This window comes from Pseudomonas sp. Root329 (genome assembly GCF_001424925.1).
GTDB classification, from domain to species: Bacteria; Pseudomonadota; Gammaproteobacteria; order Pseudomonadales; family Pseudomonadaceae; genus Aquipseudomonas; species Aquipseudomonas arabinosi.
The window spans coordinates 1-115,343 of record NZ_LMCV01000012.1 but is presented as its reverse complement, the minus strand read 5'-3'; the positions used below and the strand labels follow the sequence as shown (position 1 = coordinate 115,343).

Here is a 115,343-nt window from a genome sequence, read left to right as displayed (position 1 = left end):
CACGGACGTGGCCCAACGCGCGTAAGTTTGATGACGGTGCGGTCGATAAAACGAGCTGTTGATTTCAACGCAATTAAATTGCGAGCCGTAGCGTTGCAGATGTGTCCCTTCAGCAGGAAACGCCGCAGCATGTTCGCGCCCAACACTCCAGCCTGCACAGCCAATGTAAATGGGTAGATGACTCAAAAGATCACCCCCGCCGCTTCCCGCATGAAAATCTCAATGGTTTTTGGGCCAATCCCTTCGAACTCAGCAAGGCGCTTTTCAAACGCCAGGCGATCAGCACTCTCCTCCACGATGTTGCTTACCTTACCGGCGTATTCGTCGTTGAGTTTATGAGCCAGCGCCGTTAAGCGTGATGCGGTGGTTTCGTCGTAACGCACGTAGTGGGCCTCGCCAAGCATCGCAACCAGTTCGCGATGGCTACAGTGAGCAAGCTTTCGAGGTGTATTTCGCTGATGCTTGTCGACGATCGCCTGGTAAGCCTTAACAGCAATCTCGGCCTGAATTCTCTTGCCCATCAGAAAGCTGGCAATCAACCACTTGAACAGCCCCTCTTCGTTCGCGTCGTCGAGGTTAATTAGTAAGTCCTTGGCACTGATGGTCTGGTGCATCTTGCAAACCCTCTGGCTTCGTAAGGCGGCAGGCGGTCTTGTTTTTTGCGCGGTAACACAGCTCCCAGCACCTGCTTAGCGGTTTGTACAATTATCCCAGTCTCATTTGGATCGCCTTGCAGCAATGTCGTGGCGATTTTTTTCCACTGTTCAAGCTTGGCGTGTGCCCGTCGTAGAGGTGTAAGAGTCTGGACAGTCCGTCTGTCTTCGAAGTTCGACCTGACAGTGTTCTAGCCGCTCGAGCGTCTCGGCGATCTGCAATGTTTTACATGGGCGATTCTTGCAAACTGCACGCCCCGGATTCAGTGCAAGCATCGCAAGCCATTGTTTCCTCACGCATTGGGGACAATGATGGCATTGGCACAGGAAATGCGGTTGCTTTGGGGAAACCTCAACGCCTGATCCCGTTTAGGTACCCGATTCCGTACTACCTGAGGTTGCAAATATGAACGCTATTGATCTTCTAAAAGCTGACCATGAGAAAGTGAAAGCCATCCTGACCCAGTTGAGCGAATCGACGGAGAGAGCGAGCAAGAAACGTAGTGAACTTTTAGACAAGCTGGAAATGGAGATTTCCATCCATACAAAGCTGGAAGAGGAAATCCTCTACCCTGCCTTCAAGGAGGTCGGAACCAAAGAACAGGACGTCATGTACTTCGAAGCCAAAGAAGAACATCGCACCGTGGACTCGCTGGTGTTGCCGGATCTCAAACAAACTGACCCGGGCACACCGGAATTCGCGGGGCGCGTGAAGGTAGTCAAGGAGTTGTTGGAACACCATATTGAAGAAGAAGAAACCGAAATGTTCCCGCAGGCGAAGAAGCTGCTTGGCAAAGCCAAACTCGACGACCTCGGGGCGCAGATGGAGGCGATGAAAGCCAGTTACAAAAAGGATTGGGCCGCAAGCCATCTGGCCGCCTGACTCCTGCCAATTCGCAATGCCCGGTTGCCAACCGGGCCTTGCCACCTGCTACTGCTCAGGTTCTGGAGACTCTGATGGTCAATTCGAATGCCGCACCCGTGCAAGCCTTGCTGCTCGAACAAAACAGCTGGGTGCCCAACAATCCGCGCCTACCAGTGTTGGTTTACTCCAAGGCCATTTCACTTCAGGGCAATGACCCGGCTGCGCAGTTCGAGGAAATCTTCACTACCAATGGTTGGCCGCCGCAATGGCGCGACGGGGTTTACAACTACCACCATTACCATACCGAAGGCCATGAAGTGCTCGGTATTGCCAGTGGACAGGCCCACTTGATGATTGGCGGCCCGAATGGGCAAATAATCCAAGTTAACGCGGGCGATGTATTGCTACTCCCAACGGGTACAGGCCATTGCAATCTGGATTCCAGCACGGACTTCCTGGTAGTTGGCGCTTACCCGCCTGGACAGCATCCCGATATCTGCCGCGAGGCGCCGAGTACCACTCAATTGGAAAGGATTGAGCGCTTGCCGTTTCCTGACCAGGATCCAGTCCAGGGAAGGCATGGTGCCTTACACCAGTATTGGATATGCCAAGGTTGAGACTTTGCCGTCAGTCTCGAACGGAATGAACCTTCCCACTGAAAACCTTGAAACCGTAGGTGTTGTAGATGAGTGTCACCGGTATCAACACGGCGAAGCCAACCAGCATGAATTTCTGACTGGTGGGGCTGGAGGCGGCGGCTTGCAAGGTCAGATTGGGTGGGACAATCAACGGATATAAGGCAGTAATCATCAAGGCGAATGCCAGGATGAAGATGCCTAATGCGGCAAACAGCGGCAAATAATCCCAGCGGCGTCGCAAGCCCAAGGAGAAGGAAATTATCAGGGCGATGAACAGAGCCGTGGCCGGCACCAAGACAAGGGGATCTAAAAGCCGATGCGCATATTGAGTGTTAAGCGTCGTTGTCCAGGCAACCAACATTGTCAGCAGTACAACCATAACGATTCCCAGTACCTGCGCTTGCAAGCGTGATCGTTGCTGGAGCTCATCTTCAGTACGCCAATACAGCCAGCAGGCACCCAACCATGTGTAGCCCAACACCAGCACCACGCCGCAATACAGGGGAAACAGTCCCAACCACTCCTGACCGTTTCCGGTGTACTGCCCATCATAGTTTGGTATGCCCTGCACGAGCATTCCCAGCACAACGCCCTGCGTCGCACCGGTGAACAGCGAACCACACAACAGCAAGCCATCAATACAACGTTTCATGGCATCGTTAGGCGCATAGTCACGAAACTCCAACGCGACCGCACGAAGAATCAAAGCCAGAAACATCAGAATAAATGGCAGATAAAGCGCCGGGAGCAAGATCGCGTAGGCCATTGGAAATAGCGCCAGCAGGCCACCGCCCCCCAGTACCAGCCAGGTTTCGTTGGCATCCCAGATCGGCAAGATGGTCACTGCCATGGCCCTGCGCTGCTTTCCACTGCGGGTGAACCCCAGAAGCACACCAACGCCAAGATCCGTGCCGTCCAACAGCACATAGTTCAATACCGAGAACGCCAAGGCACCCGCCGACAGTAGTGTCATCCAGTCATTGCCCGACATGGGTTCACGTCCTCAAGAGTCACCAGTCTCATCCGCCAGCGTTGGCTGCGGCCCGGGTTCGTCTTCATGGGCAGGTTTACGCAGGATTCGCAAAAGTACCCAGAGCCCAATGCCGAAAATCAGCAGATAAAACAATAGAATCGACCATATCGATGCGATCACCTGTTGATGCGACACTGACGAGAGACTGTCAGCTGTGCGCAGCAGACCGTAGACAGTGAACGGTTGACGGCCCACCTCCGTCACCACCCAGCCACTGAGCATGGCCAGAAATCCAGCGGGAGCCAATAACACACAGCCTCGCATCATCCAGCGTGCCCTGAACAGGCGTTGCCGCCGACGCAGCACCAAACTCATCAGGCCTTGACCCACCATCAACAGGCCCAGCCCGACCATGAAACGAAAAGCGAAAAAAACTATCGGTACCGGCGGGATGTCTTGGGGCGAAAATTCATCCAGTGCGGCGATGGTGCCACTGAGATTGTAATGCAGATACAACGAGCCTATTCGTGGAATTGCTACTTCCCAGTGGTTGCGCCTCTCGTGCATGTCCGGCACTGCAAACAGGCGCATAGGCTCGCCTGCGCTTTCAGGTGGACGGGTCCAGGAACCTTCGATTGCAGCCACCTTCTGCGGCTGCACGATGAGGCTGTGCTCAGCGTGGAAGTGTCCAACGACGATTTGCGCGGGCGCGAGCACGAGGATCGTCCAGAGCGCCATGGCGTATTGAAGGCGAGCTCGTGGGTTTTCAGAAAACTTTAGCAACTGCCATGCACTGGCTCCGGCTACCAGGGTGGCAGTGCCGAGCATTGCCGCCAATGTCATGTGCGCAAGCCGATAAGGAAACGACGGATTGAAGATAATCGCCCACCAATCCTGAGCAATAAAACGTCCATCGATACCGATAGAGTACCCGGCTGGTGTTTGCATCCAGGAATTGGCCGACAGGATCCAGAAGGCGCTTATCAACGATCCAGATGCGACTGCACAGGTTGCGAAGAAATGCACACGAGGGCCTACCTTCTTCAACCCGAAGAGCATGATTCCCAGGAAGCCAGCCTCCAGAAAAAATGCGGCCAGCACTTCGTAAAACATCAATGGGCCGAGGATATCTCCCGTCATGGTCGAAAGCCGTGACCAATTGAGCCCGAATTGATACTCCAGTATCAGACCCGAGGCGGTGCCAACCGCCACGGTGAGGGCAAATATTTTCAACCAGTAATGATAGACATCCAGGTAGATTTTTCTTCCATACCACAGCCACAGTGCCTCCAGCACCATGAGAAAATTGGCCAAACCTATGGTGAAGGCCGCCAGCACGATATGAAAGCTAATGGTGATCGCGAACTGGGCACGAGCCGCCAGGAGCGCTGACTCAATAGCTTCCATAACGGTCACTCATTTTGAGCAGTGTGACTGGTAGAACATCTTGAATGCTGAGATGTTCATGGGACGCGACAAGATGTTGGCAGTTGCCCATATTGATTCGCATATTCTCGTTCATCGCAGCACCCATCGGGAAGCTATCGAACCCGGCTGGATACACACCGATTATGGAAAGCGTTCCCGCCTTCGCTACTGTCTCGACGGCCCATTGCAACTTCGTCCTGCCTGATGTCACCCATGCCATGAAATACAACAGCTTTTCTTTTTTTACCTCGACATATTTTCAAACCAAGCCCCGAAAAGAATTCGGGGCTTGATGAGGATTACAGGGCATCAGGATTTACGGCCTCCGCCACCGCTGTCTTCCCCTCCCTTACGCCCAGCTTCAGTGGCTTTATCCCGGTCATCGGCAAAGTTGCCGCCGCGACCGCTTCCCTGACCACCGCCAGCGGATTGGTTAGCATCGCTTGATTGCCGGCCACCCGCTGCTTGACCACCTTTTTGCCCTGGTTTGGTAGTGCTTTCCTTATCGTCGGCGAATTCGCCTCCGCGATTCGTACCTTGCCCACCTCCGGACATACGATCGGCATCGCGTGATTGTTGTCCGCCTGAAGCCTGACCGCCTTTTTGGCCAGCCTCGGACGCTCGTTGTGGATCGTTGGCAAAATTACCACCCGAAGCTTCTCCGCCTTTCTTGCCGGCTTCAGAAGCCTTATCTCGGTCATTAGAAAAATTGCCGGGATTGTTATTTCCTGTATTGGCCATTTCTATTCACCTCTTACATCGTTAGCACGAGCATTCGCTCGTCTAATTCGGAGGACGCAGAAAATCGAAAGTTTGGAATAAAACAGCAGGCTCGCGACGAGTGGATTCATGCCGTTAGTTCCGTTGAAAACAGAGGCTTTAGACTGGCGGTGCGGGTCGTCGAAGCGCGTGATTCAAGGCGTTTTTTTGCTAACAATCGGTGAATATTTACTAGACTGAATAGCTCAAAAGAAGGTTTACAAACGCCGAATTCAGGAGGTCAGTCAATGACCGAGCATATCGTGCACTTTCACTGTCAGATCGACCAGGCAACATCTGAGCGTTTCAGGGATTGCTGTCTTGAAGCCATCGATCAAGGCGCCACGTCACTGCTGCTGAACCTGTCCACCTGCGGCGGCAGTACCAACTTCGGCTTCACCCTCTATACCTTCCTGAAGTCGTTGCCTGTGCCACTTTGTGCGATCAATGCCGGGAACATCGAGTCGATGGGCATCATCATGTTCCTGGCAGCAGCTCGACGTATTACGTCGCCCCATGCACGCTTTTTAATTCACCCGATGAACTGGTATTTCAGCCAGAAATCCGTCGACCACCAACGCCTGCGCGAATACCTGTCGAGTCTCGACAATGACCTCGCACGTTACGTGCAGATTTTCACGCTGGAAACCGCTGATGCGGCGACCAAACTCGACATTTTCCATTGCCTGTCAGCAGAGGAAAAGGTCATCGCCGCGCACGAATCCCTGGCCTACGGCATTGCTCATGAGATGAAGCAGATGGTCTTTGCCGATGATGTCAAACACTGGAAAGTCAGCGGTGGCTGAAGAGTCTACAAGCTGGGTACCCCACGATCAGCGAAGCCCACACCCGGTTCAATCGACTCAGTCAACGGTTCCACCGGCGCACCGGGGATCAGTATGACTTTGCGGCAATCCTCCTGGCGCTTGTCGAAAATCTCGTAACCTCGAGCAACCTGCTCCAGGGACATGCGGTGAGTGACAATTTCTTCAGGACGCAGATGACCAAGCTCTATATGTTCAAGCAATTCGGGCAAATAACGTTGTACATGAGTCTGACCCATCTTGAACGTAAGTCCTTTGTCGAACGCATCTCCGAACAGAAAGCCATGGATGAATCCCGCGTAGACACCCGGCACACTCACCACCCCAACGCGCCTCACGGCAGCGATGCATTGACGCAATGCCTTACCGCTGCTGCCCTCGAGTTTCAGCGTCGCCAGTACGGTTTCGGTGGTGCTGCCCTTGGCTTCGAACCCCACTGCATCGATCACCGCGTCCACGCCGCGCATACCGGCTGTCTGGCGAATCAAGGAGTCGGCAGGATCATCATCGTCATCGAAGTTGATTGGGATGACACCGTAGGTCTTCTCAGCATAGGCGAGGCGGTAATCATGGTGATCAATCATAAAGATCTGTTCGGCGCCGAGCATTCGTGCGCAGGCTGCGCTCAACAACCCAACCGGCCCTGCGCCGAAAATCGCCAGACTCGACCCTTTACCGATCTGCGCATTGATCACCGCCTGCCAAGCGGTAGGCAGAATATCGGAGAGAAAAAGCACCTGCTCGTCCGCCAGCGTGCCGGGCACCTTGAACGGCCCGGTATTGGCTTTCGGTCATTAAATGTTTGAATTTTTTATTTGATCGGCTACTCCTTTGGCTATGAACGTAAGGAGGAACGCATGGGCCGCACAGATATTTTCATCATTGAATATAAGCTTGATGGGGAGCCGAAATCTTTCGTCATCCGCGCCAAGTCCATGAGCAATGTTGATGCTTGGCATTGGGCCAGTTGTGATGCCGGCGTAGCTCCCATCCCGAAACCAGGGAGACCGCCGCTTAAGGTCGTGTCTAGACCGCAAGCGGAAAAATACGGAATCACTGAAGTGATGTGGCGTGAAACCGCCGCATTGGTATGGACGGTGCCTTCGTCATGAATACTCAGACTCAAGATCAGCAACCACTGGGATTGAGGATGACGAGATCGCTCGTATCAATGCGCTCTTCCATGAAGCGGATAGACTCGACGACATTGCCTATCGCATCTTTGATGAAGGTTGCAGAAACCCTACAACGTTTTACCGTTTCAATGAGGCAAAAGCCCTAGCGGATGCGAAACGGGCTGAGGCTTATCGAGCCTGGATGCATATTCGCCGGCAAACGAAGCAGTAGACCACCTCGCAATGAGAGGACTCCAATGCTGCAGCAAATCGGAAATACGCTTATCCAAACGCACCATCGGGCCAGCTGTCATTGTGGCGCCGTTGTTCTGGAAATCCATCTCCCCCATGGCATTCCCAGCCCCCATCGTTGCGATTGTTCTTTCTGCAAGCGAAAAGGCGCCATCGTAGCGGCAGTTCCTGCATCAGATCTGAAGGTGATTCGGGGCGAAGCGGCGCTGGTGAAGTACCAATTCGGTAAGCAAATAGCTGAGCACTTTTTCTGTAGAGTTTGCGGCATCTATACACACCATCGCCGCAGTACCAACCCAAAAGAGTTTGGGTTCAACATCGGCTGTCTGGAAGGGATCAATCCCTACGATCTGGACGATGTACCGGTTGCAGATGGTGGCCCTTGGAGTTCGCCTTGAATGAGCGCAACTCCGTTTGAAACCTCATCTCTCCCCCCCATGAGACCGATAGCCCAAGCCGCTTTCACCCCCCACCGTTTTGTCGCTGCGAAACACACTGATGATGGCCCAAAGATCGACGAGCAGAATGATCACCGCGACAGCAATCGAAAAATAACTGGTTGCTTCTGACATGATTCGATCCTCCAGAGGCTGGTAATTGTTAGGCTCCAGACAGTCATTGATGCTCAAAGCAAATCAGTTGATGAGGTCACGAAAATGATCTATTGCGAATCAGTTTTCTCGTGGAATGACCGAAATCTTGCCGTTGCGCTCAATGATCGCGAACTTGATCTCTTCCAGCTTCTCGATGCCTTGGCTGGAACGTGCTGCCTCCATGATATCGGCCTCAACCAACCGGGCATGCCTCATTCGCTGGCGCAGAAGCTTGCCGTTCTCCACGATAATCGTTGGCTCGCCGTCAATTAGTCGGGATATCCAGCCGGAACGCTGTTTGAGCAGGGAGAGCCCGACGTCGATTGCGATCAGGGTCACGATAACCAGCATTGAATTGGTCAGCGAAAAGTCATCCCCCAGCAGCGCTTGTTGAGTTGCCTCGCTAATCATCATCAATAGCACGAAGTCGAAGGTCGTCAGCTCAGCCAACGATCTTCGTCCGGCAATCTTGAACAGTACCATGAGCCCCACATACATCGCCGCCGCACGCAATACCGAATCCATAAGCCACCTATGGGAAAATGAACTGATCGAGCTTCACCACACTTGTGCCGGGTAAAACGATGCGGCTGCGGAACAACCCAAGGCCATCGCCTCGCAGCGTAAGGAACAAATCGGCCTTGCCTTGGGTGTCGGTCTGTACCCATAACTGAATGCCTTGAGCATAACTCCGGGCGCGCAACGGCTCAGGTTGCAGCGTCTCGATGCTGAAGCCATCCAGCATCTCCCCAGCCAATTCCAGTTCAACCGTGGATTCCGGAGAGCCGTTAACGCTGATCTTCATCGAGTTGGTCGAGCCGTTACGATGAAACATCTCGTACTCCACCCTGACCCTGCCATCCTCGCTGCGAATATCCCTGGTACTGAGAAGTCCCCGGGAAAACAGGCCCGCCAGCCCTAACACCATGAGTAAAATCAGCACGTACCATCCGCAGCGCTCAAAGCGCCAGACCTTCATCTGGTAAGCCATATCCTCGCGCACAGGATATTTACGACTGTTCAATTCCGGATCGTCATTCATCAGGTTTCAACCTTGCTCACGAAGTAATGCTTGACGATGGAAATGCGGCAGCCATTTCAAGGCGTATTCGGTAGCTAGTGTTTGCACCTGGCAGCGTGTGCCGAAAAACCGATGTTCGTGACTGAATACACAATGCTTATCTTTGGACTGAAAAGCCCACGCGAAGCAGATGGTGCCGGCGGGAATGCCGTCGACATCCTCCGGCCCAAGAATCCCGGTCGTGGCCACGGCGACGTTGGCGGTGCTGTCACGCAAGGCGCCCATCGCCATTTCCCTGGCGACCTCCACACTCGTCAGATTGAAAATTTCGATGGTGTGCGGGCTGACATGTAAAACCCGTTGTTTGGCCTGCGGCGAATAAACCACGTAACCGCACTCGATGAACTCGCCGCTGCCTTCGATCTCGGACAGTAGCATTACGATTTTCCCGGCAGTACAGGACTCGGCAGTTGTCAGCACCAGGGAGTTGTCGCGAAGGTAGTCAACGGTATCGTCAGCGATGGACATGAGCAGAACTCACGAAGTTATTGCTCGATTGACAGGTGAAGACGCCGAACATTCCAAGAGAATGCGTCAGTGACAGTCTTCGCCGACGACTGCACGCAGAAACGCCTGATCAGCTTACATGCGCAAATTCCGCCACTCAGTCCAGGTCACGATACCTAGCCGCTCCATCTCGTCGGACTGACGAAGCAGTTGGTCATGGTAAGCATCAGGACAATCCATGCGCAGCTGCCTGTTTTCCAGTACGCAATGCCAGGCATCAAGGGCACGAGTCTCATCTCTTGAGCCGGCGTCAGCAGATCTTTGGCATTCATCTCACTCGCCCACCCGGATATTCTTGATGGATCTGTCAGTTCCAGAATAGGTTCACAACGTCTGACGAAAAGTCGGCGGCGTTCTCATACTTTGAGTCAGTGAATGACGCTTACGGCGGTGACACGTATCAAAATCTCCCGTTGGCGAAATCGCGTCTCCAAGTCACGTTTGTAGTCTAGCCACCAAAGCTTATCGACCCTTTTAACCATCACTTCATAAACAATAATCTCGTCTTCTGCCCTTTCATTTCCGTTTTGCAAGGACACACCCCTAGCCGGTGTTCGAGTAAATGCAGTCACACCCCCCCAGCGCTCGACCAATTGCTCTCGCACGCGCCTGAACTCGTCCGAAGGTTGAGGAGTTCCCTCATTCGAATTGAGTGGCAAAAAAATCTCGATCAGGTGCACGACCCTATCTCCAGAGCTTGGTTAAATGCCATCGCCGAGGGCTACGGGGAGGCCCGTTGCAGACCTCCCCTACTTGCGGCGACCGTCAGGAAGTCCCCAATCCCCGAGAGAGATCCGCCGATGCGCCAGGCACGCTGTTTTGCTGCGAATCCGAGCGGTTTTCAACATCCGTTTGATCGGTGGTTTTGGTGACCGTATCGCGCACTGCTTCATAACCTTCCTGGGCCTGCTTCTTCACTTTATCGACCAAGCCTGCACTGGTACGTCCCATATATCGCTGCTCGGTCGCGGTTGTTGGCAGTGCCGCGCCGATCAGTGCACCTACGGCAATGCCCGCAGCTGCTACCACTAACGGTTGCTCCTTGAGCAAATGATTGAACTGTTGGCCCATTACCTGGGTAGTACGCGCCAACTGATCGCCAGCGTTATGTATGGCGTGGTTCACCGTCTCGGTGGCAGCACCGACGTTATCACTCAGGTAAGTGGCCTTGTCCTTCAAAGACTGGTAGCCCTCCTTCAGCGAATCGGAGGTCTGATGCAGTTGCACACGGGCGCTGTCGAAGCCCTCCGCTACATCATCGACCCATTCGCCAATTTGATCAGGCCCTGTTCGATAGCCCGACTGCGGTGCTGGCGGCCGGTTCTGACTCATCATCAACCACAGCAAACCGACTGACGTCAGCACGGCGGGCACAGGGTTGTTGCGCACACTGGTGCCGAGGTTGCTCAGGAATGTCGAGCCATTGTTCTGCATCATGCCCCACGCCTGGTCAATTATCTGGCCGGGGGTGAACTTGCTCTCCAGCCTGTCGACGATGTTGCCGATGCTCGCCCGCTGCGCATCGATCTCGCGCTCGATCTGTTCGGGGCTTTTTTCCGATTCGATCTCCAATTCGCTTTTCATGAGACTTTCCTCCGCAGCACTTCCTGGTCTTTATTCAAAGCGTCCAGTGTCCGGTCAGGCTTGAAGTGGGACGGCTCGAATTGTTTTTTCCCCGACTGCAGCATGGCAAAGCCGATGATCATCACCACCACGCCAACGATCAGCGCGGCCAGCCAGGGTGCCATGACCATGCTCAAACCGTAGACGACTGACATCAACAGGATGATGAACCCCGCCAATAGCACAATGGCGCCCCCCGCTACGGCTGCTATGCCAGCCTTGAGCGTCGTCAGGCTGGCTTGAAGTTCGGCTTTAGCCAACGCGAGTTCCTTGGTGAACAACGCAGGGACTTCGCGGGACAATTGCCTGAGCAAGCCGACGACCGAAGCGTCGTCAGGCTGGATAACCGGTCTTGCGCCCGGTAGATCTGAATGGTCTCTGTTCATCACAGTTCTCCTTTGACGTTTGGCGAAGCCGGTGTTGTTGCCCCAACAAAATCGGAAGGATGGTCGTGCGCATTTTGCGAGGCCGGTATAAATCCGGAGGCCAACTCCGGAGCCGGGTCGGTATGAGAAGGAATGGACGTTTCATATGGACGTTGGGCGCCAAACCCGCTCGCTGGCGGTGTTGATCTTCCCGCCGCCGGGTCATGCTCACCCTGCATGACCATGGCCGCAGAACTGCCCGCTTTGAGAAACCGTGACAGGCCAAAGCCCAACGCAATGCTACCGGCAATGAATAGCGCGGGATTGCTGCGAGCCAGTTCAGCGCCGTCATGCAGAAGCTGTTCGGCGCTTTTGCCGCGCAAATTCCCCGCCAGCCCACTCATGGACTCCGCCATTTCGGTGAGGTAGTCGGACATGCCGAGCGTGTCTTTATCCTCCAGCTCGGAAACGAAACTTTTCGCCCCTTGGGCCAAGGCTTCAATCTGGTCGGCAGCCGTGTCACGGTACTGCCCGAACTGGGCGTCGGCTTGTTGCCTTGCGCCACTAAGCGCCTCCGTAACATCTTCTTTCAAATGTTGAAAATCCTGCTCAGGCTTGCCGCTGTCGGGATTGCCTGTATTGGTTCCAGCCCTACTGTCTGAAGTATTCATGTCGTCCCTCGCCTTCTAATTGAAAACGCGTCTTGGGACTACGCAGCTGAATTGCCCTGAGCCCCTCATAGCAAAAGACGAGGGTGCTCAATTGGAGTTCAAAGCAGTTTTTAAGCGTACAGCCAGATCCGACAAGTGATCGTTAACCAAGGCGGAAACTGGTAGTTACGAAAAGCCGATTTGGCAAAAAAATGAGGGTAATTAAGGAAATTAATTACCACAGCAGAAAATCGTTAATTTGCCTATTAAGTTACCGTTTGTCGTCGCCGTAAAACTAACACCTGCGGTGGATTGGTCGAAATTTTACGGTGAGGCGCGGATTATGAATCAATCGGCAGGACGGCAATTATGAAAATAGCGCAAATTGCTCCGTTATATGAGTCCGTCCCACCTTCACTTTATGGAGGAACCGAAAGGGTAGTCGCGCACTTGACGGATGCCTTGGTAGAGCTTGGAAACGAAGTGACCTTATTTGCCGCCAATGGGTCCCACACTGCTGGCGTCTTGGTCGCGGCTCGAGATCAAGCGTTGAGATTGGATCAAACACCACTGAAGTCTGAACTCGCCAGTCATTTACGCTTGCTTTCCGAGGTACAGCGGCGAGCCAACGAATTTGATGTTTTGCATTTTCATGTTGACTTATTGCACTTCCCTTTTTTTGAAGATATTGCGCATAAAGTATTGACTACCCTTCATGGCAGGCTGGATATGAAAGACCTTGATGGGGCTTATTCGCGATGGCATCGCTATCCCTTGGTTTCCATCTCCCAGCATCAGCGTACGCCACTGCCAGATGCAAACTGGATCGACACGATCCATCACGGTTTGGCTCATACCAGCTTTAGCCTGCATCAAAGTGCCGGTCATTATCTGGCGTTCCTGGGAAGAATATCTCCTGAAAAGCGCCCCGACCGCGCCATCAGCATCGCCCGGGCTGCCGGGTTGCCATTAAAGATCGCCGCCAAAGTCGATGCCGCTGATCGTGAATATTTCGAACAGCGGATATGCCCTTTACTCGCGCTGCCAGGCGTCGAATATATCGGAGAGATTGGAGATCATGAGAAATCCGACTTCTTGGGAAACGCCCGAGCCTTATTATTTCCCATAGATTGGCCCGAACCATTCGGATTAGTCATGATCGAGGCAATGGCTTGCGGTACACCGGTCATCGCCTGGAATTGTGGTTCCGTCCCCGAAGTGGTTGAACATGGCGTAACCGGCTTCATAATCAATAGCGAACAAGAGGCTGTGGTCGCTACCCGTCAAGTACTTGAACTTGATCGACAGGTCATACGTGACGTATTCGTCAGACGTTTTTCTGCCAAGGTAATGGCGCAGCGGTATGTCGACCTCTATCGAACACTTACCGGAAGTTGATACTCGTGATGCTTTCAGGCCAATCCCATGAAAAACACATCTGGTACTCCTGAATCGCCCCAACAAGTCCCCCTCGTAAATGAACCGAGCGCTCAGAACCTGTTTGTGCTGATGAACCACAACACCTATCTGGTGGCCAACGCATTCGGTGATATCGAGCCTGGTGCCGTAGGGTTATTCCATCACGACACTCGACTCTTGTCCGTCTACCAGTTAAATGTCGCCGGACACCGTCCTTCCCTATTGTCTGCGTCAGTTAGCCAGGACAACGTCTACTTTCTCTCTCATTTAACCAATCATCCCCTGCCCCTGTTAGGCGAAGAAACCACGCCAGAGGGCGTTATTCATATCGAACGCAAGCGTTTCCTTTGGGAGGAACGCATGTTCGAGTGCATCAGCCTGTTCAATTACAGTGATCAACCAAGTCTGTTGCCGATCAATTTTCGTTTCGGCGGCGACTTCCTGGATATGTTCGAGGTTCGCGGACAAAGTCGGCTTTTGCGCGGCACACTTACCGAGCCGCAGGTATCCAAACAAGGGGTCGTCCTGCGCTACGAGGGCCTGGACAAACAGCCGCGCAGCATGGCGATCAGCTTTTCCGCTGAGCCAGCGCAGATCAACGGCGACAATGCCAGCTTTCAAATCGAAATAGGCGCTCATAAAAGCCATGAGCTTTATATTGAGGTCGGTTCAAGCATCATGCAGCCAGGGCGTCAGCGGTATCGATCCGCAGCCGCTCAAGCTTGCCGCGCAATGCGCAAGAAAGAACAACGAGGCGCACGCATCAAGGCTTCAGGCCGCTTGTTCCAGGCCTGGCTCAACAAATCCCGTGCAGACCTGGCTTTGCTGACGGCAGATCTTCCTACTGGCCCCTATCCGTATGCCGGCGTTCCTTGGTATTCCACGCCGTTCGGACGTGACGCTATCATCACGGCCTATCAATCCCTGTGGCTTAACCCCTCCTTGGCGCGAGGAGTACTCGCCTACTTGGCCGCTCATCAAGCCACCGAAACCTCGACATTCCGTGATGCTGAACCGGGAAAGATCATGCATGAGACGCGGCAGGGGGAAATGTCGAGACTCAACGAATTACCCTTTGCTCGCTATTACGGAGGCGTCGATACAACGCCCTTGTTCCTGATGTTGGCCGGCGCCTATGCACGACGGACTGATGATCTGACGTTCATTGAAGTGCTATGGCCGGCACTTGAACTGGCAACGTCATGGATGGAAAACAACGCATCAAAGCATGCTGAAGGTTTTATCACTTACCAGCGAGGGGAAGTCACCGGTTTAGCCAATCAGGGCTGGAAAGACAGCCACGACTCTATTTTTCACCGGGATGGTCGCTCGCCTGAGGGCCCTATCGCGTTGGTAGAAGTGCAAGGCTACGCTTGGCGCGCTTATTTGGGCATGAGCGCGTTGGCCAAACGCCGAGGCGATAACCAGGCAGCCGAACACTGGCAAACTTGTGCCAATAAATTGCGTGAGTCGGTTGAACGCTGCTTCTGGATGAAGGATCAGCAATTTTATGGGCTTGCCCTTGACGGAAACGGCGAGCGTTGCGAAGTAAGGGCCTCGAATGTCGGTCATCTGCTGTTTACCGGCCTACCTTCGGCCGAGCGAGGCAAGGCCGTTGCACAACAACTTCTCACTAACGCCTTTTACAATGGCTGGGGCGTAAGAACGCTTGAAACGGGGGCCATCCGCTTCAACCCCATGTCTTATCACAATGGATCGGTCTGGCCTCACGACGTCGCCCTTTGTGCAGCAGGCATCAGTCGATACGGCGAACACATTGGCGCTGTCCGATTGCTAAGCGGAATGTTCGAAGCGGCTACCTTCTTCGGAATGCGATTACCGGAGTTGTTTTGCGGATTCAAGCGCGGCCCCGGTGAGACACCAGTAGCTTACCCGGTAGCCTGTTTACCTCAGGCTTGGGCAGCTGGCTCAGTGTTCATGCTTCTGCACGCCTGTCTGGGCATAACTATTGATGCTGCAGACTGTCGTGTGGTCATTCGCCAACCCCATCTTCCGATTGGCATTGATCGCCTTGAAGTGCGGACGCTGAGGTTCAATGAATATAGTGTCGACCTTGGTTTTCAAAGAATCGGTGACCGTGTCGCCGCGTATATTGAACGGCAGCAAGGACCCAGATTGATTCGTCTGGATGTCAAACTTTAAAACACCACACCACTTCGATTGGCCTTGTGCAGAGCCCTACGGGATACAGGGCTACCGCACCCTGTTTTAGCGGAGATCTTGCTGTCGATCCATAACCGCATTATCGGTTTCTTCACGTATCCGGTCGGGATCGAGTCCAGCATTGTCATCATCAAGCGGACGCTCACCGTCGTTATCTGGAAGCTCGTCAATCCCTTCTTCCTTCATGGGGTCGACGTCTCTCAATATTGGGAGCATGTAGATTGACCTGATTCGTCGAAGGTGTTTCAGCGAAAATCTCACTCAATCAAACCGATTGAACCTAGCTGAAACCCAGGCCTCGGATATTGAAACCGCCTTTGGTGAGTCTATGAAAATCGAGGATACGTTATTGCGCCAGCGTAAGGTGCTTGCCAGATTTGGCGAGCTCGCCTTGGCGTCAGATGACCTTGAGCAAATCCTCGACGAGGCGTGTCGATTAGTCGGTGATGCCCTTGAAACCAATCTGGCCAAATTCATGCAGCTCGAAGAAGACGGCATCACGTTTCTCGTGAGAAACGGTGTGGGCTGGACACCAGATGTGGTCGGAAAGGTTCGAGTTCAAGCATGCGAAGGCAGTCCCGAAATCTTCTCGCTCAACACCAATGCCCCCGTCATTTCGACAGACGTTTCAACAGAAACACGATTTTGCTATCACGATTTTCAAAAGAACAATGGCGTGAAAGCTTTCGTCAACGTTCTAGTCCACGGCGCCAATGGAGAACGTCCCTTCGGCATATTTGAGGTGGACAGTCGAAGTCCTCGTCAATTTACGGACAGTGATATCGACTTCCTCCGGGGGTATAGCAACCTGCTTGGTGCAGCTTTGAAGCGCTTCAAGAACTTAGACGCTATGCGCTCAACTGAAAAACGACTGCGTGAAAGCGAAAGACATTATCGCATTGCAGCTGAGCTCAATCCTCTTTGGCCTTGGACTGCCGACAAGGACGGCAACCTTATTTCTATCGATCCGCGTTGGTACGAGTACACCGGGCTGTCGCTTGAGCAGACATTGGAACGTCAGTGGGCTAACGCCGCTTATGACGCTGATCAGGTGTCAATCGCCGCACTTTGGAATCAATCGCTTGGGACATTGCAGCCTTTCGACCTGCAAGTCCGCTTACAAAGCCATACAGGAGATTACCGCTGGTTTCGAGTCCGTGCGCTATGCAGCCTCGACATCGCCGGGAAATGCGAACAATGGTATGGCACCATCGAGGACATAGAAGACAGGGTGCAACTGGAGAGTGCGTTGCGTGACTGGAACGACTTGCTCGAAGCACGCATAGCAGAACGCACCCAACAACTGGAAGAGGAGCAGCGAGAGCGGGCCGTGGCGGAATCCAAGTTAAGGCAAAGCCAAAAAATGGAAGCGGTCGGCCAGCTTACCGGCGGAATTGCCCATGACTTCAACAATCTGTTGGCAGGTATCATCGGCAGCCTGGAGCTGATGCAGAGACGCATTGATGCGGGTCGCTACGACGATTTGGCTCGATACAACTCAGTAGCCATGACCTCGGCATCTCGAGCGGCGGCATTAACGCAACGACTACTTGCATTCTCCAGGCAGCAATCACTCGAACCTGAACTCCTTGATCCTCGAAAAGTGGTAGCCGACCTTGAAGAGATGATTCGACGTTCGGTTGGGCCTAGCATCGTTGTTGAGTGCTCATTCAGAACAACCGACCGTATCAGGTGCGACCTTAACCAACTGGAAAACGCGCTGCTTAATCTTGCGATCAATGCACGGGATGCGATGCCCAATGGAGGTAGGCTCGACCTTCAAGTTGATCGATGCGTCATCGATGAAGCATCTTCATCCGACAAAATGATGCCGCCCGGATCATATGTGAGCATTTCTGCCACGGATTCCGGAACTGGGATCAGTCCTGAGATTTTGTCGCGCATCTTCGATCCATTCTTTACAACCAAGAAGTTAGGTGAAGGTACCGGGCTGGGTCTGTCAATGATTTATGGCTTCACTCAACAATCCGGTGGCCAAGTCAGAGTCCACAGCAGCCTTGGTGTCGGCACCACTGTGACTCTGTATTTCCCGGTAGATGATTCGCAGCCGGAAGATCCAAAAGTTGATCTGGGCGACACTCAGCAGCTTGAGTCATCGGGACAGAACGAAACTATATTGCTGGTGGACGATGAAGCGGCTATCCGGCAAATGGCGTCGGAGCTTTTGTCCGAAATTGGCTATCGCGTCATTGAAGCAGTAGATAGCATTTCTGCAATCAAACAGGCGGAAAAGCTGGAACACCTGGATTTATTGCTGAGCGATGTAGGCTTACCAGGATTGATGAACGGGATCAGCCTGGCTGCAGAACTCAAGAAAAAATTTCCACGGCTCAAAGTGCTTTTCATTACCGGGTTTGCTGGCGGTTCGCGCCTGGTCTCGGTCGATAGGACAACCCGATTACTAACCAAACCCTTCAGTCTGAATGAGCTCACTTCGCGAGTGCATTCGTTGCTAAACACTCCTTCAGAGAGCAGCTAATGACCAGGCTGGATTGCGGTGATCTCTCGCTTGAGTGACATACAAGATGCACCAAGGTGCTTCAAAAATGAATTTCACCATGCCTGACGGTCGATACTTTGTAGTCAAAGGACAGTTGCGGCGGTGCGCTGACCCAGAGCTGAATGAAGTCCTACGGCAATGCTATGTAGACGAACTCATGGCAGCGCGGCGAGAAGTAAAAGCCGCGAAAGCCACAGGTAATTCTCAGCAGTTGAAAGCGGCAAGAGCGCGTGTATGCACCTTTTGACGTTCTGGGTCTGGCACTGCGCAAGCCTTTCGCCCCGTAAACTTTCGTTCAAGTCGGCCTTCATCAATTCGCCAACCGCTCTGCTCTAGCTCCTTCACCCGCCGACTAAAGAAAATCTGCAACGCATCCGATTTCAACGGCACTTCCTGCTGCCAGGAGTCAGCGGGACAGGTAAGGTCGCCTCACCTCTGACTAGGCTCGGTCAGTCCGCGCACAGCGCCGTCACCCTCATGCAGCATTGCTGGGCAAGCCGCCATTTCAGCCCGAAGCTCACCAATCAAATTTGCAATCGCACGACTGGACGTCAGATTTTCGGTCGTCACTGCAGTAACCAAAAGGTCAACGCGCCCTGATGATGGCTCGAACACTTTGATCATTAGGGATCCATCCGGATTCACAGTGCAGGTACAGGAGAGAGGTAGAAAGCCACATTCAATGATGTGGCGTAGCTCGAGAATGGAAATCACGACGTTCGTCCTTAGGGTCAAGGTTTAGTGATACTGGATCTATGAATAATAGCTTCCTGAAGGCAAATCGCGACCAGCCGCTTTTTCATATCGAGTGTCTGAAGGCTCCGTTGGCCCCTTGGCGTTGAACTCAAGCACCAAACGCACCGTCTAGCGCATAGGTAGGGCCAGAACGTAAGCCCTCATACCCTTTTCGTGTCCAGGACATTGCCATGACTGCTACGCCAGCACGCTTAAATTACTTACATGACACCCTGCTCGGCCCTATAGCCAAAAGCGTTAATTGCGAGGTCGTCATCACGCCGATCACGCCTGGCGCTTTTCAGGTGCTGGTGATATCTCCAGTACCTGAAGACCTACACAAAGCACATACCTTGACCATTACCCTTTCTCCGCAGCATCACATGGTTGGCACTGTGGTTCACACGCAAAAGTTAGGTAATGGTGATCTGGAGTTACAGATCGATGTATGAAAATCCGTTGGCATAGCTAATTTTCGGAGACCCGCTAATGGTCAAGTCACAAGCTGTGCATGCTCCTATACAAACCCTGCTACTCGAACGCAATGGCTGGGTACCCAATAACCCGCGCCTACCGGTGCTCGTTTACATCAAAGTTATTGCCGTTCAGGGCAGCGACCCGGCGGCCCTGTTCGAGAAAACTTTCAGCGCCAATGGCTGGCCGCCGCAATGGCGTTACGGGGTTTATGACTTTCACCACTATCATACCGAAGGCCATGAAGTGATTGGCGTCGCCAGCGGTTATGCTCGCTTGATGCTTGGTGGCCCGAATGGACGGGTGCTGGAAGTCAGCTCTGGCGATGTGTTGCTACTACCCGCCGGCACCGGCCACTGCAATGTAGGCTCCAGCGATGACTTTCTGGTGGTCGGCGCTTACCCACCGGGTCAGCAGGCGGATATCTGCCGCGAGGCGCCGACCAAGGCCCAACTGGTGAGCATCGACAAGCTACCGTTTCCCGACCAAGACCCCGTGCAGGGCTTGCATGGTGCGGTACGCCGGTATTGGGTTAGCCAGCGTTGAAAGGTTGCAGTCAACCACGAGCGGCACAAACCTTCCCGCTAAAGACGCTAAAGCCGTAGGTGTGTCTATGAGCGTCACTGGTATCAGCACAGCGAAACCGACCAGCATGAAAATCTGGCTGGTCGGACTGGAGGCGGCGGCTTGCGACGTCAAATGCGGCGGGATAATCAGCGGATAAAGCGCCGCGATCATCAATACGAACGCCAAAACGAAAATTCCCAAAACAGCAAACAGCGGCAGATACTCTCCACGGCTTCGAAAGCCCAAGATGAAGCCGATTAACAGTGCAATGACCAGTATTGAGGCCGGTATCCATATAAGAGGATCCAGAAGCCTATGCGCATAATCCCCAGCCACTCCCGACCATCACCACTATATTGGCCGCCTTGATTTGGCACGCCCTGAACAAATGTGATGGACCGCGACTAATGCGCTGCCTTTCAGGGCCGCCAGAGAAAAACGGTCTAATCCGTCGTCGGGCTTCAGGGATACACTCATTGAGTGGCTCTTGGCCAAATGTGTTTAGGGAGCCTACCAAGCATCTACTTTCTAGGAGCTTCCCGACCCACGTCTGACAAAAGTCATTTGGCTGACTCCCGTCAAGGTATGTCGCCATGTTATCGACTCTAGAACTACGCCACCTCGTAGAGCAAAGCTTCCTCCCGACCCGCTGCGACTGTACGGTCGATCCACCTGCAGCGCTGACCGTGCGTTTTTATCACGGCACCTCGAATCAAGAAATCCTCACTGTCACCGGGATCCCGATTGCCCCGCTCAACGACGGTTTTGCCATCGAGACCCTTATTGCGAATCTGCGAAACGACCTCGAACGTGTCAGCGCTGCTGCTCCTTGTTACTCGGCAAATCATTCGTAAGCGTCTGGCGAACTCACCTTCACCATCAGGCATTGCTGTCGACGTTGGACGATCCCGCTATCATAGGATCACTTCACCAGAGCAGGCCAAGCTATGCCAAGGTTGTCATTCGCCATACGAGCTTTGTTCGCCTGTTGCCTCTTGATCGCGACCGCCAATCACATCCGAGCAGATTTTCAGCATGGGTTGTTCTGGGACTACGGCTATGGGGACAGCGCCTGCTGGGCTAGCCGTGTTTTCTGGGGGGCTCTGACTTTTTTTGACCCGCTGGCGGTACTGCTCCTTTTCCAAAAACCACGGATAGGAATAATCCTCTCCGCAGCAATTATTTTGGCTGACGTAGCCCATAACACCTATTACGTAGCACTGAAACAGCAGTGGCTGGAGCCGTTCTATCTGTCGCAAGTAGCGTTTCTTATTGCGGTGCTTCTACTCTCACCTATTGCCTGGAGACGCACCATTCGCCGCGTAGCACTAGCTAATCCGGTTCGATGGTGAAGCACTCCAATGATGGGGTAGAAACTCCCCGATTTCACTTGCTCGCTGCGTCGGCAGCCGCGTCAGCACATCCTTCAGATAAGTATATGGATCTTGCCCATTGAAACGCGCCGACTGAATCAGGCTCATGATCGCCGCCGCACGCTTGCCGCTGCGCAGCGACCCAGCAAACAACCAGTTCGACCGCCCAAGCGCCCACGGCCGGATCAAGTTCTCGATCTGGTTGTTGTCGATGGGCACAGCACATCTTCCAGGTAGCGCGTCAGCGCTACCCAGCGTTTAAGGCTGTAATCCAAGGCCGTGGCCGAGCCCTCGGGCACAAGTTCGCGTTGGGCCAGCATCCACTCATGCGGTTTTTCTGCGATGGTCACCGCCGTTTCCTGGCGTAGTTGCCAGCGATCGTCATCGCTCATTTCCTTGGCGTATCGCTCGACTTCGTACAGCCCGCCAATCGAATGGAGTACCTGCTTCGCCAACTGGCTTTTATTGGCTACATGCAGATCGAAGAACTTGCGGCGCGCATGCGCCATGCAGCCGATTTCGGTGATGCCCAGTTCGAAGCTGGCTTTGTAGCCGGCGAAGTCATCGCAGACCAGCTTGCCGCTCCACGCCCCCAGGAAGTTACGCGCATGCTCACCGGCACGGCTGGGGCTGAAGTCGTAGACCACAGCCTTGAGTTCAGAGAATGGCGTACTGCTTTAGGCCCAGACGTAAGCGCGGTGGGTTTTCTTCTCACCTGGCGCCAGCATTTGTACCGGCGTTTCGTCGGCGTGGACTACTCGCTGGGCCAGAACTGCTTCGCGCAGCGCATCGACCAGCGGCTGGAGCTGCACGCCGGTTTGTCCCACCCACTGCGCCAGTGTCGAGCGCGGGATGGCGAGGCCTGCACGGCCGAAGATTTTTTCCTGTCGATAAAGCGGCAGGTGATCAGCGAACTTGGCCACCATCACGTGCGCCAGCAGGCCGGCTGTGGGGATGCCCTTGTCGATCACCTGCGGCGGCACTGGGGCCTGGATCAGTGTTTCGCAATGCCGGCAGACCCATTTCCTGCCGGCGAAAAACGGGTGATCTTCCGGGAAGCCGCTTTTGCTGAAGATTGTTATCAAACTGAAGGCATCAGTTACGCAAGTTCATCCTCGAAAACGTCCGCACCATGAATCCGCCTAACCTCACACTCATCGATTATCCTGCACAGCTATGTGATTGCAGCAAGAGTCCGAACGCCAGTTTCAGTTCACTCGGTTGCGCCCGCTGCGCTTGGCTTGATAGAGGGCATCATCGGCACGAGTCAGAAGGCTTTCCACATCGTCACCGGCTTTGGCGAGGGCGACACCAAAAGATGCAGTTACAGTGTCTAGCACCTCATCCGTGCCACGAACCTTGATCCGCAGCGCCTGAATTTTTAGGCGCAGCTGCTCAGCAAAAGTATGAGCACTGGTGAGATCAAAACACTCCTGCAGGACTACACAGAACTCTTCACCCCCATAGCGTGCCGCCAGGGCCTGAGGCGGGATTGAGTTCCGTAACACCTGACCAACATGCTCAAGTACGCGGTCGCCCAAAGGATGGCCATACCGGTCATTGAACTGCTTGAAATGATCGATATCCAACATGACCAATGCCACCCCATGAGGAGCGTTGATCAATGCATGCTCCAGCAAGCGAGTGAAGGTAGCTCGGTTCAACACCTTAGTCAGCCCATCCAAAGATGCAGCCAGTTGGGCTCGCTCGAGCTTGTCTCTCAGACTCTTAATTTCATTTTGCGCTGAGTGCAGCTGGGAGAGGAAAAGCTCTTGCTGATCCTGCATGACCTGGGTGCTCTGTTGCAGCTCGCTCAGAATGGCGGGCAACCTCTGGTCGACCGGCTCCGCGAGCATTTCCATGCAATGCCCAAGACTGGCTTGAAAGCTGGAACTGCCATTCACGCTACGCGAGACATTACGCTCCATGTCGTCAACCAGATCGATCGCCTGTTGTTGCCCTGCGCGCGCCTCCTCCAATTCGTCACGAATGATGTAGTCGCGAAAAAGCTTCGTAGCGGATTCTGGAGGGAAACAGTCGAAGTCTTTGACCACCCTGTCCAGATGGCGATTAAGCTCTGGCTCCTGACCTTTGCTGTAGGTGTACCAGAGAGCATAGTGCACAGGATTGGGTGGAATGTTGTGACGCACCATCAGTGGTACGGCCTGCTTAAGCAGAGCCGCCGCCTCGCGGGAGTCCTCTGGATACAGCGCTAGGGCAGTCGCTCGCGTCTCTGATTGGCTCATAACGTCACTGTGGTTGGTTTTTATTGGCATATATGAAGTCGGGGGCAGCATATCCTTACGTACACCAAGCAGCCATACATAAGTCCATGAGTAAGACGTCCACCGTTCCTGTCGATTACGAAATCATCCCAGGCATGTACCAAATTTGACACGATCGCCGTGTTGGAAGAAATTGATGATTCGCCTCTTCTCTTCGACCTGAAATCCTGTCGCTGTATCTGCAGCCCAAATTTTCAACACGATCGATTGAATGTTCCCCAACCGACCACTGGCCCAGTCGATTACTGGGTGCCTGGTTTCCTAATAGGATTGACAAATTGCTGACTCGCCCCGACAAAGATGCGCTACGTGCGATGCTGGAATCGCAAGTTCAAGAAAAGCTGCAGCACGACCCTGATGCGGTAACGACTTATGCAGCACAGCCTGAACCCGAACGAAAGCCCTACACCAGTAAGCCCACGGTTCAGGACAAGGCATTTCACAGGGAGCTCGATCAGATGCGTGCGGATGCTGAAGCCGGAGTGATACATAAATCAGTGCGCGAGCCAATGGACGATGGTGAGTCTAGCCTTGCGCTCAATGATTACCCTGGCTTGAAAGAGGCAGGCTCTGTATCAAATCAGTGGTGATGTTTTGGCGCCTGTGCTGCGGTAATCGGTACCTCGCCGCCCTCCTCTTATGCAGCCTGTCGACGCATGGTCAGGATGACTGCTCCGAAGCAGATGAACGTCGACCCAACTACCCGGCTGACCCACCGGGATAGCTCGGGACGGGCCAACACGCCCCTTGGCCCAAGAGACCAGTGCGGCATACAGACCAAGAGACGTCACCGAGACCGATCACGCGAGCTTTATGGCTCCGCCCTGGATATCGTCACGCGCCGCTCGTAAGTCAATAGCGTCCTGGTTGAGTCGGTGAATCATGTTGAGCAACCGTTGGCGTAGCACTTCGTCTTGGAGCTGTTCTGCTGCGCGCATCATATCGAGCGCCGCTACCTCATTGTTAGTGGCGACGGAGTCGAGCAGTTTGCGCATGCTTCTTGATGGTCGATTCATCTCCAACTCCCTGGATTTCAGTGACGCGAATCATATGGCCAGAATGTTTCGTCAGTATTTCAGTTGCACGAACTGGCTTGAATCACTGGCTCCGGCTCATTTGACGCTAGCTGGCGGGACAACCTGAGGGGTCGATTACGCTTGTAGCAACCCGTCATTGATGAAGCTAAGCGGCTCGCTCCAGAGCATCCAGCAAACCAAAAAACTCCCGAGAAAGCTAATGCCGAGGGGCGAAATGGAGCAACAGCCGCCGGCAGGTACGCTGAAGGCGGGTTGGCCGGACGCGTTCAAGTATTAAAACCAGGTTTCCATTTGTATCCCGTATTGCCACACACCTCCGGCGTTGAAATCCGTCTTGCCGAAGGAGTCTGAGGTACTGTATCTGTCCAGATCCGAAGACCAATTCATGAAGCTTGCGAACACTCGCAATTCGGGACGTGTGAGCAGGTCTCCAACGTCAGGCTTGAATGTTGGGGCGACAGTGAATTTCCAGAAGTTACCGTCGACCGCATTACGTTGTAGATAGCCCTTCGGGTCGAGGTTCATGGTTTGCCAGCTCATTTCGTAGGCCATCTCGAAATTGCTGTTGATTGCATTGGCCAAACGCATGTTCAGGGTCATCCAGCGGTAATTGTCACCCTTGACGTATCTATCCTTGCTTTGTTCGGCCAACAAGCTGGGGCCGATGCGCCAACCAGGCGCAATGGGAGTCTCGCCGTAAAGTGCCAGACGCAGAGCGCGGGCATCGTCAATCAGCTCACCATCCGAGCCGACGTTCTTGACCTCTGCCCCCAGACCTTGCCCATAGAGCAGCGCTGTCTTGAAGAAGCCTTCCCGGCCGAAGAAGTTTTTCTGGTGATTGGCCAACATGCTGTGCAAGCCGGAATCCGCAGGCGTCAGCCCTGCTTCATTGCTGCGAGTGCCAATGTCGTTTTTCTTTGAGCCAATGGCGTTGAACATCCACTGCCACTGACCACTGTCGAAGAACTGGTTTGAGGTCAGGATGTAGCTTTCCACATCGGCGTTGATGCCGCCTTCACTGAAATCCCCGTAATTACGCCCGATCAAAGAATAATTCGAGCGCCAGTTCTTGTTCATCTGCACATCGTAGATACCACCTCCGGTGCCGGCCAGATAGACCACGTCAGAGTCCAGCCAATGGATATCGAAGTTATCTCTGTCGAATCGTTTGCCTGCCCACAAGGTGGAGTTCTCGAACACTGAGTTGCCCTTGAAGGCGGCGAGATGATCGAGTTCTGTAAAGACCTGACGCACGTTCAGGTTGCTTTCGTCGGCCGTCCAGTCATTGGAGCTTTCCACACCGTCGGCAATGGACACCGTGAATTTTGAATGGGTGCCGTTCTGCGCATAGGCCTCTTTCGACAGGTCGATGCGCATGTAGGTGTCGTCTTCATTGCCGAGTCGCCCGACGGCGCCACCGACTGAACCGGCCGGGGTTGTATAAGGGCCGCCACGACCACCACCTAGCCCATCGTTGATCAGCAATCCGGAACGGGCATAACCCTTAAAGCTGAAGCCGTCCGTGAGGTGGCCGCTGCTGCCCTGCTTTTCCATGCTTTGCTGACGGGCTTCCAGTTTTGCCAGCCGGGTGTCCAACCCAGGCGCCTCAATGGCTGTCGCAGTGGACGCAACAGGCTGCGCGGCGGGAGTGGCGAGTTTGATCTGCTGCAATTCCCTGGCGAGTGCCTGGGTTTGTTGTTCAGCTGCGGCTGCGCGCTTTTCCGCTGCGCTGGCACGGACTTCAAACGCGGCCATGCGTTCTTCCAGAGTCGCGGCCTGAGAGGTCGCCGCCGAGGTGCCGAGCACACCTGCGAGTAGCCAGCTTGATGCTTTCTGCATGTGGATTCCCTGTTTTGTTTTTATTGTGTAATTCCTGCGACCAGCCTTTTTTCGTGAGTTGTAAATTGTGGCAATCGACGAAAAAAGGGATGCCTCATCGCAAATACGCTGCTACATTTGGCGATGTTAACGTTAACTTTTCTAAAAACAAAAATAAAGGGTGCTCAATGAAACATCTGAAATCTCTCCTTCCAGCAGCACTAATCACCCTCTGTGCCGGACTTCCATCCGTCTCGAGCGCAGCCGATTTGACGATTTCGTGCGGTGCAGTGGGTGCGGAATTACAACTGTGCAAGGAGGCTGTCGAGGCGTGGTCGAAACAGACCGGCAACAACGTCGAGGTGGTTTCCACGCCTAACTCGGCGACCGAGAGGTTGTCGTTCTACCAACAGATCCTCAGTGCTCAGTCCACCGACATCGACATCATTCAAATCGATATGGTATGGCCAGGGATGCTGGCCAAACATCTGATGGATCTGCGCGAGGTGCTGCCCGCCAACGCGACTCAAGGTTACTTCCAGGCACAGGTGGATAACGCCACGGTGAATGGACGGCTGGTGACGATGCCGTGGTTCACCGACTCGGGCCTGCTGTATTACCGCAAGGACTTGCTCGATAAGTACGCCAAGCAGGTTCCCCAGACATGGGAGGAAATGACTGCTACCGCCCGGGATGTTCAACAGGCAGAGCGCACTGCCGGTAACCCCAATGCATGGGGTTACATCTTTCAGGGACGCGCTTACGAGGGGCTGACGTGTAATGCGCTGGAGTGGATCAGCAGCCAACCGGAAGGCGGACTGGTCAATCCAGCAGGAGATATCGTGGTCAACAGTCAGGCCTCGAGAACTGCTTTGACCCTGGCGAAAAGCTGGGTAGGAGACATCTCCCCGCGTGGCGTACTCAACTACACCGAGGAAGAAGGACGAGGCGTATTCCAGTCGGGAAATGCGTTGTTCATGCGTAACTGGCCTTATGTCTGGGCCTTGGTACAAAGCCAGGACAGTGCCGTAAAAGATAAAGTCGGCGTCGCTCCCCTGCCCCGAGGCGGCATGACCGGCACCCATGCCTCCACCCTCGGTGGCTGGGGCCTGGCGGTATCGCGTTACAGCGCCCATCCAAAACTTGCCGCAGAACTGGTGACCTACCTGACCAGTGCCCAGCAGCAAAAACATCGAGCTTTAGTAGGCGGCTATAACCCGGTTATCGAGTCGCTTTATCAAGACCCCGAGCTACTCGCGGCCATGCCTTATTACAGTCAACTTCTCAGTATTCTCAACGAAGGGGTCATGCGCCCCGCCTCAATAACAGCCGAGCGCTATCCACGGGTCTCCAATGCGTTCTTCGATCGAGTGCATGGCGTGCTGGCGGGCGAGTTGCCTGTCGATCAGGCGCTGGCCGAACTGGAAAGCGAACTCACGCGCATCAAACGCCGGAACTGGTAAGCCACAAGGAAGGAAATCACCATGTCTGTCTCTACTACCCATGCCCCCTGTGACGAGCTCCTGCTCACCAGGGAAACGCCTGTACAGCGTCGCCGAGTACGCGCCGCCTGGCTGTTTCTGACACCGATGTTGATGTGTCTGGCCCTCGTGGCCGCCTGGCCGCTACTGCGTACATTCTGGTTCAGCCTGACTGACGCCACCCTGGCGGACACCGGTGGCGGAACCTTCGTAGGCTTGAGCAATTATCTGTTCCACAACGGTTCCAGCTGGTCGGGCGTCCTGGTCGATCCACAATGGTGGAACGCTGTGCGCAACACGTTGCATTTCACCGTGGTGTCGGTGGGACTGGAAGTCGTCCTGGGGCTACTGGTGGCGTTGCTGTTGAACATCAAGTTCACCGGCCGTTCTTTGGTGCGTGCGTTGATTCTGATTCCGTGGGCGATTCCTACCATTGTCTCGGCGAAGATCTGGTCATGGATGCTCAACGACCAGTTCGGCATCATCAATCACATGATGCTGAGTGTCGGCCTGATTGATGCCCCCCTGGCCTGGACAGCAGATGCGGATCTGTCGATGTGGGCGGTCATCATCGTCGACGTCTGGAAGACCGTACCTTTTGTCACGCTACTGATGCTGGCGGCCTTGCAGATGTTGCCGAGCGATTGTTACGAAGCCGCCAGGGTCGACGGTATTCATCCGCTGAAAGTGTTCTGGCGCGTCACGCTTCCACTGTTGATGCCTGCATTGTTGGTGGCGGCGATCTTCCGCATCCTCGATTCCCTGCGGGTATTCGACGTCATCTATGTGCTGACCTCGAATTCTTCGAGCACCATGAGCATGTCGGTCTATGCCCGCCAACACCTGGTGGAGTTCCAGGATGTTGGCTATGGCAGCGCGGCCTCGACTCTGCTATTTCTGGTCGTTGCGGTAATCGCCATGCTTTATCTCTACCTCGGACGCCGTCAAATGGAGGTTCGATCATGAGCCCGCGCCTACTGAAAACAGCGCTGTTGCGCCTCGGATTCTGGTGCCTGATCGGGGTTTTGCTGCTGTATGCGGTCTTCCCTTTCTACTACGCCATCGTGACTTCGCTAAAGCCGTCCAGTGCCCTGTTCCAGGTGAGCTACTGGATCGAAAACCCCGACTTCTCCAATTACGCGGCGGTACTCCATCAAGCCTCATTCCTGCGGGCTATCGGTAACTCCCTGGTGGTTGCGCTTAGCGTGGTGACGCTGGCGCTGTTCCTCAGCGTGACCGCCGCCTATGCCTTGGGACGGGTGAAATTCCGGGGGCGTGGCACGGTATTGATGATGGTTCTCGGCGTGTCGATGTTTCCCCAGGTCGCTGTACTGTCGGGGCTGTTCGAAGTGATCCGCGCCCTGGGTCTGTACAACACGTCTTGGGCATTGATCCTGAGCTACACGATTTTCACCCTGCCCTTCACCGTCTGGGTGCTGACCACGTTCATGGGCCAACTGCCCCATGAACTGGAAGAAGCGGCAATCATGGATGGCGCTTCGCCCTGGGTCACGCTTACCCGAGTGCTGTTGCCACTGCTATGGCCCGCACTGGTCACCACTGGCCTGTTGGCCTTTATCGCAGCGTGGAACGAGTTCCTGTTTGCCTTGACCTTCACCCTCACAGACACGCAACGCACAGTACCGGTTGCCATCGCTTTGATTTCCGGCGGTAGCCCCCATGAGTTGCCTTGGGGGCTGTTGATGGCCGCCTCGGTGCTGGTCACCGTCCCACTGGTGATTCTGGTGCTGATCTTCCAGCGCCGAATCGTTTCCGGTCTCACTACCGGCGCGTTAAAGGGTTGATGCCCAACACGTACAAGGAACAGCATCGTGATCAAATTGAAACTGGACAACGTGAACAAACAATTGGGCGGCGTGCGGATTCTTCGCGACGTTAGCCTGGAGATTGCTGCGGGTGAATTCGTGGTGTTCGTCGGCCCTTCGGGCTGCGGCAAGTCGACCCTGCTGCGCCTGATCGCCGGACTGGATTCGATCTGCGGCGGCGACCTGCTGATCGACGGGCGTCGCGTCAACGACCTGGAGCCGCGCGAGCGTGGTGTCGGCATGGTGTTTCAGTCTTATGCGCTGTACCCGCACATGAGCGTCTACGACAACATCAGCTTTGGTCTCAAACTGGCCAAGACTGAAAAGAGCAGCCTGCGCGAGCGCGTGCTGAAAACAGCGCAAATCCTTCAATTGGACAAACTGCTGCAACGCAAGCCAAAAGAACTGTCTGGAGGGCAGCGTCAGCGTGTGGCCATGGGCAGAGCCATGGCGCGGGAGCCGGACATTTTGTTGTTCGATGAACCGCTCTCCAACCTGGATGCATCCTTGCGGGTGCAGATGCGCAACGAAATCGCCCGACTGCATGATCGACTGGGCTCGACCATGATCTACGTCACCCACGATCAGATTGAAGCGATGACCCTGGCCGACAAAATTGTCGTGCTCAATGGCGGTCGCGTAGAACAGGTCGGCTCACCGCGCGAACTCTATGAGCGCCCGGCCAGCCGCTTTGTCGCCGGTTTTCTCGGTTCGCCCAGAATGAATTTTCTGCCGGCGCGCCTGCAGACGCCAGGCGAAACCAGCCTGGTCGATACCCTCGTATGGGGTATCACGTCCCTACCCTTCGACAGCTCGAACCTGGCGGCAGGCACGGCGCTGAGCCTGGGGATTCGCCCGGAGCATGTGTCGCTCAAAGCGGCGGAGGGAACCGCCGGCGTCCTCGTGACTGCGGTCGAATACCTGGGCAGCGAGACCTATGTGCATCTCGAAACAGGTCAGGACGAGCCACTGATCTGTCGTTGCGAAGTCAGCGCCGGCTGGCTGGCAGGCGATCGGGTCGAGCTGCAACTGGACATCGACAACCTGCACCTGTTCGACGACGGCGGCACGGCCTTGGAGCGCCACCCACAAGCCATTGGAAACCTGCCGAATGATGTTTCTCTGCGCTCAGTTCGAGCATCGGCCCTATGACCTTGTCTTCGAATAACATGAGCGATCCAATGTCTTCTTCCCTTGACCTTGCGCAGCGTGCACTGAGTGACGGCCTGTCTCGCGTCATCGAGGATTATCGCCCCGGTTATCATATCGCCCCCCCGACAGGCTGGATGAACGACCCTAACGGGGTCGTGTACTTTCGTGGCGAATATCACGTGTTCTATCAACATTACCCCTTCGAAGCGAAATGGGGCCCGATGTATTGGGGGCACGCCAAGAGTGCCGATCTGGTCCATTGGCAGCACCTGCCCATTGCGCTGGCACCCGGCGATGATTTCGACCGTGACGGATGTTTTTCCGGTAGCGCGGTGGTGTGTGGCGATACCCTGGCACTGATCTACACCGGACACACCTGGCTGGGGGACGTGGGTGACGAACGCTTGATTCGTCAAGTCCAGTGCCTGGCCACCAGCATCGACGGCATCCGGTTCGTCAAACATGGCGCCGTCATCGAGACCGCGCCGCAAGACACGATCATGCACTTTCGTGACCCCAAGGTATGGCAGGAGGATGACTATTGGTACCTCATTGCCGGCGCACGTCTGGGTGATAAACCGCTACTGCCGCTATACCGTTCCACGGATCTGCACGCCTGGGAGTTCCTTGATTATGTGTCCAGCGGCAGCGAGGGCGATGGCTATATGTGGGAGTGCCCGGATCTGTTCCGACTGAACGGGCGCGATGTGCTGCTGTACTCCCCCCAGGGCATGCAACCCGAGGGTTACGAACGGCTCAACAAGTACCAGACCGGTTATCGAGTGGGCCGACTCGACAGCGAATGGCACTTCACGGGCGGGCCTTTTATCGAGTTGGATAACGGCCACGATTTCTATGCCGCACAAACGCTACTGGCCGCCGACGGTCGGCGCCTTGTGTGGGCGTGGCTCGACATGTGGGAAAGCCCGATGCCGAGCCAGGCCCATCACTGGTGCGGCATGCTCGGATTGCCGCGCGAACTTGAACTGTGCGCCGATCGCCTTTGCGTGTTTCCGGCACGGGAGCTCACTGCTCTACGCCAGACCCCATTACCGGGTACGTCCTGGTGGGATGAAGCGGGAACCCGGTGGGTGTCGGAAGTGAATGGAGATATGCTCGAAATCCACGTGCATCTGGATTTGCTCGGCTGCACCGACGGCCACTTGGGAATCGCCTTGCGCTGCAGCGTCGATGGCCAGGAAGAAACGCTGCTCTACTACGATGCGTCACTGCAGCGCCTGGTGCTTGACCGCAGCAGCTCGGGTGCGCAAGTCACAGGTCAACGCAGCGTGTCGATAGACCCGACACAAGAGCGACTGGAACTACGCGTGTTTCTCGATCGCTCGTCCATCGAGGTGTTCGACGAAAACGGACACTTCACCCTCAGCAGTCGCCTTTATCCGAGGCCCGACAGTCTGGGCGTGAAGCTGTTTGCCAGCGGGAGTGGCGGACGTGTCTCGATTCCCAGGGCATGGCCTCTCGCCTCGGGATGGCTATGAGCAGCCTCATTCGAGTCGCGAGAAGCGCTGGCGATGTGTCATGATTCTGCGTCAACCTGACCGGCCTCGCCTCGCATGACTTCAGTGAAAGACGTTGCACAGCTGGCCGGCGTGTCCCTGATGACGGTTTCTCGAGCGCTCAACAACCCGGAAAAACTGAGCCCCGAAACCCTTCTGCGGGTGCGTCGCGCCATTGATGAACTGCAATTCGTACCGAGCCTGTCGGCGCGCAAGATGCGCGGCGACAACCTCCAGAGCCGAACCATCGGTGTGTTCGCGCTGGACACCGCGACAACACCGTTCGCCGTCGAGCTGCTGCTGTCCATCGAACAGACCGCGCAGCAAGCCGGCTGGAATGTGTTCATCCTTAACCTGCTAAGCAACCCGCCCACCGACCAGAATATCGACCTGATGCTATCGCACCGTCCCGACGGGTTGATCTTCAGCGCCATGGGGTTTCGCCACGTGAACATTCCCGAGCGCTTGAAGAGCAAACCCCTGGTACTCGCCAATTGCCTGGCCGATGACAGTCGCCTGGTCAGTTATGTGCCAGACGACGAAAAGGGGCAGTATCGAGCCGTACATCACGCGTTAAGCCAAGGCTATCGGCGCCCGCTGTGTATCAATCTGCCAAAACAGAGTCTGGCTTGGGGCTTGCGACAAAAAGGCCTGCAACGTGCCTGTCAGGCATTCGGCCTGGCGCCTGACGCACTCCTGCAATACGACCTTTCCGATCATGACGCCTACGGTGAAACCGCGGCCATCCTCGACCGACATATCATCGAAGGTCGCCCCCAATTCGACATTCTGATCTGTGGCAATGACCGTATTGCGTTTTGTGCTTATCAGCTGTTGTTGGGCCGAGGTCTGAAAATCCCCGACGATGTCGCCGTGCTCGGCTACGACAATATGATCGGTATCGCTGAGCTGTTCATCCCGCCGTTGACGACAGTGCAACTGCCGTACTACGAGATCGGTCGTAAGGCTGCCCAGCACCTGATCGAGACCATTGAAGTATCGGGAACCCAGCCAGTTGATTGTCCATTGGTGGTCAGGGCATCACTATAAGAATTAGTTAATTTGGTGATAGCACACCCACTGGCTTTCGATTTGCCACCAGCTTGTCACGCACCAGAGTTGTTAGGCGGGCAGCTTCGATGGCTTGGTGCGCTGACTCGCAGCGTCGAAACCGTTCCCGACTGATTCAAGCCTTTACTACGCTGACCTCTTCCACGGAGGAATCACAATATCGAACGCAGACCTACTCCCTTCCCTACTCCTCAAAATCAATCAGAATCAACTGGCTCTCGAGGCCGCGATCATGGAGCTGACGCTTTGGGTCGAACAGCATGGCGCGGATGAGGTTGGCGGCAACGTACGCGGAGCGCTAGAAACGATCAGCGAGAACGAAGAGTTCTTCAACATGACGCTTGCGGTGCTCATGACGCCTGAGTGAGCTGATTAGCCTGAGCTCCTCCCACTTCAAATGCTCACAGTAATAGTTTTGAAAAATCACAGCATTCGACCGCTAACTGCGCCACGTTTTGATTCAATCCAAATTGGCGATCAGTGCGGTGAGGGCATTGCATTCATTGCCGGGGTCTAACGACTAATGGAAATGCCGACGACTGCCCTGAACGTACTTGGCAATGCGTTGGCTCCGTTGGTAATCGCCAAATGGGAGGGCCGGGCTGCGCATTGTCTGAAGGCTACGCCAGCCTGAGCTTAAGAAATCCTGCCCTAGGCACTGTTAACATGAAGTGCCTAAGGCAGCTCTTTCAGATACCAAGTTCGACGACATCCTCACCACCTGGTAAACCCGAATCGCTGTCATAAATTGTCTAAGCTCAGCCCTGCGCAGTGAAATCATGCATCCCACAGCTTTTGATCCACTCGACTCGAAACGCCAACCGTAGGATGACTTTGTAGGACAGTTGCATACCTATAGCGCAGTCGTGGATTCCCGTTCCGAAAGTACGTTTTGAAGACGCACCAGGTTAAGTCGCTAACACTCAACTTCGGCGCCTTCTCGGGCCTGATAGGTTGTCTTCAGACGTAGTTTCTCTTCGTGGTCATAGATATTGAAACCTATGGGCGCAGTCTGGCAGTAAAAGCGCGCTCTAATACGCATTCATCCCGTTTCCATTGGGATTCGGCATCGTCCGAAACTCCAAGCTTGCGACGTCTCGATCATGTGGCGAGCATCCGGAAGTAACGCCGACCCGCCAGCTACACTAATTCGATACATTTCTGCACAGAGACTTCGACCATGGCTACCAAAACCGCAATCGTATTCGCTGGCGGCGGCAGTTTGGGTGCGGTGCAGGTGGGTATGTTACGGGCCTTGGTCGAGGCCAATGTTCGATTCGACATGGTGGTTGGCGCTTCGGTAGGCGCTATCAACGGTGCCTACTTTGCCGCAAGGCCCGATTCGGATGGCGTCGAGGCGCTTGCAGGATTCTGGCTCGGCCTGTCTAAAACTGACATCTTTCCCCTCTCTTGGCTCGATACCTGTAGAGGACTGATCAAACGGCGTGGTTTTCTGTTGCAACCGGCGGCCTTGAACCGATTGCTGGGTCAGGCACTGCCCATTCATCGCATTGAGGATGCGGCGCTGCCCCTATACATCGTCACCACCGACCTGCTCAGTGGTGCCGAGACCGTTTTGTCCAGTGGCGAACTCGAGCAGGCGTTACTGGCCAGCGCTGCCATCCCACTGGTGTTCCCCTGCGTACAAATCGCCGATCAGTTCCTGGTTGACGGCGGCGTGGCAAGCAATACACCTATTTCGACTGCCGTAGCCTTGGGAGCCACCAATGTCGTGGTAATCCCCACCGGTGTGAGTTGCGCCCTAACACAACCGCCCCGAGGTTTGGTCGCCTTAGCCCTGCACACCGTCAATCTGATGAGCATGCGCCAACTGGTGAGCGACATCGAACACTTCCGCACTCTCACCAGCCTGCACATCGTCCCGCCCTTGTGCCCTGTGGATGTCTCGGTGTTCAACTTTGACCAGACCGAATCTTTGCTGCAGCGCGCCTATGAGCAGACCCTCCAGTGGCTGGAACGTGGGGGGCTTGAACGCACCAAAGTACCGGGTGCCCTGACCATCCATTCGCATGCCCATGAGCATTGAGTGATGTGAATTACCTATAAAAGAGGCCCTCAACACTCAGTGCAATATTGCGAGAATCCAACACCATGGTGATAGACGATGCTAGTAGTTGCGTGCATCGTGAGAAAGAGCTGCTCACTGAATTGTTCGGCGAAGAGTGGCACTACCCCGTCGGTGACCGCGCCAAAGAGGAATACCACAAGTTCACATACCTGCGCCGAGTCGTCGAAGCGGTGCAAACAGCTTTGCGCCAGGAACAGCAGCAGGTGGCAGCATGACCCGCCCTCACCCTTTTCCCGTGTTCTCCACAATCAATTGATGCTTCGTAGTTTCGATTCGCGTAATCGCAGGCACCTGGCCCGACTGAGAATGGGTCAACACGTATTGCTGGGTGCGCTCGGTGTCAAAGACCTGCCTTGCTGCCGTCATCTCCTCAATCAACTGACGATTGACTGAGTAGTAGCCGCAGTTCGGACATTTAAACTCATCAAAACTGGTCACCGGAAAAGCTTTCTCGGCGCTCTCGCGACATATGACACAGACAGTGATGCTCATACGCACCTCTTTGTGAATGACCTATCAACTGTAGCTGATCCTACCTCCATCAGCCCACCCACCGCCCGGGCATGACCAGGCGGATCGAAGTCAGAAGTCCATTTATTCCACAGCCATCGATTTCCTAGAACGACTGGGCAAGCTGTCAGATCGCTCTTTAGTGGCATGATGCAACAAAGCAACATTGTAATCGTAGGTCGATATCAACGGCATTGGCCCCTCGTTCCGAGCCATCCCGAGCCATTGCCTTGTTCGTTCAACGTCAAAGAATTCGTTCTTGAACTTCATCTTCGCAACAAGGTTCGCTGAGACCCTAAAGTGCCCACACCCGGCCGAGCATTTGACCTCGGACCAGCACCCTGCCATGTGAACAATTTTAGAAGCAGCCTGGCAAATTAAGCATTGCATGTTCGATCTCCTTTTCGATGACCTACCTACTGTAGCCGAACACCGGCCAAGGCTCCCTCCATGCCCACAAAAAACAAACTCGCCCTGAAGCAGCAGCGCGCCGAGCAGGTCAATCAGACGATCCATATCATCGACGACCACGGTCGCCGGCTCTTCTAAGACGAAGTCACGAACCGTTACGCCAGCATGGAAGTCGATCAGCGTGGCAAGGTCTGGCTGATCGACGACTACATCGGCAAGCGGATCTTCATCCATGAAACGGTTTGGGGAGGAAAGTGACGGGGGTTCGTCAGTCACGGAGGCACGCTGAAGGAGACCAAGATTTCGACGTACGTTTTAACGTACAAAAAACGTGGCTGGTGGTGGTTTTCAACAGAGCTCGCTAGAACGAAAAAAGACGCCGAAACCTCTTTTTTCAATACTGCTCCCTTATCAACGCGCAAAAAAAAGCGCCACTCAATGAGTGGCGCTTTTTCTATATTTGGAGCGGGAAACGAGACTCGAACTCGCGACCCCGACCTTGGCAAGGTCGTGCTCTACCAACTGAGCTATTCCCGCGTCTTGGTGTGGCGCATTCTATAGAATCCAGATGCCCCGTCAACCCCTTGATTCAAAAAAGTTTATTTCTTTTCCACATCGGTCTTCAGATGCGGCCAGGCAGCCCGCAAATACTGGACCATGGACCACAACGTCAGGCCCGCGGATATCAGCAGCAAGGCGTAACCCAGCAGCACCCAGAAAGTGAAATCCGACGGATTGGCCAGCAGGATCACCAACGCCAGCATTTGCGCGGCGGTTTTCCATTTGCCCAGGTTCGACACCGCGACGTGAGCGCGGGCGCCGAGTTCGGCCATCCATTCGCGAAGTGCCGAGACGACAATCTCGCGACCGATGATCACGGCGGCCGGCAGCGTGAGCCACAGGTTGCCATGTTCTTGCACCAGCAATACCAACGCAACGGCGACCATCAGCTTGTCAGCCACGGGATCGAGGAAAGCCCCGAACGGTGTGCTTTGTTCCAGTCGGCGGGCCAGATACCCATCCAGCCAGTCTGTGGCGGCGGCAAATGCGAACACCGAGGCGGACGCCAGGTAGCTCCATTGGTACGGCAGGTAGAACAGTAAAATGAAGATCGGAATGAGCAGGACGCGTAGTACGGTAATCAGATTAGGGATATTCATCGGCACAACTGGCTACGAGGTGAGGGGGCATTCTACTCGCTGTGCAGATTGGCATAAATCAACTCTGCGAGCTTTTTACTGATCCCGGGTGCTTTGGCGATCTCTTCGATGCTGGCACGAGACAGCTCCTGCAATCCACCAAAATGTTTCAACAAATCGCGGCGACGGGTCGGTCCGACACCGGCAACGCCCTCCAGTGTAGACGTGCGGCGAGTTTTCCCACGGCGTGCGCGGTGCCCGGTAATTGCGAAACGGTGAGCCTCGTCGCGTATCTGCTGGATCAAATGCAGCGCGGGGGAATCGCCGCGCAAGGTGAATTCGTGGGCGGCATCGTTCAGGTACAGGGTTTCGAAACCGGCCTTGCGCGTGGCGCCCTTGGCTACGCCCAGCAGAATCAGATCAGGCACGGCCAGTTCATTGAGCACGTCGCGGGCCATGGACAGCTGCCCCTTACCACCGTCCACCAGCAAAATGTCCGGTAGCTTGCCCTCCCCGTCTTTCAGTTTGCTGAAGCGTCGGGTCAGGGCCTGGTGCATCGCGGCGTAGTCATCGCCCGGGGTGACGCCTTCAATGTTGTAGCGACGGTAGTCGGACTTGATCGGACCTTCGGGGCCGAACACCACGCAGGAGGCCACGGTTGCTTCACCACTGGAGTGACTGATGTCGTAACACTCCAGGCGCTGCGGTGGCTCATCCAGGTTCAACACTTCCGCCAGGGCATCGAAACGTGCAGCAACGTGTTGACGGTTGGCCAGTCGCGCTCCCAGCGCCTGCTCGGCATTGGTGACCGCCAACTGTTGCCAACGTGCTCGCGTACCACGAACCCTATGACTGATGGTCAATTCGCGACCGCGCAGCTCATCGATGGCCGCGATCAGGGTCGGGAAGTCTTCGTGAACCACGTTGACGATCAGTTCGCTCGGCAAGTCGCGCTCGGGACTGCTGATGAAGTACTGGCCGAGAAACGCCGCCATGACTTCGGAAACGTCCTCTTCAATACCCACCTGAGGAAAGAAGTTCTTGCTCCCCAGCACCCGCCCGCCACGCACACTGATCAAATGAACGCAGGCACCACCCGGATTGACAAACGCTGCGATCACGTCGACATCGCCCGTCCCGCCTTCCATGCTTTGCTGGTCCTGGACCCGGCGCAGTAATGAAATCTGATCCCGCAACTCGGCCGCACGTTCGAACTCGAGATTGATCGCCGCCTCTTCCATTCCTGCGGACAATTCATCCGTCAGCGCATTGCTGCGCCCCTCAAGGAACATCACCGAGTGCCGTACGTCTTCAGCGTATACCTCAGGTTCCACCAGCCCGACACAGGGCGCCTTGCAGCGTTTGATCTGGTACTGCAGGCAAGGACGTGTGCGGTTCTTGTAATAGCTGTCTTCGCACTGACGAACGAAAAACGTCTTCTGCAGCAGGCTCAGGCTTTCGCGAATCGCACCGGCGCTGGGATAAGGGCCGAAATATTTGCCCTTGGCCTTTTTTGCACCGCGATGGATGCTCAAGCGAGGGAACTGGCCATCCGAGAGAAAGACGTAGGGGTAGGATTTATCGTCGCGCAGCAGGATGTTGTAGGGCGGACGCCACTCCTTGATCAGCGTCTGCTCAAGCAACAAGGCTTCGGTTTCATTGGCCGTAATCGTCGTTTCGACCTGAGCGATACGTGCGACCAGCGCCGCGGTCTTGGGCGCAAGACCGGATTTGCGGAAGTAACTCGACAGGCGATTCTTGAGGTTCTTGGCCTTGCCGACGTAGAGCAGGCGTGCCTCGCTGTCGAACATGCGATACACACCGGGACGCCCACTGACCGTCGACAGAAAGGCGCTTGGATCGAAGACTTCAGTCATTTTCAGAGACTGGCATCGACCATGCCGTGACGAACCGCCAACAGCGTCAACTCGACATCGCTGCTGATCGAAAGCTTTTCGAAAATGCGGTAACGGTAAGTGTTCACGGTTTTTGGCGACAGACACAGTTTGTCGGAAATGATCTGGACCTTCTGACAGCCGACAATCATCAGCGCGATCTGGATTTCCCGCTCCGACAAGGCGTCGAAAGGCGAATCATTGGTCGGCTGGAAGGATTTGATCGCCAGTTGCTGTGCTATTTGCGGGCTGATGTAGCGTTGCCCGGCAAACACCAGGCGGATGGCCTGGACCATTTCCGGCAATCCGGCGCCCTTGGTCAGATAGCCCGCGGCCCCTGCCTGCAACAACCGAGTCGGAAACGGATCTTCTTCGCACACGGTGACCGCGACGACTTTGATATCCGGATGACTGCGCAATAATTTGCGCGTGGCTTCAAGACCGCCGATGCCGGGCATCTTGACGTCCATCAGTACCACATCGGGTTTCAACTCACGCGCCTTGAGCAGGGATTCTTCGCCTGACTCAGCCTGGCCGACTACTTGCAGGCCATCGATGTCAGCCAGCATTCGTGTAATGCCTGTACGAACGAGATCATGATCATCGACTACTAGCACCCTAATCAAGCAGACACCTCGCGAAATGGTCTTATTGGGTTGCCGACACCTTAGCAAAAAGCAACTGGCAGACCTAGCGGCAAGCGTCATATAAAAAGTTTCAATACATCTTGAAAGGCTTGTCGTAAGCGTGTTTCAGCCGGGCGAGGCATTGATATCACGCTGCATTCTCAGGAAACACTCGTCCGTGCCGACCACCTTCAGGCCCTTTCTTTCATACAACGCTTGCGCGGGATTGTTTTCAAAAACCGTCAAACGCAATGCCGGACGCCGTTCCTGGCACGCCATGGCGAATACCTGATCAATCGCCCAGGAACCGGCGCCCTGCCCTCGAAACGCTTCGAGGACGTGCAGTTCGCGGATGTACAGGGCTTGGGCGTCACGACTCAGACTGAAAAAGCCCAACACGGTACTGCCACTTACAATCAACCAGTTCTTGCGCCCGGCCCAGCCAACATCGAACCCTTCGTCCTGCCACAGCAGATCGTGCTGAATGTAATAGCGGAGCATGTTGTTGCGAGTCAGTTCACGAGCGAAATCGAGGTCCCGGGATGTCGCCGGACGTAATTCAAATACCATCACCCCAATGCAACCTCCACTAATTGCCCTTTCCAGCCGTCAGCGTTGCGTCGAGCAACGACCATCAGGTTACCGGTTCCGGGTGCAGACGCAATCAGCGAGCCGTCCGCCGCCCAGATCGCGCTGCGTCCTGCCGATTCCCAGCCACCCGTTGCACCGCCATGGTTGGCCATCAGGACCACCATCGAATGAGTGCTGGCGTAGCCTTGCAACAACGCGGTATCCGGGGCGTAGCCGTTTTCCGTGATCAGCACGCCCGCCGCATAGAGATCGGCGCCCTGCTGCGCCGCTGCGGCGGCATGACTGGCGTGGGAGAAATCCGCGCACACCGCCAACGCGACCGTATCGGCACCTAGGGTCAGGGTCGAACCGCCGGTTCCCGGCGCAAATGCAACCTCCTCGCCTGGATGCAGATGTTGCTTGCTGTAGATCCCGAGCGATCCATCAGCGCCCAACACCAACGCCCCAATCAATACGGGCGAATCCTCCGACAGGCGAATCGGCATCCCGACGACAGTCGTCACACCGACTTCCCGCGCGAAATCCCGTAGCGGTTGCAGCACCTCGGCGTCTGGCGCAATGGCCAATTCAGCCGCAAGTCCACGCTCGTACCCGGTCAGCGATAACTCCGGGAACACCAGCAATTGCACGCCCTGCTCCGCGGCAAGTTGCATGAAGCGCTGATGCCACACCATGTTTGCGGCAAGGTCACCGGCGATGGAGATCGATTGGGCAGCGGCAATGATCAGTGGCGTCATGGTTCGTCCTTGTGACGTTGTACATAAGCGAAACACAAAGTGTGTCACAACCGGCGACGCACTCAAGCGATAGAAAATGCCGTCGGTGATCGATAGCATTTTCTGATTGAATCCGTGTACCGGCCTCGAGTAAGCTCGGCGCACTCATCGGAGACAAATCATGTTCAACGCCCTCTCACAGCTTCGTACCGTCAGCGCCTTGCGCTCGGTGGCGGCTGCCCGGGCGAATGACGTTTGTGCTCCGGTCAGCTTTTATTTTGGGTATTGGTTTAGCCACTGGCGCGCCTGATACCCACACGGCGCCCACTTTAAACGGGTCGCCACCAGAGAATTCTCAACCCCCGGTCGGCTTCCCGACCGGGGGTTTTGTTTTTTCAGCCCCGCACATTTTTAGCGACACACCAGACAACCAGAGGATTCAACAATGAACTACGCCACTTATTACCGTTACGACAGTTTTACCGCCTGGCGATTTAGCAGCCTCCGCTCGGGACAGCCTGCCGCCTCCGATCGGTCACCCACAGGTGGCAAGCACACACACGCAGCCAATCCGGCCAATTGTCGAACACCCCAGTAGGGCCGAGCGCGCGGGAACGAACCCGCCGCCAGCCCAGGAAGCCCGAATATGAACTCGTCCGTCTCTGCACTGCCGCTGTCCACCTTGAGCCCTGCCAATGAAGCACTGACCCTGCGTCTGCCCAGCTCATTGCAACTCAAACAGCAACTGCCACTCAGCAACGCCCTGAGCCAGCAAGTCGCCGCCCACCGCCAAGCGGTTCGCGCGATCCTCAACGGTGAAGACTCCCGTCTGCTGGTCATCGTCGGCCCCTGCTCGATTCACGATCCTCAGTCCGCCCTCGAATACGCCGGCAACCTCGCCCGCCTCGCCGCCGACGTCAGCGATGAGATGCTGCTGGTGATGCGCGCCTACGTCGAAAAACCCCGCACCACCATCGGCTGGAAAGGCCTGGCCTACGACCCGCAGCTTGATGGCAGCGACGACATGGCCGGCGGCTTGACGTTGTCCCGCGAGTTGATGCGCGAAATGCTCCGCCTGGGACTGCCGATTGCCACCGAACTGCTGCAACCGATGGCTGCCGGCTACTTCGACGATCTGCTGAGCTGGGTCGCCATTGGCGCTCGCACCACCGAATCGCAGATCCACCGTGAAATGGCCAGCGGCCTGAGCATGCCGGTCGGCTTCAAGAACGGCACCGATGGTGGTGTCGGTGTGGCCAGCGACGCCATGCGCTCCGCTGCCCATCCGCATCGCCATTTCGGTGTCGACAGCCAAGGGCATCCAGCAATCATTCAAACGCCGGGCAATCCCGACACCCACCTGGTGCTGCGTGGCGGACACCGCGGGCCGAACTACGACCGCGACAGCATCGCCCGGGTGAACAGCGATTTGACCAAACTGAAGATCCCGGCCCGGATCATGGTCGACTGCAGCCATGCCAACAGCGGCAAAGACCCGTTGCGTCAGCCAGCGGTGTTTAACGATGTGCTTGAACAGCGCCTGCAAGGTGATCGATCACTGATCGGCATGATGATCGAGAGTCACCTGTTCGAAGGCTGCCAACCGCTGAGCCCGTCAATGCGTTACGGCGTATCCGTAACGGACGGCTGCCTTGGCTGGAGCGGGACGGAATCATTGTTGCGCCAGGCCGCCGATCGGCTCAGAGCGCAGAGCAGGGATCAACAATCGGCGTGAGCCACACCATCTTCCAGTCCTCCCATCGAGGACTGGACGTCGGAATCGAGACATGATTAACAGGCAAAGGGTGTTCCCGAAGTAGGCCATCGCAGTAAAACGCTCTGTTACAGATAAAAAGATGTCCAAATATTCCGAACAAGACCTCATCTACTTTCGAGCTTTCGTACATTTTCTATTCCGTTTTCATCAGGTTACAGCGGCTTTTTCATACAACGCCGAACAGCGGGTGTGCTTTAGAGTGAGCCCATCAACACCCCTCTGAACGACTGCGAAAAAGGAAAGAACATGCTACGGAATGCAACTACTCAGTATCCGATCCTGTTGGTCCACGGGCTCTTCGGCTTCGATCGCATCGGCAAGGTCGAACTCTTTCATGACGTCAAGCAGGCCCTCAGGAGTGCAGGCGCAAGAGTGTTTATCCCGTACTTGTCGGCTACCCATAGCAATGAAGTTCGAGGCGACCAACTTCTGGCGCAGATCGAACGGGTACTGGAAGGAACCGGTGCAAACAAAGTCAACCTGATCGGCCACAGCCAAGGCGCACTCGCTGCACGTTATGCGGCAGCGACAGCGCCGGAAGCAATCGCTTCGGTGACGTCCGTCAGCGGACCGAATCACGGCTCGGAACTGGCTGACTTCTTGCGCAAGGCGCTGACACCCGGGCGCCTGCCGGAACACGTCGCCGAGACGGTTGCAACGTTGTTTGCAGACTTTCTATCGTTGCTCAGCGGCCACCGTCACCTGCCGCAGAACGCCATCGCCGCGCTGAATGCCCTGACCACCGAAGGCGTAGGCGCGTTCAATGACAAGTACCCCCAGGGGTTGCCGAAAACCTGGGGTGGCAAGGGTCGCGAACGGGTCGACGGCGTACGTTATTACTCCTGGAGCGGCACCCTGCAGGGCGACATCCTCGACAAAGGGCTTGATGCTCTGAGTCCGCTGCACGGGTTCCTCCGCGCCTTTTCCCGATACTTCACCACCGAACCCGAGCAGAACGATGGCCTGGTTGGCCGCTACAGCTCCCATTTGGGCAAAGTCATCCGCTCCGACTACCCGCTGGATCATCTGGACAGCCTCAGCCAGACCGCCGGTCCGCTGCGCAAGGGCATCGACCCGATTGCCCTGTATGTGCAGCATGCGGAACGCCTGAGAAATGCCGGCCTATAAAGGAATACCGTACCGTCCTGCATAATCTGTACGGAACTTTGAGAAGAAATAGACCACTGAATCCGGTAGGCTCCGCACTTTACTGAACATTGAAAGGAGTATTTCACCATGGCTAAAGCCACTGCCCGTCACATCCTCGTTGCCAGCGAAGCCAAGTGCAACGAATTGAAAACCCAGATCGAAGGCGGCGCTGATTTCGCCGAAGTCGCCAAAGCCAACTCCACTTGCCCGTCCAGCCGCCAGGGCGGTGATCTGGGTTCGTTCGGTCCAGGCCAGATGGTCAAGGAATTCGACGCAGTGGTCTTCAGCGCACCGATCAACGTGGTGCAAGGCCCGGTCAAGACCCAGTTTGGTTACCACCTGCTGGAAGTGACCAGCCGTCAGGACTGATCAACCCTTGAGTTTTCTGCACAACGGCCCGCCTTTTGGTGGGCCGTTGTGTTTCGGATACGTGATACGAGTGGCGAGGGACGCGCCGCTAGCGTACAAATTGCGGTTATTGACCACCCGGCTCTAAGGCTGACAATGCGACTGGTTTTCCCTACTTTATTGTTCACTGCCGTGGCCCTGTTGTTGGGCGCCGCAGGTGTGAATGCCGCACCGCAACATGCGTTGACCGTGTACGGTGAACCGGCGAAGTATCCTGCCGGCTTTAGTCATTTTGCCTACACAAACCCGCAAGCCCCCAAGGGCGGCACAATGCGCCGCTCGGCCGTCGAAATCGGTCATTTCGATCATATGTTGCCCTACATCGACAAAGGCATTGGCGTCACACAGATCGACGGCCTGCTTTACTCGCCCCTCGCCCAGCGTTCGCTGGACGAGCCTTACACCGTGTACGGCCTGGTGGCTCAGAAGATGGAGCGCTCGGACGACGGTTTGTTTCTGCGCTTCTATCTGAACCCCAAGGCCCGTTTCGCGGACGGCAAACCGATCACGGCCGAAGACGTTCGTTACACCTTCGACCTGTTGATGACTCAGGGCAGCCTGCGTTATCGCACCCAATTTGCCGACGTCAAAGGCGTCGAAGTGGAATCACCTCTAACGGTTCGGTTCGACTTGAAAAGTAATGAAAACCGTACCCTGCCCCTTGATATCGCGACCTTGCCGGTGTTTCCCGAGCATTGGTGGAAGACTCGCGACTTCGCCAATGGTGGCGGTTACGAGCCACCGCTGGGCAGCGGTCCCTACAGGGTGAGCAAGGTCGACTCCGGTCGCAGCATCACCTTCGAGCGCAATGCCGATTGGTGGGGCAAGGATTTACCGGTCAGCCGCGGCCTCTACAACTTCGATCGTTTCAGCATCGAGTACTTCGGCGATACCGACGTCGCCCGTCAGGTCCTGCGCGGCGGAGCCTACGACTACAACCGAGAATTCTCCGCCACCGCTTACTCCATTGGCTACGACAGCCCGGCCCTGAGTGACGGGCGATTGCAAAAGGCGCACCTGGCAACGCAAGCGCCCCAAACGGCTCAGGGCTTCGTGTTCAACCTGCAAAACCCGCTGTTCCAGGACCGTCGAGTGCGCCAGGCACTGGCCATGCTCTGGGATTTCGAGTGGAGCAACCGGCAGATGATGCGCGACATGTACATCCGCCAGCAGAGTTACTTTTCCAACACCGACCTCGCCGCCCGACGACTGCCGGACGCCGGCGAACTGGCGATTCTCGAACCACTGCGCAGGCAGATCCCCGACGAGGTGTTCACCCAGGTTTTCCAGGCACCGAAAACCGATGGCAGTGGCCTGATACGCGACAAACAGTTGCAGGCACTCGATTTGCTCGAACAGGCCGGCTGGAAACCCGATGGCGATCAACTGGTCAATGCCGAAGGCATGTCATTGAGTTTCACTTTCCTGGTCAGCCAGAACGGCATGGACCGATTGCTGCTGCCTTATAAGCGCACCCTGAAACAGATCGGCATCGACATGAACATCCGCCGCATCGACTCGTCCCAATACGTGAATCGCCTGATGAGCCGCGATTACGACATGATCGTCACCGGCTACCCGGTCACGACGTCGCCCGGGGGTGAACTGCTCAATTACTTCGGCTCGGTCTCGGCCAACGACCCTGGCGCCAATAACTACATGGTGTTGAAAAATCCGGCGGTCGACACACTGATCACCGGGCTGGTTCGCGCCACCACCCAACCCGAAATGCTGCACTACGCCCACGCGCTGGACCGGGTGCTGCAATGGAACTACTACTGGATTCCCAACTATTACCCGCCGGGCAGCTCCACCGTGTGGTGGAATCGTTTCGGCAGGCCCAACGAGCAAGCGAGCAATGACGAAGCCATCGAGAGCTGGTGGGAAATCAGCACCACGCCACTGACCAACCAACAGATGACCGCTGAGCAAATCAGCCGTGGCAAACCCGGAGGGCCGCACTGATGTGGGCTTACATACTGCGGCGTCTGTTGCTGATCATTCCGACGCTGGTGATTATTCTTCTGGTCAACTTCATCATCGTCCAGGCCGCGCCGGGCGGTCCGGTGGAACAGGCCATCGCGCACTTGCAAGGCATCGGCGGCGCGAGTGTCGGCGGCGGTTCCGGCGAACGCATGTCCGGTACCTCCCGATCCAGTCGCGGCCTCGACCCGCAACTGATCAAGGACATCGAAAAGCAATACGGCTTCGATAAACCAGCGCACGAACGCCTGTGGTTGATGCTCACCAGCTACGCGCGCCTGGACTTCGGCAAGAGCTTTTTCCGCGGCGCGACCGTCACCGACCTGATCCTGGAAAAAATGCCGGTGACCATTTCCCTTGGGCTCTGGGCGACGCTGATCACCTACCTGGTGTCGATTCCTTTGGGCATCCGCAAGGCCGTGCACCACGGCAGCCACTTCGATATCTGGAGCAGCACGGCGATCGTCATCGGCTACGCCATGCCGGCGTTCCTGTTCGCGATGTTCCTGATCGTGGTCTTCGCCGGCGGTACCTCGCTGAACTGGTTCCCGGTGCGCGGGCTGGTCTCGGACAACTTCGAATCGCTGTCGACCGTGGGCAAAATCGCCGATTACTTCTGGCACCTGGTATTGCCGGTGACGGCGCTGGTGATCGGCGGGTTCGCCACGCTCACCATTCTGACCAAGAACTCCTTCCTCAATGAAATCACGCGCCAGTACGTGGTCACCGCCCGCGCGAAGGGTCTGAGCGAACGCCGAGTGCTCTACGGCCACGTGTTTCGCAATGCCATGTTGCTGGTGGTCTCGGGGATTCCCCAGGCGTTTATCAGCGTATTTTTCGCCGGCTCCCTGCTGATCGAAGTGATCTTCTCCCTCGACGGCCTGGGTCGCATGAGTTACGAAGCCGCGGTTTCCAGGGACTATCCGGTGGTATTCGGTTCGCTGTTCATCTTCACGCTGTTCGGTCTCTTGATAAAAATTGTCGGCGACCTCTGCTACACCCTCGTCGACCCGCGTATCGACTTCGCCTCGAGGAACGCCTGATGTTCAAGCTCTCGCCGCTAGGTCTTCGTCGTTTCGAGCGCTTCAAGAAAAACCGTCGCGGCTGGTGGTCGCTGTGGTTGTTTGTTGGCCTGTTCCTGCTGACCCTCGGCGGCGAGCTGATCGCCAACGACAAACCGCTGATCGTCAGCTATCAGGGATCCCTCTACTTCCCGGCCCTGAAGCGTCATACCGAGCAGGAATTTGGCGGGCAGTTGCCGTTCCAGGCGGACTACCGCAGCGATTATGTGCAAAAGCTGATTCACCAGGACGGTGGCTGGATGCTGTTCCCGCCAATCCCCTTCAGCGACGACACGCCAAACTATGACCTCAACCAACCCGCGCCCAGCCCGCCGACCAAGGTCAACTGGCTGGGCACCGACGATCAGGCGCGGGACGTGTTGGCCCGAGTGATTTTCGGTGCGAGGGTGTCGATCCTGTTTGCCTTGATGCTGACGTTTGTCAGCGCACTGATCGGCATCGCTGCCGGCGCCCTGCAAGGCTACTACGGCGGTTGGGTCGACCTGATCGGTCAGCGGTTGCTGGAGGTTTGGTCGGGGCTGCCGGTGCTGTACCTGCTGATCATCCTGTCGGGTTTCGTCGAGCCTAATTTCTGGTGGCTGCTGGGGATCATGGCGCTGTTTTCCTGGTTGGCCCTGGTGGACGTGGTGCGCGCCGAGTTTCTGCGCGGACGCAACCTGGAATACGTCAAAGCCGCCCGGGCGCTGGGCCTGACCGACCGTAAAGTCATCGTCCGGCACATCCTGCCCAACGCAATGAATGCGACGCTGAGTTATCTGCCGTTCATTCTGACCGGAGCGATCTCCACCCTCACAGCGTTGGACTTCCTCGGTTTCGGCATGCCTGCCGGCAGTGCATCGCTGGGCGAGTTGATCGGTCAAGGCAAGCAGAACCTGCAAGCGCCGTGGCTGGGGCTGACGGCGTTTTTCACCCTGGCGCTGATTCTTTCTTTACTGGTGTTTATCGGGGAGGCATTGCGAGATGCCTTTGACCCACGATCGTGACGCGGACGGCTGATATGAGTAACAACCTGATCGAAATCCGTGAGCTGCGCGTCGCCTTCAGTGGCCAGACCGTGGTGCGCAATCTGTGCCTGGACATCCGCCCCGGTGAATGCCTGGCACTGGTGGGCGAATCGGGCTGCGGCAAATCGGTGACCGCTCACTCGATCCTGCAACTGCTGCCCGAGACCGGTACCGAAACCACGGGCAGTATTCGCTACCGTGGCCAGGAGCTGGTCGGTGCTTCGTCCAAGGTGCTGCGAGAGCTGCGGGGTAACCGCATCGCGATGATCTTCCAGGAGCCGATGACCTCGCTCAATCCGCTGCACAGTATCGAAAAGCAGATCGGCGAAACCCTGTTGCTGCACAAGGGCCTGGCCGGTAAAGCGGCGCAAGCACGGATACTCGAGTTGCTGCATCTGGTGGGCATTCAGAAGCCCAAAGAGCGGCTCAAGGCCTATCCCCATCAATTGTCTGGTGGCCAGCGGCAACGGGTAATGATCGCCATGGCCCTGGCCTGCGAACCGGAGTTGCTGATCGCCGACGAGCCGACCACCGCGCTGGACGTGACAGTGCAGCGCAAGATTCTGCTGCTGCTCAAATCCCTGCAACAGCGTCTCGGCATGTCGCTGCTGCTGATCAGCCATGACCTCAATCTGGTGCGCAGCATTGCCCAACGAGTCTGCGTCATGAAGGCCGGGGAAATCGTCGAGCAGGCACCTTGCGAAACGCTGTTTACCGAACCGAAACATCCTTACAGCTGCGTCTTGCTGAATGCCGAGCCGGAAGGTGAAGCACTGCCCCGGGACGAGCGCGAGAACGTGCTTGAGGTAGATGACTTGCGGGTGCAGTTCGTCCTCGGTGGCGGACTGTTTCAGCGCAAGACCTACCTGAAGGCCGTGGACGGCATCAGCCTCAACATTCAGCGCGGCAAGACGCTGGGCATTGTGGGCGAATCCGGCTCCGGCAAGTCGACGCTGGGTCAGGCGATCCTGCGCTTGCTCGATTCCGAAGGCAGCATTCGCTTTCAGGGTGAAGCGCTGGACGGCCTGACGCAAAAACAGCTGCGGCCGTGGCGCAAAAAAATGCAGGTGGTGTTCCAGGATCCGTTCGGCAGCCTCAGCCCGCGGATGTCCGTGGCGCAGATCATCAGCGAAGGCCTTGAGGTTCATAGCCAGTTGACGGCTGACGAATGCAAAGCCGAAGTGATTCGGGCACTGGAGGAAGTCGGCCTCGACCCGCAAAGCCGTCATCGCTACCCGCACGAGTTTTCCGGCGGCCAACGCCAACGCATCGCCATCGCCCGGGCGCTGGTACTGAAACCGGCGCTGATCCTGCTGGACGAACCGACCTCGGCACTGGATCGCACGGTGCAAAAACAAGTGGTCGCCCTGCTCCGCCAACTTCAGGAAAAACACGGCCTGACCTACCTGTTCATCAGCCACGACCTGGCGGTGGTCCGTGCCCTGGCTCACGACATGATCGTGATCAAGGACGGCAAAGTCGTGGAAAGCGGCGCCAGCCACGACGTGTTCGATTCGCCGCAGCATCCGTATACCAAGGAGCTGTTGGCGGCGGCGCATTCTGGGGCCGTCCGATGAACACCACCGAAAGCCTCAAGGACTATCAGCGCGTTCGCTTGCTGGCGATCCGCTCGTTGTTCGAGATCATCGAGCAGTCCAGCGAAGGCACGGTGATTGTCGACCGCGATGCGAACATCGTCTGGATGAACGAGCGTTATGCCCGGCGCTTTGGCCTGGAATCGGCGGAAGTGGCAATCGGCAAGGCCTGCGAAAGTGTGATCCCGGCAGTCTGTTGCGCGAGGTGGTGCGCACCGGTCGGCCGATTTTGCTCGACATGCAGGACACCCCCAAAGAACCACTGGTGGTGATGCGCCTGCCGATTCACGACGACGCCGGCGTGGTGATCGGCGCCATCGGGTTTGCACTGTTCGACGAATTGCGCAGCCTCTCGCCGATGCTCAAGCGCTACATGAGCATGCAGGAAGAATTGGCTTCCACCCGCTCGCTGCTGCGAGCGCGGCAGACCAAGTACAACTTCGCGCACTTCATCGGCACCAGTGCCGCCAGCCTCGAAGTCAAACGCCGCGCCCGGCGCAGCGCGAGCGCCGAGTCTCCGGTGTTGCTGCTCGGTGAAACCGGCACCGGCAAAGAACTGCTGGCCCAGGCGATCCACGGCGCGTCGCCGCGGGCGCACAAAGCCTTCGTCAGCATCAACAGCGCGGCGATTCCCGAATCTTTGCTGGAGGCGGAATTCTTCGGCACCGCGCCCGGCGCGTTTACCGGCGCCGATCGCAAGGGCCGTGCCGGCAAGTTGCAGATCGCCCAGGGCGGCACCCTGTTTCTCGATGAAATCGGCGACATGCCGTTGCCACTGCAAAGCAAATTGCTGCGGGTATTACAGGAAAAGGAATTCGAACCAGTCGGCTCCAACGAAGTGATCCAGAGCGATGTGCGGGTGATTGCCGCGACCTCCACGGATTTGGAAGCCGCGATCAAACGCGGTGAATTTCGCGCCGATCTGTATTACCGCCTCAACGTGCTGCCGATCCAGGTCCCACCGCTGCGTGATCGACTCGACGATCTTCCGGCTCTCAGTGAAGCGATCCTTGAGGAGTTGCGCAGTCAACACGAATTGAACCGTGAAGCGCTGGAGCTATTGGGTCAGCACGCCTGGCCGGGGAATATCCGCGAACTGCGCAACGTGCTGGAGCGGGCGGCGCTGCTCAGTGATGACTTGATGCTGAATGCCACCGATATCCGCGCGGCGATTGGTACGTTCACACCGGTAGAGCGCGTGGCGCCTGTAACGATTGAGCCGGTTGCGCATGAGACTTTCAGTGCGGCTCGAGAGCGGTTTGATCGGCAGTTGATTGAATCCGCCCTCGCGCAATGCAGCGGGAAGGTTGTTGAAGCGGCGGCGCGGTTGGGGCTGGGGCGGTCGACGTTGTACAAGAAGATGGTGGCTCTGGGGATAGCTGAGTCTCTGTAACGAGACATAGGTCTCTATTGTTAGACGCGGCCTCGGGAGCGCTGCGCGCTCTTCGCGAGCAAGCCCGCTCCCACATTTCTACCGAGTCGTTCAAAAGAATGCGGTCAAATGTGGGAGCGGGCTTGCTCGCGAAAGGGCCTGCCCTGTCAGAAAAAGTCTCAAAATAGAGACAAACAATCTAGAATCGATGTTCCATTTAAAATATATCTTTATATTTCAATGTGTTGCATGCCTGGCACGAAACTCGCTAAAGCCCTCTCCCACCAAGATCCACCCTAAAAAAATAACAATCCAGGAGACACACCATGAGTGTGATCATTGCCTTGGCAGCTCTCACGCTGCTAATGCTCGCGGCTTACCGTGGCTACAGCGTTATCCTCTTTGCCCCGATTGCCGCCCTCGGCGCCGTGCTGCTCACCGACCCTTCCGCTGTCGCCCCCGCGTTCACCGGGGTGTTCATGGAGAAAATGGTCGGCTTCATCAAACTGTATTTCCCGGTGTTCCTGCTCGGTGCAGTGTTCGGCAAGCTGATCGAGCTGTCGGGCTTTTCGCGCTCCATCGTCGCCGCGGCGATTCGCCTCCTCGGCACGAGTCAGGCGATGCTGGTGATCGTACTGGTCTGCGCCCTGCTGACTTACGGCGGCGTGTCGCTGTTCGTGGTGGTATTCGCGGTCTACCCATTTGCCGCTGAAATGTTCCGCCAGAGCAATATTCCCAAGCGACTCATCCCGGCGACCATCGCCCTCGGTGCCTTCTCGTTCACCATGGACGCCCTGCCCGGCACCCCGCAAATCCAGAACATCATCCCCAGCACCTTCTTCAACACCACCGCCTGGGCCGCTCCCTGGCTGGGCTTGATCGGCGCGATCTTCGTGGTCTGCGCCGGCATGCTGTTTCTGCAGCGCCAGCGCAACAAGGCCCAGCACGCCGGTGAAGGGTATGGCACCGATCTGCGCAACGAGCCGGAAACCGCTGCCGACATCAAACTGCCGAATCCGTGGATTGCAGTGTCGCCGCTGCTGGCCGTCGGCATCATGAACCTGCTGTTTACCCAGTGGATTCCTCAGTGGTACGGCAAGACCCACAGCCTCGCGCTGCCGGGCATGGCCGCGCCGGTGACCACCGACATCGCCAAACTCACGGCGATCTGGGCCGTTCAGGCAGCCTTGCTGGTCGGCATCATCATGGTGCTGGTGTTCGGCTTCCAGGCGATTCGCGGCAAGTTGGCCGAAGGCAGCAGAAGCGCGGTCAGCGGTTCGTTGCTGGCGGCGATGAACACCGCGTCGGAATACGGTTTCGGTGCGGTGATCGCCTCGTTGCCAGGTTTCCTGGTATTGGCCGACTGGCTCAAGAGCATTCCCAATCCGCTGGTCAACGAAGCGATTACCGTAACCCTGCTGGCCGGCATCACCGGTTCTGCGTCGGGCGGTATGAGTATTGCGCTGGCGGCCATGGCCAATGACTTCATCGCAGCGGCCCATGCCGCCAACATCCCGCTGGAAGTGCTGCACCGGGTGGCCGCGATGGCCAGTGGCGGCATGGACACCCTGCCGCACAACGGTGCGGTGATTACCTTGCTGGCGGTCACCGGACTGACTCACCGCGAAGCCTACAAAGACATTTTCTGTATTACGCTGATCAAGACCCTGGCGGTTTTTGTGGTGATCGGTACTTTCTACGCCACTGGCATTGTGTGAGGTATTCATGACGACTCTTTCGGGCAAGACTGCACTGGTCACCGGGTCCACCAGCGGTATCGGCCTGGGCATCGCCCTCAGCCTGGCCAAGGCTGGCGCCAACCTGATCCTCAACGGTTTCGGTGATGCGTCCAAGGTGATTGCCGAGGTGGAGCAATTCGGTGGCAAGGTTGGCCATCACCCGGCTGACGTGAGCAACCCTGAGCAGATCGCCGACATGATTGCCTACGCCGAGCGTGAGTTCGGCGGCGTGGACATCCTGGTCAACAACGCCGGTATTCAGCATGTGGCGCCGGTGGAAGACTTCCCGGTAGAACGCTGGGATTCGATCATTGCGATCAACCTGTCGTCGGTATTCCACAGCACCCGTTTGAGCCTGCCAAGCATGCGCGCCAAGGGCTGGGGACGGATCATCAACATTGCTTCGGTGCACGGTCAGGTTGGGTCCGTGGGCAAAGCTGCATACGTGGCGGCCAAGCATGGGGTGATCGGTTTGACCAAGGTGGTCGGGCTGGAAACGGCCACCACCAACGTCACTTGCAACGCCATCTGCCCGGGTTGGGTGTTGACGCCGCTGGTGCAGAAGCAGATCGATGATCGCATCGCCAAAGGGATCGACCCGCAACAGGCGCAGCATGATTTGCTGGCCGAGAAGCAGCCGTCGCTGGAGTTTGTGACGCCGCCACAATTGGGCGAGCTGGTGTTGTTTTTGTGCAGTGAGGCCGGTAGCCAGGTGCGTGGCGCGGCGTGGAATATCGATGGTGGATGGTTGGCGCAGTAACCCACAGATGATCGTTCCCACGCGGAGCGTGGGAACGATCTGACACATAAGAAAGAAGAGGCAAGCCATGTCCGACATCCTCTGGCAACCCAGCGCCAAGCGCATCGACAAGACCCGCATGGAGGCTTTCCGGCGCTTCATCAATCAGCGACACAACCTCCACGTCGACGACTACCCTGCCCTGCATCAATGGTCCATCGATCAGCGTGAAGCGTTCTGGCAGGCCATCGTCGATTTCTTCGACATCCGTTTCCACGATCAACCGGACGCTGTGCTGGTGGAGGGCGCGCAAATGCCCAGCGCCCAATGGTTTCCCGGCGCTACCTTGAACTTCGCCGAACACCTGATGCGCCGTCGCGACGATGCCGTAGCGGTCATTGCCATCGGCGAGAACGGCCAGCGTGAACACCTGACCTGGGCAGAACTGGCCGAGCATGTCGCCGGGTTTCAGAACAGCTTGAAAGCCGCCGGTGTCGGCCTCGGTGACCGCGTCGCGGCGTGCATGCCCAATACCTGGCAAACCCTGGTGGCGATGCTCGGCACCACTAGTTTGGGAGCGATCTGGTCCTGCTCCTCACCGGACTTCGGCACCCAGGGCGTAATCGACCGTTTCGGCCAGATCGAGCCGACAGTGCTGATCACCTGCGCCGGTTACCGCTATGCCGGCAAGGACATCGACCAGACCTCCAAGGTCAATGAAATCCTCGAACGCTTGCCGTCCTTGCAGCAGTTGATTGTCGTGCCTTACGCCCGGCCGCAAGCGCACATCGAACACTTCCATACCCGGGCCAACGTGACGCTCTGGGATGATTTCTACGATGTGGGTGGCGAACCGGATTTCGCCCCGGTGCCCTTCGCGCATCCGCTGTACATCCTCTATTCCAGCGGCACCACCGGCGTGCCGAAATGCATCATTCACAGCACCGGCGGTGTGTTGCTGCAACACGTCAAGGAACACGGATTGCATTGCGACCTCGGTCCCGGCGACCGGTTGTTCTACTACACCACCTGCGGCTGGATGATGTGGAACTGGCTGGTCTCGGCGCTGGCCGTGGACAGCGCGGTGGTGTTGTACGACGGCTCGCCATTTCATCCCGCCCCCGAGCGCCTGATCGACCTGATCGACGACGAATGCATCAGTGTCTTTGGTACCAGCCCCAAGTACCTTGCGACCCTGGAAAGCAGCGGCATCAAACCTCGCGAAAGTCATGACCTGAGCAGCCTCAAAACCCTGCTGTGCACCGGATCCGCGTTGACGCCGCAGAGTTACGACTACGTTTACCGCGACCTCAAGCCTGACCTGTGCCTGGCCTCAATGTCCGGCGGCACCGACATCGTTTCATGTTTTGTGAACAGCAATCCGCTGCAACCGGTACGCCGTGGCGAGATACAAGGCAAAAGCCTGGGCATGGCGGTGGAAGTCTGGAACGACGACGGCCAGCCGGTGATCGGCGAAAAAGGTGAGCTGGTGTGCACCCGGCACTTCCCGGCAATCCCCATCGGGTTCTGGAATGATCCTCAGCAGGAAAAGCTCCGCGCCTCGTATTTCAGTCAGTTCCCCGGTGTCTGGGCGCAAGGCGATTACGCAGAACAATTGCCCCATGGCGCGATGATGATCCACGGACGCTCCGACGCCGTGCTCAACCCCGGTGGCGTGCGCATCGGCACCGCGGAAATCTACCGCCAGGTGGAGAAAGTCCCGCAAGTGCTGGACAGCGTGGCCATCGGTCAGCAGTGGCAGGATGACGTGCGGGTGGTGCTGTTCGTGCGATTACGCGAGGGCGTCGAACTGGACGAAGCGCTGCAACAACAGATTCGCCAGGTCATCCGCGCCAACACCACACCGCGGCATGTGCCGGCGAAGATTGTCGCGGTAACCGATATACCACGCACCATCAGCGGCAAGGTCGTTGAATTGGCGGTGAGGAATGTGGTGCATCGGCAGAAGGTCAAGAACACCGATGCACTGGCCAATCCCGAAGCGCTTGAGCAGTTTCGGGATCGGCCGGAACTCGACACTTAAACGATCATGCAGGTGTGTGTTAACCCATGTGCGAACCTGGGCGCCTTCCACTGGCAGGTTTCGGCGCAATAGCGTTGTTCAGAGTGATCAGAACCGGCTCGTCAATCGCGCTACCGGGGTTTGCTTCAAGCGCGCTGCGCAGGATGGACATATTGAGTTCATAACTACCTTTGTCCGTATACAGCTGGCTCAGCAGCGAGGTGGTCACAGCCAGTGAGTCAGCATTTTCAAAGGCTTTGGAACTGGCGTGACAGGCACGGCCCTCATCCGTAACCGGCAGACGTCCCGACGCCAAATTCAGCAGCGCAGCCACATCCAGCAACTGCCCTCTTTCGCCATTGCGTCCCGCATCGCGGGCATAGCTGACATCATCAGTCTGTGCAGCACCGTGGAACACCTCATGAATCAAGTCGTCTGCCACGACGTCATGGTTGAAGCCCAGACCGATGAAGTGCTTGTTGATATTGGGCGTATAGATTTCGATGAACGTCGTGGCGGATTTGTCTGTTGCACCTTTCCATTGTTGGTAAGCGTTCTGGTCGAAAGCGGCAATGTGATGGGTATCCTTTAGCGGATCGAGGAAAAAATTACTGATGGAAACGCCCGCAAAGTCTGCCCTGACCAATCTCAGATAGTTCAACAACCGTTCGAATGCATCGTTCGAGTCGCTTCCCAGCAGTACCTTGATGATTGCGTTGCGTTCCTTCGTTAAGTTAAGACTGGTCAAGACGTTGATCGCGTTGTCGATTTTTGTACGCGCCAGCGGCAAGCTTTGCTCAATGAACTGCCGGGTGTAGTTGACGGGCAATGTCTTAACAGAGCGCGGCAACCGGACGGGTGCCATAAAGGTGAAGTTACTTAGCTTTGGGCCCCAGGGTTTGCCTAATCTATCAAGGGCATACCATTGAAGGTTGTTACGCGCCGCCACGACTATGAACGTTTCACCGGTAGCACCAAGGGGTCGCCAGGTACCCTGTCCGGTGGTATCGGCGCTTTTGGCTGCGCGAACCAGGTCGTAGGTTTTATGACTGCCATTGAGTTTACGCAACTGGGATTGTGCCAGTCCGAGGATTTCCTGGGCCTTCCTGGTGAAGTGTAGCGCTCCCTTGCTGACGAGTTTCCCGCCTCCGAACAACGCCGTTGGCACGCCATCCACAGGGTTGAACAGGGAAACGGACGTGCTGAAAGCAAGTTTGGTCAGGCGGGCGGCTTTGGAAGTCAAAGAGATAGCCTTGGACGAGATGCTCAGCGCTTTGGCACCAGCCCCCACAAACGCCCCACCCAATGCGATGGCATCCATAACGCAGCCATACACCCCATCGACCACCTTATCGTGCTCCCCGGAAGATAGATCCTCGATGCACTTCTTAAAGGGAACTACCAGATCAACAATGTACTTCGCCGTTTCTTCTCCCTTCGTGCGCTGGCGTTCAAGCTTTGTTGGCACGGTAGCGACATCTTTAAACTCATCAAAGGTTATTATCGGACGATTGTTTACGATGAACTCGGCGATCCGAATAATTTGCGGATTATCAAAATTTTTAAAAACGCTCTGCTGCCGCAACGTCGGCGTAGCAGGCGCGGGAAGTTCACCCAGCTTTTCAATAATCGCCATGTTGCTGGCCGAATCGGCTTCTGAAAAACCGCGAGTGTATTCACTAAGATTAATCGGTAAAGATTCCAGAGCCGTCGGAGCCACCTTCGCATTAAGGTCACCGTTGAAATCCGTCCTGGCCGCGCCTCGCAATTTTCCTGCTCTGGTTATCAGCGCACCTAGCGTGTTGTTTCTACGTAGTTCTCCACGCAAGGTAAACAGTTCATAGCATGCAAAAATGCTTCCATGAGAAGCGTACATCACAATGCCAAATCGCCCTGTGACTGCATCTTTGTTTTGTTGGGTTTCGTAGTTTCTTTCAATCGTTAACCCCGCATTCAAACGCGAGGAAGATGTCTCTACCGCCGCACCGCGAAGGGTAAAGAAAGTGATCTTACCTTTCAGAAAGGTTTCCAGATCAAAGGGAAGCATGTGTGAAAGGGTCAACTTCACATTGGTGGCCACCGCACTATTCAAGTTCCCGAGATAACTCCGCAACTGGAGGTGAAACTCAAGATTATTGGACGCCAGTCGTCCCAAGCGCGGATAGCGGCTGTAAATACTGACGATGGATGGATCATAAAAAGTTGGCCTTTTGTAACCAGTAATAGCTGCGTTTAAATCGGGCATCTTGGAAATGTGGTTGTCGGGAAAAACAGCACGTAGATCCCAATCGCCAGTCACCAAATCACCGGACATATGCAACTCGACCATGGACATGGCGGTAGGTGAGGCATATAGGCCTGGCTGTTGATAGATAATTTTTTCTTCCAGGAAATCACAATCAGGCGCGGCTTCGTTTACCGCCGCCCTTGCAATGTCTTCTCTGCTTGGGATGGAGCAGGCGTATACGCGGGCAAGGTGCGTGAAGTTTTCCGCGTACTCCGAAAACACAGTTATTGCCCGTTCAGTGGTCTCCTTTTCCGCTTGAGTGAGTTCCTGCGTGGTCACCACACCGTTGATCAGCGCCCAGTCAACGATTGGATCGATCATTGCCAGATCCCGCAGATGTTTCAGCGGTTCACTGACAGGCTCCAGATCGGCATACGCCATGATTTGCGCATACGTCATCACACGAGAAGCCCCTTTCCTGACCGCCTCCGCCAACACTACCCCGCGGCAGAAGGACACCCAACCAACCGAACCCATCATCAGCGACGACGGGACACCCTTGACCAGAAATTCCGGCGCAATTTCCGCCAGCAGCAGGTGCGATGCCATTGGGGCCAAGACAGGATTCACCCGGGCTTTGGTGCGTAGAAGGGTTTCCTGCTCCTCGCGTACGACCGACGAAGATCGCTCGACATTGGTCGGGGCATACAAATTGAGCCCGGCGATACTCTTTCGAATTCGAGCGCTACCAATGAACGGATCAAGTTCCAGCAAAATGGCCGTTATCAACAGTTGCGCAAGATCCTGTGCAGAGGCGTCTTGCCCGGATTGCGCGCCGAACCAGTCCAACTCCTCCAGGAGTGTCCTGGCGCAGGCCTGGGCCACCGGATGCTTGACCAACTGAACGATACGTTCGGTGGCGTCGTGCGTCAGAACGGCGCGACCTGTTTCGCGATAGAGCTTGTCCAACAGTCTTTCGTTCGCACCTACAAGTTTGACAGTGACCTGCCGAATAGCTGCACGTTGCTCAGCCGACAATACGGCTAACGACTGGTCATCAGCAACAAGTTGGCCCCAATAGTTGCCCAGATCGTCGACGGCTGGATCAAACTCAAAAACATCAATCATATTTTTGGTTTGCGCAGCGTCCGTTGGCACATGCAAATCATGAAACCTGAGCCATTGATCAACATCCACACTGTCTATCGCGATTATAAAGCCACCGGCTTGCTTGGCGATATCCCCCAGATCCCTGAGTTTACCGGGGACACCTGTTAATTCATGCGCATTAACATCGATTTCTTCCCAGCGCTGTGATGCATCTCTGTACAGCTCTATCGTGCCATTTGCAGTCACCCGGATCGAATCCCAATCCTTGGGTTTATTTTCGCGAAGCGCATAAAACACGAAATACTCTTGGTTTAACTTATGCCATATAACGCGCCCGGGCATATGAATTTCATAAAGCGAGGACCACTCTTTTAACCCAAACTCATACCCTTGCCATGTAAACGGCTCTTCTTCTGATTGATTTTCCAAGGCCTCCTTTAACAACTCCAATACCTGTTGCCGCTCTGCTTCATCTGCCTTTAAACGACGCCGTGATTCCTCTGCAGCGATAACAGACGAATAAGAACTTTTACTTTTCAATACAGCACACACAATACCACCTCATAGACTTAAATGACTGACAATGCAACGGGAACGAAGTCTTACTTTCCAGCGCAAAACAAGCCAGCCAAAAACCATTAGATGGAGTTTCAGAACCCACCAACTAACACACGGACAAAAAGAACAATCACTCCATCAATCCCCACTCCCCAAAAGATGAATCGGGGGTAGATGCGCCGTCGTTATGAAATTTAAGTCGAAACTTTAGATTATTGACAGAGTCGGCGTTTTTGAGGGCTTCGTCTTCCGTGATCACACCTTCCATCACTAATGCAAACAGTGCCCCGTCGAAGGTCTGCATGCCAAACTCTGCGGACTTTTCCATGATGTTTTTAAGTTCATCCAGTTCATTGCGCCGTATCAGATCGCCAATGGTCGGCGTCCCGATCATCACTTCCACCGCCGCCCGTCGCTGACCGTCCCGGGTGTGCACCAATCGCTGGGAAACGAAGGCCTTGAGGTTGTTGCCCAGATCATGCAGGAGTTGCGTCCGCCGTTCTTCGGGGAAGAAATTGATGATGCGGTCCAGCGCCTGATGAGCGTTGTGGGCATGCAGGGTGGAGATAACCAGATGGCCGGTATCGGCAAACGCCAGCGCGTGCTCCATCGTCTCGCGGTCACGGATTTCGCCGATCAGCACCACGTCCGGTGCCTGGCGCAGGGTATTTTTCAAGGCGGCGTGAAAACTGCGGGTATCGACGCCGACCTCACGCTGGTTGATGATCGACTTCTTGTGCCGATGGATGTACTCGACCGGGTCCTCGATGGTGATGATGTGGCCACTGCTGTGGCGATTGCGGTAGTCGATCAATGCCGCCAGCGAGGTTGACTTGCCCGAGTCGGTAGCGCCGACGAACAGCATCAGTCCTTGTTTGAGCATCACCGTTTCGAGGAGCACCGGTGGCAGTTTGAGGTCTTCGAAACGCGGAATGTCGAGCTTGATGTTGCGCGCCACGATTGACACATCGTTGCGTTGTTTGAAGATATTGACCCGAAAGCGCCCGACACCTGGCAAAGAGATGGCCAGGTTCATCTCCAGTTCCCGATCGAACTCCAGACGCTGTTCGGCGTCCATGATGGACGCGGCAACGGTCGCGATTTCACCCGGTTTTAACGGCTGATCGGCCAAGGGTCTAAGCACACCCTCGAACCGTGCGCTAGGTGGCGCACCGGTAGACAGATAAAGATCGGAGCCATTCTGGCTGGCCAGGAGCCTTAACAGTGCATCGATTTCCATGGCAAAAAGCACCCGCGAAGCATTCAATGAATAAAAATGACCCAAAAAGGGTCATACAGCGTCTACTGCGGTACAAGGATAGTTGACACCGCTACACCGACTTAAATGCAGGACATCTTGATGAACGCATCACCGACCGGCAGCGATGCCCAGGCCTTGATTGCCCGACTGGACTGGAGACGCAGCCCGCTGGGCGCTGCCAGTACCTGGCCGCAAAGCCTGCGAACCGCCGTGGATATCGTGATTCATTCGCCGATGCCCATGCTGTTGCTGTGGGGGCCACAGCTCACGCAGATCTACAACGACGGCTTCGCCCTGCTGGCCGGCAGCAAGCATCCACACGCATTCGGACAGCCGACACACCTGATCTGGCCAGAGTTAAAAGACTTTACCGATCCCATTTACAGCGCAGTCCTACAAGGACAGGTACGGACCTACAGCGAACAGCGCTTCACCTTGCAGCGTAATGGCCATGATTCCGACTTCTGGCTGGACCTGACCTACAGCCCCATCCGCGATGAAAGCGCCCAGGTCGCCGGGATTCTGGTCACGGCCATCGAAACCAACGAACGCCGACGCATCGCCCTCGAACTCGAGCAGCGTTCGGCCGCCAGCCTCAAGGCCCAGCACGAAACCGAGGAGCGCCTGCAACTGGCCCTCGCCGCCACCGACGCCGTTGGCACCTGGGACTGGGACATAAACGAAGACCGCTTCATTGCCGACACCCACTTCGCCCAGTTACACGGTATCGACCCGCTGCTCGCCAATCAGTTGCCCATCAGCGCCTACCTTCAGGGGGTGCACCCGCAAGACCGCGCCATGGTCGCCCGCAGCATCAAGCACTCCATCACCCACGGCACCGAGTACGCCGAGGAATATCGCCTGCTGCAAGCCGACGGTCAGCTGCGCTGGGTGTTCGCCCGGGGTCGTTGCTACAAGGACCACCATGGCCGGCCGATCCGCTTCCTCGGCGCCGCCCTGGACCTGACCGAACGTAAACACACGGAACAAGCCTTGCGGCAAAGTCAGACCGAGCTGCAACTGATCATCAACGCCATGCCGATCCTGATCAGCTACGTGGACAGCGAGGAACGCTTTCGCCTGAACAATGCGGCCTACCTCGACTGGTACGGGCTGACGCCTCAGGAGCTCTTTGGCAAAACCATCCGTGAAGTACTGGGTGAAGAAGCCTATGCCTTGCGCGCCGAATACATCGCCCAGGCACTGTCCGGCAAGCCTTGTTGTTTCAGCATCCGCACCCCGCACCGTGACGGCAGCATCCGCCATGCCCTGATGAACTACTTGCCGCGCCATGGCGCGGATGGTGCGGTGAATGGTTTCTATATCTTTGTGATTGACGAAACCGAGCGCAAACAGACCGAAGAAGCCCTGCGCAACCTCAACGAGACCCTTGAGGAACGAGTCGCCGCCCGCACCCAGCAATTGGCTGAAGCCAACCAGCGACTGCAGAACGAGATGTTCGAACGCGAGCGCGCCGAAGAGGCGTTGCGGCATGCGCAGAAGATGGAAGCGCTCGGCCAGCTCACCGGCGGCATCGCCCATGACTTTAACAATATGCTCACCGGGATCATCGGCAGCCTCGACTTGATGCAGCGCTACATCGCCGACGGGCGCGCCGCCGAGGTAGGCCGTTTCACCGAGGCGGCAGTGTCCTCGGCCAACCGCGCCGCCGCCCTGACCCATCGCCTGCTGGCGTTTTCCCGGCGTCAGTCACTGGACCGCAAGCCGCTGAACGCCAATGATCTGATCCATTCCCTGGAAGATCTGCTCAGCCGGACCAAGGGCGACCACATCGAGCTCAAACTGCAATTGGCCGAAGACGTCTGGCCGGTCAGCACCGACGTCAGCCAGCTGGAAAACGCCCTGCTCAATCTGGTGATCAACGCCCGGGACGCCATGCCCGATGGCGGCGAGTTGCGGATCGAAACTGCCAACGTTTATCTCGACAGCAGTGACATCAACACCCTGGAACCGGTCAAGGCTGGGGATTATCTGATGATTGCCGTCAGCGACAACGGTACCGGCATGACACCGTCGGTGCTGGCCAAGGCTTTCGACCCGTTCTTTACCACCAAACCCATCGGCCAGGGCACCGGTCTTGGGCTGTCGATGATCTATGGTTTTGCCCAGCAGTCGGGTGGGCATGTCAGCCTGTTCAGCTTGCCGGGCCAGGGCACCAGCGTTCGTCTGTACCTGCCGCGGCTGCACGCCGCAGAGCCCGAAAACATCCTGAAGCCTATCACCAGCGAGACGCCGGCCGCGATTGCCGGTGAAACCGTGGTGTTGGTGGAGGACGACCCGGCGGTGCGCATGCTGGTGCTCGACCTGCTCAACGAGCTGGGTTACCACGCCCATGAAGCCGAGGACGCGAAGAGCGCCCTGCCCCTGCTGGAATCCGACCTGCGGATCGATTTGCTAGTCACCGATGTCGGGCTGCCGGGGATGAACGGTCGACAACTGGCGGAGATTGCGCGCCAGCACCGTCCCGAGCTCAAAGTGCTGTTCATGACCGGTTACGCGGAAAAAGCCGCCGAGCGCCAGGGCTTCCTGGAGGAAGGCATGGACATGGTGGCCAAGCCCTTTTCCATTGACCTGTTGGCCAACAAGATTCGCGCGATGATCGGTCAACCGGACTGAGTTAAGGCATAATCGCGCCCCTCCGCTGGCACCAACATAGCCACCACCGTTGCAAGGTACTGCCCATGAAAGCTCAAGCCCGCCATATTCTGGTGAAAACCTCGGAAGAAGCCGAACAGCTCAAACAACGCATCGCCAAGGGCGAAGCCTTCGATGTGTTGGCCAAGAAGTATTCCACCTGCCCGTCCGGCAAGCGCGGCGGCGACCTGGGTGAAGTGCGGCCCGGGCAAATGGTCGGGGTCATCGATGCCGTGATTTTCAAAAAACCGTTGCGCGTGGTGCATGGGCCGATCAAGAGCAAAGTTGGCTATCACCTGGTGCAGGTGTTTTACCGGGATTGATGAACTCATGTAGGAGCTGCCGCAGGCTGCGATCTTTTGATCTTGCTCCTTTCGGGACCGCTGAAAATCAAGATCAAAAGATCGCAGCCTTCGGCAGCTCCTACGGGGGATTGCGTTTCAATCTTTGGGGATCAGCGCGCCGGGCACTTGAATCACCCGACTCGCCAACCGATGCCCCGCTTCGGCAGCCTCAACCGGGCTGCCTCCTTTCAGGCGACTGGCCAAATACGCCGCGCTAAATGAATCCCCCGCCGCCGTGGTGTCCACCACCCGCTCGACCACCTGCGCCGGCACTTCAAACGACTCTCCATCGCAACGAATCAGACACGCCTCGGCGCCACGCTTGAGTACCACTTCAGGCGTGCCAATCTGCTCGTAAGCGGCAAATACTGCCTCGCAATCGGAAAAATCAAACAGCGCCTGTTCGTCATCAACGGTCAGCAACGCCAGGTCGACATAGGGCAAAACGCTGCGATAGGCCGCCCGTGCGTCCTCGATCGACGCCCACAAACGTGGCCGGTAGTTGTTGTCGAACACGATCCGCGCATCCCGCTGCCGGGCAGCGATCAGGGTTTCCAGTAACTTCTCCCGACCTTGCACACCCAGTACCGCCAGGGTGATGCCACTGAAATACAGCACATCGTAATCCGGCAGTGCCGCCAGGATCGGCGCGGCGGCCGGGGTGGTGAAACAATCGCGGACGGCCGCTTCATTGCGCCAGTAGAGAAAACGCCGCTCGCCGGCGGCGTCAGTCTGGATGCAATACAAGCCGGGCAACCGGCCGGGCAAGCGCTGGACCATACCGAGCCCGATGATTTCGTCGGCCCAGCTCTGGCACATGGCATCGCTGAAACTGTCGTCGCCCAGGGCGGTGACGTAATCCACCGTGCCGCCCTCGCCCAATTCCCGGGACAGGTAGACCGCCGTGTTCAAGGTATCGCCGCCGAAACTCTGTTGCAGGCTGCCGTCGGCGTGTTGCTGCAACTCGATCATGCATTCGCCGATCAGGGCGATGCGCGGGGTGTTGGGGCCGAGGGTGCTGATGGTGTTCATTAATTGAATTCTCATGTTGACCCGCTCACGACTGCTGCGCAGCCGGACGTAGCCTGCGGCAACTGCTACAAGTGCGTGGCGAACCCGCTTTATGTAGCAGCTGGCGAAGCCTGCGTTCGAGCGCGAAGCGGTCGCAAAACGGCTGGACGCGAATCAAGCCCTTAGAAACAGGTTTCCATGGTTTCAATGACGTTCATCTGCTCATCCACCAGACACCCGATACGCCACTTGTCGAACGTCAGGCACGGGTGCGAAGTACCAAAGGAAATAATGTCCCCCACCCGTAACTCAACCCCCGGCGCCACGCTCATGAACGCATGCTGGTCCATCACCGCCGTCACCTTGCAGGCGCTGACGTCGTCGCCCGTCGCCGGCACCACGCCCGCCTTGTAACGCAGCAACGGCACCGGCAACCCGGCGTCGTAGGCCACGTCGCGTTTACCCAGGGCGATCACCGCAAAGCCCGGCTCCGGCAACGACTGCACGTGAGCCCAGACTTCCAGCGCCGGGCGCAGGCCTTCGTGCAGGTCACTTCGACGGTCGAGCACGCAGCATTGCGCTTCTTTGTAGATGCCATGGTCGTGAGCCACGTAGCTACCGGGACGCAGCACGCTGAGGAAACGCCCGCCGGCGTTCTGCGCTTCGAAGGATTCAGCGATCAAGTCGTACCAGGCTGAACCCGACGCCGTGATGATCGGCTTGGGAATGGCGAACGCGCCGCTGTCTTGCAATTGCACGGCCAGGCGCACCAAAGAATCAGCGAACGCACGGATGCCGCTCACCGCGTGATCGCCGTGAATCACCCCTTCGTAACCTTCGATCCCGGTCAGCGCCAACGCCGGTTGTGCGGCAATGGCTTTGGCCAGCGCGACCACTTCGTCTTCCGTGCGGCAACCGCAACGACCGCCAACCACGCCGTACTCGATCATCACGTTCAAACGCACACCGCGCGAGGCGAAATACGCGCCGAGGTCAGCGACGTTGTCCGGGTGATCGACCATGCAATGGAAGTCGAAAGTCGGGTCTGCCAGCAGATCGGCGATCAACGCCATGTTCGGCGTACCGACCAGTTGGTTGGCCATCAGCACCCGATGCACGCCATGGGCGTAAGCCGCGCGGGTTTGCGTGGCGCTGGCCAGGGTGATGCCCCAGGCCCCGGCGTCCAGTTGGCGGCGAAACAGCGCCGGGGTCATGCTGGTTTTGCCGTGGGGGGCGAGTTCGGCACCGCTATTGCTGACAAAGGTCTGCATCCAGCGAATGTTGTGTTCCAGCGCTTCGCGGTGCAGCACCAGCGCAGGCAGGCTGACGTCGCGCACCAGATTGGCGCCTGTGTGGGCAAAGCCCTTTTCCACGGTGGCAGTATTTTTGGCAGAAAACATGGTCGAACTCCTCACATTCGCGGCCGCAGGCAGCCGCTGTTATTCGTTGATGCGACGGGCCAGGCTGTTGGCGCTGTCAATCAGCACCCGGCGGTAGTCGTTGTAATTGTTCTTGGCATCGGCCCGTGGGGCGACGATGCACAGGGTCGCAATGGCCACGCCGTTCGGGTCTTTCACCGGGGCGGCAAAACAATGGGTAAAGGTGTCGGCAACGCTATCGAAAGAGAAGAAGCCATCGATAGCGGCCTGACGGATTTCACCGAGAAACTGTTCAAGCGGCAGGCGTTCACCGTTGGGCAGGATGAAGTCGTCGTGATCAATCAGGTCGACGATGTCCTGGTCGCTCAAGTGCGCCAGCAGCAGGCGTCCGGAAGCGGTCCAGGGAATCGGCGCGTTCTCGCCGATGTCCGAGGAAATGCGGAAATGCCGCTCGCCCTCTTTCATCAAGGCCACGGTGTATTTTCGCCCGTTGAGCAGGCACATCTGCGCGGTTTCGCGGGTCTGGCTGACGATCTCCTGCAAGGCATGATCGGCCTCGCGGGTCAGGTCGAAATGGCGTAAATGCGCTTGCCCCAGGAAGTACAGCTGACGGCCGAGGTAGACGTGACCGTCCTTGCCCACGGCCTCCAGAATCCGTCGCTCCAGCAGGGAGGCAACCAATTCGTAGACCGTGGATTTCGGGCTGCCGATGCCGCTGGCGATTTCGTTCGGGCGCAGGGGCTTGCCGACTTCCTTGAGGAAATCGAGGATATCGAACGCCCGGTCCAGACCGCGAGCCCGGCGCTTGATGGTGTCTTCGGTCATTGCTTCAGGTTCCCATTCAAAGTGGCCGGGAGTTTACCTAGAGTGCGGCGGCGACTGTTAGGCCGCTTTCGCGAGCAGGCTCGCGCCCACAGGGGAACGCGATCCAAATGTGGGAGCGAGCCTGCTCGCGAAGAATTCACCGCAAATCTCAGGCCTTTTTCTTGTACGCGACGCAGTCAATCTCGACCTTGCAATCGACCATCATGTTCGCCTGCACACAGGCCCGGGCCGGGGCGTGTTCGCTTTTGAAGTACTCGGAAAACACCTTGTTGAAACTCCAGAAATCCCGCGGGTCTTCCAGCCACACACCGGTGCGCACCACGTCTTCCAGACCGTAACCGGCCTCTTCGAGAATCGCGATCAGGTTCTTCATGGTCTGGTGAGTCTGTTCGACGATGCCACCCACAATGATTTCGCCATCCAGCGCCGGTACTTGCCCGGACACATGCAGCCAGCCATCGGCCTCAACGGCGCGGGCGAAAGGACGGGGCTGGCCGCCACCGGCGGTGCTGCCGGTGCCGTAACGAGTAATGCTCATGAGTGTTTCTCCTGATTGAAAAGTGAATATGCTTCTGAAAAAAATCAGAAGCGCGTGTTCTTGAGAAATTCCGCCAATCGTGGCGATTGCGGGCGTTCGAACAGTTCCTTGGGTGGCCCCTGCTCTTCGATCCGCCCCTGATTCATGAAGACGATCTTGTCCGAGACCTCGAAAGCGAAGCGCATTTCGTGGGTCACCAGCAACATGGTCATGCCGTCTTCGGCCAGGCCTTTGATCACGCTCAGCACTTCGCCCACCAGTTCCGGATCGAGGGCCGAGGTCACTTCGTCGAACAGCATCAGGCTCGGGTTCATCGCAATTGCCCGGGCAATCGCCACACGCTGCTGCTGACCACCGGACAACTGACCGGGGAAGTGATCGCGGCGTTCCAGCAAGCCGACCCGCTCCAGCCATTTTTCCGCCAGGGCCACCGCTTCATCCTTGTGCAGCTTTTTGACCTTGAGCAAACCGAGGGTGACGTTCTGCAACGCCGTGAGGTGCGGAAACAGGTTGAACTGCTGGAACGCCATGCCGGTCATGGCCCGATGCCGGGCGATGACTTTTTCCGCGTGACGCACGCGCTTGCCGTTGACCTCGTCATAACCGATGGACTCGCCATCGAGCATGATCTGCCCGCCCTGAAATTCTTCGAGCATGTTCACGCAACGCAGCAACGTGGTCTTGCCCGAGCCGCTGGAACCGATCAGCGTCACGACGTTGCCGCGCTGCATCGTCAGGTCGACGCCCTTGAGCACTTCGAGCTGGCCGTACTTTTTGTGCAACCCGCGAATGTCCAGCAGGGGCTGACCGTTTTGAGCAGCTTTTACGTTAGAGAGCGAAGGTTGAGTCATGGCAAGGCCACCCGCTTTTCAATGTGCCGGCCGAGTAATTCGATGGCGTAGTTGATGACGAAAAACAGAAATCCGGCGAACAGGTAAAACTCGAGGGTCATGAAGGTCCGGGCGATGATCTGCTGCGTGCTGAGCAACAACTCGGCGACACCGATTACTGACAGCAGCGTCGAAGCCTTGACGATCTCGGTGGACGAGTTGACCCAGGTCGGCAAGATCTGCCGCAGCGCCTGAGGCAACAGCACGTAACCGAGTGCTTGATAAAACGTCAGGCCAATGGCCTTGCTCGCTTCCATCTGACCACTGGGCAGCGCTTGCAACGCGCCGCGCACGATCTCGGCGACGTGGGAGCCGCAAAACAGCGTCAGCCCCAATGCACCGGCCTGAAAGGCACTGATCTGCCAGCCCAACGCCGGCGCCATGTAGAAGCAGGCCAGCACCAATACAAACACCGGCGTGCCGCGAATGATGTCGACGTAAAACCGAAACGGCGCGCGCATCCAGAACTTGCCGTAGGTCAGTACCAGACCGGCAACGATGCCGACCATCGTGCCCAGCAAAATTGCCAGCGCCGAGACCTGCACACTGGTCAAAAAGCCTTGCCACAACACTTCCCGGGCAACCCATAACTCATGTAACCAACTGGGGGATTCGTACATGTGGCCTCCTATCGGCGAATCGCCAGACGCTGCTCGAGGTAACGCAGCATCATGGCAATGAGGTAACAGGCCGCCACATAGAGCGCTGTGGTCACCAGCCAGGTTTCAATCACCCGGTAGCTCTCGACATTGATCTTGCGCGCGTAATACGTCAGCTCCGGCACAGCAATCGCTGCGGCCAGCGAGGTGTCCTTGAACAGCGAAATGAAGTTGTTCGACAAGGCCGGCAGCACATTGCGCAGCATCACCGGCACGGTGACGTACGCCTTGACCTGCCATTCGCCCAAACCGATTGCCAACCCCGCTTCGCGCTGGCCTTTGGGAATGCTCAACAACCCGCCGCGAAACACTTCGGTCAGATAGGCCCCGGCATACAGCGACAGCGTGATGATGAATGACGGGATCTTGTCCAGACGAATGCCCAGACTGGGCAAGGCGAAGTAGATCAACAGAATCAACACCAGAATCGGCGTGTTACGGATCACCGTCACATACACCGACGCCAGCACCCGCAACGCGCGGTGCTTCGACAGCAAAGCAAACGCCATCATCAGGCCGATCACGCAGCCGATGGCGATCGACACCAGCGCCAGCTCAAGGCCCAGACCGAGCCCCGCCAGCAAGGTGTCGAAATCGCGCCACACGGCGGCAAAGTTCAACTGATAGTTCATGGTCAGCAGTACCTTGAACGGGGCGATCGGAACCGCCCCGCTCTCACGGGATCATTTGAATTCGACGGGGAAACCGATGGCGGGCGACGGCAGATCGACACCGAACCATTGCTTGAACGACGCCGCGTAGGTCGGGAACTCCACGCCAGTCATGCCTTCATGCAAAACGGTGTTGACGAAGTTCAGCCAGTCCTGATCGCCGCGTTTGACCGCACAGGCATAGGTTTGCGGACTCCAGGCGTAGGTCGGGCTGCGATAGCGGCCAGGGTTCTGCACCATCAGGTATTTCACCGAGGACTGATCGGTGGCCGCGGCGTCGGCGCGACCGGAGTTCACCGCCTGATACATCAAGTCCACGCTGTCGTACTGATCGACCTTGGCCTTGGGCAACGCCTGATGCACCAACTCTTCGGCGTACACGTTCTGCAGCACCGCCACGGTCACGCCATCGCCCGCGGCTTTCAGGTCTTCGATTTCCTTGTACTTGCTGTTGGCCGGCAACAGCAGGCCGACACCTTCGCGGTAGTACGGCAGCGTGAACGCCACCTGCTGCGCACGGCTGGCAGTCACGGTAATGAACTGGCAACTCATGTCGACCTTGTCGGTCAGCAGGTTGGGAATCCGCGCATCGGACGACTGCACCACGAACTCGACTTTGCTCGGATCGTTGAACAACCCTTTCGCCACCATCCGCGCGATATCGATATCAAAACCCTGCAACTTGCCGTCCGCTCCCTGGAAGTGCCACGGCGCATTGGTACTGCCGGTGCCCACAATCAGTTTCCCGCGGGCCAGCACGCTATCGAGCTTGCTGTCCGCCGCCTGGGCCACACCCATGACAGCAGCCGAAGCCGCGAGAACAAAAACACACGCTTTAAACAAGGAAGGTCGGCGATGCATGGCAAGCACTCCAGGGTGATGTTTATTCCGCTATACCGGATATTGGTATGTAACAACGGAATAGACAGCAGAAAGTGTGCCACAGGATGTGGGCGGAATGTTGGGGAGATTGAAAAACCCGGTGAATCAATAAGATGGGCAAAACACAGGCAACTCTGTTACCCAACGCACACGTCGAGCACCGCTACCGTTGGCCACAACGCACGGGTACTTGCACCACATTTGAAAGGTAGCGATTCAAAATGAAGCAGCGCTCTACCTGTAATTTCTGACAGTAGACTGATCGCGGCTGACTCCTATACCGTCAACAGGCCCTCGATGCACGGTGAAAAAGGAGATTTCAATGAGCTCGAAAATCGCTCGCAAAGCGCTGGCCCCGGTCTACCGCAAGGCCCTGAAAACCTGGCGCCCGGTGATCCTGTACTTCGGCAATCAACACTGCCCCGCCTGCGAAACGGCCGGGCCGATTTTTCGTCAGATTGGCGAACGATATCGCCATCACGCGCAGATCTACATGCTGAACACCAGCGAATCCCCCCGCCACCCGGACGTCACCGGCACCCCGACCGTGCTGTTTTACAAGGATGGGAAGTTGCTAAAGAAGCTCAAGGGAATCGGTACTGAGCAAACCCTGCAGGAAGACTTCGCCAGGCACATAGGCAAGGTGAAACCGGCAACGGTGAAGCGTAAACCGGTTCACGATCTGGCATGGTTGCGCCAGACCCTGCGAAGGTTGCGCACTGTGCCTCGCGCAACTGGGCAGTTGAGGCGGCGGGTTTGCGGTTAGATCGCTTTCGCGAGCAGGCTCGCTCCCGCAGATGACCGTGTCTGTTTGGGTAACTCGGTCAATTGTGGGAGCGAGCCTGCTCGCGAAGCTTTTGCGCTTAGCGATTTTTGACCTGTTCGATATACCTCGCCACCGCCGGTGATTTTTCGAATCGCCGATGGATCAACGACAACCAGGAGTTCGCCTCATACCCATTGATCGGCCGGTACAAGACACCGGGCAGACTGACGTGGCCGACCACTGATTCAGGTACCACCGCCACGCCCTGCCCCAACGACACCAATGCAATGACCGCCACCAGCCCGCCCGGTTGCGCCCCCAGTTTCGGCGCAAATCCACCCTCGGCGGCGACTTGCAAGGTGCCACTGATTTGCTCCGGCAGGATGAACGTCTCGTTCTGCAAATGTTCCGGGCCAATCTCTGGCAATCGGCACAGCCAGGACTCGGCCGACACCGCCAGCACAAAGCCTTCTGCGTCCAGGCGAATGGCATCCAGGCCTTCGGGCAAGGTCATGGGTGAGCGGACATAACCAATATCGAAACGCCCCTCGACCACCATCATCGGCAATGACGCCATGGGACTTTCCCGTACGTTCAGGCTGACGTCAGGACACTCGCGGCTGAAGGCTTGCACCTGTTTTTGCAGCAAGCCCGAATACACCGCCGAAGCCACGTAACCCAGCTCGATATGGCCAATATCCCCGCGCCCGGCACGCTGGGCGTTGTACTGAGCGTATTCGAATTGCCGCACCGTCGCCTCGGCCTCGATCAACAGCGCGGCGCCGGCCTCGGTCAAGCTGACTTCACGTGTTTGGCGCACGAACAATCGCGTGCCGAGTTCGTTCTCCATGTCCTGGATCTGTCGAGTCAAGGTCGGCGGTGCGATACCGAGTTGTTCGGCGGCGCGGGTGAAGTTGCCTTGCCGGGCAACGGCCAGAAAATAGCGGAAATGCCGTATGTCCATTGGTGCGTTAGCTCAAAGGTAATGAAGTGACAAGGCACGCCTAACAAGGGAAGCGTCAACAGACGATAAGCTGCACTGACTTTCACAGTAGAGAAACGTTGCCATGCCCGTCAAACCCAAGGTGAGCCCACGCCTGACATTACTCACAGCCTCAGGCGTTTGCTCGCTGATCGTTCTCGACACCAACATCGTCGCCGTGACGCTGCCCACGATCGCCCGGGACCTGGGCGCAAACTTTGCCGACATCGAATGGGTGGTCAGCGCTTACATGCTGGCCTTCGCCGCTCTTTTGTTGCCGGCTGGCAGCATCGCCGACCGCTTCGGCCGGCAGAAAACCTTGCTCTGCGGGCTGGCCATTTTCATCCTCGCGTCCATCGGTTGCGGTGCCGCGCCCAACGCGCTGTTCCTCGACATCGCCCGGGCGATCAAGGGTGTCGGCGCGGCCTTGCTGTTGACCTCGGCCCTCGCCTCCATCGGCCACACCTTTCACGATGAAGTGGAACGGGCCAAGGCCTGGGCGTTCTGGGGCGCGTGCATGGGGGTAGCGATGACCGCCGCGCCGACGGTCGGCGGGCTGATCACCGAATACATGGGCTGGCGCTGGATTTTCTACCTTAACCTGCCCGTCGGATTGTTCCTGATGGTGATGGTCTGGCGCGCCGTGCCGGAGTCCCGCGACACTCAGTCTGCACGCCTCGATCCCTGGGGTAGCCTGGCGTTCAGTGCGAGTTTGCTGTGCCTGATCTGGGGCCTGATCGAGGCGAACCGGATCGGCTGGAGCAATCCGCTGACCTACGCTCGTCTGATCGGCGGTGCCTTGTTGCTGGGGCTGTTCGTAGTGATTGAACGGATGCAGCGGCGGCCGATGGTCGACCTGCAACTGTTCAAGCATCCGCGCTTCATCGGCGCATTATTGGGCATGTTCGCCTACGCCGGTTGCGCCCAGGTGATGATGACCCTGCTGCCGTTCTACCTGCAAAACGGCCTGGGTTTCTCGGCCATCGCTTCAGGGCTGGGGATGTTGCCGTTTGCCCTGACCATGCTGATTTGCCCGCGCATCGGCGTACGTCTGGCGAGTCGGTTTGCCCCCGCCACATTGATGGCCGCCGGTTTGACCCTGGTCGGCAGCGGCAATTTGCTCAGCGCCTGGGCGGTCAGCAGCGGTGGTTACCTGCCATTCGCCTTCGCGATTGCCGTGACCGGCGCCGGTGCCGGGCTGCTCAACGGCGATACGCAAAAGAACATCATGGCCTGCGTGCCACGGGAGCGCACCGGCATGGCCTCGGGCATGAGCACCACCATGCGTTTCAGCGCAATCGTACTGGCCATCGGCGTGTTCGGTGCGTTGTTGTCCAGTCATACCGAGCTGTTGTTGCGTACGAGCCTGACGGCGCAGGGTGCGCAATGGCTCGGCCAAACCCAGGGCATAGCCTCGCGGGTGGTGGCCGGTGACATGACGGCAGCGATGGGCCTGTTGCCGGAAAACGCTCGTACACTGGTCGAACCGTTGGCCCGGCAAGCCTTCGTCGGCGGCTTCAGTCTGCTGTTGTGGGTTGCGGGGTTGTTGGCGCTACTGGGTGCGCTGGTGGTGGGCACGCTGATGCGCAATCCGATCCCCGCTCCGTCGACCGCCGCTATCGGCGCGAATGCTTGAATGACGCCAGCACCCGCTCGGCATTCGCATCGCAGCCCATGCCTTCGGGTTTCGCCTGTATGTCGTCGATCACCGCCAGCAGCTTCGCCTTGCTCTGCGCCAGGTGTAGCTGCATTTCTTCGATCTGATCGACTTTGCGCTTAAGCCCCGCCAGCAGTACGTCGTGCTTGAATTCACCGGTGATGGTGTCCGGCATCAACTGTTTCAACTCTTCCAGGCTGAACCCGGCCTGCTGGGCGCATTGGATCAGGTACAGCGTCTGCAATACCTGCTCGGGGTAATGCCGGTAGCCATTGGCCCGACGTTCCACTTTCTGGATCAGGCCCTGGGCCTCGTAAAACCGAATACGCGACGGGTTGAAGCCACTTAACTCCGCCAATTCACCAATCTTCATCTCAACCTCATTTGCCTGTTTGACATTAAAGTTAACTTTAAGCTTAGCCTCTACTCATCACTGATGAGGAGTCAAGCATGTCGCCCTTCCAAGTATTGAATTTGCCCAACGGCCAGACCATCGGCAACCGCATTGCCAAAGCCGCGATAGAAGAGAACCTCGCTGACAGCGGTCAGGCACCCGCAGAGGCCTTGTTTCGGCTGTATCAGGCGTGGGCCGAAGGCGAAACCGGACTGTTGCTGACGGGCAACGTGATGATCGACCGCCGCGCCATGACCGGCCCCGGTGGCGTGGTGCTGGAGGATGAGCGCCACCTGGAACGCTTTCGCCAGTGGGCCAGCATCGGTCGGGCCGGTGGCGCGCAGTTCTGGATGCAGCTCAATCATCCTGGCCGTCAGACCATGGCCAACCTCGGCCAGCAAGCGTTGGCGCCGTCCGCCGTGGCGCTGGACTTGGGTGGGTTCTCGAAGATGTTTGCCGAGCCCAAACCCATGAGCGAGCGCGACATCGAAGACGTCATCCAACGCTTCGCCACCAGCGCTGCCCTGGCGGAAAAGGCCGGTTTCACCGGGGTGCAGATTCATGCCGCGCACGGTTATCTGATCAGCCAGTTCCTCTCGCCCTTGACCAACCGCCGGACCGACCGCTGGGGTGGTTCCCTGGAAAATCGCGCGCGCTTGTTGTTGGCAGTGGTCAGCGCCGTGCGCAACTCTGTGTCGCCGCAATTTTGCGTGGCGGTGAAGCTCAACTCGGCGGATTTCCAGCGCGGCGGTTTTGATGCCGACGATGCCCGGCAAGTGATCCAGTGGCTCAACGATCAACCGATCGATCTGCTGGAACTCTCCGGCGGCAGCTACGAAGCCCCGGCCATGCAAGGTGAGGCCCGGGATGGCCGGACCCTGGCGCGTGAAGCGTACTTTCTGGAGATGGCCGGTGAGCTGGCCAGCGTGGCGAACATGCCGGTGATGGTGACGGGCGGGATTCGACGTCTGGCGATCGTCGAACAGGTGCTCGACAGCGGCATCGCCATGGCCGGGATCGGCACGGCGCTGGCGCTCGAACCGCAACTGGTCAAACGCTGGCGCGAAGGTCAGAACAGTCACCCGCAACTGCCGCCGATTCGCTGGAAACGCAAACCCCTGGCGGCATTGGCGAGCATGGCCGTCGTGAAATTCCAGCTCAATCGCCTGAGCCGTGGGCGCAAGACCCGCCCCGACGTGTCGGCGCTATGGGCGTTGATTCTCGACCGCGTGTACATCGCCCGGCGCACTCGCCAGTATCGGCAGGCGATGGGACTGAAGTAATCCAATGTGGGAGCGGGCTTGCTCGCGAAGGCGACCTTCCAGTCAACAATGATGTTGTCTGACACTCCGCCTTCGCGAGCAAGCCCGCTCCCACAAGGGGGTACGTTTGCGCTGCAAGCGTGTTTACCGTCCGGAAAAACGCAATCTGGATAGCTGACGCAAATCCCCCGCGCGATAGTAATCATCGGTCCAGCTGTCATCCGCCGCCAACGGCTGGACCTGCTTGAGCGCGAGTTTTTTGGCGAAATAGCGAAAGCGGTAATGCTCGTAGAACCGCAGCAGTTCCAGACCATAACGGTCTGCCAGATCGGTATCACCGCGAATGATCAGGTAGTTCTCGTCATTGCCATTGCTGGCCGCGGCACTGAGGTTATGGCTGCCGCTGATGATCGTCGGCGCATCGCTGGTGAAGTCCGTCACCACGGCTTTGGTGTGCACCAGCAGGTTGCCCTTCTGGCCTTTCATGTTCTCGCGGAGCCAGCCTTCCAGCCCGGTGTTGAGCAGCGCGGTGGCGGCGAATTCGGCGGTGCGGTCGGCGTGGAAACCGGTGATGCTGCTGGCGGTGTTTTGCAGGCCGTAACGCAAAATGTCGTCGTGGGGCAGACCGAGCAAGGCGCTCAGGATGTCGTCGGGCAAGGCGAATGCGGTGACGAACAGCACGTCCTTTTTTGCGGCGTTGATGATCTCGACAAACTCATCCAGATCCCCTTTACCCGAGCGCGGTGAGAAACCGGCGAACATCGGCTGCAGCGAATCCATCGGGTTGTTTTGCGTGAGCCAGTTTCGGGTGGCACCGACATCCGCAGGGTTAGCCCAGACCTCCTCGAAGGTGTGCAGATAGCTGGCGCTGACGCGTGTCTCGTCCAGCACATGCACCACGTTGGCCTGACGGTAAACGCCGTTGGGCGTGAAATTGGTGCTGCCGCAAAGCAACGACTCCGGCTGACGCTGTCCCGCTGCGTCGAGCCGGCTCAGGACGATGAATTTGTTGTGGAAGATATTGTGGGTGACCCGCCCGCGCTTGTTCTCTGCCGGTATTTTTTCCAGGCTGGCCTCGTTCAGGGTGGTGTCCTCATCACCCGGTTGGGCGTGATAGAGCACGCGAACGTTTACCCCACGTTCGAACGCGGCATTGACCGCATCGACAATGGCCTGCAATTCATATTCGTAGATGGCAATGTCCAGCGCCCACTGGCCATCCACCGCACGCTCGATAAACCCCAGCAAGCGTCCGAGCAAACCGTTTTCCAGCCATTGCCGTGGGGCATCCGGCCATGCTTCGATGGGCAGGTTCTTGTTGGCGCTGATCAGCGCGTCGAGCTCGGGAAACTTGCGCTGGAACGCCTGGCTGGCGGCGACCGCACGGTTGAAGATCACGCTTTGGTTACCCGGCTGACCATTGTCGGAGGTGACCGTCACCTCCAGGTATTCGCCCAATTGCGGCGCATCAACGGTGCCGTAGGCCAGGTGGATTCGGTAATGGATCGTCATCCCCGGATTGACCGCGTAATCGGCCCAGCGGAATTTCTGCAACGGCGCGATATCGCTGGGGGTGGCGTGGAACTGGGGAAACGTATGCACCTTGCCGGAGAAGGTCAGGCTGTTGAACAGGAACAGCCAGGGCTTGGGGCCTTGCTGTTTTTCGATGGCGAACCCCAAGAGGCCTTTGCGGCGGGGTTCGGCCAGGTCCATGGCCAACAGCACGCCATTGGTGCCGGCGTAGGCTTTGACGCGGAAATCATCCTGAATGTTGGCGGCTAGAACGCGCATGACTCACTCCTGTGAAGATCTTTTCGGTTCACTCCATATCATCGATATGCCGGTACTGCGCCTGCAATTGAGTTGCCAATACTTTAGACCGTCCAAGACGAATCGGCCCCCGTTCGATGTCGATCAGCAGCCCCGGACAATCAAGCGCCGGCAACATCGACCAGTCCTTCAACCGCCCATCGGTCACCAGCAACAAGCGCTGCTGTTCCGCCGGAAAGCGTTTTTGCCGTGCCGTCAGCCAGCGCCCCGCTTCACCCAGTGCCGCCAGCAACGGCGTACCACCGCCCGCTCCCAGCCCATCAAGCCAGTCGCGCAAACCCGCGGAGGCTTTCAACCCTTGCACTTGCCACTTCGGCACATGACCACTGGCCGTGAGCAACGCCAGGCGTGCACGCTGACGATAGGCATCGTCGAACAGTTGCGCCAGCAAGCCCTTGGCATCGCTCAACGCCTGATGGCGACGAGTAGAAGCCGAGGCGTCGACGATCACCAGCCACAGTTCGTGGGGCGAACGGGTGCGCAGGTGAAACAGGACATCGGCGCGCTGACGCGGGCGGCCGTTCAGCAAGGTGCCGGGCCAATTGATCGAGCCGCTGCGCGCCGCGTGACGTTTACCCTGTTTGCCGTTATCCAGCCGTCCGGCGCGGGGTCTGGCATTCGCCCCCGCGTCAGATCGAGGGCGAATGCCTAGGGCTTTTTTGGCCAGCTCGGCACGTCACGTCGGGCGCCGACCGGGAGCGCCTGAGCGGGCATTTCACCCCATTGGCCCTGGCCTTCGCTCGGATTGGCATTTTGCGTAGAGGGCGGCTGACTGTGTTGCGGCGCCGGTGGCGATGGCTCGCGGCGGCGATGGCGCAAGGCAAATTCGGCGACGGCGTCGATATCTTCCTCGGCGATGGTGCTTGCCCCACGCCACGCTGCATGGGCACGCGCCGCGCGCAACCAGACCAGGTCGGCCCGCAAGCCATCGACCCCGGCGGCAAAGCAACGCTCGGTAATCTGCGCGAGCGCATGATCGTCGAGCGGAATGCTTGCCAGTGCGCTGCGCGCTTTCTGGCAACGTTCGCGCAGCGATTGCTGCTGGCTTTCCCATTCGACGCAAAAGCTGTGAGGATCGCTGTCGAAATCCAGCCGCCGACGAATGATCTGGCCGCGCTCGGTCGGCGCTGTGTGGCCACTGAGGGCGACGTTCAGGCCAAAGCGGTCGAGCAATTGCGGACGCAGCTCACCCTCTTCCGGGTTCATGGTGCCGATCAGCACGAACTTCGCCGAATGCCGATGGGAAATGCCGTCGCGTTCGATCAGGTTGGTGCCGCTGGCGGCCACATCCAGCAGCAGGTCCACCAGGTGATCGGGCAGCAGGTTGACTTCATCGACGTAGAGCACGCCGCCGTCGGCCTTGGCCAGCACACCGGGGGAGAACTGCGCGCGACCCTCGCTCAGGGCGGCGTCCAGGTCGAGGGTGCCGACCAGTCGTTCTTCGGTGGCGCCCAACGGCAATGTCACGAATTGGCCGCTGGCGAGCAAGTCCGCCAAGCCACGGGCCAGGGTCGACTTGGCCATGCCGCGGGGGCCTTCGATGAGAACGCCGCCGATTTTCGGGTCGATGGCGGTCAGGTACAGGGCGAGTTTCAGATCGTCGGCGCCGACCACGGCGGAGAGAGGGAAATGGGGGGTGTCGGTCATCTTAAATACTCGGTCATGGTCGGTAGTTGCATCAGTGCAATTCACAGGCAAACCTCATACCTGTGGGAGCGGGCTTGCTCGCGAAGGCGGTGGGACATTCAATATTGATGTTGACTGACACGCCGCCTTCGCGAGCAAGTCGGATCGCCGCACCGCCGCTCCCACAGGGTTTAGCGCATTAGCTGTCTTCTTCTATGTCCAGCAACAAATTCTCCAGCGCTTCGCGGTAGTCGCCCGGCTCCTTCCACATCCCCCGCTGCTGCGCTTCCAGCATTCGCTCGGTCATGTCGCGCAACGCATGCGGATTATGCTCACGGACAAAATCCCGGGTCGCCGGATCCAGCAAGTACGCATCCGCCAGCAATGCATACTGGTGATCGTCGATCAGCTGCGTTGTAGCGTCGAAGGCAAACAGATTATCAACCGTCGCCGCCAGTTCAAATGCGCCTTTATAGCCATGACGCTTCACGCCGTCGATCCACTTCGGATTGGCTGCCCGCGAGCGAATCACCCGGTTCAGCTCTTCCTTCAACGTACGGACCTTCGGCAGATCCGGCTGACTGTGATCGCCATGGTAACTGGCCGCCGCTTCGCCACTGAGGCTTTCCACGGCCGCGAGCATGCCGCCCTGGAACTGGTAATAATCGTTGGAGTCGAGCAAGTCGTGTTCACGGTTGTCCTGGTTTTGCAGCACAGCCTGAACCTGGCTCAGGCGCTGAGCGAACTGCTCCCGCGCCGCGGTGCCTTCGTCAGAACCGCCGTAAGCGTAGCCACCCCAGTTCAGATAAACCTCGGCCAGGTCGTCGCGGCTTTGCCACAGACGACCATCGATGGCGCCCTGCACGCCCGCGCCGTAAGCACCGGGTTTGGCACCAAAGATTCGCCAACCAGCCTGACGTTTGGCCGCCTCTTCATCCAGCCCCGATTGCATTAACGCTTCGCGCTCGGCACGCACCTTGGCAGCCAGGGGGTTGAGGTCGTCCGGCTCGTCGAGGGCGGCGACCGCTTGCACGGCGGCGTCGAACAGACGGATCAGATTGGCAAAGGCATCGCGGAAGAATCCGGACACGCGCAACGTCACGTCCACGCGCGGACGGTCCAGCAGACTCAGCGGCAGAATCTCGAAGTCGTCGACTCGCTGACTGCCGGTGGCCCAGACCGGGCGCACGCCCATCAGCGCCATGGCCTGGGCGATGTCGTCGCCACCGGTGCGCATGGTCGCCGTGCCCCACACCGACAGGCCGAGCTGGCGCAGGTGATCGCCGTGGTCTTGCAGGTGTCGCTCAAGAATCAGGTTGGCCGACTGGAAACCGATACGCCACGCGGTGGTGGTCGGCAGGTTACGCACGTCCACCGAGTAGAAGTTGCGACCGGTCGGCAGCACGTCGAGCCGACCGCGACTCGGCGCACCGCTGGGGCCGGCCGGCACGAAGCGACCACTGAGAGCGTCGAGCAGACCGCGCATTTCCGCCGGGCCGCAGGCGTCCAGACGCGGAGCGACGACTTCGCGCAGGCTGTCGATGATGGCTTTCACTTCTGACCAACCTGCCTCCTGTGGGAGCGGGCTTGCTCGCGAAAGCGGAGTGTCAGTCAACATTGATTTGCCTGACCCACCGCTTTCGCGAGCAAGCCCGCTCCCACAGGGGCCGGGCTCAACCTCGATACTCAACGTTTGCGAGATCAGTTGAGCTGCAAACAGTTCCAGACGTTCGCGGGTATCACCTGCTGTGCGCCAGGCTTCATCGGTGAGGGTTTGCAGTTCAATCGGACGCGGCCCGGTCCAAGGTTCGGCGAGCGCGCAATCCAGCGGATCGAAGCCCAACGTGAACGCCTTGGCCAAGGCCCGCAGCAGACTCGATTGCGCCCCCCGCCCATCGCCACGCGGAATGCGCAACAACGCCAGCAAGGTGTCGATGCGCAAACGCCCGGTCGGCGACTCGCCAAACACATGCAGACCGTCGCGGATCTGCGACTCTTTCAAGTCGCACAAATAGGTGTCCAGGCGCGGCAACCAGATCGCCGCATCGGCATCACTGTCGAGTTTTTCGTCCAGTTGCAGTTCGCGGTCGATGTGCGTGTCGCGCACCAGTTGCAAGATGTCGCGCTGCAGTTCCCGGGCACGGCGCGGATCGAGCAATTGCGCTTCGTAATACTCGTCGGCGAGTAATTCGAGGTTGCGCAACGGGCCGTAAGTTTCGGCGCGGGTCAGCGGCGGCATCAGGTGATCGATGATCACCGCCTGCGTACGGCGCTTGGCCTGGGCGCCCTCCCCCGGATCGTTGACGATAAACGGATAGATGTTCGGCAACGGCCCGAGCAGCGCATCCGGCCAGCAATTCTCGGACAGCCCGACGCCTTTGCCCGGCAGCCATTCGAGGTTGCCGTGTTTGCCGACGTGGATCACGCCGTGGGCGCCGTAGGTGTTACGCAACCAGAAATAGAATGCCAAGTAACCGTGAGGCGGCACCAGGTCCGGGTCGTGATACACCGCGCTCGGGTCCACCTGATAACCCCGCGCCGGTTGTATGCCGACGAAGGTCAGGCCAAAGCGCAGCCCGGCGATCATCATTCGCCCGCCACGGAACATCGGATCGTTTTCGGGCGAGCCCCAACGTTCCAGCACGGCCTGCCGATTGGATTCGGGCAAAGCGTTGAACATCAGCAGGTAGTCGTCCATCGCAAGGCTTTGATGACACGGACGCTGGTCGAGGGTGTCGAGGTCATTGCTGACGCCACCGAGTAACTGCTGGATCAACGCGGTACCGCTATCAGGCAACTCGGCCGGTAGCGGATAACCTTCGTTATGCAGCGCACGGAGGATATTCAGCGCGGCGGCCGGGGTGTCGAGGCCGACACCATTGCCGATGCGGCCGTCGCGGGTCGGGTAGTTGGCGAGGATCAGGGCGATGCGTTTTTCAGCATTGGGCACCCGCGCCAACTCGATCCAGCGTCGCGCCAGTTCGGCGACAAAATCCATGCGCTCCGGTTGTGGCCGATAGCAGACTACGTCCGATTGGCTGCGCTCGCTGCGCCAGGCCAGGTCTTTGAAGCTGATCGGTCGGCTGATGATCCGCCCGTCCAGTTCCGGCAGCGCGATGTGCATCGCCAGATCACGCGGACCGAGGCCTTGTTCGCTGGCGCGCCAACCGGGTTCGTTGTCCTGGGCGCAAATCGCCTGGATCACCGGGATGTTGCGGCGAAACGGTCGCAAGTGCGGTGCTTCAGGACTGGATTGCGCGAAACCGGTGGTGTTAAGAATCACGCCGGCCTCGACTTCATCCAACAGGTCCTCGACCACCGTCAGGCAGCCGGGTTCTTTCAAACTGGCCACTGCAATCGGCAAAGGGTTCAACCCCGCCGCCTGCAACCGCTGGCAGAAAATATCAATGAAACCGGTGTTGGCCGCCTGCAAATGCGAGCGGTAGAACAGCACTGCCGCGACCGGTTGACCGGCCTGCCAGTCGGCTTGCCAATCCTTCAGTTCAGCGGGGCTTTTGTGCGGGTGGTAAATCGCTGTGCGCGGCAGGGTTTGCGGTTCGGCCCAGGCGTAGTCGCGGTCCAGCCAGCGATTGGCAAGGCAGCGAAAAAAATCCAGAGCATTGTTCATGCCACCCTGACGCAAAAACTGCCAGAGCCGATCACGGTCTTCCGCGCCCACCGTGCTCAGCTCGCTGAGTTCCGGGTCCGGGCGATCATCGCCGGGCACCAGAATCAGCTGCACGCCGCGTTCCGACAGTTGCACCAGTTGCTCGACGCCGTACCGCCAATAGGCGATGCCGCCGTGCAGCGAAATCAGAATCACCTTGGCGTGGCGCAGCACTTCGTCGAAGTAGAGATCGACCGAGGCGTGATTCTGCACCTGCATCGGGTTGGCCAGGCGCACACTCGGGTAGTCGTCGGGCAGTTGCTGCGCGGCTTCGGCGAGCAGCGCGAGGCTGGAGTCGCCGCTGCACAGGATCACCAGCTCGGCGGGGGTTTGTCCAAGGTCGGCAATGTTGTCATCCGACACGAAACCGCCGGGCTGGGTCCTGAGCAGGTGCATGGCTTAAACGCTGAGCGCAGCGCGCAATTGCGCTTCAAGCAGAGTGGCGTCCAGCTCCTGACCGATCAACACCAGACGCGTGGTGCGCGCTTCGTCGGCGCCCCACTGACGGTCGAAGTGCTTGTCGAAACGCGTGCCCACGCCCTGAATCAGCAGGCGCATCGGCTTGCTCGGGATCGCAGCGAAACCTTTGACGCGCAGGATGCCGTGTTGGACCACCAGTTGAGTCAACGCGTCCAGCAGCAGGCTTTCGTCGGCTTGCGGCAATTCGATGGAGATGGAATCGAAGGCATCGTGGTCGTGATCGTCTTCACCTTCATGGTGGTGATCGTGATGGCTGTGACGGCTGTCGATGTGTTCTTCGGAGCCGGCGCCGAGGCCGATCAGCACGTCCAGTGGCACGCGACCGCTGCTGGCTTCGATGACTTTCACCGCTGGCGGCAGTTCTTCAGCGACTTCCAGGCGCACACGGGCCAGGTCTTCAGGGCTGATCAGGTCGGCCTTGTTGAGGATCACCAGGTCGGCGCTGGCCAGTTGGTCGGCGAACAGCTCGTGCAGCGGCGATTCGTGGTCCAGGTTCGGGTCGAGTTTGCGCTGGGCATCGACCTGGTCCGGGAAAGCCGCGAAGGTGCCGGCGGCGACCGCTGGGCTGTCGACCACAGTGATGACCGCGTCAACGGTGCAGGCGCTGCGGATTTCCGGCCACTGGAAGGCTTGCACCAGCGGTTTTGGCAGGGCCAGACCAGAAGTTTCGATCAGGATGTGATCGAGATCGCCGCGACGGGCGACCAATTCGCGCATCACCGGGAAGAATTCTTCCTGAACGGTGCAGCACAGGCAGCCGTTGGCCAGTTCGTAGACGCGGCCGTTGGCTTCTTCTTCAGTGCAACCGATGGAGCACTGCTTGAGGATTTCGCCGTCGATGCCCAGCTCGCCGAACTCGTTGACGATCACCGCAATGCGGCGGCCCTGAGCGTTGTCGAGCATGTGCCGCAGCAAAGTGGTTTTGCCCGAGCCGAGGAAGCCGGTAACGATGGTGACGGGGAGTTTGGCCAGTGTTTTCATCGGATGCCCTTTGGCAAGGTGGCGGGCATACGGGACGACGACCGCTGCTGCATAGGCGCGCGGAAGATTTCGCCACCGGATCACCCCGCCCGGTTGTAGTGAGAATTCGTTTCGAGGCAGGTCTCCTGGCTGACGGTGTGCCAATCGTTCGACTGGCGTTGGCTGCGCCTTCCCGCGAACCCGTTGCACAGGGTTTGCAGTGGCGTGGCAGCGAACATCACCGTTCACAGTTGCGGGGGCAGCCGCGGCATCGACCGCGTTCCCTTCTTAGCTTCGGCAGACGCCGAAGAACCTCGAAAGCGCAAGGCTACGCATCGTGTGGGGGCGGGTCAATGTTCACCTGAGTTCTGTGGCGCTCCCTTCGCGAGCAAGTCGAATCGTCGCACCGCCGCTCCCACAGGGGAATGCATTTCAAATGTGGGAGCGGGCTTGCTCGCGAAGGGAGCGCCGCGGTTTCCAACTGAGAACCCTTGCCAATTGACGCCCAACCCCCGCCCATGCTCTCCTACACGCCTTGTTACGGGTGCCCTTCACAGGGTGAAACGGGAAACCGGTGAATCATGTGCTTTACTCTAAAGTCATGTCAGTCCGGTGCTGCCCCCGCAACGGTAAGCGAGCGAAGCGTCAGATCCACTGTGCCAGCAGTTCGGCATGGGAAGGTGATGCTTGCAGGTCAAGGCGAAAGCCAGTGCCCCTCGTGAGCCCGGAGACCGGCCCGCAACACAAAGTGACCATTACGATCACTGAATAACAAACCCGCGGTGGGCGGGCGCTGTTTGAACCTCTGCGTGCCCGACTCGCAGGGGTCTTCCATGCGCTCTGAATCACCCGCTGACAGACCAGAGGGAAGCGCCATGTCGATCATCAGCAGCACCGGCAGCAACACCGATAAAAGCACCGCCAGCACCACCAATACCCTGACTCAACGCCTGACCGCCGCCGCGTGCGCGTCGATTCTGGGTGCGTGCCTTGTGTATTTCGCCGGTTTCTCGCACATCGAAGCGGTGCACAACGCCGCGCACGATACCCGCCACAGCTCTGCATTCCCGTGCCATTGAGACCTGCCGACATGATCAAGCGTATTGCGCAAACCGCAGGGTTCACCGGGCTGCTGGCCGCCCTGCTGCTGACCCTGCTGCAAAGCTTCTGGGTGGCTCCGCTGATTCTGCAGGCCGAGACGTTCGAAAAATCCGAACCCGCCGCTGTTGAGGTTCACGAACACGCCGCAGGTGCTGTCGCCGCTCACACCCACGATGCTGAAGCCTGGGAACCGGAAGACGGCTGGCAGCGCGTGCTGTCCACCACCGGCGGCAACCTGGTGGTAGCGGTCGGTTTCGCGCTGATGCTCGCTGGCCTGTATACCTTGCGCGCGCCGACCAAAACCTCCCAAGGCCTGCTTTGGGGCCTGGCCGGTTACGCGACGTTCGTGCTGGCACCGACTCTCGGTCTGCCGCCTGAGCTGCCGGGCACTGCCGCAGCTGATTTGGCGCAACGGCAGATCTGGTGGATCGGCACGGCTGCCTCCACCGCGGTCGGCATCGCATTAATCGTGTTCAGCCGTCACTGGCTGATGAAAGTGCTCGGCGTGGCAATCCTGGCTGTTCCTCATGTGATCGGCGCACCACAACCGGAAGTCCACTCGATGCTGGCTCCAGAAGCCCTGGAAGCTCAGTTCAAAATCGCTTCGCAGCTGACCAACATGGGATTCTGGCTGGCCTTGGGCCTGATCAGTGCCTGGTTGTTCCGCCGCAAAAACGATGGTCAATACCACGCATGACTGAGATCAGCGCAGCGCCGACTTTAGTGGTCGGCCTGGGCTGCCAGCGCGGCTGCCCCGTCAGCACGCTGCGGGCGCTGCTCGATCAGGCGCTACAGGCTCATAAAATCGGACTTCACCAGATCAAGGCCCTGGCCAGCATCGACCTGAAGCGCGAAGAACCTGGCTTGATCGAGCTGGCCGAACAACTCGCGCTGCCCCTGATGTACTTCAGCAGCGAACAACTGGCCGGCTATCAACCGCAACTCAGCCACCGCTCGGACATCGCGTTCGAACGCACCGGCTGCTACGGCGTCGCGGAAAGTGCCGCCCTGGCCCTGGCCGAACACCTGGCCCAGGCACCGGCAAAATTGCTGATTTCACGACAAAAATATGCCCAGGCCACCTTGGCATTGGCCTGCGCTGCCTAAAATCCTCGATAATCCCCGCCATCGATCATGAGCAATCTTCATCTGAAGCCTTGCCCAGCCCCTTTTTCTCACAGGAACCGACGATGACCGTCTACTTCATTGGCGCAGGTCCCGGCGACCCGGAACTAATCACCGTCAAAGGCCAACGGCTGATTCGCAGCTGCCCGGTGATCATCTATGCCGGCTCCCTGGTGCCCGCCGCCGTGCTGGAAGGCCATCGCGCCGAACAGGTGGTCAACAGCGCCGAACTGCACCTGGAACAGATCATCGAGCTGATCAAATCCGCCCATGCCAAGGGTCAGGACGTGGCTCGGGTGCATTCTGGCGATCCGAGTCTTTATGGCGCCATTGGCGAGCAGATTCGCTACCTGCGCGAACTCGACATCCCGTTTGAAATCATTCCCGGCGTCACGGCCACGGCGGCCTGCGCGGCGCTTCTGGGCGCGGAACTGACGTTACCGGACGTGTCACAAAGCGTGATCCTGACCCGCTACGCCGACAAGACCGCGATGCCCGCCGGCGAAGAGCTCGGCAGCCTGGCGCAGCACGGGGCGACCATGGCGATCCATCTGGGGGTCAATCATCTGGAGAAGATCCTGGCCGAGTTGCTGCCGCATTACGGCGCGGATTGCCCGATTGCGGTGATTCACCGGGCGACCTGGCCGGATCAGGACTGGGTGGTGGGGACGCTTGAAGACATTGCCGCGAAGGTTGAAGCCAAGGGGTTTCGGCGCACGGCGTTGATTTTGGTGGGTCGGGTTTTGGGCAGTGATCACTTCAGTGAGTCGTCGCTGTACCGTGCCGGGCATGCGCATTTGTATCGGCCATAGGGCCTCATCGTCGGAACGCCGCCCGGAGCAAGCTCGCTCCCACAGTTGACCGCATTCCAATGTGGGAGCGAGCCTGCTCGCGAAGGCGTCAGTGAATTTCACGCTTAAAAAAACGGCACTCACGGGTGCCGTTTTTTTATGTCTGCAGCGAACACCTTACTTAGTAGTAGGCGTTTTCTTTCTGCGTGTGGTCGGTGACGTCACGAACACCCTTGAGCTCGGGAATGCGCTCGAGCAAGGTGCGCTCGATGCCTTCGCGCAAGGTAACGTCTGCCTGGCCGCAGCCCTGGCAACCGCCGCCGAACTTCAGCACGGCGATGCCGTCTTCGACCACATCGATCAGGCTGACCTGACCGCCGTGGCTGGCCAGCCCCGGGTTGATCTCGGTTTGCAGGTAATAGTTGATACGCTCGTTGATCGGGCTGTCGGCATTGACCATCGGTACTTTGGCGTTTGGCGCCTTGATGGTGAGCTGGCCGCCCATACGGTCGGTGGCGTAGTCGACTACCGCATCGTCCAGGAACGCTTCGCTGAACGAGTCGATGTAAGCGGTGAAGCTTTTGAGCCCCAGCGCCGTGTCTTCAGGTTTTTCTTCGCCCGGCTTGCAATAAGCAATGCAGGTTTCGGCGTACTGGGTGCCAGGCTGGGTGATAAAGACGCGGATGCCGATGCCTGGGGTGTTCTGCTTGGAGAGCAGATCAGCCAGATAATCGTGGGCGGCGTCGGTAATGGTAATAGCGGTCATGGAAACTCCTCGCAGGCTTGGGCGCAGTTTACGCCAATCATCGCGCCGTACAAAGTCCTAGTATTTTTGTCGGGAAAGCGCAGCGGATCCAATGTGAGAGCGGGCTAGCTCGCGAAGAGGCTATAACAGTCAATATTAATGTTGACTGGTCTATCGCCTTCGCGAGCAAGTCGGATCGCCGCACCGCCGCTCCCACACTGGATCGCAGGCACCTCTAAATTCCGTGCATCAAAGATTCTCGTAGCGGTTCATGTCCAGCACGCCCTCTTCCACCGGGTCGGTGTCGTGGATGTAGCGGCTCAGATCATGGAAATACTGCCAAAACAGCGGATGGCTGCGGCGTATCCCCCAGCGCTCGACGATTTTTTCGAATCGATCAGCGTCCTTGGCGTTTTCCATCTCGTCCACGAACTCAGGCACTTGCTCGGCCGGGATGTTGAACATGAAGTTCGGATAGCTGCTGAGTACGCCCGGAAAAATGGTGATCGTGTCGAGCCCCGGTTGATAACGCAGGGATTCACCGAGCAGAAACGCGACGTTACTGTGCGCGCGGTTGCGCAGCAGGCTATAGACCTCGCGCTTGCCGCTCGCGGTTTCGATGCGCAGCAGGGTCGCTTCCGGCAACTGATCGATCACCTTCAACCCGGCCGCCGGACGCGAAGTCAGACGACTCAACGCCTGTTCGGCGCTCTGCAAGGCCAGATCGATGTTCGGCCGCGAGCAATAAGCGCCGTCACAACGGTTGATCGGATCCGGCTTGGCGTTGAGATCGCCGTAACGGGTGAGCAACTGCAGGGCGAAATCGCGTTTCGGGTCTTTTTCGTTCAGTACCAGCGCCGTTTCTTTGTCGTTGTCGATGGCCTCGTAGTCCAGCCACATCTTGAATTTGCCGCCGCTCTGGTACCAGTCGTCGAGGTAGTCGTCGCGCGAATTGGCCGGCATCAGGCGCAGAAAATTCTGCTCGGCGCCGTTGCGGATCAGGTCGAAGTACAGGCGCGTTTGCGCCTGATGGGAAACATTGCCGAACACGTCGAAGTTGACCGCCAACTGGTAATACGTGCGCTCCAGCAGCGGGAAGTCAAACAGCCACATCGTTTGCGGCACGTCACCGATCAGGCCCTTGTTCACCGAGGCACTGTCGAAATGCCGGAAGATCGTCAGCAAGGCGTTATCGTTACCGGCCCATAAGGTCGACCAGCTCGGCGCCGGCGCATCGGCGTAACTGTCACGGCGCAGCGCCTCGTACTCGTTACGCTTGTCGCGGTAGTCATGCCACAGGCTCAGGACGCTGCCGACATCGTCGTTCTGCCCCGGCATCGCCAGCAACGGCGTGGCCTGGCCGCGGTACTTCGGATCGATGATGTAGAGGTCGTGCTCAGGCGCCTGGAACAGTGCCCAGAAGTTATCGCGGATCACGTCGGTGGCGATCTGGCCGCGGCACACCGGGCCGCGAATAAACGTACGGACGAAGTATTCGGCGTTATCGAGCATGAATTGATAGCGCGCCTGGGCCGGGATCGCCTCGAACGTGGTGAACGGATTGGCCCGACGCTCCGGCCCATAGCCCGGCAAGGCGTGGACCTGCCAGTTGCCGTTATAGAAGAGGCTTTTGATCCGTGCCATCTTCGCCGCGCTCAACGGGTAGGTGATGTGGGTCTTTTGCACAATCACGCCTTGCACCGGCCACAAGCGGTAATACACCTGAGTGCCCGGATCGTCATTCGGGCGGCGTGTATTGATCAGATCGATCGGCTGGCCGGTCGGCGTGCGCGAACGCACCCACTGAAAGAAATGCCCCGGCTCGCCGTCCTTGAAATAGAGATGAGCGAGAAACCAATGCTCGAACAACCAGCGCCCCACCAGGCTTTGCCGTGCGCCCGGTGAATTGAGCAGGTTTTCCCACTGCACCACCTGCAACGCTTCTTTGGCGCTCGGCACAAGACCTTGCTCGTCAATCGGCGCGCCGGACGCCAGCCAGCGTTGCAGCGTCTGGTACTGCTGGTCGGTCAGGCCGGTGACCGCCAGCGGCATGCCCTCTTGGGGATGTGATTTGGCGTAGCCGTCGAACTCGGCCGGCAGGGCGCACATGTTTTCCCGGTTCAGGCCAAGGACGATGTCCTCCGGCAATCTGGCGTTGGGTTGCAAGGGGGTTTTGTGGCCCAACTCAAGCATCCGCGCCATCAACGCGGCCTGACTGCCCTGAGCGTCGAGCACCGAATAGAAGTCCTTTTGCTGCCAGGCGCGTTTACCGAAGGCGTCATAAAACAGCCGAGTCGGCGCGACAGCCTGGCGGCGATCGCCAACGTAGACCGGGATCTTGGTTGCGCCACGGGCAGCCCCTTCGCCACTGCCCAGATTGAGCTGACAGGCGGCGTCATAGCAGGCATGGCAGGCCACACACTTTTCGGTGAAGATCGGTTGGATGTCGCGGCTGTAGGAAATGGCAGAGGAAATGGCCGGATCCTGCGCGGCAGCGCCCCAGCTTAAAAACAGCAAAACAATGCTGATGACGCGATAAGACATATCCCTGGTCCCAATCATGAAAAAACGCCGCGATTCTATCGGTCTGACCCCCACCCCAACATGAGCGATATTCATGCAAAACCGGGACATGCTCTAAAACCGCACAGGTTTGGTATTATCCCGCCCCTTCGTCATGGTCTTTCCGAGTAGTCCAAATGTCCGATCGCAGTGTTCGCCTTCAAGCTCTCAAGCACGCCCTCAAAGAGCGCATCCTGATTCTCGATGGCGGCATGGGAACGATGATCCAGAGCTACAAGCTCGAGGAGCAGGATTACCGCGGCAAACGTTTCGCCGACTGGCCAAGTGACGTCAAGGGCAACAACGACCTGTTGATCCTGACGCGCCCGGACGTGATTGGCGCCATTGAGAAAGCCTACCTGGATGCCGGCGCCGACATTCTGGAAACCAACACCTTCAACGCCACCCAGGTGTCCCAGGCCGACTACGGCATGCAAGGCCTGGCGTACGAGCTAAACGTAGAAGGCGCACGCCTGGCGCGCAAGGTTGCAGACGCCAAGACCCTGGAAACCCCGGACAAGCCGCGCTTCGTCGCGGGCGTGCTCGGCCCGACCAGCCGCACCTGCTCGCTGTCGCCTGACGTGAACAACCCCGGCTACCGCAACGTGACCTTCGATGAACTGGTGGAAAACTACACCGAGGCCACCAAAGGCCTGATCGAAGGCGGCGCCGACCTGATCCTGATCGAAACCATTTTCGACACCCTGAACGCCAAAGCGGCGATCTTCGCGGTGCAAGGTGTGTACGAAGAGCTCGGCGTCGAGTTGCCGATCATGATCTCCGGCACCATCACCGATGCCTCCGGCCGTACGCTCTCCGGCCAGACCACCGAAGCGTTCTGGAACTCCGTGGCCCACGCCAAGCCGATTTCGGTCGGTTTGAACTGCGCCCTCGGCGCCAGCGAATTGCGCCCGTACCTGGAAGAACTGTCGAACAAGGCCAGCACCTACGTTTCCGCGCACCCGAACGCCGGCCTGCCGAACGAATTCGGCGAGTACGACGAACTTCCATCGGAAACTGCCAAGGTCATCGAAGAATTCGCCCAAAGCGGCTTCCTGAACATCGTCGGCGGCTGCTGCGGCACCACGCCGGGCCACATCGAAGCCATCGCCAACGCCGTGGCCGGTTATGCGCCGCGTGAAATTCCGGACATTCCAAAGGCCTGCCGCCTGTCGGGCCTGGAACCGTTCACCATCGATCGCAACTCGTTGTTCATCAACGTCGGCGAGCGGACCAACATCACCGGTTCCGCCAAGTTCGCCCGCCTGATCCGTGAAGACAACTACACCGAAGCCCTGGAAGTCGCCCTGCAACAGGTCGAAGCCGGCGCCCAGGTGATCGACATCAACATGGACGAAGGGATGCTCGATTCGAAGAAGGCCATGGTGACCTTCCTCAATCTGATTGCCGGTGAACCGGACATCTCCCGCGTCCCGATCATGATCGACTCCTCCAAGTGGGAAGTGATCGAAGCCGGCCTCAAGTGCATCCAGGGCAAGGGCATCGTCAACTCCATCAGTATGAAAGAAGGCGTCGAGCAGTTCATTCATCACGCCAAACTGTGCAAGCGCTACGGCGCCGCCGTGGTGGTGATGGCCTTCGACGAAGCCGGCCAGGCCGACACCGAAGCGCGCAAGAAAGAAATCTGCAAACGCTCCTACGACATTCTGGTCAACGAAGTCGGCTTCCCGCCGGAAGACATCATCTTCGACCCGAACATCTTCGCCATCGCCACCGGCATCGAAGAACACAACAACTACGCTGTGGACTTCATCAACGCCTGTGCCTACATCCGTGACGAACTGCCGTACGCGCTGACCTCGGGTGGCGTGTCCAACGTGTCGTTCTCGTTCCGTGGCAACAACCCGGTGCGCGAGGCGATTCACTCGGTGTTCCTGCTGTATGCGATCCGCAACGGCCTGACCATGGGTATCGTCAACGCCGGCCAGCTGGAGATCTATGACCAGATCCCGGCCGAACTGCGTGACGCCGTTGAAGACGTAGTGCTCAACCGCAACCCGGAAGGCACCGACGCCCTCCTCGCCATTGCCGACAAGTACAAGGGTGACGGCAGCGTCAAGGAAGCCGAGACCGAAGAATGGCGCAGCTGGGACGTCAACAAACGTCTGGAGCATGCACTGGTCAAAGGCATCACCACGCATATCGTTGAAGACACCGAAGAATCCCGTCAGTCCTTCGCTCGCCCGATCGAAGTGATCGAAGGCCCGCTGATGTCCGGCATGAACATCGTCGGCGACCTGTTCGGCGCGGGCAAAATGTTCCTGCCGCAGGTGGTGAAATCCGCCCGCGTGATGAAGCAGGCCGTGGCTCACTTGATCCCGTTCATCGAACTGGAAAAAGGCGACAAACCGGAAGCCAAGGGCAAGATCCTCATGGCGACGGTAAAAGGCGACGTGCACGACATCGGCAAGAACATCGTTGGCGTGGTGTTGGGCTGTAACGGCTACGACATCGTCGACCTCGGCGTGATGGTACCGGCGGAGAAAATCCTGCAGGTGGCCAAGGAGCAGAAGTGCGACATCATCGGCCTGTCCGGCCTGATCACCCCTTCGCTGGATGAAATGGTCCACGTGGCCCGCGAGATGCAGCGTCAGGACTTCCATCTGCCACTGATGATCGGTGGCGCGACCACCTCGAAAGCGCACACGGCGGTGAAGATCGAGCCGAAATACAGCAACGACGCAGTGATCTACGTCACCGACGCCTCCCGCGCCGTGGGCGTGGCGACGCAGTTGCTGTCCAAGGAATTGAAACCGGCGTTCGTCGAGAAGACCCGTCTGGAATACATCGAAGTCCGCGAGCGCACTGCCAACCGCAGCGCCCGTACCGAACGCCTGAGCTACCCGGCGGCCATTGCCAAGAAGCCGCAGTTCGACTGGAGCACTTACGAGCCGGTCAAACCGACGTTTACCGGTGCCGAGGTGCTGGACAACATCGACTTGAAAGTCCTGGCCGAATACATCGACTGGACGCCGTTCTTTATCTCCTGGGACCTGGCGGGCAAATTCCCGCGCATCCTCACGGATGAAGTGGTCGGTGAAGCCGCCACCGCGCTGTTCGCCGATGCCCAGGAAATGCTCGCCAAGCTGATCGACGAGAAACTCATCAGCGCCCGTGCAGTGTTCGGCTTCTGGCCTGCCAATCAGGTGCGTGAGGATGACATTGAAGTCTATGGCGATGACGGCAAGCCGATTGCCAAGCTGCATCACTTGCGTCAGCAGATCATCAAGACCGACGGCAAACCGAACTTCTCCCTGGCCGACTTCGTTGCACCGAAGGACAGCGAAGTGACCGACTACGTGGGTGGTTTCATCACCACCGCCGGGATCGGCGCCGAAGAAGTGGCCAAGGCTTATCAGGATGCCGGCGACGACTACAACTCGATCATGGTCAAGGCACTGGCCGATCGCCTGGCCGAGGCGTGCGCCGAGTGGCTGCACCAGCAGGTCCGTAAAGACTACTGGGGTTATGCCAAGGACGAGACACTCGACAACGAGGCGCTGATCAAAGAGCAATACACCGGTATCCGCCCTGCCCCGGGCTATCCGGCCTGCCCGGATCACACCGAGAAATCCACATTGTTCAAGTTGCTGGACCCTGAGGCCTCGGAAATGAAAGCCGGCCGCAGCGGCGTGTTCCTCACCGAGCACTACGCCATGTTCCCGGCGGCAGCGGTCAGTGGCTGGTACTTCGCTCACCCGCAAGCACAGTATTTTGCCGTGGGCAAGATCGACAAGGATCAGGTGCAGAGCTACACATCGCGCAAGGGTCAGGAGTTGAGCGTGACCGAGCGCTGGCTGGCGCCGAACCTGGGTTACGACAACTGATGGTGGTCCCGGGAGTCGACTGGTGCGACTCCCGGGGTTCTTGTGAACGCTGCAGGTGAACGTTACAGCCGCACCAGCGTCCGTTCTTTTTCAGACAATTCGCGCACCAACTTTCCTTGCTCGAATAGAAGGTCTACCTCTATCGCCTGCATGGCGGTTTTGTACTGCTCTTCGTCGCCTTCGCCGTAATTTGGATACGCCTCGTCTACATCATGCTCTCTGCCTGCGAAGCCCTCTCGCACCTGGGCGAACCGTTCAGGGTATTTGTCCTTCAAATAGTCGCTCCAGTACTGGCGGCCGACCAAATCATCAATAAATGCCGATGATTGTTCTGCCGCAATCACTTCAGCATGGGCCGCATTCAGCATGGCAGGCGTAACGTTGCCGCTGTAGCGCATCCCTCTTGGTTGCCCCGGCAACTCAAGCCGCTCGGCAAGGCCGATACGATAGGCCAACCGCACTTCCGCCGGATCAATTGAACGGCGCTTTGCCTGACGCTGGACAATATCGCGGTTAGCGATTTGCTCGACTTTCCCAAGACGAAACAGGCTCCTGCCAAGTCTGAACAAGACGTTACCTTGTTGGCCCGGGGAAATTGACTTCGTGGTCTCAAATTCGAAAGCCTTAACTTCTATATCGCTGAACAACAGGATTTGACCATCAACGCAGGTTGCGCCAGACCTTGCCATTTCAAATATGGTATCCCTCAGGCCTGCGTCGCTATCCGCCACCCTCAGTACGGTATGGACCCGCCGCACAAGATCAGCACGTCCCGTCAGGAAGTCTGTCGTACCTTCCATTTTGGTCAGCAGATTGAAGAAGAACTGATTGTTTTGCGCTTGCTCGAAGTCATTCCATATCCGTATCAATTCCTCTGAGTCGGCGGCTGACGGAGCGATCCATCGCTCGCGGGCGTCAGTACCTGTCACCTCATCCATATCCACTTCTACGTCACTTGCGATCGAGTCATCGCTATCGCTGTCGTTAAAGGTGCCGCTGTGGCTACTGCTATCAATCCGCTCCAACGCCTCGTCAATCTCTTCTGGCGTCCATCCCACTATCTGCTCGCCCTGCAGCACCTGATTACGCAGCATTAGCAGGCTCGCGCCATCCAGATCGTTGATGGCCAGATCCGTGCCCGCACGCAATACCCTGTGCTCGTCGGCCATCAGGGCCGGCGGAATGGACTCGATCATGTTGTCGTGCAAATTCAGTGCGCTGAGCGAGGGAAGCTGAAGCGTTCCCTGCGGCCAGATGACCAGGCGATTGCCACTCAGATCGAGGGCCTGCAAACGGATAAGAGGGCTGGCATCCAGCGACTCAAGCCAGTTTTCCGCCAGGTTCAATGACTCCAGGTTGCTCAATCCTGCAAGCTGACGCTGGAGCTGAGGCGCATTGGAAAAACGGTTATTGACTGCCGAAAGTCGCTTGAGGCGGTTCAATGAGGTCACGGACTCTGGCAAGGTATACAACGCGTTGGCATTCAGCGCCAGGGTATGAACATGAGTAAACGCACCGAGGAAATCGCTTAGCCCCTCCTCTCTCAGATACACGTTATTCAGGTTCAATGCACCGACATGAGCGAAGCCGGCGGGTAGAGCCGGGAGATTGCCCAAGGGGTTATCGGACAGATCAAGGACATAACCTCCCGATACGCTCTCCACGGCCTGCGCCCCACGAAGGTTCTGCCTCCAGCACGCCATTATCCGGTCAGCCGCCTGACGACGCACGGTGGCGGCAATCCACACAGGAGGAGAGGATTCACCCATCTGCTGTGGTGGGGTTTCGATCCATGTGTTCAGGGTCTTCGTCAATGCCTGATGTTGCCTGTCCCATTTGGCCAATTGCTCATACAGGGGGCCAGCGCCGCCATGGCGTAACGTCAGTTCATCAATCATCCGTATCGCCTCGGCGCCTGGCAGATCCGGGTCAAGCCTTCGCAAGCGGGCTTGCGGGGTCAAGCGTGTCAGGTCATTGCCAGGGACAACGGGCAGCGGCAATAACAAGTCCGGATTTTGCGCGACCAGAACCGGAAAGTACTCTGGTTCGCCCATGGTAATACCCGCCTGCAAGCTGGCTCTGGGGATACCCATAGGTGTTTCGGAAGAAGTACTCGCCAGCAAATCGGTGCGGGCCTTGGCCGTCAACCGACAGCCAGCCATATCGATCCTTAGAGCGTCATGGCCGGTCAGGGCAGCCTCAGGAATCGTCGTGATCGCGCTGTTGTTCAACTCGAGCCTGCCGAGGCCGGATAAGTCCAACGCACCTTTTGGCCAGTCTTTAATGGCGGTATGACCCACCCGCAGGGTCTTCAAGCGGGTCATGGCGCTGACATCCAGCGAATCGAGCCGGTTATAGCGCAAGTCCAGGCTTTCAAGGGCAGACAACCGGTTCAAGCGTTGCTGCATACTCGGGGTCATTGTCAGGTGATTTCGGCTCAGCTCCAGATAACTGAGTTTTCCGAAGTTGCCCAATGCCGACGGAAGATCCTGCAGTTGATTGCCACTCAAATCCAACCCGCGAATGTCGCTGAAGCCGCTCAAAAAACGACTGAAATCCTCGGATGAGGCCACCACACCCGACATTTGCAGGGTTTGCACATGGGCAAAATTCGTTGCTGACAGCGCTGGCAATTCGGGCAGATCGCCCAGCGCCCAGCCGGACAAATCAAGATTCGATGAAATGATTTGTCGCGGCATGACAGGCCATGGCCGCACCGTTGAAGGTCCGGCCTGAGGTTGCGAAGACTGTGCCTCCTGCGTACCGCCATAGCGTTTACGCAGACCATCACGCCAGCACTCACGAATTCGCCGGGCAACGGATTCTCGTTCCCGAATGTTGATTTGCCGGCCATTGGCGCTTGCTGTTCGCTGCTGCCACGCCTCCAGTTGCTGTCGCAATGCCTGTCCATCCTGGCGCAGTGCATTGATCCGTGCCAGCAACGCCTGCCCTGCCAGCCCCTCAGCCTTCATGCGCCCAAGGGCAATCTTCGAAAGCTCGTCGCTTGTCTCCAGGGCGTTGTGTAGCGTGCCTTGGCAATAACGATCCAGCATTTGTCCGCTATCCAGCAAATGCGCAGGATTGTCGTGCACATACTCGTATGCCTTCACGAAGTCCTCAGTGCTCAGCCTGGCCCAGTTGAGTTTCATGCCAGGCCACAGAGATTCATGTCCGGATAGCCATTCAGGGGGAAGTGTCTTGACGCTTGAGTGAGTGAGATCCAGCGACCTGAGCTGCGGCAATTGCAGAGCGCCCTTCGGCCAGGCCTCTGTCGTTCCGTACACACTCAACGATTGCAGTTGAGTCAGGCGACTGACATCCAGCTCGCCCGCCATGCCGATCACGTCCAATCGTTGCAGTTGTGGCATCGCGTCTATCACCGATTGGGCAGCTTCGGTGAACTCCGGACCCAGCGGCCCTGCCATCTCCAGCTCACGAATACCCGGCAGTGCCTTTAGCCTCTCGGCCAGTTGAACCCTATCGACGCCATCCTGGACTCCCAACGTCAACGACCGGGCGTTGGGGAACTGGCGCATAAAGGCTTCCGGTGTCTGACTCAATACTCCACCAACGCTCATATTCAGATCACTTACGTGAGGAAAGTTGCCGGCCAGTTCCGGCAGGCTGTCTGCAGCGCGCACGTCCAGAGAAACCCTGGCATCGCCATCGTAAATACCCCTCTGCCGCCAGACGTATTGAATGTTTCGTGCGACTTGATGGCGGACAGTATTCTGGCCGCCGCTGGTTATCCATTGTTCGAGCTGCGCCGTCAGCACCTCGTATTCCCGGCCCCGCAGGTTCAGAAAATGGGCGATCTGCGTTTCGGTCATGCCATCCAGCGCAAGCTTGATGACCATCAATTCCGCCAACTCATCGGAGAAGATCGGATAGACATCCCGCAACCTGGAGACCAACGAGGGATTCACCGTTGCTCCGGCACCTCGCCCGCTCAATGGGTAGCCGACCCTGCCGTCGGCCAGTCGCAGCGGCGAACGGAATCGTGGCGTAGCGGTATTGGGCACGAGGGTTACCATCATCTGGTCACGGTGGCCCATGGCATAAGTGGCCAATGTCTTTTGTAACTTGGCATCCTGCGCCACTTGTGGCATGCCCAACTGAGTGCGAGCGTCGTCCGGTAACGCATGCATGAGCGAAGAGAAAAAGTTGTCGCCTTTTTTCGGCACGCTGTTCAACGAGTTTATTTGCTGGTCGAAGGCCTGGAACTGGTTGGCTTGATGATGTTGATAGCCGTCCTTGACCAGGTATTTGACTTGCTCGGCCGTCTCGCTACCGATGCTGTCGAGCAGTTTTCCGCCGCAATCGCCCTGACGAACTTCCAGTCGCAGGTTTTTCGGCCAGCCGGGGAGTTTTTCCAGGCTGTGCAGCGCCAGGCGCTGGCTGTCGGATGACGCCATGCTCTCGAGTTGCAATCCGGCCAGGGCCTTGTTCAGCCGAGTCACCCGGGCGCGCGCACGCCCCTTGAGCAACAGACTGGTGGGGAGTCGGCCGGTTTGTTTGATGTGCAGTCGCTCCTTGGTTGTGGCATTGGCCAGGACTTCTTGCGCCGCGTCCGTCGACAGACTGGGGAGAGTACGTTGCAGCGCCTGAATTTCACGCGTTGTTGCCTTGGACTCCTGGCTGAGTGTGTCGAACAATGAGGTTTTGTTGCCCGAAAGGTGGTCGCCAAGCTGTTGTCGAAAAACCGTTTCACGCTCTGCCTCGACCCGCGCACCTTCACCCCCCAGCAAGCGAACGATTTCTTCCTCATCCAGTGCCGCAAGCACTCGTTCGGGCAATTTCCCGGCAGACACCTCCTCACGGGAAATCCTGATGCTCGGCTTCACGGATGTCGACGCCTCACCGTAGCGGGACGAAGCACCGTTCAAGCGTGCCTTGTCGAACACGTCGATCACCCGCCCCTGCGGCCAACGCGGCATATTGATCACGTGCGGCAAGATCGCGTTGTAGCGGCTGTCCGGCACCGGCTGATCGAGACGAATCCGTTCAATCATTTCATTGAGCTGACGGTCGATTTGAAACTGCCGCAACGTGTCGGATAACGCTGATGGCAAGCGCAGGTTATCCGTATGGATCTTGCGCAACGCGTCGTCGTTAACGCCGCTGATATCGGCGATTTTCTCCAGCGTCGCCGCGTCAATACCGTCGGTGACCGGGCCAAGACGTCGTAACAAGGTGGCACGATCCCACCCCAGCGGGCGCTCGAAACGATGGCGCCACGAGCCCTCACCGTTGTGTTCAAGAACGGGGGAGTAAGCATCCGGGGCCGTCGGGTGTTTGAGACGCCATTTGTTCAGCGTGGGGTCGAAGGTTTTTTCGTAGACGTTACCGTCGAGCCTGATATAGGTCTTGCCGCCCACTTCATACTGCCCAAGCTTGTCGGGCTTGAGCCCCGCCGGCAAGACCCGGTCGCTCAGGTAAGGCGTCAAGCCAGGCCGCCACAACTGTTCGCTGCCAAACGGCAATTTGACCTTCACCAGGCCATCGACGATGGGTGTGGACAGCACTTTCGGCGCTTTACTGGCAACCGCGCCTACCGCCGCCATGAATGCCACGTTCACGGCCACCGACTTCAAATAACTCCAGGCCTGATCCGTGTCCCCGATGCTCCAGGCTTCAACCCCGTGATAAATGTCCGTGGTCAGTTGCACAGCCATCACGGCCATCATTACCTCGCCCAGGCCGGGCACAAAAAATGCCGCCACGTTGAGTATGTTCAGCCCCCACTCGGCATAGCGGGCGAGTCGTTCATACCAGGCGTCATGATCGACCTTGGCCGTCGGCACCGCCAGTTGCTCGGCAGTCTCCTTGAGGCGCGTCTGGTGCCGCGTGTAGAGCTCGCCGAACAGCTCCGTGTCAAAAAATTCTTCACTGATATCCAGAACCGGCTCGTCCCGGTAAACATGTTCGTAGATTCCGTCTATGTGCCCCAAGAGGGTCTGTTTACGGTAAGGGAAATCCGGGTTCCATTTGAGTGTTTGCAGAGCAGTCTTGATCTTGCCGAGGAACTTGCCCGCATCACCGTGAGGGATGAGCCTGAGGAAAGAGCGCTGGTAGTTCACATCGCGCAGCCTGTAGCTCAGGTCATTTTCAAAGGACTTGAGCGAGGCATATTCCATGACCGGCGCCACCGGATCCCCCGGAATACAGACGATGATCCGCGAGTCCTGGTAACCCAGTACGTCAAACAGGTTTACACCCGGATTGGTCCAGCTGAAGTTGACCTTTTTACCTTTGCGCCGGCTTGCGCCAATGACAAACAGCTCACTGACAGGCGACCCCAGCACATGCAACTGACTGCAAGTGACGCGCTCACCGTCCAGTGTTGCCGACTTGTCGCCGTTGAGCACGGCCAGCAATGTGCTGTAGGCCGATGGCGTGATCAGCGATTTGAGGTGGGCGATATGGGCATGCACCCGCAGACTGTCCGTCCACGCGCCGACCGTTTGGGTGCGCACGGTGGCCACCCTGTCCGCGGCGTCAAACATCGCCGTCAGGTGTTCCTGATACTGCTTGCCGATATCCAGTTCACGGCATAGCGAGGCGAAATCGGCGGGCTTTATCGGTAGTTTCTTGATCCTGTAGCGCGTTGAAGGGCCCTTTTGCGGATAGTCCCAACCGTAAGGTCCTCCTTGAGTTTCCAGATTGGCAGCCCGTATACCTCGTTCAGCAATGACGTCACCTTCATCAAACGCCTGGTCTTCTTCAAAATTGCGCAGTGCCAACTGCAGCAGTGTCTGGTGAGTGATCAGCGAGCCTGCAAAGGGCTCGTAGAGCCAGGTCTGCGCAACATCAACTTTCAACCCGAACTTTTTTTGCAACGCCGCTTCGAGCAACGGTTGGGCGAATTCGGTGACCCCTTTGAGCCCGGTGAGTGTTTTTGCCAGGGTTTCGTTGGCGGTTCGACTGCGTTTCTGGTCGTCCCGTACAGTGTGTCGTTGGTCGCCGGAGGCCTTCTGAAACCAGTCCGGCATGGCATTTTCGGCCAGGCCTCCCGGTGTTCTCGCCCGATCCAGAGCCCGGATGTTTGCCGGGGTCAGGTGGCGTATCCGATCGTGCAGCTTTTTTTTGATGAAATGGTTGTGAAGGCCCTTTTCCTGGGCCGATGGGATTCCACTCATGTGGCAATACCTGATGCTGTCAAATGAAGCACCAGTCAATCAGCAGGTTTGTCGTCCATGGCGGTACATATTTATACCGGGTAGCGCCGGGGGCGATCTTCTTTCCGTGGGTTGTCTATGCTTGTCTTACTCAAACAGGAGACGAGGGGTTTATGGACGATCCAGCCAACAACAAGCCGCCCACTTTCTGGCAGATGCTGCAAAGCGTCATGGCGGCGGCGTTCGGGGTGCAGAGCGGAAAGAACCGGGCCCGGGACTTCACTCACGGCAAGCCCAGTCATTTCGTGATTCTGGGGATTTTGTTCACCGCGGTGTTCGCGTTGACGCTGTATGGCATCGTGCAACTGGTGGTGCACCTGGCCGGGGTTTAGCGCATCAAGGTTTGCAGACTGAACGGATAGCGATACGACGTCGGCCGGCCCTTGGCTGAAAGACGGCGGAAGTTCACACCGTAATCCGGTGATTCCCCCATGGCCAGCAATCGCCTGGCCTGTGCCTTGTCGATCAGTTGCAACAACGGGATTCGCCGGTCTCGGCCGCCGTAATGGGTGAGATCCACGCCCTGCTCAAGATCATGCAATTCCACCAGCGCCCAGCCACCCAATGTGAAGTGCCCGCCCAGCAGCACGCTGATGCGTCCGTCGACCGTCGCCTGTAACGCTGCCGGCGAGGTGTTGACCGCACTGAACAACGCATCCTTGCCGGGTATCCCACCCGTCTCCGAATACGCCTGCATGGCGCCAAACGCCATTTCGTCATTGGCTGACCACACCAGCGAGACCTTCGGGTAACGCTTGAACAGCAGTTTGGCCTGTTCATAGGCCCGCTCCCGGGTCCAGCCGCTGTAAACCAGCTGTCGCAAGCGCACTTCCGGGTGTTCGGCCAAGGCCCGCATCATGCCTTGCTCGCGCAGTTGCGCCGAAGGGGTGATCTTCAAGCCGGAAAACGCCAGCAACTCGATGACCTGACCGGCCTCCACGGGCGGATGCTGGCGAATCAGCTCCTTAAGCATCAGGTAGCCACCCTCCTCGTCGTTGGGCACCAGGCTGCCCAAGCGCTCAGGGCGCTCGCCCAGCAGGCTCATTTGGTTGGCTGTCAGGGACGCGTTGACCATGAACAGCTTCACCCCGCTGCCCTGGGCCAGGCGAATGATCTGCGGAGCGACGTACTGTTCGTTGACGAAAACCAGATAGTCCGGACGATCAGGGCCTTGCAGCGCCAGGCGGGCTTGCGCCAGCGTGAGCTCTGGCATGCGTCGGGAATAGAGAATTCGCAGATCAATGCCCAGATCCGTGGCTGCCGCCTGCATGAATTGCGAGTAACTGACCCAGAAGGCTTCCTGAGTGGCTCCGGGATTCAGGAACAGCACTGATTCCGCGCGCGCACCGGGTCCATAAACCGCGCCGCACATCAGCAGGAATGAGTAGAAAAACTTCAACATGGATCGTCCGAGCCCCCCGGCAATTCGCCGCGCATTATAGCCAGCGAAGTCCCGGAAAACGGCGTTTATTCCGGTTATTGTCCGACAATCGTCGGAATGGAGCCCGGACGGGGTCGGTTATTGATGGCTGACCCAAAATACCGCAGTGCTCACGACCAGGATGATCAGGAACAGAATGGCCCAAGCATCGACTGTGCTATCGGGTTTTGACGTTTTGGTAGGGTTGCTCATTGCATCGCCTCTTGTCGGTTTTATCGGTGATTGCATAAAGACTCGAGCACAGTTAAGACGATGATTGCCCGCACCACAAATGTGGGTTTTACCTCATTGGATCTCATTAGTCGTTTTGGTTCTTTACATATACTCAAACATCACTTTTGCGCATAACTGCAAACTGGTATCTTGCCCCGGCTCCGTTGGGAGTGCGCGGCCGTGCGCGCAGAATTGCCGAGGCAGTATCGGAGACTTCCAAGCGAAAAACGCAACTGGATCCGACCGGCCCAAGCCTGAGAACAGGACTTATATGTACGTATACGACGAGTACGATCAGCGGATCATCGAGGACCGCGTCAAGCAGTTCCGTGATCAGACCCGACGCTATCTGGCAGGCGAGCTGAGCGAAGAAGAATTCCGCCCCCTGCGCCTGCAAAATGGCCTTTATATCCAGCGCTTCGCGCCGATGTTGCGGGTGGCGGTGCCTTACGGCCAACTGACTTCGCGCCAGACGCGAATGATGGCCAGGATTGCCCGTGATTTCGACAAGGGCTATGCCCACATCAGCACCCGGCAGAACGTACAGTTCAACTGGCCGGCGCTGGAAGACATCCCGGACATCCTTGCCGAACTGGCGACCGTGCAGATGCACGCGATCCAGACCAGCGGCAACTGCTTGCGCAACGTCACCACCGACCAGTTCGCCGGTGTCGCTGCCGATGAGCTGATCGATCCGCGCCCATGGTGCGAGATCGTCCGCCAATGGACTACGTTCCACCCTGAATTCGCTTACTTGCCGCGCAAGTTCAAGATCGCCATCAACGGTTCGACGTCCGACCGTGCGGCCATCGAAGTCCATGACATCGGCCTTGAGCCGGTGCACAACGCCGCAGGTGAGCTGGGCTTCCGCGTGCTGGTGGGTGGCGGTCTCGGCCGTACCCCGGTGGTGGGCGCGTTCATCAATGAATTCCTGCCGTGGCAAGACCTGTTGAGCTACCTCGACGCCATCCTGCGGGTCTACAACCGCTACGGCCGTCGTGACAACAAGTACAAGGCGCGGATCAAGATCCTGGTCAAGGCCCTGACACCTGAAGTCTTCGCGCAAAAAGTCGATGCGGAAATGGAGCACCTTCGCGGTGGCCAGACCACGCTGACCGACGCCGAAGTGCATCGCGTCGCCAAACACTTCGTTGATCCGGAGTACAAGGCTCTGGACAACCAGACCCTGGCGTTGGCCGAACTCGATAAAGAACACCCGGGCTTCGCACGCTGGCGCACCCGCAATACCCTGGCTCACAAAAAGCCGGGCTATGTGGCCGTGACCCTGTCCCTGAAGCCGACCGGTGTTGCACCGGGCGACATCACCGACAAGCAACTCGATGCCGTTGCCGACCTGGCCGATCGTTACAGCTTCGGCCAGCTGCGCACGTCCCACGAGCAGAACATCATTCTGGCCGACGTTGAACAAAGTCAGTTGTTCGCGATGTGGGGCGAGTTGCGTGAGCAGGGTTTCGCCACGCCGAACATCGGCTTGCTGACCGACATCATCTGCTGCCCGGGCGGCGACTTCTGCTCCCTGGCCAACGCCAAGTCGATCCCGATCGCCGAGTCGATCCAGCGTCGCTTCGAAGACCTGGATTACCTGTTCGATATCGGCGAACTGGACCTGAACATCTCCGGCTGCATGAACGCCTGTGGTCACCACCACGTCGGCCACATCGGCATCCTCGGGGTGGACAAGAAAGGCGAAGAGTTCTACCAGGTGTCCCTGGGTGGCAGCGCCAGCCGTGACGCCAGCCTGGGCAAGATCCTCGGCCCGTCTTTCGCCCAGGAAGCCATGCCTGACGTGATCGAAAAGCTGATCGACGTGTACATCGAACAACGTACCGAAGACGAGCGTTTCATCGACACCTATCAGCGTATTGGCATCGACCTCTTCAAGGAGCGCGTCTATGCAGCGAATAATTAAGAACAACGAAGTCGTCGACGAAACCTGGCACTTGCTGCCCAAGGACTTCAACATCGACGAGATCAGCAACTGCGACGACCTGATCGTCCCGTTGCAGCTGTGGCGCGAACACAGCCGCATGCTCAAGGCCCGCGATGGCGGCTTGGGCGTATGGCTGGATGCCGATGAAGAAGCGGAAGAAATCGGTGACGACGTGGAAAATTTCCAGGTCATCGCCCTGAATTTCCCCGCCTTCACTGATGGCCGCAACTACTCCAACGCCCGCCTGCTACGTGACCGTTACGGTTTCAAAGGCGAATTGCGGGCGATTGGCGATGTGCTGCGCGACCAGCTGTTCTACCTGCACCGCTGCGGTTTCGACGCCTTTGCGATCCGTGCCGATAAAGACCCGTATGAAGCCCTTGAAGGTCTCAAGGACTTCTCGGTGACCTATCAGGCCGCCACCGACGAACCGCTGCCGCTGTTCCGTCGTCGTTGATCGTCCAGCCTTGAGCCCGGTTTTCCGGGCTCAAGGCTCCTTCCTCGCTGAGTTACAGATTGACACGATCCTCCAACGCCCCAAAAGCTGCCATCGGATGATCATACCGCCCGCTGCTGCGACTCAATCGAGTCCACATTTCCTCCGAAGTATCGGCCTCGTGCAACAGTCGCCAGACTCGCGCCTGTAGCGACAGATAACTCACCTTAAAATCGGCCGTCAGACTCAGCCTGTTTATTACGTCTAAAAATCGCGTACCGGAAGGTTTGCCTGCCAATCGCTGCCAAAGCGCTTGCCGGGATTGTTGCAACGCTTCCTCGCAATCTCGCAGCCACACCATCGGCGAACCATAGTCGGCTCCGGGGGCGTCAAGCCATACATTGATTCCCGTTTCCTCGCGATGACTGACAAGCCGGCGAAGCGTGTCTTCGTCCGTCAGCGGATTTCCCCATAAAAGCACGCGGTCGTCAGCGACAGCCTGATTCATGACCGCTGGTGGAACCCGGCTTATACGGTTATCACGTAAATCCAGAATAGTCAGATAGGGCTCATCCTTGATACCGATCGGGCACCGGCTGATCTGCGTATTTCTCAGGTTGAGCTGACGCAAATCGTTCATGCCCAACACCAGCGGCGGTACGCCCAGCGGGTTGTCACTCAAGTCCAGCGATTGTAAACGGGTCAGGTCACGCAGTTGGGACGCGGCGCTTTCACTGAAAACCAGCTGTGTGGCTCGCAGGTTTAGTGAGGAAAGGTGTTTCAATTGGCTGATTGCCGGCGGTAAAGAGCGACCCGCGTCGCCGCCCACGAAGAAATGACGCAAGTCCACACTGTCCAGATTCAAGGCCTCGAGGTTTGGAAAGTTCTCGAGAAACCCGTTCAGACTGTCCTCCTCGGTCAGGTGGAAGCCTCGCATCAATAGTTCGGTTACATCGTCCAACCTGACATTCAACACCGGTAATCGGTGATAGTTTTCAAAGGTCATATCCAACGTAGTACGTGGAGCCCCTCCGCGCTTTTGCCAAATGCGAACCAGCTCGTCGGCCAGTTCGGTCCTGAGCGCCCGTTCGTCCTGCATCTCCTCCATGATTAGCTGGACGTTATAGGCCGCGATTTGTGCAGGACTCAACCCCTGCGCCGCGGCATCCCCCAAGGCAATAAAGGGAAGGTCCATAGCGTTGACGTCATTTGCGCTCTGATCTATCCAACTGCTCAAATCAGTATTGAGTTGCTGAAACTGTTGCTTCATCTGATCGATGTGTACCTGAGCATTGCCACCGGCACGCTGTAACAGTTCATCGGCTTCAGCGTTCGAGAAATCCGGATAGATCTCCTTGAGCTGCAACCTCATCATCTCGTGCGTCAACCCTTCGCCCTGTGGCGTACCGGGGAAGCCGCCGCCGCGTAGCCCTTGCGCCTCAAAGAGCAGACCGAAATCCATCCTGCCCAGACCGAGCACGAGTTCGGATCGAGGCATTGCCCGCTCGCCGACTTTCAGCCGCAACTCGCGGGCCGGATCGAGCGATGAAAGTTGCAGCGCCGAGCGTTCGTCTTCGGTCAAGACTTCAAGCACTGCCTCATAAAAGCCCGCTGGCACATCGCGACTCTGGTAACGGTTTCCCACCTTGATCAACCGTCGAACATCGATAGCGTCAAACGCACCGCTACGGTCCAGAACCCGGCTTGCGAGGGAACTGTCGTGCACCTCAATTCGAAGGCTTTTTGGCCATCCGGGGAGATTTTTGAGGGAATGCAGGGCCAGTGTGTCCGACTCCGGGCTAACCACCGACCGAAGGTACAAGCCTTCATAGGCACGATTGAGCCGCACATGTTGTTGATACTGGCGGGCCTTGCTGTCGAGACGGTTGAACGCTTGCCGGACCTGAACCGCGTCGGGTGGACTCTGGATGTCCACGCCATAGCGGTCGAGCATCTGCTCAATAGCGCTTTTGGGCAGGCCGGGGTATTGACGCTGAAACAACCGGCCCCATTCATGTTCCGAGCGCTGAAGCGCTTCGTAACGGCTGTTGAACCGTTCGACTCGCTCGCCCTGTGCCACGGTAGTTTGCCCGAGTTCCTGATCAATCCTGAAACGGCTGATCGTATCGGCCAGCAAAGGCGTCGGCGGGCGCCCGGCCTGCATCAGTCGCAGCATGTCGTCATCGACTGTACTGACCTTGCCGATCTGCACCAGCATTTCATCGCTGAAAGACGCCACCGACGGGCCGATTCCGCGCAGAAGTTCTACGCGGGTCGGCAGTGTCAGGTTCGATAGTCCGGGAGTCGGGGCAACGGCCTGATACGGCGTCGGCCTGGCAACCTCCTCCCTCGGTGCTACGCCAGGTTCGTGCACTCTCTCGGCAATGGCACCGGCCTCGGTAGCTTCAACCTTGAGCGCCGCGCCTGCACCTGCCAGCGGCAGCGCATTGAGCAAGCCAAACACCGTGCGGGTCACGCCCGACGCTCGATCACTCGATGTTGCGCCGTTGACGGCCTGATCAAGGCCATACCCGGCGTCGATGATACCGGCCAGCACCAGCAATCCTTCACCACCGGGCACGAACAACGCCAACGGACCGAAACGGTTGATCCACTGCACGACCGGTTCGACGACGGCACTCAAGTTGTCCCGGTTGACCTGCGCATCGTCACGAATGGTTTTGACACTGGCCCGGGAGGCCACCTTCATGGTCAGAACCAGCTGGGCAAATGGATCGATGCCTGATGGCGATTCATCGAAACCGATGTATCCGGCCGGCTCCCAAAGACCGTCATCGTTGAAGAACCCCGCCTCTTTCCTCAGCCTGTGTACCTTCGGGTAGACCGCCATGCCATCCAGCGCCGTCAACACACCGGCATGGAAAGTGCCGTCCTTGCGATCGTCCTCGGCGAAGTGGGCGGCCAAGGCCTGTTTTGTATCGTCACGCCTGCCCTGCTTCACAACCCATTGATGCAATTGCCGGGAATCGTCAAACAGGTGCAAGGGCGAAGAGTTGCCGGGGATGTACAACAGAATCCTGCCGGCGGGGTCACGGTAGCCCCAGATGTCTTTCGAGGTGTAGCGATAAAGCTTCAGGCGTCCCGTCTTGAGCATCGCGGGCACCCTGGTGGGCGCCTGCAGTTGTTCGATCGTCAGCGTTGCCCATGCCTGATCCGACGGCAGCCCTGCCGCCTGCATGGCCAGCTCGCTCCCCTTTGGGGTCAGACTGTTCTCATGCCGCTGCAGCAAAGCGGCCATGACGAAGGCCGCTTTGGCCGAGGTTTTCAGCGCATGGGGTCTAGGGGCGACGATCACTTCATCCGATGGCCAGGCTTGATCGAGGTAAGCCTGATAACGGTCCTGGAGGTCCAGCTCCCAGACCCATTTCTTGAAGTCGGCGGGCCTCACGGCGATCTGAGTCTGCGGTCCGTAGCGCTGCGGAACGGTTCGGCGATAAATGCCTTCGTAGAAATAGTGAAAATCGTTACCGGGCTCGACCAACTCATCTACGTGTTCCGTAACAACGATGGGCGGCCCGACATCGGGTGGCGTGTACAAGCCAAACACTGTTTCGCCGAAGCGTCCGTCACCCACGGTTTGATAATTGCCAATCAGCACCTGCACCAGGGACATGGAACTCGCCACCCGCCCCTGATGGACGCCGTTCTGCGCAGAACGCCCGGCGTAGTCGTAATCGAGCGTCACCAACTGCGCTGTCGTCGGGTCAATGTCTTGACCCCACTTTTGCTTGATCAGGTGTTCGCCAAACTGGCCGGGAGTCTGCGGCAGCGTGGCATCCACAGCGGACTTCAGCTCTTCGCGCATGCCGGGAAAGGTCGGTGCATTGTCGTCTTTGTGAGGGTAGTCGGTCATGGTGCATTCCATTGCAAGCACTTCAGGAACACCACCCTAACTGACCACGGATCAACCGGAAGCGGGAGCGATCGACAATGACCTCAGGAAAATTCGCAAACGCCGTAAGGAAAATGGATGGACTTAAAACCCGCAAAAAAAATGAAACCGGGGAGGTATCCACGGTTTCATTTTTTTGACGATGATGCTTTTTGAGTATTACCAGAAGCGTTGCTGGGTCAATCGGCTCCACCAGCTCAGCAACACACGATCGACCGAGCCGCTGGCCGCCATGCCGATGCGCTCCTGCAAGCTTTTACGTTCGGCGTAGTGCAAGTGGTACAGCTCGGACTTCTTCGCACGTTCGGCGAGGTATTCATCGCTGGTCTTGAGTTCATCCACCAGTTGCTTGTCCAGCGCCGCGACACCGAGCCAGATTTCACCGGTGGCCACTTCGTCGATGGCCAATTGCGGGCGATAGCGGGAAACGAAGTTCTTGAACAACTGGTGAGTGATGTCCAGGTCTTCCTGGAACTTCTCGCGGCCCTTCTCGGTGTTTTCGCCAAACACCGTCAGGGTGCGCTTGTACTCGCCGGCAGTCAGCACTTCGAAGTCGATGTCGTGCTTTTTCAGCAGGCGGTTGACGTTAGGCAACTGGGCCACGACGCCAATCGAGCCGAGGATCGCGAACGGCGCGCTGATGATCTTCTCGCCGATGCACGCCATCATGTAGCCGCCGCTGGCCGCGACCTTGTCGATGCACACGGTCAACGGCACTCCGGCATCACGGATACGCGCCAGTTGCGAGGACGCCAGGCCATAGCTGTGAACCATGCCGCCGCCGCTTTCCAGACGCAGCACCACTTCATCCTTGGGCGTGGCGAGGGTCAGCAGCGCGGTGATTTCATGGCGCAGGCTTTCAGTGGCCGACGCCTTGATGTCGCCGTCGAAATCGAGCACAAACACCCGTGGCTTGGCCTCGGTTTTCTTCTTTTGCTTTTTCTCGGTTTTAGCTTCGACCTTTCGCAAGGACTTGAGCTGGTCCTTGTCGAGCAAGGTTTGCTCCAGGCGTTCGCGCAGCCCTTTGTAGAAATCATTGAGTTTGCTGACTTGCAACTGGCCGACCGACTTGCGCCGACCTTTGCTGCGCAATGCCGCGAAACTGGCCAGGACCACCAGAATGGCGATCACCAGTGTCACGGTCTTAGCCAGAAAAACTGCGTACTCGGCAAAAAACTCCACAGGGACTCCTTTAATACGATGCGCTGCAAAAAACGCGCGCGGGATACCTCCAGCATACCCATGCGCCGCCTCGGCGGCCAGCCGTGAAACCTCTGGCAACACGCCTGTAACGGGCATTTCAAACAAGCGTATGTTTTTTCATTGACAGCCCACCTTCATCCTCATAACCTCGCCGAACCTTCAACGTAGCGGGATGAAGCGGACGTGGGCAGTATCTATTTGATTCGACATGGCCAGGCCTCCTTTGGTGCAGACGACTATGACGTCCTGTCGCCGACCGGTATTCGCCAGGCAGAAGTCCTCGGCCAGCACCTCGCCGAGCTGGGTATCAGCTTCGATCGCTGCCTCTCGGGCGATCTGCGCCGCCAGCAGCACACGGCCAACAGCGCACTGGAACAGTTCGCTGCGGCAGGCCTGCCGGTTCCCGTCCTGGAGATCGATTGCGCTTTCAATGAGTTCGACGCCGACGCGGTGATCCGCGCGCTGCTGCCGGCCATGTTACCGGACGAACCCGAAGCGCTGCACATCCTGCGCAATGCCGCGCAAAACCGCGGTGAATTCCAGCGAATCTTCGCCCTGATCATTGAACGCTGGCTCGCCGGCACCTATGACACACCGGGCCTGGAAAGCTGGCTGGGGTTTGTCGAACGGGTGCAAGCCGGTCTGCAGCGAATCCTCGAAAGCGCCGACAACACCCAGAAAATCGCCGTGTTCACCTCCGGCGGCACTATCACGGCCCTGCTCCACCTCATTACGCAAATGCCGGCAAAGCAGGCGTTTGAACTGAACTGGCAAATCGTCAACACCTCGCTCAACCTGCTGAAGTTTCGCGGTCGCGAGGTGGCTCTGTCTTCTTTCAACAGTCATGCGCACCTGCAACTGTTGAAGACCCCGGAACTCATCACGTTTCGCTGAGTCCGGACTATTGTGACCCTGGCTGTATTCACCCAGCTCTAATTACCCAAGAAAGGATCGAACCATGACCTCCGTAGCTGATGCCGTACAAGCAATGAAAGCCAAGTTCAACCCAGCCGCTGCTGCCGGTCTGGACCTGGTATTCGGTTTCCGCATCGACGACACCAAGAACTTCTCGCTGATCGTCAAGGACAGCACCTGCGAGCTCCAGGAAGGCGAAAACCCGGACGCCCAGGTGACTCTGGTCATGGACGGCGAAACCCTGGAAGGCATCGTCAGCGGCGAAACCGACGGCATGCAAGCCTTCATGGGCGGCAAACTGCGCGCTGAAGGCGACATGATGCTGGCCATGAAACTGTCCGAGCTGTTCCCGGCCTAAGCGCGCCGCTCCCGACCTTCGGGAGCACGTCTGGCTGCAAACGAATCCCGCCCCTCGTGGCGGGATTCGTCGTTTTTCGCCATTGGAAAACGGCTACCTGTGGATTTGCCGTCTATATTCCTTCTGGCCGCATGCGTCAGACATCGGCTGTTTGCCCTCGCTTTTTTATCAAGAGCCATTGCGCGGAGCACTGCCCATGAGCCCACCTGACGACCACGACGGATTTAACCGCCGACGTGTACTGCAAGGCCTTTCGGCAGGCGCCGTCGGTGCCTGGATCAGCCCGTTAATCGCAGGGAGTAAAACCATGCCCGACGCCCCCGCCGACCTCATTCTGTACAACGGACGCCTGCACACCGTCGACCGCAAAAAACCCCAAGCCAGCGCCGTCGCGATCAAGGACGGACACTTCGTGGTGGTCGGCAGCGATGCCCAGGCCATGGCCCTGCAAGGCCCCGGCACACAAATTATCGACCTGCACGGCCGCACGGTGATTCCGGGCCTTAACGACTCGCACCTGCACCTGATCCGTGGTGGCCTCAACTACAACCTCGAATTGCGCTGGGAAGGCGTCCCTTCACTGGTCGACGCGCTGCGTATGCTCAAGGATCAGGCGGACCGTACGCCCACGCCGCAATGGGTGCGGGTGGTCGGTGGCTGGAACGAGTTCCAGTTCGCCGAAAAACGCCTGCCGACGATTGATGAACTGAACAAGGCCGCGCCGGATACCCCGGTGTTCGTCCTGCACCTCTACGACCGTGCCCTGCTCAACCGCGCAGCATTGAAAGTGGTCGGCTATACCCGTGACACGCCGAACCCGCCGGGTGGCGAAATCCAGCGCGATGCCAATGGCGACCCGACGGGCATGCTGATCGCCCGCCCCAACGCGATGATTCTTTACTCAACCCTGGCCAAGGGGCCGAAACTGCCGCTGGAATACCAGGTCAACTCCACCCGTCAATTCATGCGCGAACTCAATCGCCTGGGTGTCACCAGCGCCATCGACGCCGGCGGCGGTTACCAGAATTATCCGGACGACTATCAAGTCATCCAGCAACTGGCCAAAGACCAGCAGCTCACGGTGCGCATTGCCTACAACCTGTTCACGCAGAAACCCAAGGAAGAACTGACCGACTTCAAAAACTGGACCAGCACCTCCCACTACGGTCAGGGCGACGATTTTCTACGGCACAACGGTGCCGGGGAAATGCTGGTGTTCTCGGCGGCCGACTTCGAAGACTTCCTCGAGCCCCGCCCAGACTTGCCGCAAACCATGGAGCAGGAGCTGGAGCCGGTGGTCCGCCATTTGGTGGAACAGCGCTGGCCGTTCCGTCTGCACGCCACGTACAACGAATCCATCAGCCGCATGCTCGACGTGTTCGAGAAGGTCAATCGTGACATTCCGTTCGACGGTTTGCCGTGGTTCTTCGACCACGCGGAAACCATCACCCCGCAGAACATCGAACGGGTCAAAGCCTTGGGTGGCGGCATCGCGATCCAGGACCGCATGGCATTCCAGGGCGAATACTTCGTCGACCGTTACGGTGCCAAGGCCGCCGAAGCCACGCCGCCCATTGCTCGTATGCTGGCCGAAGGCATTCCGGTCGGCGCTGGCACCGATGCCACGCGCGTCTCCAGCTACAACCCCTGGACTTCGCTGTACTGGCTGATCAGCGGCCGCACCGTCGGTGGTCTGGCGCTGTACCCGCAAGGCTTGAGCCGCGATACCGCGCTGGAACTCTTTACCCACGGCAGCGCCTGGTTTTCCTCCGAGCAAGGCAAAAAAGGCCAGATCAAGGTCGGGCAACTGGCGGACTTGATAGCGCTGTCGGCGGACTACTTCCACATCGAGGATGAAGCGGTCAAATGGATCGAATCGGTCCTGACCATCGTCGACGGCAAGATCGTCTACGGCAGCGTCGAGTTTGAAAAACTCGGGCCGCCTCCCGTCCCCGTGGTGCCTGAATGGTCGCCAGTCGCCAAAGTACCAGGTCATTGGAAACCCCTGGCGCCGCTGACGGCGCAGGTTCATCAATGTGTCGGGGCTTGCGCGGTGCATGCCCATAGCCATGAACGGGCGCGATTGTCGTCGGCGCCGGTCAGCGACTTTCAGGGATTCTGGGGAGCGTTTGGCTGCTCGTGTTTTGCGTTTTGAACGAAGCGCTCCCAGACGGCGATAATCAAATGTGGGAGCAAGCTGAACTGGCCTAATGATTTTGGACACTTCAATCGGGCGCTATGATGGCGCCCAAATCTGAGGTGTCTGGATATGCGTAAATCTTATTCGAGTGAGTT

The 115,343-nt window shown here is 57.8% G+C and carries 94 protein-coding genes, 1 tRNA gene, 10 pseudogenes and 2 riboswitches (1 of these 107 running past the window's edge); of the genes and pseudogenes, 50 read left to right on the top strand and 55 right to left on the bottom strand.

All coding sequences use genetic code 11. The features are described 5' to 3' along the window. Positions 1-186: the beginning of a DUF72 domain-containing protein gene (locus ASC74_RS12100; RefSeq protein WP_056741572.1), read on the bottom strand. The gene continues 597 nt to the left of window position 1, outside the view; the window shows 186 of its 783 coding nt (coding positions 1-186); it begins with the start codon at positions 184-186; the stop codon falls past the left edge of the window. Further along, positions 183-614 carry a hypothetical protein gene (locus ASC74_RS12095; protein WP_056741571.1) on the bottom strand — a complete coding sequence of 144 codons (432 nt, stop codon included), beginning with the start codon at positions 612-614 and terminating at the stop codon, positions 183-185. Before ASC74_RS12095 ends, ASC74_RS12100 begins: the two co-directional genes overlap by 4 nt. Positions 615-1,059: 445 nt before the next feature. Between ASC74_RS12095 and ASC74_RS12090 the strand changes: the two genes are divergently transcribed. Beyond that, the gene (locus tag ASC74_RS12090; protein ID WP_056741570.1) at positions 1,060-1,536 is read left to right on the top strand and encodes a hemerythrin domain-containing protein; all 477 of its coding nucleotides are present in this window, start codon (positions 1,060-1,062) and stop codon (positions 1,534-1,536) included. 74 nt (positions 1,537-1,610) lie between these two features. Beyond that, the gene (locus ASC74_RS12085) at positions 1,611-2,135 is read left to right on the top strand and encodes a cupin (protein ID WP_056741569.1); all 525 of its coding nucleotides are present in this window, start codon (positions 1,611-1,613) and stop codon (positions 2,133-2,135) included. 10 nt (positions 2,136-2,145) lie between these two features. Here the strand turns inward: ASC74_RS12085 and cydB are convergent, their stop codons facing one another. The 5 genes and pseudogenes from cydB to ASC74_RS32080 all read right to left on the bottom strand — a co-directional run. After that, positions 2,146-3,147 (bottom strand): cytochrome d ubiquinol oxidase subunit II, encoded by a 1,002-nt coding sequence (gene cydB, locus ASC74_RS12080; protein WP_056741568.1) that lies wholly within the window; start codon positions 3,145-3,147, stop codon positions 2,146-2,148. Positions 3,148-3,159: 12 nt separating this feature from the next. Continuing rightward, complete coding sequence (locus ASC74_RS12075) at positions 3,160-4,536, bottom strand: cytochrome ubiquinol oxidase subunit I (protein WP_056741567.1); 1,377 nt, start codon at positions 4,534-4,536, stop codon at positions 3,160-3,162. A gap of 73 nt (positions 4,537-4,609) precedes the next feature. Beyond that, positions 4,610-4,747, bottom strand: a pseudogene (locus tag ASC74_RS32090) (glutathione-dependent formaldehyde dehydrogenase); the annotation flags it as partial. A 119-nt stretch (positions 4,748-4,866) separates the two neighbouring features. Next, positions 4,867-4,923 (bottom strand): annotated as a pseudogene (locus ASC74_RS32655) (hypothetical protein); the annotation flags it as partial. A 213-nt stretch (positions 4,924-5,136) separates the two neighbouring features. Next, positions 5,137-5,298, bottom strand: a pseudogene (locus tag ASC74_RS32080) (general stress protein); the annotation flags it as partial. A gap of 266 nt (positions 5,299-5,564) precedes the next feature. Here ASC74_RS32080 and ASC74_RS12060 point away from each other — a divergent pair. Then, positions 5,565-6,122, top strand: coding sequence for an ATP-dependent Clp protease proteolytic subunit (locus ASC74_RS12060; protein ID WP_056741565.1), 558 nt, complete (start codon positions 5,565-5,567; stop codon positions 6,120-6,122). Positions 6,123-6,127: 5 nt separating this feature from the next. On the opposite strand, the pseudogene ASC74_RS12055 reads toward ASC74_RS12060, so the two are convergent. Next, positions 6,128-6,931: pseudogene (locus ASC74_RS12055) on the bottom strand (zinc-binding dehydrogenase); the annotation flags it as partial. A gap of 66 nt (positions 6,932-6,997) precedes the next feature. Here ASC74_RS12055 and ASC74_RS12050 point away from each other — a divergent pair. Continuing rightward, positions 6,998-7,252: a DUF6555 family protein gene (locus ASC74_RS12050; RefSeq protein ID WP_056741564.1), complete on the top strand. Its 255-nt coding sequence runs from the start codon at positions 6,998-7,000 to the stop codon at positions 7,250-7,252. Between the two features lie 260 nt (positions 7,253-7,512). Then, the gene (locus tag ASC74_RS31035) at positions 7,513-7,905 is read left to right on the top strand and encodes a GFA family protein (protein ID WP_082555808.1); all 393 of its coding nucleotides are present in this window, start codon (positions 7,513-7,515) and stop codon (positions 7,903-7,905) included. Between the two features lie 24 nt (positions 7,906-7,929). Here the strand turns inward: ASC74_RS31035 and ASC74_RS31610 are convergent, their stop codons facing one another. From ASC74_RS31610 to ASC74_RS12010, 9 genes and pseudogenes are all read right to left on the bottom strand, one after another. Then, positions 7,930-8,079, bottom strand: coding sequence for a hypothetical protein (locus ASC74_RS31610; protein WP_156400816.1), 150 nt, complete (start codon positions 8,077-8,079; stop codon positions 7,930-7,932). Between the two features lie 99 nt (positions 8,080-8,178). Then, the gene (locus ASC74_RS12040) at positions 8,179-8,625 is read right to left on the bottom strand and encodes a DUF421 domain-containing protein (protein ID WP_056741562.1); all 447 of its coding nucleotides are present in this window, start codon (positions 8,623-8,625) and stop codon (positions 8,179-8,181) included. Between the two features lie 7 nt (positions 8,626-8,632). Continuing rightward, on the bottom strand, positions 8,633-9,142 hold the full coding sequence (locus ASC74_RS12035) for a hypothetical protein (RefSeq protein ID WP_082555807.1): 510 nt from the start codon (positions 9,140-9,142) through the stop codon (positions 8,633-8,635). Between the two features lie 6 nt (positions 9,143-9,148). Further along, entirely contained in the window at positions 9,149-9,649 is a 501-nt protein-coding gene (locus ASC74_RS12030; RefSeq protein ID WP_056741560.1) for a CinA family protein, read from the bottom strand. Positions 9,650-9,763: 114 nt separating this feature from the next. Further along, positions 9,764-9,960 (bottom strand): annotated as a pseudogene (locus tag ASC74_RS32075) (hypothetical protein). A gap of 96 nt (positions 9,961-10,056) precedes the next feature. Further along, positions 10,057-10,368 carry a hypothetical protein gene (locus ASC74_RS12025; protein ID WP_056741559.1) on the bottom strand — a complete coding sequence of 104 codons (312 nt, stop codon included), beginning with the start codon at positions 10,366-10,368 and terminating at the stop codon, positions 10,057-10,059. An 85-nt stretch (positions 10,369-10,453) separates the two neighbouring features. Further along, positions 10,454-11,272 carry a DUF3618 domain-containing protein gene (locus ASC74_RS12020; protein ID WP_056741558.1) on the bottom strand — a complete coding sequence of 273 codons (819 nt, stop codon included), beginning with the start codon at positions 11,270-11,272 and terminating at the stop codon, positions 10,454-10,456. Beyond that, complete coding sequence (locus ASC74_RS12015; RefSeq protein WP_056741557.1) at positions 11,269-11,697, bottom strand: phage holin family protein; 429 nt, start codon at positions 11,695-11,697, stop codon at positions 11,269-11,271. The genes ASC74_RS12020 and ASC74_RS12015 overlap by 4 nt, the downstream gene beginning before the upstream one ends. Then, positions 11,697-12,347, bottom strand: a complete 651-nt coding sequence (locus ASC74_RS12010) for a hypothetical protein (protein WP_056741556.1) — start codon at positions 12,345-12,347, stop codon at positions 11,697-11,699. The genes ASC74_RS12015 and ASC74_RS12010 overlap by 1 nt, the downstream gene beginning before the upstream one ends. A gap of 348 nt (positions 12,348-12,695) precedes the next feature. On the opposite strand from ASC74_RS12010, the gene ASC74_RS12005 reads away from it, so the two are divergent. Both ASC74_RS12005 and ASC74_RS12000 read left to right on the top strand, forming a co-directional pair. Next, positions 12,696-13,724: a glycosyltransferase family 4 protein gene (locus ASC74_RS12005; protein ID WP_056741555.1), complete on the top strand. Its 1,029-nt coding sequence runs from the start codon at positions 12,696-12,698 to the stop codon at positions 13,722-13,724. A 27-nt stretch (positions 13,725-13,751) separates the two neighbouring features. Further along, complete coding sequence (locus ASC74_RS12000; protein WP_056741554.1) at positions 13,752-15,908, top strand: amylo-alpha-1,6-glucosidase; 2,157 nt, start codon at positions 13,752-13,754, stop codon at positions 15,906-15,908. Between the two features lie 66 nt (positions 15,909-15,974). Here ASC74_RS12000 and ASC74_RS31025 read toward each other — a convergent pair whose 3' ends face one another. Further along, positions 15,975-16,115, bottom strand: coding sequence for a hypothetical protein (locus ASC74_RS31025; RefSeq protein ID WP_162247441.1), 141 nt, complete (start codon positions 16,113-16,115; stop codon positions 15,975-15,977). Positions 16,116-16,257: 142 nt separating this feature from the next. Here ASC74_RS31025 and ASC74_RS11990 point away from each other — a divergent pair, with 142 nt between their 5' ends. Both ASC74_RS11990 and ASC74_RS32070 read left to right on the top strand, forming a co-directional pair. Next, on the top strand, positions 16,258-18,429 hold the full coding sequence (locus ASC74_RS11990; RefSeq protein WP_056741803.1) for an ATP-binding protein: 2,172 nt from the start codon (positions 16,258-16,260) through the stop codon (positions 18,427-18,429). Positions 18,430-18,496: 67 nt separating this feature from the next. After that, positions 18,497-18,685: pseudogene (locus ASC74_RS32070) on the top strand (hypothetical protein); the annotation flags it as partial. 194 nt (positions 18,686-18,879) lie between these two features. Here ASC74_RS32070 and ASC74_RS11985 read toward each other — a convergent pair. After that, positions 18,880-19,164, bottom strand: a complete 285-nt coding sequence (locus ASC74_RS11985; protein WP_082555806.1) for a DUF1652 domain-containing protein — start codon at positions 19,162-19,164, stop codon at positions 18,880-18,882. A 212-nt stretch (positions 19,165-19,376) separates the two neighbouring features. Between ASC74_RS11985 and ASC74_RS11980 the strand changes: the two genes are divergently transcribed. Both ASC74_RS11980 and ASC74_RS11975 read left to right on the top strand, forming a co-directional pair. Next, positions 19,377-19,637 carry a hypothetical protein gene (locus tag ASC74_RS11980; RefSeq protein WP_056741552.1) on the top strand — a complete coding sequence of 87 codons (261 nt, stop codon included), beginning with the start codon at positions 19,377-19,379 and terminating at the stop codon, positions 19,635-19,637. A gap of 37 nt (positions 19,638-19,674) precedes the next feature. Then, positions 19,675-20,205 (top strand): cupin, encoded by a 531-nt coding sequence (locus ASC74_RS11975; RefSeq protein WP_056741551.1) that lies wholly within the window; start codon positions 19,675-19,677, stop codon positions 20,203-20,205. Here ASC74_RS11975 and ASC74_RS31010 read toward each other — a convergent pair. Next, on the bottom strand, positions 20,131-20,562 hold the full coding sequence (locus tag ASC74_RS31010; RefSeq protein ID WP_082555805.1) for a cytochrome d ubiquinol oxidase subunit II: 432 nt from the start codon (positions 20,560-20,562) through the stop codon (positions 20,131-20,133). The genes ASC74_RS11975 and ASC74_RS31010 overlap by 75 nt on opposite strands. 257 nt (positions 20,563-20,819) lie before the next feature. Here ASC74_RS31010 and ASC74_RS31005 point away from each other — a divergent pair, with 257 nt between their 5' ends. Then, a complete protein-coding gene (locus ASC74_RS31005; protein ID WP_082555804.1) occupies positions 20,820-21,080 on the top strand; it encodes a DUF1652 domain-containing protein in 261 nt (86 codons plus the stop codon). Positions 21,081-21,554: 474 nt separating this feature from the next. On the opposite strand, the pseudogene tnpC reads toward ASC74_RS31005, so the two are convergent. Together tnpC and ASC74_RS11955 are read right to left on the bottom strand one after the other, a co-directional pair. Then, a pseudogene (tnpC, locus tag ASC74_RS11960) lies at positions 21,555-22,624 on the bottom strand (IS66 family transposase); the annotation flags it as partial. 183 nt (positions 22,625-22,807) lie between these two features. Beyond that, positions 22,808-23,845 (bottom strand): GGDEF domain-containing protein, encoded by a 1,038-nt coding sequence (locus ASC74_RS11955; RefSeq protein WP_177338852.1) that lies wholly within the window; start codon positions 23,843-23,845, stop codon positions 22,808-22,810. A 317-nt stretch (positions 23,846-24,162) separates the two neighbouring features. Here ASC74_RS11955 and ASC74_RS11950 point away from each other — a divergent pair, with 317 nt between their 5' ends. After that, entirely contained in the window at positions 24,163-24,474 is a 312-nt protein-coding gene (locus ASC74_RS11950) for a hypothetical protein (RefSeq protein WP_082555802.1), read from the top strand. A gap of 47 nt (positions 24,475-24,521) precedes the next feature. On the opposite strand, the pseudogene ASC74_RS32065 reads toward ASC74_RS11950, so the two are convergent. From ASC74_RS32065 to ASC74_RS11940, 3 genes and pseudogenes are all read right to left on the bottom strand, one after another. Further along, positions 24,522-24,684, bottom strand: a pseudogene (locus ASC74_RS32065) (LysE family translocator); the annotation flags it as partial. Further along, on the bottom strand, positions 24,685-24,900 hold the full coding sequence (locus ASC74_RS11945) for a hypothetical protein (protein ID WP_056741547.1): 216 nt from the start codon (positions 24,898-24,900) through the stop codon (positions 24,685-24,687). A 294-nt stretch (positions 24,901-25,194) separates the two neighbouring features. After that, positions 25,195-26,760: a carbohydrate porin gene (locus ASC74_RS11940; RefSeq protein ID WP_056741546.1), complete on the bottom strand. Its 1,566-nt coding sequence runs from the start codon at positions 26,758-26,760 to the stop codon at positions 25,195-25,197. A 167-nt stretch (positions 26,761-26,927) separates the two neighbouring features. Here ASC74_RS11940 and ASC74_RS11935 point away from each other — a divergent pair, with 167 nt between their 5' ends. The 10 genes and pseudogenes from ASC74_RS11935 to ASC74_RS30985 all read left to right on the top strand — a co-directional run bounded on the left by ASC74_RS11935 (position 26,928) and on the right by ASC74_RS30985 (position 36,090). Next, positions 26,928-28,202, top strand: a complete 1,275-nt coding sequence (locus ASC74_RS11935; protein WP_056741545.1) for an ABC transporter substrate-binding protein — start codon at positions 26,928-26,930, stop codon at positions 28,200-28,202. 21 nt (positions 28,203-28,223) lie between these two features. Continuing rightward, positions 28,224-29,186 (top strand): carbohydrate ABC transporter permease, encoded by a 963-nt coding sequence (locus ASC74_RS11930; protein WP_056741544.1) that lies wholly within the window; start codon positions 28,224-28,226, stop codon positions 29,184-29,186. Further along, complete coding sequence (locus ASC74_RS11925; RefSeq protein ID WP_056741543.1) at positions 29,183-30,025, top strand: carbohydrate ABC transporter permease; 843 nt, start codon at positions 29,183-29,185, stop codon at positions 30,023-30,025. The genes ASC74_RS11930 and ASC74_RS11925 overlap by 4 nt, the downstream gene beginning before the upstream one ends. Positions 30,026-30,052: 27 nt before the next feature. Beyond that, positions 30,053-31,198: an ABC transporter ATP-binding protein gene (locus ASC74_RS11920; protein ID WP_056741542.1), complete on the top strand. Its 1,146-nt coding sequence runs from the start codon at positions 30,053-30,055 to the stop codon at positions 31,196-31,198. Continuing rightward, a complete protein-coding gene (locus tag ASC74_RS11915; RefSeq protein ID WP_056741541.1) occupies positions 31,195-32,697 on the top strand; it encodes a glycoside hydrolase family 32 protein in 1,503 nt (500 codons plus the stop codon). Before ASC74_RS11920 ends, ASC74_RS11915 begins: the two co-directional genes overlap by 4 nt. Before the next feature lie 75 nt (positions 32,698-32,772). Then, complete coding sequence (locus ASC74_RS11910) at positions 32,773-33,765, top strand: LacI family DNA-binding transcriptional regulator (protein ID WP_056741540.1); 993 nt, start codon at positions 32,773-32,775, stop codon at positions 33,763-33,765. Positions 33,766-33,943: 178 nt separating this feature from the next. Then, a complete protein-coding gene (locus ASC74_RS11905; RefSeq protein ID WP_056741539.1) occupies positions 33,944-34,153 on the top strand; it encodes a hypothetical protein in 210 nt (69 codons plus the stop codon). Between the two features lie 120 nt (positions 34,154-34,273). Beyond that, positions 34,274-34,420, top strand: a pseudogene (locus ASC74_RS31770) (cation:dicarboxylate symporter family transporter); the annotation flags it as partial. Between the two features lie 546 nt (positions 34,421-34,966). Then, the gene (locus ASC74_RS11900) at positions 34,967-35,833 is read left to right on the top strand and encodes a patatin-like phospholipase family protein (RefSeq protein ID WP_056741538.1); all 867 of its coding nucleotides are present in this window, start codon (positions 34,967-34,969) and stop codon (positions 35,831-35,833) included. Positions 35,834-35,898: 65 nt separating this feature from the next. Next, positions 35,899-36,090 (top strand): hypothetical protein, encoded by a 192-nt coding sequence (locus tag ASC74_RS30985; protein ID WP_156400814.1) that lies wholly within the window; start codon positions 35,899-35,901, stop codon positions 36,088-36,090. A 7-nt stretch (positions 36,091-36,097) separates the two neighbouring features. Here the strand turns inward: ASC74_RS30985 and ASC74_RS11895 are convergent, their stop codons facing one another. From ASC74_RS11895 to ASC74_RS11855, 7 genes are all read right to left on the bottom strand, one after another. After that, positions 36,098-36,367, bottom strand: coding sequence for a hypothetical protein (locus tag ASC74_RS11895; RefSeq protein ID WP_056741537.1), 270 nt, complete (start codon positions 36,365-36,367; stop codon positions 36,098-36,100). Between the two features lie 890 nt (positions 36,368-37,257). Next, positions 37,258-37,333 (bottom strand) — tRNA-Gly (locus ASC74_RS11880). 62 nt (positions 37,334-37,395) lie between these two features. After that, positions 37,396-37,956 carry a CDP-diacylglycerol--glycerol-3-phosphate 3-phosphatidyltransferase gene (pgsA, locus tag ASC74_RS11875; protein WP_008150904.1) on the bottom strand — a complete coding sequence of 187 codons (561 nt, stop codon included), beginning with the start codon at positions 37,954-37,956 and terminating at the stop codon, positions 37,396-37,398. Between the two features lie 32 nt (positions 37,957-37,988). Further along, a complete protein-coding gene (uvrC, locus tag ASC74_RS11870) occupies positions 37,989-39,812 on the bottom strand; it encodes an excinuclease ABC subunit UvrC (protein ID WP_056741535.1) in 1,824 nt (607 codons plus the stop codon). Between the two features lie 2 nt (positions 39,813-39,814). Beyond that, a complete protein-coding gene (gene gacA, locus ASC74_RS11865) occupies positions 39,815-40,456 on the bottom strand; it encodes a response regulator transcription factor GacA (protein ID WP_008015884.1) in 642 nt (213 codons plus the stop codon). Positions 40,457-40,582: 126 nt separating this feature from the next. Then, complete coding sequence (locus ASC74_RS11860) at positions 40,583-41,026, bottom strand: GNAT family N-acetyltransferase (protein ID WP_056741534.1); 444 nt, start codon at positions 41,024-41,026, stop codon at positions 40,583-40,585. Beyond that, entirely contained in the window at positions 41,026-41,784 is a 759-nt protein-coding gene (locus ASC74_RS11855; protein ID WP_056741533.1) for a carbon-nitrogen hydrolase family protein, read from the bottom strand. The genes ASC74_RS11860 and ASC74_RS11855 overlap by 1 nt, the downstream gene beginning before the upstream one ends. 625 nt (positions 41,785-42,409) lie before the next feature. Between ASC74_RS11855 and ASC74_RS11850 the strand changes: the two genes are divergently transcribed. The 11 genes and pseudogenes from ASC74_RS11850 (at position 42,410) to ASC74_RS11800 (ending at position 56,655) form a co-directional block, all read left to right on the top strand. Continuing rightward, positions 42,410-43,498: a 3-deoxy-7-phosphoheptulonate synthase gene (locus ASC74_RS11850; protein WP_056741532.1), complete on the top strand. Its 1,089-nt coding sequence runs from the start codon at positions 42,410-42,412 to the stop codon at positions 43,496-43,498. 288 nt (positions 43,499-43,786) lie between these two features. Then, positions 43,787-44,668, top strand: coding sequence for a lipase family alpha/beta hydrolase (locus tag ASC74_RS11845; RefSeq protein WP_056741531.1), 882 nt, complete (start codon positions 43,787-43,789; stop codon positions 44,666-44,668). Between the two features lie 108 nt (positions 44,669-44,776). Beyond that, positions 44,777-45,058 carry a peptidylprolyl isomerase gene (locus ASC74_RS11840; RefSeq protein ID WP_056741530.1) on the top strand — a complete coding sequence of 94 codons (282 nt, stop codon included), beginning with the start codon at positions 44,777-44,779 and terminating at the stop codon, positions 45,056-45,058. Between the two features lie 135 nt (positions 45,059-45,193). Beyond that, positions 45,194-47,062: an extracellular solute-binding protein gene (locus ASC74_RS11835; protein WP_056741529.1), complete on the top strand. Its 1,869-nt coding sequence runs from the start codon at positions 45,194-45,196 to the stop codon at positions 47,060-47,062. Beyond that, positions 47,062-48,123 carry a microcin C ABC transporter permease YejB gene (locus ASC74_RS11830; protein WP_056741528.1) on the top strand — a complete coding sequence of 354 codons (1,062 nt, stop codon included), beginning with the start codon at positions 47,062-47,064 and terminating at the stop codon, positions 48,121-48,123. The genes ASC74_RS11835 and ASC74_RS11830 overlap by 1 nt, the downstream gene beginning before the upstream one ends. Then, a complete protein-coding gene (locus ASC74_RS11825) occupies positions 48,123-49,145 on the top strand; it encodes an ABC transporter permease (protein ID WP_056741527.1) in 1,023 nt (340 codons plus the stop codon). Before ASC74_RS11830 ends, ASC74_RS11825 begins: the two co-directional genes overlap by 1 nt. 14 nt (positions 49,146-49,159) lie before the next feature. Beyond that, positions 49,160-50,743, top strand: coding sequence for an ABC transporter ATP-binding protein (locus tag ASC74_RS11820; protein WP_056741526.1), 1,584 nt, complete (start codon positions 49,160-49,162; stop codon positions 50,741-50,743). Next, positions 50,740-52,154 (top strand): annotated as a pseudogene (locus tag ASC74_RS11815) (sigma-54 interaction domain-containing protein). Before ASC74_RS11820 ends, ASC74_RS11815 begins: the two are co-directional and overlap by 4 nt. Before the next feature lie 305 nt (positions 52,155-52,459). Then, complete coding sequence (locus tag ASC74_RS11810) at positions 52,460-53,851, top strand: GntP family permease (protein WP_046048463.1); 1,392 nt, start codon at positions 52,460-52,462, stop codon at positions 53,849-53,851. A gap of 7 nt (positions 53,852-53,858) precedes the next feature. Beyond that, entirely contained in the window at positions 53,859-54,632 is a 774-nt protein-coding gene (gene hbdH, locus ASC74_RS11805) for a 3-hydroxybutyrate dehydrogenase (protein WP_056741525.1), read from the top strand. A gap of 67 nt (positions 54,633-54,699) precedes the next feature. Further along, the gene (locus ASC74_RS11800; RefSeq protein WP_056741524.1) at positions 54,700-56,655 is read left to right on the top strand and encodes an acetoacetate--CoA ligase; all 1,956 of its coding nucleotides are present in this window, start codon (positions 54,700-54,702) and stop codon (positions 56,653-56,655) included. A 19-nt stretch (positions 56,656-56,674) separates the two neighbouring features. Here ASC74_RS11800 and ASC74_RS11795 read toward each other — a convergent pair whose 3' ends face one another. Both ASC74_RS11795 and ASC74_RS11790 read right to left on the bottom strand, forming a co-directional pair. Continuing rightward, on the bottom strand, positions 56,675-60,523 hold the full coding sequence (locus tag ASC74_RS11795) for a hypothetical protein (protein ID WP_056741523.1): 3,849 nt from the start codon (positions 60,521-60,523) through the stop codon (positions 56,675-56,677). A gap of 136 nt (positions 60,524-60,659) precedes the next feature. Beyond that, positions 60,660-61,769: a PilT/PilU family type 4a pilus ATPase gene (locus tag ASC74_RS11790; RefSeq protein WP_056741522.1), complete on the bottom strand. Its 1,110-nt coding sequence runs from the start codon at positions 61,767-61,769 to the stop codon at positions 60,660-60,662. A 120-nt stretch (positions 61,770-61,889) separates the two neighbouring features. Here ASC74_RS11790 and ASC74_RS11785 point away from each other — a divergent pair, with 120 nt between their 5' ends. Continuing rightward, positions 61,890-64,427 carry a PAS domain-containing hybrid sensor histidine kinase/response regulator gene (locus ASC74_RS11785; protein ID WP_056741801.1) on the top strand — a complete coding sequence of 846 codons (2,538 nt, stop codon included), beginning with the start codon at positions 61,890-61,892 and terminating at the stop codon, positions 64,425-64,427. Positions 64,428-64,492: 65 nt separating this feature from the next. After that, positions 64,493-64,768 carry a peptidylprolyl isomerase gene (locus tag ASC74_RS11780; protein WP_056741521.1) on the top strand — a complete coding sequence of 92 codons (276 nt, stop codon included), beginning with the start codon at positions 64,493-64,495 and terminating at the stop codon, positions 64,766-64,768. A 117-nt stretch (positions 64,769-64,885) separates the two neighbouring features. Here the strand turns inward: ASC74_RS11780 and ASC74_RS11775 are convergent, their stop codons facing one another. The 8 genes from ASC74_RS11775 to ASC74_RS11740 form a co-directional block, all read right to left on the bottom strand. Further along, a complete protein-coding gene (locus tag ASC74_RS11775; protein ID WP_056741520.1) occupies positions 64,886-65,821 on the bottom strand; it encodes a sugar kinase in 936 nt (311 codons plus the stop codon). A gap of 161 nt (positions 65,822-65,982) precedes the next feature. After that, positions 65,983-67,200 carry an amino acid deaminase gene (locus ASC74_RS11770; RefSeq protein WP_056741519.1) on the bottom strand — a complete coding sequence of 406 codons (1,218 nt, stop codon included), beginning with the start codon at positions 67,198-67,200 and terminating at the stop codon, positions 65,983-65,985. 39 nt (positions 67,201-67,239) lie between these two features. Then, positions 67,240-68,004, bottom strand: coding sequence for an IclR family transcriptional regulator (locus ASC74_RS11765; protein ID WP_056741518.1), 765 nt, complete (start codon positions 68,002-68,004; stop codon positions 67,240-67,242). Positions 68,005-68,152: 148 nt separating this feature from the next. Further along, positions 68,153-68,542, bottom strand: coding sequence for a RidA family protein (locus ASC74_RS11760; RefSeq protein ID WP_038982964.1), 390 nt, complete (start codon positions 68,540-68,542; stop codon positions 68,153-68,155). Positions 68,543-68,586: 44 nt separating this feature from the next. Continuing rightward, on the bottom strand, positions 68,587-69,393 hold the full coding sequence (locus ASC74_RS11755; RefSeq protein WP_056741517.1) for an amino acid ABC transporter ATP-binding protein: 807 nt from the start codon (positions 69,391-69,393) through the stop codon (positions 68,587-68,589). After that, complete coding sequence (locus ASC74_RS11750) at positions 69,390-70,052, bottom strand: amino acid ABC transporter permease (RefSeq protein WP_008033040.1); 663 nt, start codon at positions 70,050-70,052, stop codon at positions 69,390-69,392. The genes ASC74_RS11755 and ASC74_RS11750 overlap by 4 nt, the downstream gene beginning before the upstream one ends. Positions 70,053-70,060: 8 nt before the next feature. Beyond that, positions 70,061-70,723, bottom strand: a complete 663-nt coding sequence (locus tag ASC74_RS11745; RefSeq protein ID WP_008015908.1) for an amino acid ABC transporter permease — start codon at positions 70,721-70,723, stop codon at positions 70,061-70,063. 51 nt (positions 70,724-70,774) lie between these two features. Further along, the gene (locus tag ASC74_RS11740) at positions 70,775-71,623 is read right to left on the bottom strand and encodes a transporter substrate-binding domain-containing protein (protein ID WP_033061661.1); all 849 of its coding nucleotides are present in this window, start codon (positions 71,621-71,623) and stop codon (positions 70,775-70,777) included. Positions 71,624-71,966: 343 nt separating this feature from the next. Here ASC74_RS11740 and ASC74_RS11735 point away from each other — a divergent pair, with 343 nt between their 5' ends. Further along, positions 71,967-72,410 carry a thioredoxin family protein gene (locus ASC74_RS11735; protein ID WP_056741516.1) on the top strand — a complete coding sequence of 148 codons (444 nt, stop codon included), beginning with the start codon at positions 71,967-71,969 and terminating at the stop codon, positions 72,408-72,410. Between the two features lie 97 nt (positions 72,411-72,507). On the opposite strand, the gene ASC74_RS11730 is transcribed toward ASC74_RS11735, so the two are convergent. Then, complete coding sequence (locus ASC74_RS11730) at positions 72,508-73,374, bottom strand: LysR family transcriptional regulator (protein WP_056741515.1); 867 nt, start codon at positions 73,372-73,374, stop codon at positions 72,508-72,510. A gap of 103 nt (positions 73,375-73,477) precedes the next feature. On the opposite strand from ASC74_RS11730, the gene ASC74_RS11725 reads away from it, so the two are divergent. Beyond that, on the top strand, positions 73,478-75,028 hold the full coding sequence (locus ASC74_RS11725; RefSeq protein ID WP_056741514.1) for an MFS transporter: 1,551 nt from the start codon (positions 73,478-73,480) through the stop codon (positions 75,026-75,028). Here the strand turns inward: ASC74_RS11725 and ASC74_RS11720 are convergent. Next, the gene (locus ASC74_RS11720) at positions 75,009-75,422 is read right to left on the bottom strand and encodes a MerR family transcriptional regulator (protein ID WP_056741513.1); all 414 of its coding nucleotides are present in this window, start codon (positions 75,420-75,422) and stop codon (positions 75,009-75,011) included. The genes ASC74_RS11725 and ASC74_RS11720 overlap by 20 nt on opposite strands. 77 nt (positions 75,423-75,499) lie before the next feature. Here ASC74_RS11720 and ASC74_RS11715 point away from each other — a divergent pair, with 77 nt between their 5' ends. Next, the gene (locus tag ASC74_RS11715; protein ID WP_056741512.1) at positions 75,500-76,726 is read left to right on the top strand and encodes an NADH:flavin oxidoreductase/NADH oxidase family protein; all 1,227 of its coding nucleotides are present in this window, start codon (positions 75,500-75,502) and stop codon (positions 76,724-76,726) included. A 123-nt stretch (positions 76,727-76,849) separates the two neighbouring features. Here ASC74_RS11715 and ASC74_RS11710 read toward each other — a convergent pair whose 3' ends face one another. The 5 genes from ASC74_RS11710 to cobW form a co-directional block, all read right to left on the bottom strand. Then, on the bottom strand, positions 76,850-78,496 hold the full coding sequence (locus tag ASC74_RS11710; protein WP_056741511.1) for a phospholipase D-like domain-containing protein: 1,647 nt from the start codon (positions 78,494-78,496) through the stop codon (positions 76,850-76,852). 28 nt (positions 78,497-78,524) lie between these two features. Further along, positions 78,525-79,064, bottom strand: coding sequence for a vWA domain-containing protein (locus ASC74_RS11705; RefSeq protein ID WP_056741510.1), 540 nt, complete (start codon positions 79,062-79,064; stop codon positions 78,525-78,527). A gap of 119 nt (positions 79,065-79,183) precedes the next feature. Beyond that, complete coding sequence (locus ASC74_RS11700; protein WP_056741509.1) at positions 79,184-80,182, bottom strand: ATP-binding protein; 999 nt, start codon at positions 80,180-80,182, stop codon at positions 79,184-79,186. 178 nt (positions 80,183-80,360) lie between these two features. Further along, complete coding sequence (cobN, locus tag ASC74_RS11695) at positions 80,361-84,224, bottom strand: cobaltochelatase subunit CobN (RefSeq protein WP_056741508.1); 3,864 nt, start codon at positions 84,222-84,224, stop codon at positions 80,361-80,363. A gap of 3 nt (positions 84,225-84,227) precedes the next feature. After that, positions 84,228-85,289 carry a cobalamin biosynthesis protein CobW gene (cobW, locus tag ASC74_RS11690; RefSeq protein ID WP_056741507.1) on the bottom strand — a complete coding sequence of 354 codons (1,062 nt, stop codon included), beginning with the start codon at positions 85,287-85,289 and terminating at the stop codon, positions 84,228-84,230. Positions 85,290-85,387: 98 nt separating this feature from the next. Beyond that, a riboswitch (cobalamin riboswitch) is annotated at positions 85,388-85,600 on the bottom strand. A 193-nt stretch (positions 85,601-85,793) separates the two neighbouring features. After that, positions 85,794-86,022, top strand: a riboswitch (cobalamin riboswitch). Positions 86,023-86,143: 121 nt separating this feature from the next. Between cobW and ASC74_RS11685 the strand changes: the two genes are divergently transcribed. The 4 genes from ASC74_RS11685 (at position 86,144) to cobM (ending at position 88,306) form a co-directional block, all read left to right on the top strand. Next, positions 86,144-86,347: a CbtB domain-containing protein gene (locus tag ASC74_RS11685; RefSeq protein ID WP_056741506.1), complete on the top strand. Its 204-nt coding sequence runs from the start codon at positions 86,144-86,146 to the stop codon at positions 86,345-86,347. Between the two features lie 11 nt (positions 86,348-86,358). Continuing rightward, positions 86,359-87,066, top strand: a complete 708-nt coding sequence (locus tag ASC74_RS11680; RefSeq protein WP_056741505.1) for a CbtA family protein — start codon at positions 86,359-86,361, stop codon at positions 87,064-87,066. Further along, complete coding sequence (locus ASC74_RS11675; RefSeq protein WP_056741504.1) at positions 87,063-87,476, top strand: cobalamin biosynthesis protein; 414 nt, start codon at positions 87,063-87,065, stop codon at positions 87,474-87,476. Before ASC74_RS11680 ends, ASC74_RS11675 begins: the two co-directional genes overlap by 4 nt. An 83-nt stretch (positions 87,477-87,559) precedes the next feature. Continuing rightward, positions 87,560-88,306, top strand: coding sequence for a precorrin-4 C(11)-methyltransferase (gene cobM / locus ASC74_RS11670; RefSeq protein WP_008150987.1), 747 nt, complete (start codon positions 87,560-87,562; stop codon positions 88,304-88,306). 160 nt (positions 88,307-88,466) lie between these two features. Here cobM and nfuA read toward each other — a convergent pair whose 3' ends face one another. Both nfuA and ASC74_RS11660 read right to left on the bottom strand, forming a co-directional pair. Next, on the bottom strand, positions 88,467-89,051 hold the full coding sequence (gene nfuA / locus ASC74_RS11665; RefSeq protein ID WP_046048486.1) for a Fe-S biogenesis protein NfuA: 585 nt from the start codon (positions 89,049-89,051) through the stop codon (positions 88,467-88,469). A 228-nt stretch (positions 89,052-89,279) separates the two neighbouring features. Next, positions 89,280-91,574: a fatty acid cis/trans isomerase gene (locus ASC74_RS11660; RefSeq protein WP_056741503.1), complete on the bottom strand. Its 2,295-nt coding sequence runs from the start codon at positions 91,572-91,574 to the stop codon at positions 89,280-89,282. Between the two features lie 155 nt (positions 91,575-91,729). Between ASC74_RS11660 and metH the strand changes: the two genes are divergently transcribed. Further along, positions 91,730-95,440 (top strand): methionine synthase, encoded by a 3,711-nt coding sequence (metH, locus tag ASC74_RS11655; RefSeq protein ID WP_056741502.1) that lies wholly within the window; start codon positions 91,730-91,732, stop codon positions 95,438-95,440. 62 nt (positions 95,441-95,502) lie between these two features. Here the strand turns inward: metH and ASC74_RS11650 are convergent, their stop codons facing one another. Continuing rightward, positions 95,503-102,579 (bottom strand): NEL-type E3 ubiquitin ligase domain-containing protein, encoded by a 7,077-nt coding sequence (locus tag ASC74_RS11650; protein ID WP_056741501.1) that lies wholly within the window; start codon positions 102,577-102,579, stop codon positions 95,503-95,505. A 152-nt stretch (positions 102,580-102,731) separates the two neighbouring features. On the opposite strand from ASC74_RS11650, the gene ASC74_RS11645 reads away from it, so the two are divergent. Continuing rightward, a complete protein-coding gene (locus tag ASC74_RS11645) occupies positions 102,732-102,950 on the top strand; it encodes a DUF2970 domain-containing protein (RefSeq protein ID WP_056741500.1) in 219 nt (72 codons plus the stop codon). On the opposite strand, the gene ASC74_RS11640 is transcribed toward ASC74_RS11645, so the two are convergent. Continuing rightward, positions 102,947-104,020, bottom strand: a complete 1,074-nt coding sequence (locus tag ASC74_RS11640) for an ABC transporter substrate-binding protein (RefSeq protein ID WP_056741499.1) — start codon at positions 104,018-104,020, stop codon at positions 102,947-102,949. The genes ASC74_RS11645 and ASC74_RS11640 overlap by 4 nt on opposite strands. 523 nt (positions 104,021-104,543) lie before the next feature. Here ASC74_RS11640 and ASC74_RS11635 point away from each other — a divergent pair. Beyond that, positions 104,544-106,202, top strand: coding sequence for a nitrite/sulfite reductase (locus tag ASC74_RS11635; protein ID WP_056741498.1), 1,659 nt, complete (start codon positions 104,544-104,546; stop codon positions 106,200-106,202). Further along, positions 106,186-106,680, top strand: coding sequence for a DUF934 domain-containing protein (locus ASC74_RS11630; RefSeq protein ID WP_038982933.1), 495 nt, complete (start codon positions 106,186-106,188; stop codon positions 106,678-106,680). Before ASC74_RS11635 ends, ASC74_RS11630 begins: the two co-directional genes overlap by 17 nt. A 52-nt stretch (positions 106,681-106,732) precedes the next feature. On the opposite strand, the gene ASC74_RS11625 is transcribed toward ASC74_RS11630, so the two are convergent. Further along, on the bottom strand, positions 106,733-110,533 hold the full coding sequence (locus ASC74_RS11625) for a dermonecrotic toxin domain-containing protein (protein WP_056741497.1): 3,801 nt from the start codon (positions 110,531-110,533) through the stop codon (positions 106,733-106,735). Between the two features lie 198 nt (positions 110,534-110,731). Continuing rightward, the gene (gene sohB / locus ASC74_RS11620) at positions 110,732-111,754 is read right to left on the bottom strand and encodes a protease SohB (RefSeq protein WP_056741496.1); all 1,023 of its coding nucleotides are present in this window, start codon (positions 111,752-111,754) and stop codon (positions 110,732-110,734) included. 204 nt (positions 111,755-111,958) lie between these two features. Between sohB and ASC74_RS11615 the strand changes: the two genes are divergently transcribed. The 3 genes from ASC74_RS11615 to ASC74_RS11605 all read left to right on the top strand — a co-directional run bounded on the left by ASC74_RS11615 (position 111,959) and on the right by ASC74_RS11605 (position 115,203). Beyond that, positions 111,959-112,669 (top strand): histidine phosphatase family protein, encoded by a 711-nt coding sequence (locus ASC74_RS11615; RefSeq protein WP_056741495.1) that lies wholly within the window; start codon positions 111,959-111,961, stop codon positions 112,667-112,669. Positions 112,670-112,733: 64 nt separating this feature from the next. Beyond that, positions 112,734-113,048 (top strand): SCP2 sterol-binding domain-containing protein, encoded by a 315-nt coding sequence (locus ASC74_RS11610; protein ID WP_008154977.1) that lies wholly within the window; start codon positions 112,734-112,736, stop codon positions 113,046-113,048. A gap of 307 nt (positions 113,049-113,355) precedes the next feature. After that, positions 113,356-115,203 (top strand): amidohydrolase, encoded by a 1,848-nt coding sequence (locus tag ASC74_RS11605; protein WP_056741494.1) that lies wholly within the window; start codon positions 113,356-113,358, stop codon positions 115,201-115,203. Positions 115,204-115,343 lie beyond the last annotated feature (140 nt).

Coding starts and splice junctions, on each gene's coding strand:
- ASC74_RS12095 (WP_056741571.1), bottom strand. CDS start 614: ATGCACCAGACCATCAGTGCCAAGGACTTACTAATTAACCTCGACGAC.
- ASC74_RS12090 (WP_056741570.1), top strand. CDS start 1,060: ATGAACGCTATTGATCTTCTAAAAGCTGACCATGAGAAAGTGAAAGCC.
- ASC74_RS12085 (WP_056741569.1), top strand. CDS start 1,611: ATGGTCAATTCGAATGCCGCACCCGTGCAAGCCTTGCTGCTCGAACAA.
- cydB (WP_056741568.1), bottom strand. CDS start 3,147: ATGTCGGGCAATGACTGGATGACACTACTGTCGGCGGGTGCCTTGGCG.
- ASC74_RS12075 (WP_056741567.1), bottom strand. CDS start 4,536: ATGGAAGCTATTGAGTCAGCGCTCCTGGCGGCTCGTGCCCAGTTCGCG.
- ASC74_RS12060 (WP_056741565.1), top strand. CDS start 5,565: ATGACCGAGCATATCGTGCACTTTCACTGTCAGATCGACCAGGCAACA.
- ASC74_RS12050 (WP_056741564.1), top strand. CDS start 6,998: ATGGGCCGCACAGATATTTTCATCATTGAATATAAGCTTGATGGGGAG.
- ASC74_RS31035 (WP_082555808.1), top strand. CDS start 7,513: ATGCTGCAGCAAATCGGAAATACGCTTATCCAAACGCACCATCGGGCC.
- ASC74_RS31610 (WP_156400816.1), bottom strand. CDS start 8,079: ATGTCAGAAGCAACCAGTTATTTTTCGATTGCTGTCGCGGTGATCATT.
- ASC74_RS12040 (WP_056741562.1), bottom strand. CDS start 8,625: ATGGATTCGGTATTGCGTGCGGCGGCGATGTATGTGGGGCTCATGGTA.
- ASC74_RS12035 (WP_082555807.1), bottom strand. CDS start 9,142: ATGAATGACGATCCGGAATTGAACAGTCGTAAATATCCTGTGCGCGAG.
- ASC74_RS12030 (WP_056741560.1), bottom strand. CDS start 9,649: ATGTCCATCGCTGACGATACCGTTGACTACCTTCGCGACAACTCCCTG.
- ASC74_RS12020 (WP_056741558.1), bottom strand. CDS start 11,272: ATGAAAAGCGAATTGGAGATCGAATCGGAAAAAAGCCCCGAACAGATC.
- ASC74_RS12015 (WP_056741557.1), bottom strand. CDS start 11,697: ATGAACAGAGACCATTCAGATCTACCGGGCGCAAGACCGGTTATCCAG.
- ASC74_RS12010 (WP_056741556.1), bottom strand. CDS start 12,347: ATGAATACTTCAGACAGTAGGGCTGGAACCAATACAGGCAATCCCGAC.
- ASC74_RS12005 (WP_056741555.1), top strand. CDS start 12,696: ATGAAAATAGCGCAAATTGCTCCGTTATATGAGTCCGTCCCACCTTCA.
- ASC74_RS12000 (WP_056741554.1), top strand. CDS start 13,752: ATGAAAAACACATCTGGTACTCCTGAATCGCCCCAACAAGTCCCCCTC.
- ASC74_RS31025 (WP_162247441.1), bottom strand. CDS start 16,115: ATGAAGGAAGAAGGGATTGACGAGCTTCCAGATAACGACGGTGAGCGT.
- ASC74_RS11990 (WP_056741803.1), top strand. CDS start 16,258: ATGAAAATCGAGGATACGTTATTGCGCCAGCGTAAGGTGCTTGCCAGA.
- ASC74_RS11980 (WP_056741552.1), top strand. CDS start 19,377: ATGACTGCTACGCCAGCACGCTTAAATTACTTACATGACACCCTGCTC.
- ASC74_RS11975 (WP_056741551.1), top strand. CDS start 19,675: ATGGTCAAGTCACAAGCTGTGCATGCTCCTATACAAACCCTGCTACTC.
- ASC74_RS31005 (WP_082555804.1), top strand. CDS start 20,820: ATGTTATCGACTCTAGAACTACGCCACCTCGTAGAGCAAAGCTTCCTC.
- ASC74_RS11955 (WP_177338852.1), bottom strand. CDS start 23,845: ATGAGCCAATCAGAGACGCGAGCGACTGCCCTAGCGCTGTATCCAGAG.
- ASC74_RS11945 (WP_056741547.1), bottom strand. CDS start 24,900: ATGAATCGACCATCAAGAAGCATGCGCAAACTGCTCGACTCCGTCGCC.
- ASC74_RS11940 (WP_056741546.1), bottom strand. CDS start 26,760: ATGCAGAAAGCATCAAGCTGGCTACTCGCAGGTGTGCTCGGCACCTCG.
- ASC74_RS11935 (WP_056741545.1), top strand. CDS start 26,928: ATGAAACATCTGAAATCTCTCCTTCCAGCAGCACTAATCACCCTCTGT.
- ASC74_RS11930 (WP_056741544.1), top strand. CDS start 28,224: ATGTCTGTCTCTACTACCCATGCCCCCTGTGACGAGCTCCTGCTCACC.
- ASC74_RS11925 (WP_056741543.1), top strand. CDS start 29,183: ATGAGCCCGCGCCTACTGAAAACAGCGCTGTTGCGCCTCGGATTCTGG.
- ASC74_RS11915 (WP_056741541.1), top strand. CDS start 31,195: ATGACCTTGTCTTCGAATAACATGAGCGATCCAATGTCTTCTTCCCTT.
- ASC74_RS11910 (WP_056741540.1), top strand. CDS start 32,773: ATGACTTCAGTGAAAGACGTTGCACAGCTGGCCGGCGTGTCCCTGATG.
- ASC74_RS11900 (WP_056741538.1), top strand. CDS start 34,967: ATGGCTACCAAAACCGCAATCGTATTCGCTGGCGGCGGCAGTTTGGGT.
- ASC74_RS30985 (WP_156400814.1), top strand. CDS start 35,899: ATGGTGATAGACGATGCTAGTAGTTGCGTGCATCGTGAGAAAGAGCTG.
- ASC74_RS11895 (WP_056741537.1), bottom strand. CDS start 36,367: ATGAGCATCACTGTCTGTGTCATATGTCGCGAGAGCGCCGAGAAAGCT.
- pgsA (WP_008150904.1), bottom strand. CDS start 37,956: ATGAATATCCCTAATCTGATTACCGTACTACGCGTCCTGCTCATTCCG.
- uvrC (WP_056741535.1), bottom strand. CDS start 39,812: ATGACTGAAGTCTTCGATCCAAGCGCCTTTCTGTCGACGGTCAGTGGG.
- ASC74_RS11860 (WP_056741534.1), bottom strand. CDS start 41,026: ATGGTATTTGAATTACGTCCGGCGACATCCCGGGACCTCGATTTCGCT.
- ASC74_RS11855 (WP_056741533.1), bottom strand. CDS start 41,784: ATGACGCCACTGATCATTGCCGCTGCCCAATCGATCTCCATCGCCGGT.
- ASC74_RS11850 (WP_056741532.1), top strand. CDS start 42,410: ATGAACTCGTCCGTCTCTGCACTGCCGCTGTCCACCTTGAGCCCTGCC.
- ASC74_RS11845 (WP_056741531.1), top strand. CDS start 43,787: ATGCTACGGAATGCAACTACTCAGTATCCGATCCTGTTGGTCCACGGG.
- ASC74_RS11840 (WP_056741530.1), top strand. CDS start 44,777: ATGGCTAAAGCCACTGCCCGTCACATCCTCGTTGCCAGCGAAGCCAAG.
- ASC74_RS11835 (WP_056741529.1), top strand. CDS start 45,194: ATGCGACTGGTTTTCCCTACTTTATTGTTCACTGCCGTGGCCCTGTTG.
- ASC74_RS11830 (WP_056741528.1), top strand. CDS start 47,062: ATGTGGGCTTACATACTGCGGCGTCTGTTGCTGATCATTCCGACGCTG.
- ASC74_RS11825 (WP_056741527.1), top strand. CDS start 48,123: ATGTTCAAGCTCTCGCCGCTAGGTCTTCGTCGTTTCGAGCGCTTCAAG.
- ASC74_RS11820 (WP_056741526.1), top strand. CDS start 49,160: ATGAGTAACAACCTGATCGAAATCCGTGAGCTGCGCGTCGCCTTCAGT.
- ASC74_RS11810 (WP_046048463.1), top strand. CDS start 52,460: ATGAGTGTGATCATTGCCTTGGCAGCTCTCACGCTGCTAATGCTCGCG.
- hbdH (WP_056741525.1), top strand. CDS start 53,859: ATGACGACTCTTTCGGGCAAGACTGCACTGGTCACCGGGTCCACCAGC.
- ASC74_RS11800 (WP_056741524.1), top strand. CDS start 54,700: ATGTCCGACATCCTCTGGCAACCCAGCGCCAAGCGCATCGACAAGACC.
- ASC74_RS11790 (WP_056741522.1), bottom strand. CDS start 61,769: ATGGAAATCGATGCACTGTTAAGGCTCCTGGCCAGCCAGAATGGCTCC.
- ASC74_RS11785 (WP_056741801.1), top strand. CDS start 61,890: ATGAACGCATCACCGACCGGCAGCGATGCCCAGGCCTTGATTGCCCGA.
- ASC74_RS11780 (WP_056741521.1), top strand. CDS start 64,493: ATGAAAGCTCAAGCCCGCCATATTCTGGTGAAAACCTCGGAAGAAGCC.
- ASC74_RS11775 (WP_056741520.1), bottom strand. CDS start 65,821: ATGAACACCATCAGCACCCTCGGCCCCAACACCCCGCGCATCGCCCTG.
- ASC74_RS11770 (WP_056741519.1), bottom strand. CDS start 67,200: ATGTTTTCTGCCAAAAATACTGCCACCGTGGAAAAGGGCTTTGCCCAC.
- ASC74_RS11765 (WP_056741518.1), bottom strand. CDS start 68,004: ATGACCGAAGACACCATCAAGCGCCGGGCTCGCGGTCTGGACCGGGCG.
- ASC74_RS11760 (WP_038982964.1), bottom strand. CDS start 68,542: ATGAGCATTACTCGTTACGGCACCGGCAGCACCGCCGGTGGCGGCCAG.
- ASC74_RS11755 (WP_056741517.1), bottom strand. CDS start 69,393: ATGACTCAACCTTCGCTCTCTAACGTAAAAGCTGCTCAAAACGGTCAG.
- ASC74_RS11750 (WP_008033040.1), bottom strand. CDS start 70,052: ATGTACGAATCCCCCAGTTGGTTACATGAGTTATGGGTTGCCCGGGAA.
- ASC74_RS11745 (WP_008015908.1), bottom strand. CDS start 70,723: ATGAACTATCAGTTGAACTTTGCCGCCGTGTGGCGCGATTTCGACACC.
- ASC74_RS11740 (WP_033061661.1), bottom strand. CDS start 71,623: ATGCATCGCCGACCTTCCTTGTTTAAAGCGTGTGTTTTTGTTCTCGCG.
- ASC74_RS11735 (WP_056741516.1), top strand. CDS start 71,967: ATGAGCTCGAAAATCGCTCGCAAAGCGCTGGCCCCGGTCTACCGCAAG.
- ASC74_RS11730 (WP_056741515.1), bottom strand. CDS start 73,374: ATGGACATACGGCATTTCCGCTATTTTCTGGCCGTTGCCCGGCAAGGC.
- ASC74_RS11725 (WP_056741514.1), top strand. CDS start 73,478: ATGCCCGTCAAACCCAAGGTGAGCCCACGCCTGACATTACTCACAGCC.
- ASC74_RS11720 (WP_056741513.1), bottom strand. CDS start 75,422: ATGAAGATTGGTGAATTGGCGGAGTTAAGTGGCTTCAACCCGTCGCGT.
- ASC74_RS11715 (WP_056741512.1), top strand. CDS start 75,500: ATGTCGCCCTTCCAAGTATTGAATTTGCCCAACGGCCAGACCATCGGC.
- ASC74_RS11710 (WP_056741511.1), bottom strand. CDS start 78,496: ATGCGCGTTCTAGCCGCCAACATTCAGGATGATTTCCGCGTCAAAGCC.
- ASC74_RS11700 (WP_056741509.1), bottom strand. CDS start 80,182: ATGACCGACACCCCCCATTTCCCTCTCTCCGCCGTGGTCGGCGCCGAC.
- cobN (WP_056741508.1), bottom strand. CDS start 84,224: ATGCACCTGCTCAGGACCCAGCCCGGCGGTTTCGTGTCGGATGACAAC.
- cobW (WP_056741507.1), bottom strand. CDS start 85,289: ATGAAAACACTGGCCAAACTCCCCGTCACCATCGTTACCGGCTTCCTC.
- ASC74_RS11685 (WP_056741506.1), top strand. CDS start 86,144: ATGTCGATCATCAGCAGCACCGGCAGCAACACCGATAAAAGCACCGCC.
- ASC74_RS11680 (WP_056741505.1), top strand. CDS start 86,359: ATGATCAAGCGTATTGCGCAAACCGCAGGGTTCACCGGGCTGCTGGCC.
- ASC74_RS11675 (WP_056741504.1), top strand. CDS start 87,063: ATGACTGAGATCAGCGCAGCGCCGACTTTAGTGGTCGGCCTGGGCTGC.
- cobM (WP_008150987.1), top strand. CDS start 87,560: ATGACCGTCTACTTCATTGGCGCAGGTCCCGGCGACCCGGAACTAATC.
- nfuA (WP_046048486.1), bottom strand. CDS start 89,051: ATGACCGCTATTACCATTACCGACGCCGCCCACGATTATCTGGCTGAT.
- ASC74_RS11660 (WP_056741503.1), bottom strand. CDS start 91,574: ATGTCTTATCGCGTCATCAGCATTGTTTTGCTGTTTTTAAGCTGGGGC.
- metH (WP_056741502.1), top strand. CDS start 91,730: ATGTCCGATCGCAGTGTTCGCCTTCAAGCTCTCAAGCACGCCCTCAAA.
- ASC74_RS11650 (WP_056741501.1), bottom strand. CDS start 102,579: ATGAGTGGAATCCCATCGGCCCAGGAAAAGGGCCTTCACAACCATTTC.
- ASC74_RS11645 (WP_056741500.1), top strand. CDS start 102,732: ATGGACGATCCAGCCAACAACAAGCCGCCCACTTTCTGGCAGATGCTG.
- ASC74_RS11640 (WP_056741499.1), bottom strand. CDS start 104,020: ATGTTGAAGTTTTTCTACTCATTCCTGCTGATGTGCGGCGCGGTTTAT.
- ASC74_RS11635 (WP_056741498.1), top strand. CDS start 104,544: ATGTACGTATACGACGAGTACGATCAGCGGATCATCGAGGACCGCGTC.
- ASC74_RS11630 (WP_038982933.1), top strand. CDS start 106,186: ATGCAGCGAATAATTAAGAACAACGAAGTCGTCGACGAAACCTGGCAC.
- ASC74_RS11625 (WP_056741497.1), bottom strand. CDS start 110,533: ATGACCGACTACCCTCACAAAGACGACAATGCACCGACCTTTCCCGGC.
- ASC74_RS11610 (WP_008154977.1), top strand. CDS start 112,734: ATGACCTCCGTAGCTGATGCCGTACAAGCAATGAAAGCCAAGTTCAAC.
- ASC74_RS11605 (WP_056741494.1), top strand. CDS start 113,356: ATGCCCGACGCCCCCGCCGACCTCATTCTGTACAACGGACGCCTGCAC.